Source organism: Epibacterium sp. MM17-32, assembly GCF_022348205.1.
Lineage (GTDB): Bacteria > Pseudomonadota > Alphaproteobacteria > Rhodobacterales > Rhodobacteraceae > Epibacterium.
In genome coordinates this window covers 226,457-340,091 of sequence record NZ_JAKRFC010000001.1, presented here as the reverse complement: position 1 = coordinate 340,091, position 113,635 = coordinate 226,457, and the positions used below count along the sequence as shown (strand labels likewise).

Sequence of the window (113,635 nt, the reverse complement as noted above, 5' to 3'; positions counted from 1 at the left end):
AGACGCTCAGCACGACCGTCAGGCCAAAGCCGGTCCAGACCACGTCGGCCTCAAACCTCTGGGCCAGAACGGAACGCGCCGCCTGCGCAGGGTTTGTGATTGTCTCGATCGCCAGGGCTTTGAAATCCATCATGCCTGTCCCCAATAGGCTTCGCGCAGGCCGGAGAGCCAGAACCAGAGGAACACAGCCAGCCACAAAAGACCAACGCCATTCAGCGCCGGGCCTGAGCCGATGAACCCGGCCACAAGCCCGTTCAACAGCAGGATCGGCGTCGACGCCAGGAAGGCCCAGAACAGGGCCAGACGGCCCCTGAACCCATCGCCCTGCCCGCCCAGGAGACGCGCCAGCATATGCGAAAGCCAGGCAAACGCATAAAGCGCCAGCGGCGCGATAAAGATGATGCCCAGCAGCGCGCCACCCAGCAGCATGTTGAGGTCCTGTCCGGTCAGATGCGCCTCGCGGGCGAGACGCGGCATCTGTGCGATGAACATCAACGCACAAGCCCCCATCAGAAAAGCCAAAAGTCGATCTTCACGGTGCCCCATCGACAGAAGCCGCGCAATCACCTTGCGCGGCCCCCGATAGGTTGCCGTGATGTCTGCCGTCACAGCCATGCCGGACCTCAGCGCCGACGCGCGAGCCAGCCATAGAGGCGGTCGTTGATACTGGCGGCGATCTCATCGCTTTCGATCTCGGCCACCGCCTCGGCCAGGAACGCCAGGGTCATCAGGTCGGTTGCCTCGCTCTCGGGAACGCCGCGCGAACGCAGGTAGAACAGCCCGTCCTCGTCGATCGCACCCGAGGTGGACCCGTGCGAACAGGCCACATCGTCGGCATAGATCTCAAGCTCGGGCTTGGCGAGGAACTGGCTGTCGTCATCCAGCAGCAAAGACTGGGAAATCTGATAGCCATCCGTCTTTTGCGCGCCTTCCTTCACCAGGATCTTGCCCTGGAACACGCCGGTTGCGCCGTTGCGCAGAACCTTTTTGAAGACCTGACGGCTCTCGCAGTTCACCGCGTCATGAGTGACAAACACCGTATCGTCGTGATGAAAATCACCGTCCCCAACGCAGGCCCCGGCCACATGCGCCACGGCGTCATCGCCAAGGAACTCAACCACGGCTTCGTTGCGCGTCAACACGCCATTCACGGTAAGCGTAAAGCTCTTGAAAACGGATTCCTGCCCCAGGCGCGCAAACAGATGCGTCGCCGCACGGCGTTCATGATCGCGACCCTGCGCGCGCACCAGATGCAGCGTGCCATTGTCCGCAATATCGATTTCCATCGCCTTGTTGAAACGCGAAGCGGCAGGCCCGTTTTCAAGGATCGTGGCCTCGGCGCCGCTGTCCACCTTGATCACATGGTGCAGGATCGCGTCGGAGGATTCATTCTCGTGGCGATAGACCAGATTGATCGGTTTGGACGGCGTGCCGGTGACGTGAATGACCACGCCATCGGTTGCAAACGCGGTGTTGAGCGCGGCCAGAGGGCGCTGCACCGGCGTTTGTCCACGCGCTTCAAGAACGCCGTATATGTCCTTGGCCCAATGGATATCTTTACCCTGGATTTCGGCAAGGCACTCAATGCTCACCCCCTCCAGCGAAAGATCGTCGGAGGCGTCGGCATCAAAGACACCATCGACAAAGACGATGCGGATGCGATCAAAGGTGTCGAACATCGGCGCTTCGCCGCTGTCGAAGACGGCCGCGGACGGACCCTGTGCCGCCGTCAGCGTATCCGGACGGGTGTATTTCCAATATTCGTCACGGCGATCCGGCAGGCCCATCGTTTGAACCCGCGCCACCGCCGCCCGGCGCGCCGCATCAAGGCAGCCGCCCTCGGGCAATGACAAGGCGGCCAGGCGCGCCTCGGTCGTCGATTGTTTCAGCTCGGGAAGTGCCATTACGCCACCTCGGACATGATGTCTGCGTAACCGTTGTTTTCCACCTCGAGCGCCAGCTCGGGGCCGCCGGTCTTGACGATGCGGCCATCGGCCATGATGTGCACGACGTCCGGTTTGATGTGATCCAGCAGGCGCTGGTAGTGGGTGATGACGAGGAAGCCGCGGCCTTCGTCACGCAGCGCGTTCACACCGTCGGCCACCAGTTTCATCGCATCCACGTCGAGGCCGGAGTCGGTCTCGTCCAGGATGCACATTTTGGGCTCCAGCATCGCCATCTGCAGGATTTCGTTGCGCTTTTTCTCACCACCGGAGAAGCCGACATTGACCGGGCGCTTCAGCATTTCGGCGTCGATCTTCAGCTCCTTGGCCTTCTCGCGCACATGCTTGAGGAAATCCGCCGCCGACAGCTCCTCCTCGCCACGCGCCTTGCGCTGCGCGTTCACCGCAGTGCGCAGAAAGGTCATGTTGCCGACACCCGGGATTTCGACCGGGTACTGGAACGCCAGGAATACGCCAAGCGCCGCGCGCTCTTCCGGCTCCAGCTCCAGCAGTTCCTCACCCAGCAAGGAGGCAGAGCCCTCGGTGACCTCGTAGCCATCCTTGCCCGACAGCACATAGGACAGCGTGGATTTGCCAGAGCCGTTTGGCCCCATGATCGCATGCACCTTGCCAGCTTCGACGGTGAGGTTCACACCTTTGAGGATCTGCTTGTCTTCTTCCTCAAGTTTCACGTGCAGGTTTTTGATTTCGAGCATTTTTTCCTCGTCTTGTATCGATGAGACACCTTTGTGCCTCTTGTTCCCATACCCCTCGGGGCGAAATTCCTATCCGATCACCACGGCGGTGCCGCTGGCCGAGACCATCAACATGGATTGACCAACAACCTCATAGTCGAGGTCAACGCCAACGACCGCATTCGCACCAAGGGCGCGGGCGCGGTCTTCCAGCTCGTTCAGCGCCGTTTCGCGTGCGTCTTGCAGCTTGCTCTCGTAAGCACCTGATCTGCCACCCACAATGTCGGTGATCTGGGCAAAGACATCACGGACCACATTGGCGCCCATGATCGCCTCGCCCACGACGATGCCCTTGTATTCGGCGATCTGGTAGCCCTCAACGGTGCCAGTGGTCGTCACGATCATGGTGCGGTCTCCTTTGCGTCCTTGCCAGGGGCCGGACATCAGCCAACAGATCCTTCGAGCGAAATCGCAACCAGCTGCTGGGCTTCCATTGCAAATTCCATCGGAAGTGCTTGCAGCACGTCCTTGCAGAAACCGTTCACAACCAGTGCGACCGCTTCTTCTTCGTCCATGCCACGCTGGCGACAGTAGAACAGCTGACCGTCATCCACCTTGGAGGTGGTCGCCTCGTGTTCGCAGCGGGAGGAATTGTTCTTCACCTCGATGTAAGGCACCGTGTGCGCCCCGCATTTGTCACCGATCAGCAAGCTGTCGCACTGGGTGTAGTTGCGCGAGTTCTTCGCCTTCGGGTGCATCGAGACCAGACCGCGGTAGGTGTTCTGCGCCTTGCCGGCGGAGATGCCCTTGGAGACGATCCGGCTCTTGGTGTTCTTGCCCAGGTGGATCATCTTGGTGCCGGTGTCGGCCTGCTGGTAGTTGTTGGCGATGGCGATCGAGTAGAACTCGCCCTGGCTTTCTTCGCCGCGCAGGATGCAGGAGGGGTATTTCCAGGTCACGGCAGAGCCGGTCTCGACCTGGGTCCACATCACCTTGGCGCGGTCACCACGGCAATCGGCGCGTTTGGTCACGAAATTGTAGATGCCGCCCTTGCCGTTCTCGTCCCCGGGGAACCAGTTCTGCACGGTGGAGTATTTCACTTCGGCGTCTTCTTCGACGATGATCTCGACCACGGCGGCATGCAGCTGCGCGGTGTCGCGCTGCGGTGCAGTACAGCCTTCCAGGTAGCTGATATAGCTGCCTTTGTCCGCGATGATCAGGGTGCGTTCGAACTGACCTGTGTTCTCCGCGTTGATGCGGAAATAGGTGCTGAGCTCCATCGGGCAGCGCACGCCCGGCGGCACATAGACAAACGAGCCATCAGAGAACACGGCCGAATTCAGCGTCGCATAGAAGTTGTCCGACACCGGCACCACGGTGCCGAGGTATTTCTTCACCAGTTCGGGATGTTCGCGGATCGCTTCGGAAATGGAACAGAAGATCACGCCGGCCTTTTTCAGCTCGTCCTGAAAGGTGGTCCCGACGGACACGGAGTCAAACACCGCGTCCACGGCGACCTTGCGGCCTTCGGACGGCGCATCTTCGGCCCCTTCGACGCCTGCAAGAATCATTTGCTCTTTCAACGGGATGCCGAGCTTTTCGTATGTGGCGAGCAGCTTCGGATCGACCTCATCGAGCGACTTGGGCTTTTCTTCCATGCTCTTGGGGCGGGCATAGTAGTATTGATCCTGAAAGTTTATTTCAGGATATTCCACCATCGCCCAGTCCGGTTCGACCATGCCGGTCCAGCGTTCGAAGGCCTGCAGACGCCATTCGGTCATCCACTCCGGCTCTTCGTTCTTTTCGGAAATCAGGCGCACGATATCCGGGTTCACGCCCTTGGGGGCGTATTCCATCTCGATATCGGTTTCCCAACCGTATTTATAGGTGCTGACCTCGCGCACCGCATCCACGGTTTCCTGATCAACGCCTTCCTTGGCTTCGAATTGGTCCAGAGCGGCCATCGTCTTCTCCTCACCTCACGCCGAACGGGCGCGATGTTTCTTCTGTTTGGCGCACCAGCTTTCAGCAAAGCGCAGCACATCCGTTTCCGTCGTCTGCGGCCCGAGCGATACGCGGATCGCACCCTGGGCCGTCGTCTCGTCATATCCCATTGCGGTCAGAACCGCGCTGGCGCGCACCTTGCCGCTGGAGCAGGCGCTGCCCGCGCTGATCGCGAACCCCGCCAGATCCATCTGCATGACCTGCGTTTCGCCTTTCCATCCAGGGGTGGCGAAACAAGAGGTATTGGGCAGGCGACGCGCATCCTTGCCCACAAAAATAGTGTCTGGGCACTCCGCCGCAAGCGCCTTTTCTAGAATATTTCTAATTTCTGCAACCCGGTCCCAAACCCCGCTGTCGAGGTCCCTGGACGCCGCTTCAGCTGCGGCGCCGAACCCTGCGATTCCAATCACATTTTCCGTCCCGGACCGGCGTCCCATCTCCTGGCCGCCGCCTTTGATCTGCGCAGCGAGATCCGTGCCGCGCCTGAGCACCACGGCACCAATGCCCTTGGGCCCGCCAAGCTTGTGCGCCGAGATCAGCGCCATGGTCGCGCCCATCCAGTTGAACGCCACCGGCAGTTTGCCAAAGGCCTGCGTCGCATCCGTCACCGCGAGCCCGTCGGGCAGGTCCTGGATAATGCCGGTTTCGGAGTTGGCCAGCTGCACGCAAGAGGTCTGCGGGTCGGTAACCTGCACGCGACCAGAGGCATCGACAGACAAATCCTCTTTGATCCAAGACCTTACAGCATCATGTTCAAGCGCGGACCCATGCAGGTCACGCCCGGCCAGGGCCAGCGCAGCCCCCTCCGTAGACCCGGAGGTAAAGACCACATCCGCGCCCTCGGCCCCAAAGGCGGCAGCCACCTGAGCCCGGGCACGTTCGATGATCGCCTTCGCCGCACGCCCCTCGGCATGCACAGAGGACGGATTGCCACTGACACCCATCGCCGCAATCATCGCGGCTTGCGCTTCTGGGCGCAGCGGCGATGTGGCATTGTGATCAAGATAAACACGGGTCATGGAGTCATCTTTTTGAATTGGCCACTGGGCTGGGTGATCGGCGGATGTGTCCTGTCAGGACCGGCTATTCATCCACCACAGAAAAGAGATTTGGAACCGCCGGACAGGGCGCGAGGTCGTTTTCGATCACATCGGACAGGCGGGTCTGGTGCAGGAACACATAGACATGCGCGCTCAGCCCCTCCCACAGGCGATTGGTCAGGGATTGCGCCCGGCTGCCGCAAGAGCCACCGGACACCCCGGCCCCTTTGTGCATGGCATCAACGGTCTCATCAACAGCAGCCAGGATTTCCACCACCCGGATCTCCGACGCCGGACGTGCCAACCGGTACCCGCCGCCGGGCCCGCGAACCGAGGCCACCAATCCGGCGCGCCGCAGCTTGACAAACAGCTGCTCCAGATACGGCAGGGAAATCGCCTGGCGTTTCGATATGTCTGCCAGAACCACCAGCCCCTCGGCCGGTTGCAGCGCGATATCCGCCAGCGCGACCATTGCATAGCGGCCCTTTGTCGAAAGCTTCATCTGCTCACCCTTTCACCGAAAAGGCAGCAAATGATTGACGATACCCCTGTCAATGCGTATCTCAGCTTGACAAGGTGCCGGTGCCCACCTGCGCCTCTTTAGAATTGTTCTAAGATGTCAGAGAGATTTCGTCAAGCATATCTCTCCGACATCCCCGCCAAAAAGAGTAGGATCCACCCACCCATGCCTGAGGTCATTTTTCCCGGACCCGAAGGACGGCTGGAAGGCCGTTATCACCCGCAAAAGGAAAAGGACGCGCCGATCGCCATCGTGCTGCATCCGCACCCGCAATTCGGCGGGACCATGAATAACAAGGTGGTCTACAACCTCCACTACGCGTTCTACAACATGGGCTTCACTGTACTGCGGTTCAATTTCCGTGGCGTGGGCCGGTCGCAGGGCGAATACGATCAGGGCGTCGGCGAGCTGTCGGATGCGGCCTCGGCACTCGATTATCTCCAGTCGATGAACAACAACTCCAAGCATTGCTGGGTTGCGGGCTTCTCCTTTGGCGCCTGGATCGGCATGCAGCTGTTGATGCGTCGTCCGGAAATCACCGGGTTCATCTCGGTTGCGCCGCCGGCGAACATGTATGACTTTTCCTTCCTGGCGCCCTGCCCGTCCTCCGGCCTGATCATCAATGGCACCGCCGACCGTGTGGCCCCACCCGCCGATACCGTGAGCCTTGTGAACAAGCTGCACGAGCAGAAGGGCATCACCATCACCCATGATGAGATCGAGGGCGCGGATCACTTCTTCCAGGAGCCGCATATGGACACGATGATCGGCAATGTCTCCGATTATGTAAAACGGCGCCTCACCGAAAGCAGCCGCTGATGTCGAGCCTGGACACGCTGGCCGCACAGTTGGCGGAGGATACCATCAAGGTCCAGGATGCGCTCGGCGAGGACCGCCTGTTCATGGAGGTCGCCCAGGTTCTCGGGGCGGCGTCCCAATCTCTCGAAGAAGCCTTTCTGACAGAGGTTCGCATCCGCCTTGCAGAACGCAAGGCGCGCGATTTTCTCGGCAAACGTTTAGAGGCCGCAAAGGCCGCGCTTGAAACAGAGGCAAAAAACCGATCATGACGACCCATCTTGTGCAGCAGTTCGAATTCCTCTCTGAAATCGAAAGGCTGCGCGAGGTGGAGCGGCAGAATCTCCTGCTCGATGGCAGCCGGGTCGAGAACTCGGCGGAACACAGCTGGCACCTGGCGCTTTATGCGCTGGCCTTTGCGCCCTATGCACCGCCCGCGGTGTCCATTCCGCGGGTCATGCAGATGCTTCTGCTGCATGACATCGTCGAAATCGACGTTGGCGATCATCCCATTGATGAACCCACCGACTGGAGCGCGGTCGCTGCAGCCGAAGAACGCGCACAAAAACGGATATTTGGCCTCCTGCCCGATCCGCAGGCCACCGCACTGCAAGCCTGCTGGCAAGAATTTGAAGCCGCAGAAAGCGCCGATGCGCGCTTTGCAAAAGCGCTGGACTACTGCCAGCCGATCTTTCAAACGCTTTGCGCTGTTTCGCCTCCCAAGGATCATCTGCGCGTGGTCTGTGAAAACCTGACCACCGGCCGCGCAACCACCCTGAAGGACCGCTTTCCCGAGGCCTATGCGGCGGCGCTTGAACTCTTGAGCGGGGCTGAGGTCAGCGATCCCGACTTTGCCGCAAGGTTGGCGTTCCTCTCCGAAGCGGACCGGTTGAAATCCATCCTGCGGGCCTCTCGCATTGCCTCCGACACGCGTTTTGAGAACTCTGCCGAACACAGTTGGCACATCATGCTCCATGCGTGGATCCTGGCCCCGCACAGCATTGCGCAGGTGGATGTGACGCGGGTGCTGACCATGCTCCTGCTACACGATCTGGTGGAGATCGATGCCGGAGATGTGCCGATCCACTCGACGCTCGACGCTGATGCGCTCGCCCGGATCGAGGCAGAGGAACTGGCGGCCGCGCAGCGCATCTTTGGCCTGCTGCCCGATGCCCAGGCCGCCGAGTGCCTGAAGATCTGGCAGGAATTCGAAGCCGCGAACAGCAGTGACGCCATCTTTGCAAAATCCATCGACCGGGTGCAGCCGGTGCTGTTGAACATCGCCACCGGTGGCGGCAGTTGGGTCGAATATGATGTCACCCTGCCCCAGCTCGAAAGCCGCGTTGGGGACAAGATCGCCCGTGGCGCACCAGAAGTCTGGGCCCATGTGCGCGCCCTCCTGCTGCCTTGGTTTACCGAACGCGGCAGGCTGTGACGCCCGCGCGGTGCAGGGCAAACGCGGTTCACGAAATTTCCCCTCTTGCGTCGGCGGGCAAGGCAGGATTTGACAGGCCTGCCGCCAGCCCTTCGGCCCAGGGCGGCCTCATGAGGCAAGAGGACACGTCATGCATTATCTCTACCTGATGGCCGCCGTACTGGCCGAAACCATCGGCACCACCGCCCTTCAGGCCAGCCAGCAATTCACCCGGCTGCTGCCCTCGGTCATTGTTGTCGTGGCCTATGGGGCATCATTCTTTCTGATGAGCCTGACGCTGAAATTCATGCCCGTTGGCATCGTCTATGCGATCTGGTCGGGCCTGGGCATCGTGCTGATTGCGGCGATCGGCTTTATCGTCTTTGGCCAACGCATTGATCTGCCTGCACTTGCCGGCATGGCGATGATCATCTGCGGCATCCTGATCATCCATCTGTTTTCCGCCAGTTCCGGCCACTGACCGCCTGTCCGGGCGCTACAGGGTGCGGCAGCGCAGCGACGGTTGCGCGGGCAACCCGCTTTTGCACTAGCCATGGCGGCTTTATCGAGGTATGCGCCCGGCAACCCCAATCAAAGGCATACCTCATGGACCTGCGCAATATTGCGATCATCGCGCACGTTGACCACGGCAAAACCACACTGGTTGACGAGCTTCTGAAACAATCCGGCGCCTTCCGCGAAAACCAGGCAGTGGCGGAACGCGCCATGGACTCCAACGATCTGGAACGCGAACGCGGCATCACCATTCTGGCCAAAGCCACCTCTGTGGAATGGAACGGCACCCGTATCAATATCGTCGACACCCCCGGCCACGCCGACTTTGGGGGCGAAGTGGAGCGCATCCTCTCCATGGTTGATGGTGTGGTGCTGCTGGTGGACGCTGCCGAAGGCCCAATGCCGCAGACCAAATTCGTGACCTCCAAGGCGCTGGCGCTGGGTCTGCGCCCCATCGTGGTGCTGAACAAGGTCGACAAGCCTGACGCCGAGCCTGACCGCGCGCTGGACGAATGCTTCGATCTCTTTGCCAATCTTGGCGCAGATGACGATCAGCTTGATTTCCCGTCCATGTATGCCTCCGGTCGCTCCGGCTGGGCCGATTTGGAGCTGGATGGCCCGCGCAAGGATCTCTCGGCGCTGTTTGACCTCATCGTGAAGCACGTCCCCGCGCCCAAGCAGATCGCGCAGAAGGATGAGCCCTTCCGCATGCTGGCCACCACGCTCGGCTCCGACCCCTTCATGGGCCGCATCCTGACCGGCCGTGTTGAGAGCGGCACGCTCAAGGTCGGTGACAACCTCAAGGCCCTGAGCCGCGAAGGTGACCTGATCGAGAATTTCCGCGCCACCAAGATCCTTGCGTTCCGCGGCCTTGCCCAGCAGCCGATTGACGCCGCCGAGGCGGGTGACATCGTCACGATCGCGGGTATGACCAAAGCCACCGTTGCGGACTCGCTGGTGGACACCTCGGTCACCGATGCCCTGCCCGCGCAGCCGATCGATCCGCCGACCATTACCGTGACCTTTGGCATCAACGACAGCCCGCTGGCGGGTCGTGATGGCAAGAAAGTCCAGTCGCGCGTGATCCGGGATCGCCTGATGAAAGAGGCGGAGTTGAACGTGGCAATCGAGGTCACCGACACCCCCGGTGGCGAGGCGTTTGAGGTCGCAGGCCGTGGCGAATTGCAGATGGGCGTTCTCATTGAGAACATGCGCCGCGAAGGGTTCGAACTGTCGATCTCCCGCCCGCAGGTGCTGTTCACCGAGGAAAACGGCCAGCGCATGGAACCCGTCGAGGAAGCCACCATTGACGTGGATGACGAATACTCCGGCGTGGTAATCGAAAAGCTCACCGGCAACCGCAAGGGTGAGCTGGTCGAGATGAAGCCCGCAGGTGCCGGCAAGACCCGCATCATCGCGCATGTGCCGTCGCGTGGCCTGATCGGCTATCACGGCGAATTCCTGACCGACACTCGTGGCACCGGCGTTCTGAACCGCGTGTTCCATGGCTGGACTCCGCACAAGGGCTCCATTCCGGGCCGTCGCGCTGGCGTTCTGATCTCCATGGAGAACGGTCAATCCGTGGCCTATGCGCTGTGGAACCTCGAAGAACGCGGCAAGATGTTCATCGGCGCCCAGGCCGACGTCTACACCGGCATGATCATTGGCGAGCACAGCCGCGACAATGACCTTGAGGTGAACCCGCTTAAGGGTAAAAAGCTGACCAACGTGCGCGCCTCCGGCTCTGATGACGCGGTGCGCCTGACCACGCCGGTCACGCTCTCGCTGGAAGAGGCAATTGCCTACATCAACGATGACGAGTTGGTCGAGGTGACGCCGAACTCCGTGCGCCTGCGCAAGCGCTACCTTGATCCGCATGAGCGGAAGCGGATGGCAAAGACCAATAGCTGATCGCCACCTGAATAATGCAAAGAGGCCCGGTCATTTTTGACCGGGCCTTTTCATTTGTGCATGTTCAATCAGAGGACAGGAACAAAATCCTCTATTTCCGCGTCCTCAGCTGTGTATCGGCAAAAGGATCCAGCGGGCACGGATTGCCAGCACTCTCCCTTGTGCAGGGGTTCAGACACCAGCAGACGCCCGCGGCCGTCGGCTGTCTTGCTGCTGTAAACGGTCGGTGCCAGATGATCGGAGGCATAGCGCACCGCGTAGAGCACGCCGCCGCAGCTGAAGGCCGCGCCGATCCGCATATGGGGTGTGTGGCCGAACTCCCGGCTCAGGCCTTCGAGTTTCCCCACCGCCCGTTGCATCGCGCCTTTGGGATCTTCATAGAGACCCTCCGCAATGGCGATCAGAAACAAGGCCTCACTGTCCGTGGCCCCCTTACGGGCGCCATATAGTTCGTCCGGGATCATCATATCGGCACGGCGGCGGAAGTTCTCGAACCCGCCGACCTGACCGTTGTGCATAAACGACCAGCAGCCATGCGTAAACGGGTGACAGTTGTTGCGACTGGTCGCGGTGCCGGTCGAGGCGCGCACATGCGCCAAAAACAGACCGGAGCGCACCTGATGAGTGATCGACCGCAGGTTGGGATCCGACCAGGCCGGATGCGTGTCGCGATAGAGCCCCGGCTCCTCGCGGCTGTCGTACCACGCTATGCCAAACCCATCGGCATTGGTTTGTGTTTTGCATTCAAAGGCATGGATCGATTGTGCGACCAGCGATTGCTCTGGTTTGCACACAACTTCGTCCAGATAGACTGGAGCGCCGATATACGCGGCCCAACGGCACATGGTGTTCTCCTCGACTCGTCGCGATATCCTGTCACCGCGACGTCGAGGCGCTGTTAATCATGAAAAAGGGCCACGCGAAACGCGCAGCCCAATCTTCTGTTTTGCACAGGTTTTCCGTGTTCAGGCGCTGGTCTCGACGACCATCAGCTCCCGCTCGGAGGCGTCGCGCGCGTGGCTCAGCGCCTCCTGGTATTCGGGGCTGTTGTAGCAGTCGACGGCGGCCTCAACGCTGGGGAATTTTGCGACCACATTGCGCGGACGCTCCTTTCCTTCAAGCTGAACAAACCGCCCGCCGCGGGCGATGAACTCGCCGCCATGCTTGGCGATTGCCGGGCCTGCAAGCTCAGCATATTTGCCGTAGGCGTCAGCGTCGGTGACGGTCACATGTGCGATCCAGAGTGCGGGCATGTTGCGTTATCCTTCCAGAAAAGTTTCGGCGGCCTTGATGGCCTCAGCAGCACCAGAGAAATCCTTGCCGCCGCCCTGCGCCATATCGGGACGACCACCGCCGCCCTTGCCACCCACGGCCGGAACCGCGGCCCGCAGCACATCGACAGCCGAGATGTCACCGGTCAGATCGTCGGTTACACCAGCGGCAACCGCAACCTTGCCGTCATCTTCGGCGATCAGCAGGATCACACCGGACCCGATCTTCTGCTTGTGTGCGTCGATCAATCCGCGCAGATCCTTGCCGGACACCCCTTGAAGCGCCTGACCGAGGAAAGTCTTGCCGCCGATCTCCTTGGTTTCGGCGCCGCCGTCGGAGCCGCCGCCCATGGCGATCTGCTGTTTGAGCGTGGCAATCTCATTCTGCAGCGCCTTGCGCTCGTCCATCAGCACCTTCAGACGGTCCATCACGTCAGCGGGCTGCGCCTTGAGTGCTCCGGCGACCTCCGCCATTCGGGCCGCTTCGCGCTCCAGGTGGTCAAAGGCTGCCGCGCCGGTCAGCGCCTCGATCCGGCGCACCCCAGCGGAGGACGCGCTATCCCCGAGGATCACAAAGGTCCCGATATCGCCGGTCTGTTTCACATGCGTGCCACCGCAAAGCTCGATGGAGTAGGTATCACCATCGGCACCCTTGCCGGTGTTGGCGCGCCCCATGGAGACCACGCGCACTTCTTCGCCGTATTTCTCGCCAAAGAGCGCCTGCGCGCCCAAGGCACGGGCATCATCCGGGGTCATGATCCGGGTGCTTACCGGAGAGTTTTGGCGAATGAAATCATTCACTTCCGAGGCAATCTTCGACAGATCCTCCTGGCTCACGGCCTTATTGTGACTGAAATCGAACCGCAGACGATCCGCCGCATTGAGCGAGCCCTTCTGCGCCACGTGATCGCCAAGCGCGTTGCGCAATGCCTCGTGCAGCAGGTGTGTCGCAGAGTGGTTGGCGCGGATCTGAGTGCGGCGGGTGTGGTCCACCTCCATCGCCGCGCCGCTGCCCACGGAAATCTCGCCTTCGGTCACCTCGGCGATATGCAGGAACAGCCCCTCAACCTTCTTGGTATCGGTGATCCGCGCGGCACCGCCCTCGACGGTCAGAACGCCAGTGTCGCCGACCTGACCACCACTCTCGCCATAAAACGGCGTCTGGTTCAGGATGATCTGGACGCTGTCGCCCTTTGAGGCCGTTTCAACCTTGGCGCTATCCTTGATCAATGCAACGATCTGTCCCTCGGCCTTCTCGGTCTCATAGCCGAGGAATTCCGTCGTGCCCTCGGCATCCACGATGTCGAAGTAGACTTTGACATCCGCGGCGTCCCCCAGACCAATGCCACCGGCGCGCGATTGCTCCTTCTGCGCCTTCATCGCGGCATCAAAACCATCGGTGTCGACGTCGACGCCCCTGGCGCGCAACGCATCCTGGGTCAGGTCGAGCGGGAAGCCAAAGGTATCGTAGAGTTTGAACGCGGTTTCGCCGGGCAGCACGTCGCCTTTGTCGAGGTCGACGGAGGCCTCGTCCAGCAGTTTCAGACCTCGGTCCAAGGTCTTGAGAAAGCGGGTTTCTTCCTGCTCAAACGTCTCCTCAATGAGCGCCTGACCCTGGCCAAGCTCCGGATAGGCCGCGCCCATCTGGCTGACCAGCGCCGGCACGAGCTTGTGCATCACCGGATCGGTCGCCCCCAGCAGGGAGGCATGGCGCATGGCGCGGCGCATGATGCGGCGCAGCACATAGCCACGGCCCTCGTTGGAGGGCAGCACACCTTCGGCAATCAGGAAGGAACAGGACCGCAGGTGGTCGGCGATGACGCGATGGTGCACGTTGTGATCGCCGAAAGGCTCACTGTTGGTGACCGTCGCCGAGGCCTCGATCAAGTATTTGAACAGGTCGGTCTCGTAGTTGTCATGGGTGCCCTGCAACAGCGCCGCGATACGCTCCAGCCCCATACCGGTGTCGATCGACTGCATGTCGAGATCAACCATGGACCCATCTGCAAAGCGCTCGTTCTGCATGAACACGAGGTTCCAAATCTCGATAAAGCGATCCCCGTCTTCCTCGGGCGAGCCCGGAGGGCCACCCCAGATATGATCGCCGTGGTCATAAAAGATCTCGGTGCAAGGACCACAGGGACCGGTATCGCCCATCTGCCAGAAGTTGTCAGAGGTCGCGATGCGGATGATCCGATCCTCGGGAACGCCGACTTTCTTCCAGATTTCAAAGGCTTCGTCATCGGTGTGATAGACGGTGGTATAAAGCTTGTCTTTCGGGATATCGAACTCGCCGGTGATCAGCTCCCAGGCAAAGGGGATCGCCTCGTTCTTGAAATAATCGCCAAAGGAGAAGTTGCCGAGCATCTCGAAAAACGTGTGGTGGCGGGCGGTGTAACCGACGTTGTCGAGGTCATTGTGCTTGCCGCCCGCGCGCACGCATTTCTGCGAGGTGGTCGCCCGCACGTAGTCGCGCCTGTCCACGCCGGTAAAGCAGTTCTTGAACTGCACCATGCCGGAGTTGGTGAACATCAGCGTCGGGTCATTGCGCGGCACCAGCGGGCTGGAGTCCACGACCTCATGGCCCTGCTTGGCAAAATAGTTCAGAAAGGTCGACCGGATGTCGTTCAAGCTGGGCATGTCAACGCGGCTCTCTAGATGTGATTGGAACAGTCCAAAGCGGTTTATCGCGCCCATGCAGGGCTGTCCACCGCCCAAAGCGCATGTGGCAGTTTCCCAAAGAAAACAGTGGGATTGAGCGCTATTTTTTGATCATAAGATCGCCGTTGGAAAACGACCCGGCACGTTCGACTGAGCAGAGTATCCCCCGCAGGCGCAGTGCGCGGTTCTCCGGCAGGTCCACCCAATCCTTGGTCGCAGTGCCATAGCGGGCTTTCCACTTGACGCAGCCATCGTTGAAGACGTCAGACACCCGCAACGCGGCGCTGCCGACCTGCAAGAGCTGTCCGGCGGGCAGGTTTTCCTCGGAGAGATCCATATCCACGATGAATGTATCGCCGGGGTGTGGCACCTCCTCGCGGTTGCGCCAGACCAGATCCAGCACTCGCTTTGACAGGATACAGACCTGAATGCCGGGATGGGGCGCGCCATCCTCCAGCGTCAGCCACGGGCGGCTGGACCAACGCTCGCCGGGGATGCCGCCCTCGGGCGTTACCGAGATCTCCTCGACAAAGCGGCGCTGATTGTAGGCCGGACGCAGGCACAACATGGAAATGGCCGCCCGATCTTTCGGGGCGGCCATCACATGCGGCAGGGCCGCATTCAGTTCCTCAAGGGTGACGTGCATCGTCAGCCTTCAAACAGGACGTCATCATTCTGCGCCTCGGGCGGCATGTCGAAATCAAGCCCATGGGCGGCGCGGATCTTGTCCTCGATCTCCAAAGCGATACGAGAGTTTTCGCGCAGATAAGTCTTGGCGTTCTCACGCCCCTGCCCGATCCGCTCATCCCCGTAAGAGAACCACGCGCCGGATTTGTTGACCACGCCCGCAGCAACACCAAGGTCGAGCAATTCACCCATTTTGGAGATGCCCTCGCCATACATGATGTCGAATTCAACCTGCTTGAACGGCGGTGCGACCTTGTTCTTCACCACCTTGACGCGGGTGGCGTTGCCGACAACCTCATCCCGGTCTTTGATCGAGCCGATGCGGCGAATGTCCAGACGCACGGAGGAATAGAACTTCAGCGCGTTGCCGCCGGTGGTGGTTTCGGGCGAGCCGAACATCACGCCGATTTTCATGCGGATCTGGTTGATGAAGATCACCATGCATTTGGAGCGGCTGATGGACCCGGTGAGCTTGCGCATCGCCTGGCTCATCAGGCGGGCCTGCACGCCGACGTTGCTGTCGCCCATGTCGCCCTCAAGCTCTGACTTCGGGGTCAATGCTGCCACGGAGTCGACGATCACCATGTTCACCGCACCGGAACGCACCAGCGTGTCGGTGATCTCAAGCGCCTGTTCGCCGGTGTCGGGCTGCGAAATCAGCAGCTCGTCCAGGTCGACGCCGAGTTTGCGCGCATATTGCGGATCAAGCGCGTGTTCCGCGTCCACAAAGGCGCAGACACCGCCCTTTTTCTGCTGTTCCGCAATGCAGTGCAGCGTCAGCGTGGTCTTGCCCGAGCTTTCCGGGCCGTAAATCTCGACAATGCGGCCCATCGGCAGACCGCCGATGCCAAGCGCGATGTCCAGGCCCAGCGAGCCGGTGGAGCTTGCCTCGATCTCCTGCAAGGCCGTGCCATCGCCGAGTTTCATGATCGAGCCCTTGCCGAACTGCCGTTCGATCTGGGCAAGCGCGCTGTCCAAGGCCTTCTGCTTGTCGCCGCTCTTCTTGTCGTCCTTCATGGTCAATAGATCCGCCATAGTACCCGTGTCCTTCTCTATGTGTCACACCCGGAGGCGGACGACAATGACTGCTTTGTTCTCCTCTTGTTCCTTATGGGGTCAAAACAAGAACATTGCAAGGAAATTTCATACTCTCTCACGGGACTGGCAACGTGGTTAAGGATCGGTTTACAAAGCCGTGACAGTTTGAACTATTGCCGGAGCTTTAACGTCATGATGGTTTTTTACCGCGCGCGACTGGCGCTGCTATCGGTGCCCAAGACCGGCACCACGGCGCTGCAATCGGCGCTCCGGCCGCATGCGGATCTGGTGATTTCCGATCCGCCAGAGCTCAAACACGCGCCGCTCTACCGCTACAACCGCTGGCTCCGGCCGATGTATGAGAGAGTTTGCGACACCGAACTGGAGGTGGTTGCCATCATGCGCGAGCCGATCAGCTGGCTTGGCAGCTGGTATCGCTTCCGCCAGCGGCCGCATCTCGATGGGCGGCCAACCTCGACCAAGGGCATGAGCTTTGACGAGTTTGTCACCGATTACTGCCGCGGCAAACGCCCGCCGCATGCCAATGTCGGAAGCCAGGCCAAGTTCCTGGAGGCGCAGCCCAATGGCTGCCGTGTGACGCATCTTTTTGCCTACGAGAACCTCGCCCCCTTTCATGCGTTCATGCAGGACCGCACCGGCCTTCGCATTGAAACGCAACGGGAAAACGTCAGCCCGGCGGGGGATCTCAGCCTGAGTGCCAACATCGAGGAAAAGCTAAAGCGCAAACACCCGGAGGAGTTTGCGCTTTATGGCGCGATCCCGCGCTGAGACAGCCTATTGCAATTGTGACTGCACCGTTTCGGTCAACTGGCTGAGCGAGAACGGTTTGGCCAGGAACACGGAGTTCGGCACATCCGGTTCCGCATCCCCAAAGGCCCCTTCGGAATAGCCGGAGACAAACACCACCTTGGTGCCGGGGCGTTCTTCAAGCGCCTTGCGCACCCAGGTGGGGCCGTCCATGCCGGGCATGATGACATCGGTGACAAAGACATCGACACTGAGGTTCGGGTCTTCCAGCGTGTCGAGTGCCTCCTCGGCGGATTCGGCCTCGAGCACCGTGTAACCGCGCATCCGGAGCGCGCGTGACGCAAAGGCGCGCACCGGCGCCTCATCCTCCACCAGCAACACGACCCCTTCGCCATGCTGCGCCGCGGGGGCCTTGGCCTTGGCTTGCGTGGCGGTGTCGTCTTCCTCCACCGGGGCGTCGCTGCGATAGACCGGGAAATAGAGCGTGAACTTGGTGCCCTGATTCAGCACGGAATCGACAAAGATAAAGCCGCCGGTCTGCTTGATGATGCCATACGCCGTGGACAGGCCAAGACCGGTGCCCTCGCCAGTGCGCTTGGTGGTGTAGAAGGGCTCAAACACCTTTTGCAGCTTGTCCGGTGAAATCCCGGTGCCTTCATCGCTGACCTGAATGGTAACCCATTCGCCCGGCGGCACCACGGCACGGTTGCGCTCCAGCGGGGTGTCCAGCGAGACCACCTCGGTCTCCACCCGGATCTCGCCGCCGCTCGGCATCGCATCGCGCGCGTTCACCACGAGGTTCATCAACACCTGTTCCAGCTGGCGTTTATCGGCGCGGATGGAGCGCATGACCGGATCGTGGCTGAGCGTCAGCGACACTTTTTCGCCCACCAGACGGTTCAGCAGGTGCGTCAGATCAGAGAGCGTCTCGCGCACATCAAGCACCTCGGGCTGCAAGGTCTGCTTGCGCGAGAAGGCCAGAAGCTGGCTCACGAGGGCGGCGGCACGGTTGGCGTTCTCATGGATCTGGATCAGATCGCCATAGTCCTGATCGCCCTGGTCATGGCGCAGCAGCAGCAGATCGCAATGGCCCGAAATCGCCGTCAGCAGGTTGTTGAAATCATGCGCAACACCGCCCGCAAGCTGGCCGATCGCCTGCATTTTCTGGCTTTGCACAAATTGCGCCTCGAGCGTTTTCAGCTCGGTTGCGTCATTCAGCACCGCCATCAGCAAGGTCTCACCCTCTTCGATCACCCGCGTCAGGGTGACCTGGACAAAGACCTCCTTGTCATCGCGCGAGACGCGCAGAAATTCGGATTTATGCGGCGCAAGCCCCTTGGCCGTTTCCTGCAGCCAGTCGTTCATCGGCCGGCCCAGCCCTTCCATCAGCTGGCCCAGCTGCACCCCTTCGGCCTGTTCAACGCCAAGAAGCCGCATCGCCATGCGGTTGACCGACAGCACCTCGCCCCCCGGGCGGATTTTCAGCAGCGGCACCGGCAACCCTTCGAATCCGGTGTGCGGGCCGCTGTCCTCGACCTCGGCCTTCATGAAGTAAAGCTCGCTGCGCCCCTGTCCGCGGCTGTGCTCGCTGACAAGAACCTCGACCGCGCCGGCCTTGGTCATGATCGTATTGATGCGCCCCGGAACCACCGGCAGCGATGTGAACAGGCGCTCGGTGGATTTGACGCGCTCTCCGATCAAGCTGCGCGCGGCCTCGTTCATGAACAGAACCGCGCCCGTGCGCCCGACCGAGATCATCGGCACGGGGCTCGATTCCGCGTTGCGCCCGGTCTGGCGCTCGCCCATGTCCTCGACCCGCCACAGGAAGCTGGCATTGGCCATCTCATGCACCGAAAGCCGGACGTGGCCCCGACGGGTCACGATATCCTCGCGCGCCGCCCCTTCGAGCTTGGCGCGGCTCTGAAGCCGGAACAACACCGCCGAGGGATTGGCCAGAACCGAGCGCAACGTGCCGGCGATGGTCTCGCTCTCGGTGCCGTCGAACCGCTTCAATGCGGCACTGTTGCAGGCATGGATCACCCCGTCCTCGTCGGTGACGAAACTGGGCGACGCATCCTTGTCGATGAATCCCGCCAGCAACTCGCTGGCCATGGCCCGGGCATTCTGGCGCATGCGGGACTGCACAAAGATCAAGCTGGAGACCCCGGCGAGGGTCAGGCCAACGGCGATCAGGGCCCGCCCGATCCAGTCCGGCACCGGCAGGATCCAGGGCACGAGGACCAGCAGCAGGGCCAGGAAAAACGTCGCGGCGAGCCGCGCCTGTTCGGGCGTCTGTACCTTGAGGTCAGGCACGATCGATGAGGTGCGACCGATCATTTCGGCTCCGTTTACAATCTTCATGCGGCAATAACGCGTTATCCTTGGTTAAAGCGGGGTTAACCAAAGTGCCCTATCGCAGAACTTTCCAACAGATTAATGTTACCGGCCCCGCCGGAATACAGACACATAAAAGCCATCGGTGCCAGTATGAACATGCCAGGATTGTGTGCTCAAGGCCTGCCACCCCGGGGTGCGGTCCAGAAAGGCTTGCGACTGATGCGCATTTTCCACATCCAGCATGGAACAGGTGGCAAAGGCCAGAACCCCGCCCTCTGCCACCAGCTGCGCCGCTTCATCGAGGATGCGCGCTTGCAGCGTGGTCAGTTCATCCAGCGCCTGAGATGTCAAACGCCATTTGCCTTCGGGATCACGCCGCCAGGAGCCGGAGCCGCTGCAGGGCGCATCACATAACACCAGATCAAAAGGCGCATGGCTGCGCAGCTCTTGCGTGCTCAGGCAGGAGATCGTCACCCCGGCCCGCGCGGCGCGCTCCGGTATATCTTTCATCCGCCGCGGTTCGACGTCATGCGCATAGAGGTCGAGATCGGCGGCGGCGGCCATCGCCAGCGCCTTGCCCCCACCGCCGGCACAATAGTCAAGCACCCGCTGGCCATTTTGCAAAGGTAGCGCATCGACGACCGCCTGACTGGCGGCGTCCTGCAATTCCACAAAACCCTGGGTGTAGCTTTCCGCGTTTTTCACACGGCGCGCCCCCGAGGTTACGGTCAACGCGGTCGGAGACGCCGGATGCGTGGTGGCCTCGATCCCCTCTGACGCAAGGCGCGCGATGGCGGCCTCTCGATCCCCTTTTTTCCGGTTCACCCGCAGATGCACCGGTGCCCGGCGGCGCAGGGCTTGCGCCGCTTGCACCGCCTGCGTACCGAGGCTGCGTTCAAACACGGGCCAGAGCCAGTCGGGCAGATCATTCGCCTCGGCCAGAGATCCAAAATCCCGTGGTGGCTGGGTCTCTGTCGTCTCAAGCGGTGACGGCGCGTGCCCGACACCGGTGAACAGCTCCGCCGGATCACGCCCGTCGTCCCGCATGGCGCCGATCAGCAGCCCCCGTCCGGTCCGGCTGCCCCCCAGAACCGCATGTGACCGCAGGCAGCGCAGGGCCTGAAACACGTGATCGCGCACCGCAGCCCGGTCCTTGGACCCGGCAAAGCGGCTGCGGCGGCCCCACGTGGTCAACGCTTTCTCCGCCGCCTGCCCCGCAAGGATGTCATCCAGGATCTCGATCGCCGCCTGCACGCGGGCGCCGGGCGTCATCGGGCGCCCTTTGCAGAAATGGTCCGTGTCACGCCAAGCCCTCAGCCGATGCGGTAATTCGGGCTTTCGCGGGTGATCTGCACGTCGTGCACATGGCTTTCCTTCAACCCGGCGCCGGTGATGCGGACAAACGAGCAGTTCTTGCGCATGTCAGGCACGGTGGCGCAGCCGGTGTAGCCCATCGCCGCCCGCAGACCGCCAACCAGCTGGTGGATGACCGCGCCCGCCGAGCCCTTGTAGGGCACCTGCCCCTCGATGCCTTCTGGAACCAATTTGTCGCTGGCAGCGTCTTTCTGGAAATAGCGATCCGCAGAGCCGCGCGCCATCGCGCCCATGGACCCCATGCCACGATAGGATTTGAACGACCGGCCCTGATAGAGGATCACCTCGCCCGGGCTTTCATCGGTGCCCGCGATCATCGAGCCGACCATGGCGCAGGAGGCCCCGGCGGCGATCGCCTTGGCAAAATCGCCCGAGAATTTGATACCGCCATCGGCGATCACCGGGGTTTCGCCCGCAGCGCCAGCACAATCCATGATCGCCGTCAGCTGCGGCACGCCGACGCCCGCAACCATGCGGGTGGTGCAGATCGAGCCCGGGCCAATCCCGACCTTGACCGCATCCGCGCCTGCGTCGATCAGCGCCCGGGTGGCATCGGCGGTCGCGACATTGCCCGCGATCACCTGAACTTCGCTCGACAACGCCTTGATCCGCTTGACCGCTTCGATCACCCCTTCGGAGTGGCCATGGGCGGTATCGACCACCACCACATCCACACCGGCATCAATCAGCGCCTCGGACCGTTCAAAGCCGCTGTCGCCGACGGAACTGGCAGCCGCCACGCGCAAGCGCCCCAGATCATCCTTGCAGGCGGTCGGGTTCAGCACCGCCTGCTCCGTATCCTTGAGGGTCAGCAGGCCGGTCAGCTTGCCGTCCTTGTCGGTCACCAGCAGTTTTTCGATGCGACGCGCCTTCATCAGGGACTTCGCCTCTTCGCGCTCTGCCGGTTCCTGCAGCATGGCAAGGTTCTCGGAGGTCATCATCACCGACACCGGGGTGTTGTCATCCGACGCAAACCGCATGTCGCGATTGGTGACGATCCCGACGACGCGGCCCGCATCATCCACCACCGGGAAACCGGTTACGCGATACCGCTCTTGCAGGGCCTTGGCATCCGCGAGGGTCTGATTGGCATGCAGGGTGATGGGGTTGTAGACGATGCCGCTTTCGAAGCGTTTGACCCGCCGCACCTGGCGCGCCTGCTCTTCCACATCGAGGTTCTTGTGAATGACCCCCATGCCGCCCGCCTGCGCCATGGTGATCGCCATACGGGACTCTGTCACCGTATCCATCGCCGAGCTCAGCAGCGGAATATTGAGCGAGATTGCGCGGGTCACCCGCGTGCGTGTATCCGCCGTATTCGGCAGAACACTGGATGCGGCCGGAACCAGCAAAACATCGTCAAAGGTGAGAGCCTCACGAATCTGCATCTGTCTTCCCCATGCAAAACACCGTTTGGCGGTGACCCTATTGCACAGTTTGACAGGATGGGAAAGAGGCCACGTCCATTTTTCGCCGCAACGCGGCACCGCTGGCGTGTTTTCCTGATACAGATCAAAGAGCTGTCGCATACCTCCTCTATACCCCGATCACAGAGCCCCCTGAACGGAGACACGATCATGAGCAGCCCCCTCGACGGTGTCGTCATCCTTGACCTGACCCATGTGCTGGCTGGCCCCTATGCCTCGATGACGCTGGCCGACCTCGGCGCCCGGGTGATCAAGGTCGAACGCCCCGGCACCGGCGATGACACCCGCGCATTCCCTCCCTTCAAGGACGGCGAAAGCGCCTATTTCGCGACCATCAACCATGGCAAGGAGAGCATCGCGCTCAACTTGAAGAACATCGATGATCGCTCTGTTTTCGAAGCGCTTCTTGCCCGGTCCGATGTTGTTCTGGAGAATTTTCGCCCCGGCGTGATGGAGCGGCTTGGCTATGGCTGGGAGGATCTCCGGGTCAAACATCCGCGGCTGATCTACGGCGCGGTGTCCGGCTTTGGCCACACCGGCCCCGAGGCGGCGCGGCCCGCCTATGACATGGTGGTCCAGGCCCGGGGCGGCGTGATGTCCATCACCGGCGAGCGCGACCGGGAGCCGGTGCGGGTCGGCGCCTCGATCGGGGACATTGCCGCCGGCATGTTTCTGGCCCAAGGCGTCCTGGCCGCGCTCCTGCATCGCCAGCAGACCGGCCACGGCCAGAAAATCGACATCGCCATGCTGGATTGCCAATTGGCGATGCTCGAACACGCCATTGCCCTGACCACTGTGAGCGGTGAACCGCCGCGCCCCTCCGGCGCGCGTCACCCCTCGATCACGCCTTTTGAGACCTTTCACGCGGCCGACGGGCTGTTTGTCATCGCGGCCGGGAATGACGTGCTGTTCGCCCGGCTCTGCGCGGCGCTGCAATTGCCGATCGCCGAAGATCCGCGCTTCAAGACCAATCCGGCGAGATGCGAGAATGCGCGTCTTCTCAAACGCTTGATCGAGGCCGTTACACTGGAGGAAGGCAAACAGCACTGGATCGACCTTCTGACAGAAGCCGGTATTCCGACAGGTCCGATCCAGAATGTCGCAGAGGTCTTGCAAGACCCGCAGATCCGCGCGCGGAACATGGTGGTGGATGTGCTCGACCCGGCCGGACGCCCCGCCTATGTCGCCGCCGGAAACCCGATCAAGATGAGCGCGCTTGCCGATCCCGACACCCGAGCCCCCGCCCCCAGCCTGGATGGCGACCGGGCAGAGATTCTCGCTTGGCTCAACAGCACATAGGCGCCGCCGCCCGGGTGCGGCACGCCCAAATCCACGCCCGATGCCGCCGATGTGTCAAAAAATGACGGTGGCTGCCTATCCTCCGGCCAAAAGTGACATATGCTCTGCATGAAATGCGGAAATAAGAGGCTGAGGCATGTCTGACGATCCCCTCGTTGTGTTTACTCCATCCGGCAAACGCGGACGGTTTCCTGTTGGCACACCGGTGTTGACCGCGGCGCGGCAACTCGGGGTGGATCTCGATTCGGTCTGTGGCGGGCGCGGGATCTGCTCCAAATGCCAGATCACGCCGTCTTATGGCGAGTTCTCCAAACACGGGGTGACGGTAGCCGATGACGCCCTGTCCGAGTGGAACAAGGTCGAGCAACGCTACAAGGACAAGCGCGGGCTGATCGACGGGCGTCGCCTCGGCTGCCAGGCCCAGATCGAAAAAGACGTGGTAATCGATGTCCCGCCGGAGAGCCAGGTCCACAAGCAGGTGGTGCGCAAACGGGCCGAGGCCCGCGACATCGTCATGAATCCCGCGATCCGGCTGTTCTACGTCGAGGTGGAAGAGCCCGACATGCACAAGCCCTCGGGCGATCTTGAACGCCTGTGTGAAGCCCTGGACAAACAGTGGGAAATCAAGGACGTAAAGGCCGACATTCACATCCTTCGGCAATTGCAACCAGTGCTGCGCAAAGGGGCCTGGAAGGTGACTGTCGCCGTGCATCTGGGGAATGACTACCAGCCCCCGCGCATCATGCACATCTGGCCCGGATATTATGAGGGCACCATTTACGGACTTGCGGTCGACCTTGGCTCGACCACCATCGCGGCGCATCTGTGCGACCTCAAGACCGGCGAGGTGCTGGCCTCCTCCGGCATCATGAACCCGCAGATCCGCTTTGGCGAGGATCTGATGAGCCGGGTCTCCTATGCGATGATGAACAAGGGCGGCGATCTGGAGATGACCCGCGCCGTGCGCGAGGGCATGAATGCGCTGTTTGCGCAGATCTCGCAGGAAGCGCAGATCGAGCAGTCGCTCATCATGGACGCGGTATTCGTCTGCAACCCGGTGATGCACCACCTGTTCCTGGGCATCGATCCGTTCGAGCTGGGCCAGGCGCCGTTTGCACTGGCCACCTCCAACGCCCTGGCGCTTGATGCCAGCGACCTGGACCTCACCTTGCACCCGGCGGCCCGGGTCTACCTGTTGCCCTGTATCGCCGGCCATGTCGGCGCCGATGCCGCTGCGGTGGCCCTGTCGGAAGCGCCGGACAAATCCGAGGACCTCGTTCTTGTTGTCGACGTCGGAACAAACGCCGAGATCCTATTGGGAAACAAGGACAAAGTCCTCGCCTGCTCGTCGCCGACCGGCCCCGCCTTCGAAGGGGCGCAGATCTCCTCCGGGCAACGCGCCGCCCCCGGTGCGATCGAGCGGGTCGAGATCAACCCCGACACCAAGGATCCGCGGTTCCGGGTGATCGGATCGGACAAGTGGTCCGACGAGGACGGGTTTGAAGAAAGCATCGCAACCACCGGAATTTCCGGCATTTGTGGCTCCGGTATCATCGAAGCGATTGCGGAGATGCGGCTTGCAGGCGTGCTCGATGCCTCCGGCCTCATCGGCTCGGCCGAGCAGACCGGCACTGCGCGTTGTGTCCCCGAGGGCCGCACCAATGCCTATCTGCTCTGGGATGGCAGCGCCGAGGGCGGACCGCGCATCACCGTGACCAATCCCGACATTCGCGCAATCCAGATGGCCAAGGCCGCGCTTTATTCCGGGGCCCGGCTCCTGATGGACAAGATCGGCGTCGATACCGTGGACCGTGTGGTTCTCGCAGGTGCCTTCGGGGCACATATTTCCGCCAAACACGCGATGGTTCTGGGCATGATCCCGGATTGCCGGATCGAAAAGGTCACCAGCGCCGGCAATGCCGCCGGCACCGGGGCACGCATTGCGCTTCTCAATACCAACGCCCGCAATGAAATCGAGGAAACGGTGCGCCGGATCGAAAAGATCGAAACCGCCGTGGAACCCCGCTTTCAGGAGCATTTTGTCAATGCCTCCGCGATCCCCAACTCTGCCGACCCCTTCCCGATCCTGGAGACCGTGGTCACCCTGCCGAATGTGTCCTTTAACGTCGGGGGTGGCGAAGGCGACAGCGCAGGTGGCCGCCGTCGCAGGCGGCGCGGATAAGGCGTTGAAAATTCGCCACGCGCGCACTTGACGACCTTGGCGCAGAGGCATAAAGCTCTGCTCCACAGGCGCGGGTATGATGTAATGGTAGCCTGTCAGCTTCCCAAGCTGAACGCGCGGGTTCGATTCCCGCTACCCGCTCCATTTTGGTGACTTCCCTTGATATCAGCCGGTTGCATGGCACCCTTTACGTGGAGTTCATCGGCGACCTCCGTCTGTCCAGCGCGCGCCCGGTGAACGGAGCTGCGCACCCGTCGCCCCCCGGATCGATCAAAAAAGATATTGCGCATCACCGGCGCAGCCCCTACGCCGTTGGACATGGATTTACGCTTTCTCACCCCGCTCAGCCCCGACGAACAACTGGCCCACGGGCTGCCTGCCCCTGTGCCCATGGCGATGGCGGACCGGGTGCGGTTTTCCGAGATCGACATCCTGCAGCACGTGAACAACAAAGCCTATCTGGATTGGTTCGAAGCGCTGCGCGTGCATTACTACAATTCCCATTTCCGGCACCACTTTGCAGAGATTGGCGCAGAGCCACGCCATGTGGTTCGCAACGCAAATATCCATTACGCAAAGGAAATGGTGCTTGGGGAAACCTACCTGACCACCGCGCGCGTGTTGTCCTTTCGGCGCACCTCCTACACGATGGAGCAGCAGATCTGGTCGGGCGATCTTCGTGCCAGCATGGTCGGCGTCATGGTGTTCCGCACGCCCGATGGCACAAGCGGATGTCCGATCCCCGAGAGCCTGCGGCAACAGTTCATTGATCTGGACGGGGCAACCGAGGACACATGACCCCGGTCGCCGCAGTTCTGGTCGCCGCTACGGCGCCCAATGAACCTGGCACTCCGACAGAACCGCCTGAATCGGCGCCTCTTCCGGCGGCAGGCTGACGGCGCGATCCAGCGCCTCACGCTTTGCGTCCCCAAAAATCACCAGGTGTTTGGCCATGGCACTGTCGAGGATTGGCGCTGTCAGAGTGATCCGCGCCTCCGGCTGACTGTCGGGACGCATCACCGCCAAGGCACCGGCATCGGCCGACAGCGCCTCTGCCAGCCCCGCAACACCGGGAAACAGGGACGCGGTGTGCATGTCTTCGCCCATGCCCAGCAGGACCACCGCCAGGTTGCACTGGGATTTCACCTGTTCCGACAGCGAAACTACAGCGTTATCAGGTTCTTCGCCCTCGACGTAAAAGGGCAGAAACTGCGCGACGGCGGCCCGGTTGGTGAGCAGGCGATTGCGGATCAGGCGCGCGTTTGATCGCTCGCTGTCGGCGGGCACCCAGCGCTCATCCGTGGCCATCACACAGACATTTTCCCAATCCAGTTCCGCGGCGCAGAGATCATCAAAGATCGGACCGGGAGTCGTGCCCCCGGCAACGGCAAGTGCGGCCTGGTCGTGACGCAACAGATGGTTCTTGAGATCGCCGGCAATCCGGTTGGCAACGGCGATGGACAGCATTTCCCTGTCCGGGTATTCTTTGAAATTCATGTAGTTGCTCCTCATTCCTGAGACAGCCCCTCGGGGACGTCTCTGCGCTTGGCAGAACTGTGTCACAGGATGCGAAGCAGGCCAAGAGCGCCCGTTGCGACGGCGCTCTGGGCAGGAGGCTCAATTGATGTAGAACTCGCCCACGACATTGCGCCATTCGCCGCTCGACATCATCTTGCGATGGGAAAACCGCACATGATGAAGCGGTCCTTCGATTTCTTCCTTCCAGAAGTCGATGAAGGACAACAGACGCGGGTGATCCGGCGCCAGATCGTAGTCCTGCCACACGAAGGTGTTCAGGACATGCGCATAATCCGGCATGTGATAGGTAAATTCGGCCGTGGTCAGGCCATAGCCCTTGAGCATCAATTCGGTTTCAGATGGGGCCATGTCGGTCCTCCTTTGACTGATCGATGGCTCTAGCCTACCGCTCAAGAGTAAATTTTCAAATAAATCAGTTTATTAGCAGATAGCCGGGAGTGCTGCCAAGGTTTGCGAGGCTGCTTGCTTGCACGGTATATGCGCGGTCTGATATGGTGCCTCCACAACATATAGATCCCAAAGAGAAGCGGGCAGCCAACGTGAGCGATACGCCGGAAACTCCTGAAAACCCTGATGAAAACCTGCCGATGCGTCCATCCTTTGATGGTCCGACGGTTTCCATCGAATCCGAGATGCGCAATTCGTATCTCGACTATGCGATGTCGGTCATCGTCAGTCGTGCCATTCCCGACCTGCGGGACGGGCTGAAGCCGGTACACCGCCGGATCCTCTATGCGATGCATGAGACCGGCAACAGCCACGACAAGGCCTACCGCAAGTCTGCCCGCCCCGTCGGCGACGTGATGGGTAAATACCACCCACATGGCGACAGCGCGATCTATGACGCCCTTGTGCGGATGGCGCAGGACTTTTCGATGTCGCTGCCGCTTCTGGATGGCCAGGGCAACTTCGGCTCCATGGACGGCGATAACCCAGCGGCCATGCGCTATACCGAGGTGCGGATGGACAAACCTGCCGCCTTCATGCTCGCGGACATTGAAAAAGAAACGGTTGATTTCCAGGACAACTACGACGGCAAGGACAAGGAACCCACTGTTCTGCCAGCACGTTTTCCGAATATGCTGGTCAATGGCGCCGGTGGTATTGCGGTCGGTATGGCCACCAATATCCCGCCGCACAATCTGGGCGAAGTGGTCGATGCAACCCTTGCGCTGATCGAAGATCCGGATCTGACCTCAGAACAGCTGATCGACTATGTACCGGGTCCCGATTTCCCGACCGGCGGCGTGATGCTGGGCCGGTCCGGCGCGCGCAAGGCCTATCTTGAGGGTCGTGGCAGCGTCATCATCCGCGCAAAGGCCCGTGTCGAGGAGATCAGGAAAGACCGCTACGCCATTGTTGTCGATGAGATTCCCTATCAGGTGAACAAGGCGTCCATGATCGAGAAGATCGCCGAACAAGTGCGCGAAAAACGCATCGAAGGCGTGTCTCACGTGCAGGACGAATCCGACCGCAACGGCGTGCGCGTGGTCATCGAACTGAAGCGCGATGCCACCGCCGAGGTCGTTCTGAACCAGCTTTATCGTTTCACGCCGATGCAAACATCCTTTGGCTGCAACATGCTGGCGCTGAACGGTGGCCGTCCGGAACAGCTGACCCTGCGCAAATTCCTCACGTCTTTCATCGACTTCCGCGAAGATGTTGTGGCGCGGCGCACCGCCTACAATCTGCGCAAGGCGCGTGAACGCAGCCACATCCTCTGTGGTCTGGCGGTTGCCGTTTCCAACGTCGACGAGGTGGTCGCCACCATCCGTTCCTCTGCGGATGCCGCCGAGGCCCGTCAGAAACTGATGACACGCCGCTGGCCGGCATCGGAGATCGCAGGCTATATTCGTCTGATCGACGATCCGACCCACACGATGAACGAGGACGGCACCTATAACCTATCCGAAGTTCAGGCCCGCGCGATCCTTGAGCTGCGGTTGCAGCGCCTCACCCAACTAGGGGTCAAGGAGGTCACCGACGAACTTGAAGAACTGGCCGCCAAGATCAAGGAATACCTTGAAATCCTGTCGTCCCGCGAGCGCATCATGGGCATCATCGCCGATGAGCTGGCCGAGGTCAGAGACAGCTTTGCCGTGCCGCGTCGCACCGAGATCGTCGACTGGTCCGGTGACATGGAAGACGAGGATCTGATCGAGCGCGAGGACATGGTGGTGACCGTGACCTCCGGCGGTTATATCAAGCGCACCCCGCTCGCCGATTTCCGCGCCCAAAAACGCGGTGGCAAGGGGCTGTCGGGGATGCAGACCAAAGAAGAGGACGTGGTCACCACGCTCTTCGTCGCCAATACCCACACGCAGCTCCTGTTCTTCACCACCGACGGGATGGTCTACAAGCTCAAGACCTGGCGCCTGCCGCAGGGTGGCCGGACCTCCAAGGGCAAGGCGATCGTCAATATCCTGCCGATCCCCACGGGGGTCTCCATCGCCGCCATCATGCCGGTGGATCGCGCCGAGGAAGAGTGGAACGATCTGCAGATCATGTTCGCCACATCTGCTGGAACTGTGCGTCGTAACCGCCTGTCGGACTTCACGAATGTCATGCGCAACGGCAAGATCGCGATGAAGTTCGAGGACGACAACGAGGGCACCAAGCTGATCAATGCGCGCATCTGTTCCGAAGATGACGACATCATGCTGGTGACCAATACCGGGCGCGCGATCCGCTTCCCGACGATAGAGGTGCGGGTGTTCAACTCGCGCAATTCCGTCGGTGTGCGCGGGATCAAGCTTGGCGAAGGAGACGAGGTTGTCTCCATGTCGGTGATCCGCCACTCCAAATACACGCCCGAGCAGCGGACGGCCTACCTCAAGATGCGCCGCGCAATGGCCGGTCTCACCGATGAGGATGCCTCTGACGAGGATGCGGTCGAAGATCCGAATTTCTCCACCGAGCTCTTTGCAGAGATGTCTGCGGCGGAAAACCTGATCCTGACGATCACTGCAAAAGGCTCCGGTAAGCTCTCGTCCAGCCACGATTATCCGGTCCGCGGCCGCGGCGGCATGGGCGTCACCGCAATGGACAAGGCAATGCGCGGTGGCGCCTTGGTGGCCTCCTTCCCGGTGGAGCTGGATGACCAGATCATGCTGGCAACATCCAAGGGCCAGTCGATCCGCGTGCCGGTCGATGGCATCTCGTTCCGATCCCGCTCCGCGGGCGGCGTGCGGATCTTCAACACTGGCAAGGGTGAAGAGGTTGTCTCGGTTGCCTGGATTGCGGACAACGGTGACGAGGAAGAAACCGTGGAAGAGTAATCTCTTACCGCTAAAATCTCGCGAAAACGCCGCTCCAGATTTGGAGCGGCGTTTTTTGTTTACGCTTCACACAGGTTTTGGGCGCAAAGTTGTCCGTGATTTCCGCGTATTGAGTCGGGAGAAACGGCGTATGAATCTCTACCATTGTCAGATTGATCTCCAACACGAAGCCAAGGCTTTGGCCTTTGCCAGCGCTGTGGAACAATGGATGGAATATCTGAAAGGTCGCGGCGCGATCACCGGATGGCGCCTGCTCCGGCGCAAGCTGAACCTTGCAAACGATACCTGCAAGGATTTCCTGCTGGAGATCGAGTTTGAGAGTATGACGCAGCTTGATCAGGCGTTTCGTATTCTGGGTGAACACGACGAGGAGGTTGCGCGCCTCTATGCCAACGTCAACGCGCTGATCGCGCGGTCCGATTTTGGACTGTATCGACCGTTCCCCGATCCCGAACGCGCCGAGCGCATGGCCCTTATCTGATCTGAAAAAGCCCGGGACATACGCCCGGGCCTTTTCTCATATTTGGCCCGCAAGCACCTGTTACAGATTGTAAATCTCAGAAAATTTGGCCTCAAGATAGGTCATCAGCGGCTGATGCGTCGGCGCGGAGCCTGCGGCATGAGTGATGGTGTCACGCGGTTCGCGCAATCCGCCAAACTGTTGCAGGTTGTCACGCAACCACCCGGTCGCAGCAGAGGTATCACCTTCGGCAAGCTGCGCATCCAGGTCAGTTACATCACGGCGCAGCGCCTCATGCAGGCAGCCCGCATAGACATTGCCCAGTGAATAGGTCGGGAAATACCCAAACAGACCAACGGACCAATGCACGTCCTGCAAACAGCCATTCGACGGCTTGTCGACCGGGTATCCAAAGTCCGCGAGGAAACGGTCGTTCCATGCGGCTTCCAGATCCTGAACCTCCAGATCTCCCAGCATCAGCGCACGCTCCAGATCGAAACGAAGCATGATATGCAGGTTGTACTGAAGCTCATCGGCCTCTGTACGGATATAGCCATTCTGCACTCGGTTCACCGCTGCATAGAACGCGTCTTCCGAAGAAACACCAATGTCGCCAAAGGCTTCTTTCATTTCCTTGAACAACCAGCCGGTGAAGGCACGGCTGCGCCCGATCTGGTTTTCATAGATCCGGCTCTGGCTTTCATGCACGCCCATGGACACCCCACGACCCAGTGACGTCAGCAAATGCACCCGGTCGATGTTCTGTTCATAGGCCCCGTGCCCGACCTCGTGAATGGTGGAGTAGATGCAGTTGAACGGGTCAAGCGGATTGGTCCGCGTGGTGATCCGCACATCCAGACCACTGCCGGAACTGAACGGGTGCACCGCCTTGTCAACGCGACCATGGCTCATATCGTAGCCAAAGGTCTTGGCGATCTTGCGCGCCAGTTTCATCTGGGCGTTTTCATCAAAGGTGCCCGCCAGACCGGCCGGGGTTGGCTGCTCCAACACACGCGCGCGCAGATCCACCAGACCGGGGCGCATGGCATCAAAGATTTCCGCGATTTCAGAGGAGGTTGTGCCCTGCTCGTAATCTGCGACCATCGCGTCGTAGAGGTTGCCACCGGCGGCCAGCGCCTGACCTTCTTGTCGCTTCAGCGCCACGACTTCTTCGAGGACGGGCAGGAATGCCGCAACATCCTCATCCGCGCGCGCCTGCGCCCATTGGCCTTGCGCCTCAGACGTCACGCGGGCGATCTTGCTTGCCAGCTCACCGGGCACCTTGACCGCGCGCTCATAGGAACGACGGATCTCGCGCAGCTGCGCGGCGCCGATGTCGTCCGGTGCCTTGGCGGTCTCCAACCAGTCCGCAACCCGCGGATCTGACCGACGCGCATGCAGCACCGCCTCAATCGCCGCCATCTCCTCACCACGCTGGGAGGCCGCCCCGCGTGGCATCATGGTTTCCTGATCCCAGCCGAGACGGCCCGCGATTTGCCCAAGCGCCTGCGTTTCACGTTCAAAAGCAATCAGTTCGTCGAAAGAACTCATGTATTCAATGTCCTTTGATAGAAGTCGTTACAGGGTAGGCCGCCAGAAAACGCGCACGCAAGATCAGCACCCAGACCAATACCGCCACCACCTGGTGGACAATGGCGATCTCCACCGGCGCCGCCGTCAGAACGGTCACAATGCCGATGACCACCTGCAGGCTCAAGACCGCAAAGACGGCGTTAAAGGCAAAACGGGTCGCCGCGTGGGCACTGCGACGCCCGCGCAGCCAGACGACCACGGCGAAAGCAAACAAGGCGTATCCCGTGACCCGATGAACAAATTGAACCAAGCCCGGGTTTTCAAAGAAGTTTTTCCAGATCGGTTCAATCATGAAGGGACGCGGCGGCAAGATCTGTCCGCCCATCAAAGGCCAGTCGGTATAGGATCGGCCCGCATCGATACCAGCCACCAACGCGCCCAGCAGGATCTGCAGGAAAGCAAAATGCAACAGCCCCGTGCTCATCCCGAAGATCTTCGTTTCTTTCAAGCGCCGCGCCTGCATCAGGTCGCGCTCTTCGCGTCCGAGCAGGAACATGAACCAGGCCAGATAGCCGAGGATCACAAAGGCGAGCCCAAGATGCGTCGCCAGCCGATAAGAGGCCACAGCGGTCATGCCCTCACCCAGCGTGACGCCGGAGGACACCATCCACCAGCCAATGGCCCCCTGAACACCGCCGAGGACCCCCGGCAGGAGCAAGCGCCCTGTCCAGCCAGTTGGAATGCTGCGAGTGGCCAAAAAGCCCAGAAAACCAACCGCCCAGATCAGGCCAATCACACGGCCGAGCTGCCGATGCCCCCATTCCCACCAGTAAATCGTTTTGAAATCAGAGAGCTCCATCCAGGAGTTCAACAAGTGATACTGGTCGATCTGCTGGTATTTCTCGAACTCGGACTGCCACTCGGCCTCACTCATCGGCGGGATGGCACCGGTCACAGGCCGCCATTCCGTGATCGACAGGCCGGAGTCAGTCAGCCGCGTCAGCCCGCCAACGGCGATCATCGCCACCACCAGCGCAAACAGGACCGCGAGCCAGACGCGGATTGCACCACGCGCGCCGCGGCGCTTGCGATCAATGCCACCGGGCGTCGGTGTGGGCTGTTGTTTGCTGTCGGAGGACACATCCTCAAAAATCGTGCGATTGCTCATCTTGGCCTCACATCTTCATCTGGCGGGACGCTAGGGTCTGAGGGGTAAAAGGTCCAGACAGAGTTAGTCCGGCCCGTGTTGCTTCCAACGGACCATCTGTCGCATCACGCCGTGCAGCATCTGCACATCCGCGCGCGTGAGGCGCATCCGGCTCCAGAGGTTGCGGAAAACCGTCTTCATGCCCGGCGCCTTTTCCGGCGGGAAGAAGTAGCCCGCCTCCGTCAGACGCTCCTCGTAATGTTTCACCAGCGCCTCGACCTCCTGGCCCGTGGCCCAGTCGGATTTGCCGATCTCGAAGGTCTCATCCGGGACCTGTTCTGCCTGACGACGCCACTCATAGGCCGTGAGCAGGACGCATTGCGCAAGGTTCAAGGAGGCAAACTCCGGGTTGACCGGCACCGTGATGATGGCGTTGGCCTTGGCGATGTCATCATTTTCCAGCCCCGCACGCTCCGGACCAAAGAGTACGGCGACCTTTTCGCCCTGCCCCAACAGCTCTGCGGCTTTCTTCATCGCACCTTCGGGGCTGAAGACGGGCTTGGTCAATTCGCGTGGCCGGGCTGTGGTGGCAAAAACATAGGTGCAATCTGCCAGGGCCTCGGGCAGATCCTGCGCCAGCTGCGCCTCGTCCAGCAGCCGCCCGGCACCGGAGGCCATGGCAACCGCCTTCTGGTTCGGCCAGCCGTCCCGGGGCGCAACAATCCGCATCCGGTCGAGACCGAAGTTCCACATGGCACGCGCGGCCCCGCCGATGTTTTCACCCATCTGCGGGCGGACAAGCACAAAGTGAGGTTGAGGGCGGTCTGTGGGCATCTGCAAACTCCGGAAAAATCGGCTCTGCCTTACTGTCTGCGCCGGGTTGGGGCAAGCCTTGGCCCTCGGAAAACCTGCGCGATCCGTGCCCAGATCCTTGCGTTGCGCGTGAATTCGGGTAAATACCCGCCAATCAAGCCAACAGGAGCCCTGACAATGGACAGCGCAGAGCAGCAGACACCGGAGCAGCCGCAGATCTATCTGGTCACGCCGCCGAGCTTTGAACTGGGGCAATTCCCGGGGCAGCTGGCGCGGGTGCTGGACGAGATCGAGGTCGCCTGCGTGCGGCTGGATCTGGCGAGCCGGGATGAGGACACGCTGAGCCGCGCCGCCGATGCGCTGCGCGAAGTCACCCATGCACGCGACATCGCGTTGGTGATCTCGGACCATCAGATCCTGGCCGAGCGCCTGGGGCTCGATGGCGTGCATCTGTCGGATTCGTCGAAATCCGTGCGCAGCGCGCGCAAGGCCCTGGGCACCGATACGATCGTCGGCTGTTTCTGCGGCGCCTCCCGGCATGAGGGCATGACCGCGGGCGAAGCGGGCGCGGATTACGTCTGTTTTGGTCCGGTCGGACACTCCGGCCTTGGCGATGGCGCCGTCGCCGAGGTTGAACTGTTCCAGTGGTGGTCCGAAATGATCGAGGTTCCCGTGGTCGCCGAAGGTGGCCTGAACACGGACATCGTGCGCAAGATCTCTCCGTTTACCGATTTCTTTGCCGTCGGCGAGGAAATCTGGCGCGAAGAGGATCCGGTCACAGCCCTGAAAACGCTTCAGGCCGCGATGGGCTGAACGCGACTGCGCCCCGGTGGTCGCCCCGTCCGCCCGGTCTGGGTTGCCCCGTTAGGGTTGCGGCGCCCCTGTCGCTGTGCAGCGTGTCGGCCTCATGTGATATAACGTCGTTCGTGCGCACCTGCGATTGTGCTTGCGGGGGGCGGCGAAAGGCGGCATGAGATCCATATGACTGAAAGCGCTGATTTTTCCGAACCTGACATTCTCTGTGTCGGCTCCGTCCTCTGGGACATCATTGGCCGCAGCACCATGGAGATGCAGCGCGGCTCTGACATGCCGGGCCGTATCACTCGCCTGCCCGGTGGCGTCGCGATGAACATCGCCATGACCCTGGCGCGGTTTGGCATGAAGCCCGCCGTGCTGAGCGCGGTCGGACAGGACCCGGAGGGCGACGAGCTGGTCACCGCCTGTGGCCATCTCGGACTGATCACCGAATACCTCTACCGCTCTGAAGATCTGCCGACGGATCGCTATATGGCGGTCGAAGGCGCAAATGGGCTGATCGCGGCGATCGCCGATGCGCATTCGCTCGAAGCGGCGGGGGACAAGATCCTGCGCCCGCTGACCAGAGGTCCGCTCGGAACCGAAAACGCGCCCTTTTCCGGGCCCATAGCGCTCGACGGCAATCTGAAACTGGCGCTGCTCGATGATATTGCCACCCACCCGGCGTTTAATGCCGCGGATCTGCGCGTGGCGCCGGCCTCGCCAGGCAAGGCAGAGCGTCTGCGTCCGTTTCTGACACACAAGCGCGGCACCCTCTATGTGAACCTGGAGGAAGCCGGCCTCTTGTGTCAGGACCGATTCACCGACAGTGAAACCGCCGCGCAGGCGCTCCTGTCCCGCGGGGCCGCCCGGGTTCTGGTCACCGATGGCGGCCAATCCGCCACCGAGGCTGACGCCAGCGCCTCCCGCACCCAGGTTCCGCCACGCGTGACCGTCGCCCGGGTGACCGGCGCTGGCGACACGTTCATGGCCGCCCATATCGCCGCCGAATCCCGGGGCGAGGATCGCGACAGCGCCCTCGCCTCTGCCCTGCGCGCGGCTGCAACCTACGTATCCGGAGAACCACCCCTGTGATCGACATCACCTATTCCGCCGAAGTCGAAGCCGCCCGCGCCGAGGGCAAACCGATCGTGGCGCTGGAAAGCACCATCATCACCCATGGCATGCCCTATCCGCAAAACGTCGAAGTGGCGGCGCAGGTCGAGGCCGACATTCGCGCCGCTGGCGCCGTTCCCGCCACCATGGCGGTCATCAAGGGCACGCTGCATGTGGGGCTTGAGGCCGACACGTTGCAGTCCCTCGGTCAGGCCCAAGGTGTGGCCAAGATCTCGCGCGCCGATTTTGCCGCCTGCATGGCGTCGGGGGGCACCGGCGCCACTACCGTGGCTGCCACCATGATCGCCGCGCGGCTTGCCGGGATTTCCGTCTTTGCAACCGGCGGTATCGGCGGCGTGCACAAGGGGGCGGAGACCAGCTTTGACATCTCCGCGGACCTGCTGGAGCTGGCACAGACCCCCGTGACGGTTGTCGCCGCCGGCGCCAAGGCCATTCTGGATGTGCCCAAGACACTGGAAGTTCTGGAAACCCAAGGGGTTCCCGTCATTGCCTACGGTCAGGACAGCTTCCCTGCGTTCTGGTCGGCAACCTCTGACCTGAGTGCGCCGCTGCGCATGGACAGCGCCGCCGAGATTGCCCGCGCCCACGTCCTGCGCCGCGCGATGGAGCTGCCCGGCGGCCAGTTGGTGGCCAATCCCATCCCGACAGACGAGCAAATCCCGGCAGAAGAACTGGCCCCGATCATTGCACAGGCGCAAAGCGAAGCAGATGCGCAGGGCGTCACCGGCAAGGATGTGACCCCCTTCCTGTTGCAGCGGATTTTCGAACTGACCGAGGGGCGCTCGCTGGAGGCCAATATTGCCCTGGTCCGCAACAACGCGCGGCTGGCGGCGGAAATTGCCAAAGAACTGGCCAGTCTGTGAAACAATCGCAACCGGCGGCATGCGAATCCATTGTCGTGGACCACGACAGTCCCTAACTTGCATGCGAGCCAATCAGACAATCGAATATGAACACGCCATTTGACGATCCTCCTCCCCCGCCGCGCCGCCCCGGGCTCTTTGCCCGGCTGCGGTCCTCCTTTCTGACAGGTATCGTGGTGATCGCGCCGGTTGGTCTGACCATCTGGCTGTTGTGGTCGGTGACAGGCTGGGTCGATGGCGTGGTTCTGCCCCTGGTGCCCAGCACCTTTCAGCCGGAGCAATATATCGGGATCAACCTGCGGGGCGTGGGGCTGATCATCTTTTTGCTGTTCACCATCGTGGTGGGCTGGATCGCAAAGGGCATCATCGGCCGCTCCCTGATCGGCTACGCCGAAAGCCTGGTGGACCGGATGCCGGTGGTGCGTTCGATCTATTCCGGGATCAAGCAGATCTCGGAAACCGTCTTTGCCCAGACCGAGCGCAGCTTTGAGAAGGCCTGCCTGATCCAGTATCCGCGTCGCGGCATCTGGGCGATCGGGTTCATTTCGACGACAGCAAAGGGCGAGATCCTCAAACATGCCGAAACCAGCGGGCGGCTGATCAGCGTCTTTGTTCCCACCACGCCGAACCCGACATCCGGTTTTCTGCTGTATTTCCCCGAGGAAGACGTGATCGAGCTGGACATGAGCGTCGAGGACGCCGCCAAGCTCGTCATCTCAGCCGGTCTTGTCTACCCCAACGGCAAGGACCCGGCCGAGGCATTGGAGCAGAAAGCCGCCAAATAACAGCGGCCTCAGCCAAACATCGCGCCGAGATCCACGGTCTGCCTGTGACCGAGGTCATTCATATGCTGGTCAAGAAACCCCTCCGCCGCCTCGCGTCCGGCGGTTTTGAGCATATGCAGGATCTGCGGGATCGGTATCAGCTTTGTGGTCACAGAGAGCCGAGTCATCAGGTCATCGTCCGCGATCATATGCACCAGCACCCGTTTCATGCGCCCCTGCTCCATCGTGCCGTCTTCGATCAGGCGCTGCACAAAGGAGATCGCCCGCAATTCGCGCAGCAATGAGGAATTGAAGCTGATCTCGTTCACCCGGTTCTGAATGTCATGGGCGGTCTTCGGAACCTCTGCGCGCACCAGCGGATTGATGTTCACGACCACGACATCGTCAGGAAGATCATCGCGAAACAGTGGAAACAGGGCCGGATTGCCCGTATAGCCGCCATCCCAATAGGCCTCAGTCTGGCCGGTCTTGGGATTTGGGAGTTCGATCGCCTGAAACAGATTGGGCAAACAGGCCGATGCCAGGATTGCATCTGTCGAGACTTCTGTTCCTGAAAACACCCGCACCTTGCCGGTTTGCACGGACGTCGCGCAAATATACAGATCCGGTCCGGCATCGGCGCAAACCTCGCCAAAATCGAACTGCTCCACAACCGGGCGCAGGGGGTTGCGATAAAACGGTCCATAGGAATACGGCGACACTGCCTGGCTCATCGCCTCAATCGGCGAGAAGGGCGCCATTACCTTCAGCGTGTTCAGCAACGGGCTGGCGTCGACCCCGGCAATCCAGTTGGCCATGCGCATATCGCCCACGGCCCCCATCCGGGCCCAAAGCCGGTCGAGCGAGGCCTTGGCCCCTGCCCGCCCATCCCGCGCCATGCCCGCCTTGAGCGCAGCACCATTCAGCGCCCCGGCAGAGGTGCCGGTGATGGCGGCGATATCCAGCGCCTCATCCTCGAGCAACCGATCCAGCACGCCCCAGGTAAACGCCCCATGCGCGCCGCCGCCCTGCAAGGCGAGATTTATGCGTTTCACCATTGGTCTTCCCGTTTGCGAGAGGGGCGACCGCCAAACAGAATGGCGGCCGCTATCGACACCGGTCTCGCCTTTACAGCGCGGTCCAGCCGCCATCGACGCTGATGGTGGTGCCGGTGATCTGTTTCGCCGCATCCGAACACAGGAAATTCACCGTACCGCCCAGCTGTTCGACGGTGGCGAACTCGCGCGAGGGCTGGCGTTCCAGCATCACCTTCTTGATGACCTCCTCGCGCCCCATGTTGTATTTCTCCATGGTGTCGGGGATTTGCGCCTCGACCAGCGGTGTCAGGACGTATCCCGGGCACACCGCGTTGCAGGTGATCGGCTCTTCGGCGGTTTCCAGCGCCACGGTCTTGGTCAGGCCGACGATGCCATGTTTGGCTGCCACATAGGCGGATTTGAACGGCGATGCGGTCAGACCATGGGCGGAGGCAATATTGACCACCCTGCCCCAGCCCGCTGCCCGCATATGCGGCAGGGCGGCTGCGGTGGTGTGAAACGCAGAGGTGAGGTTGATCGCGATGATCGCGTCCCATTTCTCGGTCGGAAACGCGTCGATGGGCGCCACATGCTGAATGCCGGCATTGTTCACCAGGATGTCACAGCCGCCCGCCTGATCGATCAGGCTGCGGCACTCCTCCGCCTTTGACATATCCGCCTTGATATAGCGGGCCTCGACGCCAAACTCCTTGGCGATTTCGGCGGCAATGGCGTGATCTTCGTCGCGATCCGTAAAGGAGTTCAGCACCACATTGGCCCCCGCCCGGGCGAGCTCTTGCGCGACGCCCAGCCCGATGCCGGAATTGGAGCCGGTCACGATCGCGGTTTTACCTGTCACGGACATGTTCTATCCCCTGAATATCCTGAGTAGCGTTGGCGGCAGCTTTGCATGCTGCACCCGCGAAATAAACGCCCAATCGAGACGAAAGGTCCAGCCCCTGCGCGTCTCAGCTTAACGACCATAGTCAAGCGCCCCGGTTCGGGGGGCAGAAAGGCTGCGCATGGATCAGGGGATCTGCAAAGAAAAAAACGCCGGCACGAAGCCGGCGTTCAGTTATTGAGGCAGGTTTCATACAGGCAAGAAACCTATCGAGCAGTGACTCCGTTATAAGCAATTTCCGGCTTCGGTCCAAGCTAAAAGTTTGAATTACCCCGGAAGCCCAGATAGCGTCTGCACATATGAAAATAAGGGCAGCGCAGGATTGTTCTCAAAATGAGACCATTATTTTTCTCTCGTCTTCGTGCGGCAGCAGGCGGAATCGCACTTCTTGCGACCACGAGTCTCGCCAGTGCAGAATCAGCCCATGGCATTGCCATGTATGGCGATCCGGCGCTCGCGTCTGATTTTACGGCGCTGCCCTATGTAAACCCGGATGCGCCCAAAGGCGGCACCGTCGTGTTTGGCAATCTCGGCAGTTTTGACTCGCTCAATCCGTTCACCAACAAGGGCAATCCCCCCTGGCAAATGCGGTTCTGGGGCTACGAGAGCCTGATGGGTCGCTCCTATGATGAGCCCTTTTCCCTCTATGGGGTGCTGGCCGAATCGATTGAGACCCCGGAGGACCGATCCTGGGTGGAATTCACCCTGCGCGAGGAAGCCCGGTTTTCCGATGGCAGCCCGGTCACGGTCGAGGATGTGATCTGGTCCTATGAAACCCTCGGCACCGAAGGCAACCTGCGCTATCGCAGCTTCTGGGACAAGATCGAGACCATCGAACAAACCGGGCCGCGCAGCCTGCGGATCAGCTTTAATGTCGAGGATCGCGAACTGGCCTTGATTGCCGGGCTCCGGCCGGTGCTGAAAAAGGCGCAATGGGAGGGGACCTCCTTTGCCGATGCCGATCCCAGCGAAGTTCCCATCGGCTCCGCCCCTTACCGGGTCAGAAGTTTCGAACTTGGCCGCTCCGTCACCTTTGAGCGCAACCCCGACTATTGGGGCAAGGACGTGCCATTTCGCCGAGGCACCAACAACTTTGACGAAATGCGGTTGGAGTTTTTTGGTGACCAGACGGTTCTGTTTGAGGCCTTCAAAGCCGGAACCCTTTCCGCTGTGCGGGAATTCAATGCCGCAAAGTGGGATCGCGATTACGACTTTGCACGCGTGCAAGATGGCGCGGTGATCAAGACTGAAATTCCCAATCAGAAACCCTCCGGCATGACCGGGCTGGTGATGAATACACGACGCGAGGCCCTGTCAGACTGGCGCGTGCGGCAGGCCCTGATCGAGGCTTTCAACTATGAATTCATCAACGATACGCTGACCGGAGGCCGCCTGCCGCGGATTACGTCCTATTTTTCAAACTCCTACCTGTCGATGCAGGATGGCCCCGCAACCGGGCGCGTCGCCGAACTCCTCGCGCCCTTTGCCGACGATCTCCTGCCCGGCACGCTTGATGGTTACAGCCTGCCCGTCAGTGACGGCAGCGCACGCAATCGTGCCAACCTGCGCCGTGCGCGCACGCTGCTGGAAGAGGCCGGCTGGACGATCACCGACGGCGCTTTGACCAACGCCGATGGCCAACAGATGCAGCTCAAGGTCCTGCTGCAACACGGCAACCTCGGCGAAGAGGAAATGCAAAAGGCCGTCGAGATCTACGCCAGCGCCCTGGAACGGCTGGGCATTTCGCTCACGACCGATCTGGTCGACAGCGCGCAATACGTCGAGCGTCAGAACGAATACGACTTTGACCTGACATTCTTCCGTCGCGCCCTGTCGCTCAGCCCCGGCAATGAGCAGATGCTTTATTGGGGCAGCGACGGCATAGACGCCCCCGGTTCCCGCAATCTCATGGGCATGGACAGCCCGGCGGCAGAGGCGATGATCCAGCACATGCTGACCACCAGCTCCGCTGAGGAGTTCATTGCCGCCACCCGCGCCTTGGACCGCATCCTGACCGCGGGGCGCTATGTGATTCCGATCTGGCAATACGCAAAGAGCCGCATCGCCCATGACGCCACCATGAGATACCCGATGCGCATCCCGATCTACGGTGACGGGCACCATTACATGCCCGAGGTCTGGTGGCACGCGCAAGATTGAGATCCAGCCCCTAGACGGCCCGCCTCGCAATGGGTGGGCCGTTTTTGCCTGCAATCCCCTGACCTTAGCTACGCACCCTTGCGCCAACTGCCAATGCGCTACAGATTTCCCAAAAGGTCAGTATAACTAAAATCAAATTTCATTCAGGCGAAGCTTTGCCAAATATTGCAAAACCTTCAAGAAACGCTGACAGGGCGACTGTTTCTTGCTACATTCAGCATCACGAATTCGGATTGTGTCCCAGGGTGTGAGGGTTGCGATGATTGAATTGAACGAAGTGAACCTTGCGCGCAGCCTGCCACGCTTGCAGCAACGATTTCCCGATCTTGTTGTCGACAGTGTTGTCAGTGCGATGACACAGACCGACGAGCTGGTCCAGGCTGTCGCCGCTGCCCAGGGAATATCCCTCACCGAAGCCCGCGAAGAGATGCGGGATTTTTTATATCTGGAGAGTCTGCGCGAAGAGCTGACCGCCTGAGCCCGCCTGCGGCCGATGCCGACCCGGTGGTGAGACGCCAGCCGGATCAAGGTTAGCGTCATGCGTCCGTCAGGCCAATGACGTGACCCAAAGGATCGTCGCATCCTCCGGGCTGACGGACACCACGTTGTGGCCCATCGCCCCATCGTAATAGGCGCTGTCACCACGGCGCATTTCCACCGGCTCGTAGAACTCGGTGTAAAGCGTCACGACCCCGGTCAGCACATATAGAAACTCTTCGCCGTCATGGCGCACCCAGCCGTCGAACTCATCGAGCCTGCGCGCCCGCACCCGTGCGCGGTAGGGCAACATATGTTTGCGGGTCAGCCCGTCCGCCAACAGTTCGTGCTCGTAGGTGGCAGTGGCATGGGCTGAACCCTCGCCGAATTTTGTCACCGTCATGCGCCCGTTGACCTGATCGCGCTGGGGCGGCGTGAACAACTGCGGCACCGAGATCTGCAAGCCGACCGCCAGCTTCTTCAACGCCTCATAGGTCGGTGACATCTGACCGTTTTCGATCTTGGAGAGCGTCGAACGCGCCAGCCCCGCCTGATTGGCGGCGTGCTCCAACGTCCAGTCACGCTGTTTGCGCAACTCCCTGACCCGAGCCCCCAGATCAAGGGGTTCCGGTTCACGTTCCTCGCCATTGGCATGGGCGATGGAAATCAGCGTCTTCGGGTCGCGGTCTACCATGAAAGTCCTATAGTGGCGCCTTCGCGGCCTTGCAACGCCGACTTGCTCCGATGCGCGCCCCGGGGTAGTCAGATTCATGCTTTCTATCTTCGATCAGGGTCAGCACCCGCCTTGTCCGGCCCCTTTCAACCTGGCAGCGCATGTCCTGCAACATGCCGGTGACCGTGCAGCGCATCCGGCCGTCGTGATTGCAGGCGCAAACGGCGACGAGGTCTGGACCTATGCCCGCTTTGAAACCGCAGTGCGCGGCATCGCCACCGGCCTGATCGAGGCCGGGCTCAAACCCGGTGACCTGCTGCTGATGCGGTTGGGAAACACCGTGGAATTCCCGCAAGTGTTCCTCGCCGCGATCTCTGTCGGTCTGATCCCGGTGCCCACCTCGGCGCAGCTGACCGCGCCCGAAGTCGCGCAGATCATCGCCGATCTGTCACCCGCTGCCGTAGTGCGTGCCCCCGACGTAATCAGCGCTCCGCACGCCAGGGAAATCCCGCTGGCAGAAATCCGACGGATGCAGAGCCTGGCCGCCGCGCCCTATGACCTCGGCGCGCCGGACCGCCTTGCGTATGTGGTCTATACATCGGGCACCGGCGGCACGCCCCGGGCCGTGGCGCATGCCCACCGCGCGGTGTGGGCGCGGCAGATGATGATCCGGGACTGGGCCGCTCTGTCCGCCTCTGATCGTCTACTGCATGCAGGCGCGTTCAACTGGACCTTTACGCTTGGCACCGGGATTATGGATCCGCTGTCGCTTGGGGCCACCGCAATCATTCCCGCGCCGGATGTGGATCTGACCGCTCTGCCTGCGCTCCTTGACAGATCTCAGGCAAGTGTTTTTGCTGCTGTACCGGGCGTATACAGAAAGATATTGAAGCAGGAGAACCTGCCCGAACTGACCCATCTGCGGCATGGTCTGGCCGCCGGGGAGAAACTGCCCGCCGATCTGCGCAAACACTGGCAGCAACGCACCGGCACCCCGATCTACGAAGCCTTCGGCATGTCGGAATGCTCGACCTTCGTGTCCTCGGCCCCGCATCGCCCCTCGGATGGTGCCATGCTTGGCACGCCGCAGACCGGACGCCGGGTGGCCATCCTGTCGGACGAGGGCCCCGTCCCGATCGGAATCGAAGGGATCATTGCCATCCATCGCGACGATCCGGGGCTGATGCTGCGCTACCTCCATGCGCCCGAGGCAACGCAAGCACGGTTTCGCGGCGAGTGGTTCCTGACCGGGGACAGAGGCATCATGCACGAGACCGGAGAAATCGAATACTGCGGCCGCGATGATGACATGCTGAATGCGGGTGGCTATCGCGTGTCCCCTCTGGAGATTGAGAAAGTCTTTGCAACCCACGACAAGATAACACAATTCGCAGCTGCCGAAGTGGAAGTGAAACCAGGGGTGCGCATCATTGTCGGGTTCTACTCCGGTCGCGAAGACGTGACCGATGCCGAGCTTCAGGCTTTTGCAAGCACGCAGCTGGCAGCGTACAAGCGCCCCAAAGCCTATAAACGCCTGACCGAGTTGCCCAGCAACCCCAATGGCAAACTCCTGCGCCGGGCCCTGCCCGATCTGTTCAAGGATTAGAAAATGACCGAGCCAAACCTGCCGCCCCATGTGAAACTCGACATCCTGTCGGATCCGATCTGCCCGTGGTGCTATATCGGCAAGACCCTGTTGGACCGGGCGCTCGCCGCCGAACCGGATCACCCCTTCGTGGTGGAGTGGCACCCCTTTCAGCTGAACCCGGAAATGCCGGCCGACGGCATGGATCGTCGCGCCTATCTGGAAGCCAAATTCGGCGGCAAGGACAATGCCGTCAACGTCTATGCCGAGATTGCAAAACATGCCGAGGCCGCTGGTGTGGAGATCAACTTCGAAGCCATGCAGCGCACCCCGAACACCATCGACGCCCACCGTCTGATCCATTGGGCCGGTCTGGAGGCCAAACAGTCCGAGGTGGTCGACGCGCTGTTTGACGCCTATTTCGTCGCCGGCAAAGACATCGGCGATGCTTTGGTTCTGGCCGATGTGGCCGCCGACGCCGGGCTGGAGCGCGCGGTGATCGAAAAACTCCTGGCGAGTGACAATGACATCCAGGCCATTCGCGACCGGGACGCGCATTCGCGCGAGATGGGCGTGAACTCCGTCCCGACCTTCATTATTGCAAACCAGCATGTGGTGCCCGGTGCGCAGCAACCGGAGCTTTGGGCCCAGGTGATCGCCGACATCAAATCGCAGCTTGCCAGCGCGTCGTCTGCTGAAGATGAGGAAACCCCTACACAACATTGATGCCAAATACTTTTTAAAACCCAACGGATCAGGGTGGTTGCGCGGATTACGCGCAATGCACATATGTCTGTGCGTACATTTAACAATTGAAGCGCTTTTCGGCATGCACAATCCATGTTAGCGCCGGGGCACCGGCCTCCGAACCCGGGGCGATGTCCGCCCCCGTTCATGTCGCCGGCAGAGGTTTACAGATGACAGAACACCCTAAATCCACCTTGTCGCAGGGCGAATTCATCGCCCTGATCGCAATGATGTTTGCAACCATCGCCTTTTCGATCGATGCCATGCTGCCAGCGCTTCCGGATATTGGCGCAACCCTGAGCCCGGATGACACCAACCGCGCCCAGTTGATCGTGACCTCCTTTGTCATGGGCATGGGGCTTGGCACTTTCTTTACCGGACCGCTGTCCGATGCCTTTGGCCGCAAACCGGTCATTTACGTGGGATCGGCGCTCTATTGCATGGGCGCGCTGGCCGCGTATTTCAGCCAATCCCTCGAAACCATCCTGATCTCGCGGGTGCTGATGGGCCTCGGGGCCGCAGCGCCGCGCGTGGTGGCCATCGCCATCGTACGCGACCTCTATGTGGGGCGGGACATGGCGCGGATCATGTCGCTCGCAATGATGATCTTCACGCTGGTGCCCGCATTTGCACCGCTTCTGGGCAGCGGCATTATCGCGCTGACAGACTGGCGCGGGATTTTTGCGGCCTTTGCGCTGTTTTCCGTCATTATCGTGCTCTGGATGGGATTCCGTCTTCAGGAACCGCTGCGCAAGGAAGACCGTCGCCCCTTCCGCCTGCCGCAATTGCTCAGCGCGCTGCGGGAAATGGTCAACCATCCCACCGTGCGGCTGTCGATCCTGGCCCAGACCTTTTGCATGTCGATGCTGTTTACCATGATCGTCATGGTGCAGCCGGTATATGAAATCGTGTTTGAGCGCGCCGAGAGCTTTCCGATCTGGTTCATGATCGTCGCCCTGATGGCGGGCAGCGCCAGTTTCCTCAACGCCTCTCTGGTGGGACGTGTGGGGATGCGTCGCATGGTGACATGGGCCCTGGGGGCACAGATCTGCGCCAGCAGCGTGATGTTCCTGGCCACCGGCTTCACCATCGCCGAGCCGATGAATTTCTACATGTTTGTGGCCTGGCAAACCAGCGTGTTCTTCATGGTCGGCTTGACGCTCGGCAATCTGAACGCGATCGCGATGGAGCCGATGGGCCATATCGCCGGTCTTGCCGCCTCGGTCATGGGGGCGATCTCCACGGTGGTGGCCGCGATCATCGCCGCCCCGATCGGCCTGTTGTTTGACGGCACCATCGTCCCGCTGGTGATGGGCGTGCTTGGGACTGCGTTTCTTGCCTTCCTCACCATGCTGTGGATGGGGCGCGTCGAAGCGATGACCGCACCGGCCTGACAACGTGCTGACCTGAAAACATCGGATTATCAAATCATTATGCGGCGCTGCTCAGGTATTGAGCAGCGCCGCACTCCGTTAAAGACCGCCTAAACAAAACCGAGGGTGTGTGTTCGCCTCACTGGGGTTTGCGCGCCTTCTTCTTCTCGGCCACGACCTTCTCGGCCAGATCCCGGGCGATCGCAAAGGCCCCCTTGATCTTGTCGCTGTCCTTCTTCCAGTCCCGGCTCACCACGATCTTGTTGTCCTTGACCTTGGCCAGGCCGTCCTGCGACTGGATGAACTCCACAAGCCCCTGTGGCGAGGCAAATTTATCGTTGTGAAACTGAAGGGTTGCGCCCTTGGGTCCGCCGTCCAACTTGGCGATACCGGCTTTCTTGCACATCGCCTTGATCCGAACAACGAGCATCAACGTATTGACCTCCTTGGGCAATTTCCCAAAGCGGTCAATCAGCTCCGCGGCAAACCCCTCCAGTTCGACCTTCGTCGACAGGGACGACAGACGCCGATAGAGGCCCAACCGCACATCGAGGTCGGGCACATAATCCTCCGGGATCAAGACCGGTACCCCGAGGTTGATCTGCGGCGCCCATTGCTCGTCGCCTTCGGTCAGCCCTTCGACCTCACCGGATTTGATCTTGGCGATCGCCTCTTCCAGCATCGACTGGTACAGCTCATAGCCCACATCGCGCATCTGTCCCGATTGCTCTTCGCCCAGCAGATTGCCGGCGCCCCGAATATCAAGATCCTGCGAGGCAAGCGTAAAGCCGGCGCCAAGCGTGTCGAGCGAGCCAAGCACCCGCAGCCGCTTTTCCGCCGTATCGGTCAGGCGCTGACGCGGGCGTGTGGTCAGATAGGCATAGGCGCGTGTCTTCGAGCGCCCGACACGGCCGCGGATCTGATAGAGCTGCGCCAGGCCGAACATATCCGCACGATGCACCACCATGGTGTTCGCGGTTGGAATATCGAGACCGGATTCAACGATCGTGGTGGCCAGCAGGATGTCATACTTGCCGTCATAGAAGGCATTCATACGGTCATCGAGCTCCCCGGCCGCCATCTGCCCATGCGCAACCACATAGCTCAGTTCCGGCAACTGCTCCTTGAGGAAATCCTCGATCTCCGGCAGATCGGAAATGCGCGGCACCACATAGAAACTCTGCCCACCGCGATAATGTTCGCGCAGCAGAGCCTCGCGGATGGTAATGGCATCAAACTCGGCCACATAGGTACGGATCGACAACCGGTCCACCGGCGGCGTGCCAATTATCGAAAGATCCCGGACACCTGTAAGGCTGAGTTGAAGCGTTCTCGGGATCGGCGTCGCGGTCAGGGTCAGGACGTGAATATCCGTCCGCAGCTGTTTCAGGCGCTCCTTATGCGCCACACCAAAATGCTGTTCTTCATCAATGATGAGCAGCCCAAGGTTCTGAAACCGAATGTTCTTGGCCAACAGCGCATGGGTGCCGACCACAATATCGACGGTCCCCTTGGCCAGGCCTTCGCGGGTCTGGCTCGCTTCCTTTGAACTGACAAAGCGCGACAACTGCCTGACTTCCAACGGGAATCCCCGGAACCGCTCCTTGAAGCCGGCGGCGTGCTGACGCGCCAGCAGCGTCGTGGGCGCGACAATGGCCACTTGCAGACCCGACATCGCCGCAACAAAGGCCGCCCGCATCGCCACCTCGGTCTTGCCAAAGCCGACATCGCCACAGATGAGGCGATCCATCGGCTGCCCGGAATGCAGGTCCTCCATCACCTCCTCGATCGCCCGAAGCTGATCGTCGGTTTCCTGATAGGGGAAGCGCGCCGAGAACTCCTCCCAGGCATGCGGCGGCGGATCCATCACCGGCGCCTTGCGCAGGGCACGCTCTGCGGCGATCCGGATCAACCGGTCGGCCATCTCGCGAATACGTTCCTTGAGCCGCGCCTTCTTGGCCTGCCAGGCGCCGCCGCCCAGCTTGTCGAGCAGCCCCTCGTCATGACCGTATTTCGACAGCAGTTCGATATTCTCGACCGGCAGATACAGTTTGCTCTGCTCGGCATATTCCAGCAGCAGGCATTCATGCGCAGCACCCGCCGCCGTGACCACTTCCAATCCCATGTAGCGCCCGATCCCGTGGTCGACGTGAACCACCAGATCCCCGGGGGTAAGGGATTGAGCTTCGGTCAGGAAGTTCTCGGCCTTCCGACGTTTTTTGGGTTTCCGGATCAGTCGATCGCCGAGGACATCCTGTTCCGAAATGACCGTCATATCCGGCGCCTCGAAACCATGCTCCAGCGCCCAGACCGCCAGATGCAGCCCTGATTTGCCTATTCTGGTGCCATCAGAAACGGGGATCGTTTCCGCCAGCCCTTCATCCTCGATCAGCCCACTGAGACGCTCGCGCGCACCTTCCGAATAGGAGGCCACCACAACCGGCCCCTGCGTCATCCGCGCTTTAATATGATCCGCCAGGGCCCCAAACAGGCTGATGTTTTCCTGTTGCCGTTCCGGTGCAAAGTTACGCCCGATCCGCCCGCCGGCATCCACCACGCCGGGACCGCTGGCCTGCGGCAGCGGGTGAAACTGAACAGACCGGCACGCCGCGACCTGCTGATCCCAGGCGGCCTCATCCAGATACAAGAGCTGCGGCGGGGTCGGCTTGTACACCGAATCCATCCGTCCCTTGGCGTCCATCGCATGCTTGCGGGTCTCGTACTGATCCGCGATGCTCTCCCATCGGGCGATCCGGGCCGGTGTCAGCTGGTCATCCAGGGTGACCGTGGCGTCCGGCAGGTAGTCAAACAGGGTTTCCAGCCGCTCGTGAAAAAACGGCAGCCAATGCTCCATCCCCTGATGCTTGCGCCCGGCGGAGACCGCCTCGTACAGCGGATCGTCGCTGCCAGCGGCACCAAACTCGATCCGATAATTCTGCCGAAAGCGGGTGATCGCCGCCTCGTCGAGGATCACCTCCGAAACCGGCGCCAGTTCCACCCGGTCCAGCTTTTCGGTCGTCCGCTGCGTCGCCGGATCAAACCGCCGCGCGCCATCCAGCACATCACCAAAGAGATCAAGCCGCACCGGCCCGCTCTCACCAGGCGGAAAGATGTCGATAATACCGCCGCGCACCGCGTAATCGCCCGGCTCCATCACCGTGGGGCTTTGGGAAAACCCCATACGTACCAGGAACTTGCGCAGCGCTTCTTCATCAATCCGCGTGTCGACCTGCGCGGTAAAGGCCGCTTCTTTCAGAACCTCACGCGCCGGCACGCGCTGCATCGCGGCATTGAGGGTCGTCAGCAGCACAAAGCGCCCGGGCATGCCCTGCACCAATCCGGCCAGCGTCGCCATCCGCGCGGCCGAAATATCCGCATTCGGCGACACGCGATCATAGGGCAGGCAATCCCATCCCGGAAACACGATGACCGGCAGCTCCGGGGCAAAGAAACGCAACGCCGAGCGCATCGCGTCCATGCGCTTGTCATCGCGGGCAATATGCAGCACCGGCGCGCGAGCGCGGTCCAGTTCACGCAGCACCAACTGCGCGTCAAACCCCTCGGGTGCGCCGCCCATGACGATGGATTTCTGGGACATGTGCTCCCCTTCTTCACGGTTATCCGAGGCTCAGCCGAGCACTCCGTTGGTCAGGTTCTGAATCATGCCCCAGATCCCGGTGACAAAAATCGACACGACACCAACCAGCTGCACATAGAGACGCGTGCGCACGAGCCGGCGGCGCAGGGCGTGGTCATCGTGCTCCGTGGCCCGAATGGCGCGCGCTGCTCTCAGGTTGATCAGTCCCACGACATTCATCGGCAGCAGCATCAGCACCAGCGCCTGTGCAAATTCGATGTCATAGACAAAGCCCAGCATCAGCAGCGACGTCAGCACAAAGAACATGAACCCTGTCAGGATAAACCCCGACACATCAGCAACATACAGCAGCCTGTTCACCTGTATGCGAACCAGGTCCTGTAGATCTTGCGCCGATTGCCCCCCGACCCGGGCCGCACGCCCGACCATGTCATAGGGCACGCCCAGCACCCAGTGGCTGGCAGACGACCACAGCACCGCAAGGGCAATCCAGTACCACAGGTTCGAAAAGGATTTCAGGTCGATCAACTCGACGATAATTGCAAATAGGTCCAAGGTCGTGCAAATCCCTGATTTCACCGTCGCACAGGCAACGCGGAGCCAACTTGACGCCCTGTATCCATCGCCACGCGCGCTGATACAAGGGCTGCTGCGTCAGAAATGCACGGGCGCGGCACTTGTGAACCACGCCTGATCCGTGGCACCCATAGGCATCGGAATTTGTCACGAGATCAAGATGCCCCCTATCATTGCACCCTTTCCAGCCGCCCGCCCGCGCCGCCTGCGCGCTTCAGCTGCCGTTCGCAACCTGACGCGGGAACACGAACTTTCGGTGCACGACCTGATCTGGCCAGTGTTTGTACGCGATGGCGAGGGCGTGGAGGAACCGGTTGCATCAATGCCCGGGGTGGTCCGCCGATCCGTCGACAAGGTAGCAGAGGCCGCTGTCGAGGCGCATGCGCTCGGCATCCCGGCGATCTGCCTCTTCCCCTACACGGATCCCGCCTTGAAAACGGCAGACTGTGCCGAAGCCTGGAACCCGGACAACCTGTGCAATCGCGCCATTCGCGCCATCAAGGCCGCGGCACCGGATCTGGCGGTGATGACGGATGTGGCGCTCGACCCCTATAATATCAACGGCCATGACGGCTATGTCGTGGACGGCGAAATCCGCAATGACGAAACCGTCGAGGCGCTGGTCCGCATGACCCTGGCGCAAGCCGAGGCTGGCGCGGATATTATCGGCCCCTCGGATATGATGGACGGTCGTGTGGGCGCCATGCGCTCAGCCCTGGAAAAGTCCGGATTTCAGAACGTTACGATCCTTTCTTACTCTGCAAAATATGCCTCGGGGTTTTACGGACCCTTCCGCGATGCGGTCGGGGCCTCCGGCGCGCTGAAGGGCGACAAGAAGACCTATCAGATGGATGCGGGCAACACGGATGAGGCAATGCGCATGATCGCCCGCGACCTGAACGAAGGCGCAGATATGGTCATGGTGAAACCCGGTCTGCCCTATCTGGACATCTGCCAGCGCGTCAAACGCGAGTTTGCCGTGCCGACCTTCGCCTATCAGGTCTCCGGGGAGTACGCCATGATCCAGGCTGCGGCGCAGAATGGCTGGATCGATGGCGAACGGGTAATGCTGGAAAGCCTGATGGCCTTCCGCCGTGCGGGCTGCGACGGTGTCCTGACCTATTTCGCGCCACAGATCGCGCGACTGCTGAACGGATAGGTCGGAACACGTGAACGTGACAGCGGGAACCCGCGCATCCGGCGTGGGTTCGAGATGACAGAGGCGCGAAGCTTGCCTATAGTCGGCTCAAACAAGGCGCAAAAGCGCCGACCCACTATGCAGGTAACACCATGAGCAGAACAAATTCCTCTCTGTCCCGCCGCGCCTTCACCACCGCCGGGCTCGCCACGCTGGGCGTGACCGCCGCTTGCGGAAATGGCATCGGTAATACCAATGACGTGAAGATCGACGCCCGCGTGGACGCGACGCTGAACCAGATGTACAGCCGCTACCCCGGCACCCGGGACCTGGCGGAGAAATCCGCGGGCATGCTGGTGATCCCGCTGGTGACCGAGGCAGGGTTCATCTTTGGTGGCGCCTATGGGCGCGGCGCGCTGCGCATCAATGGTGTCACCGTTGACTACTATGCCAATGTCAAAGGCAACGCCGGTCTGCAAATCGGTGCCCAGCAATATGCGCATGTGTTGTTCTTCATGACCGATGCGGCGCTTGCACGGTTCCGCCGTTCATCGGGTTGGACCGCCGGTGCGGATCTCGAATATGTGGTCAAGGACGAAGGCAATGCGCTGACCGCCGACACCAACACCCTCACCGCACCGGTGATTGCCGCGGTCTTTGGTCAGGCGGGTTTGCGTCTGGGGGCAACCCTCGAAGGGTCCAAATACACCCGCATCATCCCCTAAGACACTGGCAATTAATGCCAAGTATCAACGCGTTCAAAGCCTCCCTTGATCCGGGAAGCTTTGCTGTTTGCGGCCCGTCCACGGGCGTGTCGCCCGGATCAATCGAGCGCGCGCAAGCGCTTGATCAGCGCCGAAGTGTCCCAGCGGCCACCGCCGAGTTTCTGCACATCCTTGTAGAACTGATCCACCAATGCAGTCACCGGCAGGCTGGCGTTGATGTCATCCGCAGTGTCGAGACAGATCCCGAGATCCTTGCGCATCCAGTCCACCGCAAACCCGTGATCGAACTGGTCTTCCAGCATGGTTTCGTAGCGATTGGCCATCTGCCAGCTGCCCGCAGCGCCCTGGCTGATAACCTCGACCACGGCGCGCCCGTCCAGTCCGGCCTTTTCGGCAAAATGCAGCGCTTCGCTGAGGCCCTGCACCAGCCCGGCAATGGCGATCTGATTGCACATCTTTGTCATCTGGCCAGCGCCGCTGTCACCGATGCGACGACAGATACGCGCATAGGCTGCCATGATCGGCTCCGCCTTGGTGTATTGATCCGCATCACCACCGCACATGATTGACAAGGCACCGTTCTCGGCCCCCGCCTGGCCACCGGAGATCGGCGCATCGACAAAGCCCAGCCCTGCTTCTTGCGCGGCCGCATAGAGCTCCCGGGTGACCTGAGCCGAAACGGTGGTGTGATCCACAAAGGTGCTGCCGGACGCCATCCCCGCAAACCCCCCATCGGGTCCCAGGCAGACTGAGCGCAAATCGTCATCATTGCCGACGCAGGCCATCACGAACTGCGCCTCCGCCGCAGCCTCGCGCGGGGTGGCCGCAGCGCGCCCGCCCGTTGCCGCCGCCCAGGCCTCCGCCTTTGCGGTTGTACGGTTGTAAACTGTTACATCATGGCCTGCCTTTTGCAGATGTGCCGCCATGGGATACCCCATCACGCCAAGCCCAAGGAACGCAACTTTGGTCATGTCCTTTCCCCCTGATCTGTCTTCGCATATGTTGGCGCCAACCCTAGCACCGCGCCGATCAAGCGCAATGTGTCTTGGCAACAAATCTCGAATTTCCAAGGGAATAGACAAAGAATGGCACGCCTTTTCCGCTGGCTTCTCCGCCTCACGGCCGGTTCGATTCTGCTTGGCCTTGCGGGCGCGGGACTTGTCTATTTTCTCGCCGCACAATCGCTGCCCGATTATGACAAGGAGATCGCGCTGCCCGGACCAACCGCGCCGGTGGAAATCGTGCGGGATCACGCCAATGTGCCGCATATCTTTGGCAGCTTCGGCGCCTCTGACGAGGATGTATTCTTCGGCCTCGGCTATGCCCATGCGCAGGATCGTCTCTGGCAAATGGCAGTGATGCGCCGCACCGCCCAGGGGCGTCTGTCGGAAATCTTCGGCCCGCGCACAGTCAAGACCGACAGCTTCCTGCGCCGCCTTGATCTCTATCGCACCGCGCGCAGCTCCGTCGCGGCGCAAAGCCCGGAAAGCCTGCGCGCGCTCGAAGCCTATGCCAGCGGCGTCAATGCGCGCCTGCAGGAGGTCAACGAGCGCGCATTGGGGCGTGGCGCGCCTGAAATGTTCCTGTTCAACATGCCGATCGCCCCCTGGCAGCCCGCCGACAGCATCGCGATCATGAAGCTGATGGCGCTGCAGCTCTCCTCGCATCTGCAAGAGGAAATCCTGCGGGCGCAGACCTCCATTGCGCTTGATAACCCCGCGCGGCTGCTGGATATTCTCCCCGATGCACCGGGCACTGGAACCGCGACGCTGCCGGAATACACCGAGCTGTTTCCCGGCCCGTTCCCCACACCGGATGCGGCCCCCTCAGAGGGGTCGCAATACGCCGCGCTGATGCCTGTCGCCCCGCGCGGCCTCGGGGGCGCCTCCAACGCCTGGGCCGCTGCCCCCAACCGCTCTGCCGCGGGGGGCACCCTGCTGGCCAATGATCCCCACCTCGGGCTGAGCGCTCCCGGTATCTGGTATCTGGCACGGCTGGAACTGGGCACTGGCGGCGTGATCGGTGGCACCATCCCGGGCATTCCCGCCGTTCTGACCGGGCGATCGCAGCAGATGGGATGGGGGGTCACCTCGTCCTATCTCGACGATCAGGATCTGTTCGTCGAAAAGATCAATCCCGACAACCCGCAGCAGTACCTCAGCCCGACCGGCTACAAGGAGTTCGAGAGCCGCCCTTCCATCGTCCAGATTAAGGGCAACGAACCGCTGACCCTGACGCTGCGCTGGACCGACAATGGGCCGGTGCTGCCCGGCTCGCTGTTCGACCTGGCCTCCGTGACGCCGCCCGGCCATGTCATCAGCCTCGGCTGGACAGCGCTGTCGCCCCGCGACACCTCGATGACCGCGGCCTTGGAACTGATGCGCGCGCAGACGGTGGACCAGGCGATCATCGCTGGCGAGAACTTCATTGCGCCGTCGCAAAACCTGACCCTGGCCGACGCGGAAACCATTGCGCTGAAAACCGTGGGCGCCATGCCGGACCGCGATCCGCGCAATCAAAGCCAAGGCCGCTTGCCCAATCAGGGCTGGCGCCGTGAAAACCAGTGGCAGGGTCGCCTGCCCTATGCGGCGAACCCGGAGTTTGTCAGCCCGCGCGGCGGCATCCTTGGCAACACCAACAACAAGCTGCTGGACCGGCCCTTTCCCAATCACGTGTCGTTTGAATGGGGCGATACGCAGCGGATCAATCGCTGGCGGCGGCTGATGCAAACGCGCGAGGTGCACACCCGTGACAGTTTTATCGAAGCGCAACTCGACACCGTTTCCTACAGTGCCCGCAGCCTGCTGCCGCTGATCGGGGCTGATCTCTGGTTCACTGGTGAGGCCGCCCCCGACGGCACCCCGGCGCGCCAACGCCAGATTGCCTTGTCGCTGCTGGCAGAGTGGAACGGAGAGATGAACGAACACCTGCCAGAGCCGTTGATCTACGCCAGCTGGGTGCGTGCTTTGCAAAAACGCCTGATCGAGGATGAACTCGGCCCGCTTGCTGATGCGTTTACCCGTGTTGACCCGGTGTTCCTGGAACGGGTGTTCCGCGACATCGACGGGGCTGGCGTCTGGTGTGACGTGCAGCAAAGCGCCCCAACGGAAACCTGCACCGATATGGCGCGATTGGCGCTGGACGATGCATTGGTCTACATCAGCGAGCATTATGGCAATGCGCTGGAGGCCCTGCGCTGGGGCGACGCCCATCAGGCGACGCATGACCATGAGGTCCTCGGCGAAGTGCCCCTGCTGCGCTATTTCGTGAACATCCGTCAATCCACCAGCGGCGGTGACAACACCTTGCAGCGCGGCCTCACCTCGGGCGAGGAACCTGCGCCGTTTCGCAACGTGCATGCGGCCGGCTATCGCGGGGTCTATGATTTTGCCGATCCGGACAGTTCCGTCTTTATCATCGCAACCGGGCAATCAGGCCACTTCCTGTCGCGCTATTACGATGACATGGCGCAGTTCTGGCGCCGGGGGGAATATATTCCGATGTCGCTGGATGAGGACCTGGCGCGGGCGGCAGCCGTTGGTGTGACCCGGATCCTGCCACGCTGAGGCGGAGGGGCGACAGACGCCGCCCGCCCAGACGCCCCTCTATGGACCATCTGCGCCATGGGCTGGGCGACGATCCGACATTACCACAGCGCGCGGGTCCGGCCCCCAACCGGGGGCCGGATGCGTCGCCGCATAATCAGAGTTTCTCGAACCTGGCCTTTTGCAGATCGGTCCAGCGCACCGTCAGTTCAAACCCCTCTTCGGTCTGTTCCTCCGACTGCACCACCTCTTCCTTGAACAGCCAGGCGCGCTGTTTGCCTTGTGAAAATTCAAGGTGAAGCACGTCCGTGTGGCGAACGCCTTGCAGTTTTAGCGCGATCTGAGCGAGCAGCTCCGGCAGCCCCTCGCCTGTGAGCGCCGAAATCGCAAACAGATCGTCGCTTCGCTCTGCCCGCTGGCGACAGGCCTCGGCCTCCTCGGGGGACAGCTGATCGATCTTGTTCCAGACCTCGATCAGGGCGCGATCCTCGTCGACGCCAAGAGAATTCAGGATCTGCGCCACATCTTCGGCCTGGTGATCGCTTTCGCTATGGCTGATATCGCGGACATGCAGGATGACATCCGCGGCCAGCACCTCTTCGAGCGTGGCGCGGAATGCGGCGACCAGTTCCGTCGGCAGATCAGAGATGAACCCCACCGTGTCCGACAGGATCACCTCGGGTCCATCCGGCAGCTCCACCCGTCGCATGGTCGGGTCCAGCGTGGCAAAGAGCATATCTTTCGCCATCACCTCCGCACCTGTCAGGCGGTTGAAAACAGTGGATTTTCCCGCATTGGTGTAACCAACAAGCGCAACGATCGGATAGGGAACCTTGGCCCGTGCCGCGCGGTGAAGGGTGCGGGTTTTCACCACCTTGTCCAGCTGACGGCGCAGGCGCACCAGTTGTTCGTCAATGGCGCGGCGGTCGGCCTCGATCTGGGTTTCGCCGGGGCCGCCGACAAACCCGAGTCCACCACGCTGTCGCTCCAGGTGGGTCCAGGCGCGCACCAGACGCGTGCGCTGGTAGCTCAGCGCCGCCATTTCCACCTGCAACACGCCTTCGCGGGTGCGCGCACGGTCGGAAAAGATCTCCAGGATCAGCCCCGTCCGGTCAAGGATCTTCACCTTCCAGGCTTTTTCCAGATTGCGCTGCTGCACCGGGCTGACCGGACCGTCGATCAGGACCAGCTCCACCTCTTCCGCCTTGAAGACCGCTTTTAGCTCCTCGATCTTGCCGGAGCCAAACAGCATGCCGGGATGCGCCTTGGGCAGCCCCACGACATTGGAGCCGACCACATCCAGGTCGGGCAAGGCGGCGGCGAGCGCCACACCTTCTTCCAGCGCCGGAACAGCGTCGCGGCGCTCTCTGTCTGACTTGATATCCGGATGCAGGACCCAGGCGCGAGTCCGCTTCCTGTCATGCTCCATCAATTGGAGTCTTCACCCTCATAGAGACTGATCGGCTGAGCCGGCATGATGGTCGAGATCGCATGCTTGTACACAAGTTGCGACTGGCCATCGCGGCGCAGCAACACGCAGAAGTTGTCAAACCAGGTGATCACGCCCTGAAGTTTGACACCGTTGATCAGAAAGATTGTGACTGGAACCTTAGTTTTGCGAACGTGGTTCAGGAATGCGTCCTGAAGATTCTGTCTGTCCGAAGCCATTTGTTTATTATCTCGCCTTTGTTCTTGTCACGCGCTGCGGCCCAACGCGTCCCTTACGCGGAGTATGGACGCAGTTTTAGCGGGTTTCCACCCGAAATACGTCATTTTTCTACATGGGTTAACCAGATTCTGTCAGCTCCGCCAGAGATTGGGCGACAGAAGTGCGATAATGGCCAGCGTTTCCAGCCGGCCCAGCACCATGGCAAAACACAGGATCAGCTTTGCCGGGGCTGCCAGCAGCGCAAGTTCGATCGGCACCTGCCCCGCCGCTTCGATCAGCGGGCCAGTGGTGGACAGACCGGCCACGGCCAGAATCATCGCCTGCTCAAACGGGATTCCAAACGCCGAAAGCGCGACGCAGATCAGGGCCAGCGACAAGGCGAACAGCATGAAAAAGATCCAGGCAACGAAGGCGCCGTTGCTTTGCAACCGCCTGTTGCCCCGCCCCTCGCCGCTGACCGATGACGGCAGGACCAGCCGCTCCATCTCGCGCAGACCGTTGAGATAGAGCGCATAGACCCGCAGCAGTTTCACACCACCGGCGGTGGTGGCCACCCCGCCCCCCATGACCGCAAGACCCAGCAGGATCATGCCCGGCGTCTCCAGCCCGGACCATTCCTGGGCGCTGAACCAATAGCCGCTTTCAAACCCGTTCGTGGTCAGAAAGGAGGTGATGGTGAACAGCGCGCCCCAGAACGAGGCCAGCGCCATCGACAGATCGTCCGAGGTATTGACCTCAAGCGCCGCGATCCAGTGGCGCAGGAACAGCAGGATCGGCACCCCGAAGATGATCAACATGCCGGTGCGGAACTCCGGATCCTTGTCCAGACGCCCATGGCCCACGGCGACGGTATCGCTGGAGAACGTCAGGCGCGACAGCGCAAAAAGCAGGAACAGGAACATGACCATTTCGCCGGCCAGCCCGGACTGGGCCGCGCCGATCCCCCCGATCGGAGACAGGCCGGAGGTCGCCATCACCGACATCGCATGGGACACCGCAACCAGACCGCTGTCACCACAGAGCAGCAGCAGCACCGCAAGCGCCAGGGTCAGCCCGACGTAGACCGGGGCAAGCGCCACGGTGACCATGATGAGTTTGCGTCTTGGGTCCGGCCGGTGACTTTCACGCAGGATCGCGTCACTGCGCCCAGGCTCCGCCCGGGTTGTCACCTCGAATCCCCCAAGCGACAGCGGCGCCAGCACTGCGGAGGCCGCAATCCACATGAACAAACCGCCGAGCCAGGCCACCAGCACCCGCCACAGATGCACCGACGCCGGCAGGCGACCGGGTTGATCAAAAATATCGGCCCCGGTGGTGGTCAACGCGCTGACCATGTCGAAATAGGCATTCAGATAGCTGGTGTTGCGCAGCGCGTCCTGCAACGGCACCGCCAGAAACAGCGGCAGGAACACAAAGGTCGCCAGAAGGGTCATCAGCTGCCCCGGCATCCCGTATCGCGGCACCCGGTTGGACACCGAAAGCCCGATAAAGGTCACCAGGGTCACCCCGACAAGCCCGGAATAGAAAAAGCTCTGCGAGGTATTGTGATCGTCCACCAGCACGGCATGGATCGCGGGGATCCACATGGCGACCGAGAACACGCCCCAGATCAGCAGCAGCAACGGCAGCCGCAGGATGCCACGAACCTGAGAGCGGGGGCGACGGGGCATTCTAGAAATAGTCGATCGAGACCTGCATCAGGCGCTCGACCTCCCGCACGTCCGCCGCCATGGCAAAGAGGGCGATCGTATCCCCCGCCTCGATCCGCAGGCCACCCGTGGGGCGCATGACCTCGCCGTTCTTGCTCACCGCACCGACCAGCACGCCTTCGGGGAAATCAATATCCCGCAAGGCCTGACCGGCCATGGGCGACGTCGAGAGCACCTCGGTCTCGATCACCTCGGCCTCGGCATCGCCGATGGAATAGACCTGCCGGATGCGCCCGTAGCGGATATGGCGCAGGATCGAACTGACGGTGGTGGCGCGCGGGTTGATGTGGGCGTCGATGCCAAGATGCGGCAGCAGAGGCAGCAACGTGGGGTCGTTGATCAGGGCGATGGCAAAGGGACAGCCCTCGGCCTTGGCCCGCACCGCCGCCAGCATGTTGGTCTTGTCGTCATCGGTCACCGCCAGCATCGCATCGGCCTTGTCGATCCCGGCCTCGATCATCAGCCCGCGATCCAGCCCGTCCCCGTTCAGAACAATGGTACGCTCCAGTTCTTCGGCGGCCTTCTCGGCGTGTTTCCGGTTCATCTCGATCATCTTGGCCCGGGTGCGACCGGCGCGCCCTTCGAGCGCCTTGGCCACTTCCAGCCCGACATTGCCGCCGCCGACGATAACGACGCGCTCTTGCCGTTTCTCTTTCTTGCCAAAGACTTCCATGGTTCTATTCACGTCATCCGCGTGACAGAAGACATAGGCGGCATCGCCGACAAACAGCTGGTCCCCCGGTTCCGGCGCAAACAGGCTGCCATCGCGGCGGATGCCCACCACGATCGCCCGCAGGGTCGAGAACAGCTCAGTCAGCTGGCGCAACGGCGTGTTCACCACCGGGCATTCCTCATCGATGTGGATGCCCAGCAACTGCGCCCGCCCCTCCATAAAGACTTCGGTATCAAAGGCCGCCGGCGCGCGCAGCCGCTGCATGGCGGCTGCTGCCACCTCGCGCTCCGGGCTGATGACCACGTCGATCGGCAGGTGATCACGACGATAGAGGTCGGAATAAATGGCGTTGAGATAGCTTTTGGACCGCAGGCGCGCGATCTTGCGCTGGATGGAGAACACCGAATGCGCCACCTGGCAGGTGACCATGTTCACCTCATCCGAATGGGTGGCGGCGATAATCATATCCGCATCCCGCGCCCCTGCCCGATCCAGCACATCCGGATAGGAGGCAAAGCCCGCAATGCCCTGAACATCAAGCGTATCCGTTGCGCGACGCACCAGATCCGGATTGTTGTCCACGACGGTGACATCGTTATGTTCACCCGACAAATGCCGCGCGATCTGCCAGCCGACCTGCCCGGCGCCACAGATTATTACCTTCATCGATCCGCTCTCCGGGCGCTGAAATGCCTGATTTGCATGACAGATGGCTTGGGCAGGGTCAATTCAATTGTCCTTGCCGCAGAGGCCGTCCTCAGACCGCTGTTTCCTCATTCTCGACCCGGGCAATCCGTGTGCCGGCCTTGTTGGAGGTCACCACGCCAAGCGACTTCAGCTTGCGATGCAGCGCCGAACGTTCCATGCCGACAAAAGAGGCCGTGCGGCTGATATTGCCGCCAAACCGGTTGATCTGGGTCAGGAGGTATTCACGTTCAAACGCTTCGCGGGCCTCGCGCAGCGGCAATGTCGCCAGGGCCCCGGACAGCACGACACGGCCTTCTGTTTCGACCTTTTCCTCTTCGCTGGGCAGATCCTTGGCCTGGATCGGTTCGGAGGATTCTCCAAGGATCAGAACACGTTCCACCAGGTTCTTGAGCTGGCGCACATTGCCCGGCCAGGTCATGGTCTGCAAAAGCGCCACCGCATCATCGCTGAGCGCCCGCAGAGGCAGACCCTGGGATTTGTTGAAACCTTCGATGAAATACTGGGCCAGCAACGGAATATCCTCGCGCCGCTCGGACAGGGCCGGTACGCAGATCGGCACCACATTCAGACGATGGTAGAGTTCCTGACGGAAGTTCCCGTCAGTGATTTCCTGTTCCAGATCACGGCTGGTCGCGGATACCACCCGCAAATCGACCTTGATCTTCTCGGTTCCGCCAACCCGCACAAACTGCTGATCGACCAGCACCCGCAGGATCTTGGACTGGGTGCCCGACGGCATGTCGGCGACCTCGTCAAAGAAGACAACGCCGCCATCCGCCTGTTCCAGCAGCCCCGGTTCGATGCCGCGCTCGCCGCTTTCACGGCCGAACAGAACATCCTCCATCCGCTCCGGCTCGATACTGGCGCAGTTCACCGTCACAAACGGAGCACCGGCCCGGTTCGAATTGGAATGGATGTAGCGCGCTGCGACCTCCTTGCCGCTGCCCGCAGGGCCCGTCAGCATGACGCGGCCATTGGATTTGGTCACCTTGTCGAGCTGCCCGACAAGCGTGCGGAACGCGGGCGATGTGCCCACCATATCCGCTGCGCCCACATCCTTGCGCCGCAGGTCGGTGTTTTCGCGCCGTAGACGCGAGGTTTCCATCGCACGGCGAATAACGACCATCAACTGGTCGATGTTAAAGGGTTTTTCGATAAAGTCATAGGCGCCCTGCTTGATCGCGGCGACCGCGATCTCGATATTGCCATGACCGGAAATGATCACCACAGGCACCTCGGGATAGTCGCGTTTGACGACCTTCAGAATATCGATGCCGTCCATCTGACTGTCCTTCAGCCAGATGTCGAGGATCAGCAGCGAGGGGCGCGCGTCCTCAAAGGCCGCCATGCATTCTTCCGAATTCGCGGCCTTTCGCGTGGCGTAGCCCTCATCCTCCAGAATGTCCGAAACCAATTCCCGGATGTCACGTTCATCGTCAACAATCAGAATGTCACTCATGTCAGCCCTGCTACTACGGTTTGTTTGTGGACGGTACTGTCCGGCGCGAACGCCGGGAGGCGGATCACCGCCATGGCACCTGTGTGGCGATTTCCGTCAAAGAGCGGCGCGTCTTCCAGCGCCAAGGTGCCGCCATGCTCTTCGATGATCTTCTTGACGATCGGCAAGCCGAGCCCGGTGCCTTCGTCGCGGGTTGTCACATAGGGTTCGAACAGCCGTGCCCGATCTGCCGGCAGGCCGACCCCGTTGTCGGCAATCGTGATCACATGACCCAGCGCATCAGAGCGCACCTGCACCCGGATCTCCGGTGCATAATCTTCTGGCGCGCCTTTTTGTTTCAGCGTTTCCGTGGCTTCGCCGGCGTTCTTGATGAGGTTGGTCAGCGCCTGTCCGATCATTGTCGCATCAACATCGACCTTGAGCTCTTGCTCCGGCAGATCTGAATGGATGCGCAAATCGGGTTGACCGGCCTGTTGCAACAACACCGCCTCCTGCACCAGCTTGCCCAGATCTTCTTCGCGACGGTCCGGTTCGGGCATGCGCGCGAACTTTGAAAACTCATCCACGATACGACGCAGGTCATTGGTCTGACGCACGATGACATCCGTCATGGATTGCAGCTGATCGCTGTGATCCTCTCCCAGTTTGGGGGCGAATTTGCGCTTGATGCGCTCTGCACTGAGTTGAATTGGCGTCAGGGGGTTCTTGATTTCATGGGCAATCCTGCGCGCCACGTCCCCCCAGGCCGCCATCCGCTGCGCGCTGACCAGGTCCGTCACATCGTCAAAGGCCACAACATAGCCCTCGAGATCATGCTCACCCGAACGCCGACGCGCCATGCGCACCAGGAGGTTCTCGAGGCGGCCCTGGCGCGTCACCTTGATCTCGCCCTGCGCCACGCCGGACCCGCTTTCGATCAGGTCGTCAAACAGGGGCCCGAATTCCGGCACCGCAACCGCCAGCGCCACGGATTGCTGGTCTTCCTGCCAGTCCAGCAGACGTTTGGCCGATTTGTTGACAAAGGTCACACGCCCTTTGGCATCCAGCCCAACCACGCCCGAGGTGACGGAGGACAACACGGAGTCAAACAGGCGGCGACGCTGTTCGATCTGCCGGGTATTCTCCAAAAGCGTTTCCCGCTGCGCCTGAAGTTGCTGCGTCATCTGATTGAAATACCGGCTCAATTGAGCAATCTCGTCATCGCCTTGCTCTTCGGTGACCTGCACGCTGAGGTTACCGGCCCCGACCCGTTGCGCAGCGACGGTCAAGCGTCCGACCGGGCGCGACAGGCGCTCGGCAAACCACATGCCAAGCCACATCGCCGCGAGGATCAGGATCACCGCAAATCCAAGGTACAAGAGGCCGAATTCGAACAGCACCCGCCCCCGTTCGCTCTCCAGTTGCTGATAGAGATGCGCCGTTTCCTGCGTGTCGTCGAGCAGCTTGAGCAGTTCGCCATCGACATCGCGGCTGACGTAGAGATAGCGGTCCACAAAGGCATTCAGACGCACGAGCGCACGAAATTCGCTGTTCTCCCAGTCCTGGATCACATGCAGGCCGGTTTCTTCTGCCGCCCCGATATGTTCCAACGTCGGCATCTCGAAATCAAATTCGTAGGAGCGTTCGCCCCGGGTCTGAATCACCCCGGTTCCGTTGATCACATAGGCCTCTTGCAAGCCGCGCTGGATCTGCAACTGCCCCTGAGACAGAAACTGACGCAGCTCGCCGTCACTCATAAAGAAATTCTTGGACCGGCTGTGATCCAGAAAGCGCGCCAGCGCCAGCGCGTCCTGCTCCAGATCCTGGCGTTGCTGGCGCTCGTAGGCCTCTGCGGCCTTGACCGAATTGCCGATCGCGTCGCGCACGCGATCCGAAAACCAGCCCTCCAGCCCCACGTTCACCGTCAAAACTGCAAAGACCGCGACCGTTACGGTTGGCACCAGGGCCAAGAATGCAAAGGCGCCGATCAACCTCAGGTGCAGCCGTGAGCCGGCCGATTTTTCGCGCCGCGCCGCGATCAAGCGCCCGATCTGACTCAGCACCATGGCGGCGATCGCAAGCACATAGACCAGATCAGCGAGTAGAATCAGTCGCAGCGCCGGGGAGCTCGCCCCTTGCCCAAACGGACCGATCACCAGAAAGGTAACCATCGCCATCGCCGGGCCAAGGAACACCAGCCCAAGCGTGGTGAAGTTGCGCGCCCTGCGCGATTTTCGCCAGCGATCCAAGGCTGCAAACCAAAGATACACCGAGCGGATATGTGACATCTGCGCCACCGCCTGCCCCCAGCTGATGTTGGGCGTTTCTCGCCCACCACATGATTTCGCGGTCCGCCATGCGCCTTCTGGCGCCACGGACACGCTTCTGTGGCGAGATTACATCAGTTTGCGACGGCGTGTCACCTCAATATCGAGATCCGTGATTTTCTTGCGCAGCGTATTGCGGTTGATCCCCAGCAAATCGGCGCATTTGGCCTGATTTCCGCCGGTCGCGGCCAGCGAAATCTCGATCAGAGGCGTTTCGACTTCCTTCAACAAGCGGGCATAGAGGCCGGGGGGCGGCAGCATGTCGCCGTGCAGGTCGAAATAGCGCTGCAAATGCCGCGCCACCGCATCCGAAAGCTTCTCATTGCTGGCGCCGCCCCCCATCACGGGCTCGACCCCGGTGGTCTGCGGCCCCAGCGCCGCGGCGACCTCGCCCTTGCCGATCTCTTCGCTACGCGCCGTAAGCGCAAGCCTTTTCACAATATTTTCCAGTTGCCGCACATTCCCCGGCCAGGCGTAGTGTCGCAAGAGATCCCGGGCGTCCTCACTCAGGACGCGACGCGCGGCCCCTTCGCTCTCTGCGCGCAGCAGGAAATGCTCGCAAAGCAGGGCAATGTCTTCGACCCGATCCCGCAGCGCCGGGACGACAAGCTCCGACCCGCAGATCCGATAGTATAGATCCTGGCGCAGCGCGCCGTCGTCCAACTGCTCAGCAAGATCTTGCTGACTGGTGGTTGCGATGAACCGGGGGGCGTGATCGCCGGGGGAATCCATCATCCGAACCAGACGCGCCTGCGCCTCATCCGTCAGATCCACCAGCTCATCAATCAGCAGCGTGCCGCCCTTCACCTGGGCAAGCAGTCGCGAAGGGCCCTCCAACTCGATCAGATCCGCCGCATCGGCGACCACAAACGGCAGTGTGCGCCGGTCCGAGAAATCGTGAATCGCCCGTGCGATCAGAGACTTACCGGTGCCACTTTCACCCGTGATCAGCAGCGGCATATCGGTGTTCATCACCCGTGCGATCAGACGATAGAGCGTCTGCATCACCTCGGTGCGCCCCACCAATGGCAGCTCATCCGGGCGCTCCTCCGACACTTCAACCTGACCGGCAACCTGTGCGCTGCGCTTCTCCGTTAGCGCCTTGGCTGTGCGCTTCATCAGTTCGGGCAGATCAAAGGGCTTGGGCAGGTAGTCGTAGGCCTCTGCCTCGGCAGCCTTGATCGCAGTCATGATCGTGTTTTGCGCCGAGATCACGATGACCGGCAGGCCCGGACGGTCCTGGGCGATCTTTGGCAGCATCTCCAGCCCGTTCCCGTCCGGCATCATCACGTCCGAGATCACCACATCGCCCTTGCCTTCGCCAACCCAGCGCATCAGCGTCGTCAAGGAGGAGGTCGCATGGACCTTGCAGCCCGCCCGGGTCAAGGCCTGGGTGAGGACTGTGCGGATCGTACGGTCGTCGTCTGCCACAAGAACGGTGCCGTCCATGTCTTTGTTCTCCTGAGTTATTTCTGCTCTCGCGGTGCACGCGAAAGCGACAATCTGAAGGTGGTGTTCCCGGGCTCGGAACGCACCGAAATCCAGCCGTTGTGGTCGCCGATTATCTTGCTGACCAAGGCCAGTCCAAGGCCGGTGCCGTTCTCCTTGCCGGAGACGAAGGGTTCAAAAATGTCTTCGCGGATACTCTCCGGCAGGCCAGGTCCGTCGTCGCTGATCTCGATCTGGAGCGGCAACAGCTTGCCTTGCCCATCGCTGCGCCGCAGGCGGAAGGAATGTTCGTAGTAGGTGCGTACCGTGATGGTGCCGCCCGTCGTCCCCGCCGCCTCGGAGGCGTTCTTCAGAAGGTTCAGCACCACCTGCAACAACTGGTCTGGGTCTCCCCATGCCAGGGGCAGCGAGGGGTCGTATTTCTCGATGATCTTCATATGGGCGCCAAACCCCAACAGGGCCGAGCGGCGCGCGCGGTCCAGAACATCATGCAGGTTGACGGGTTTCAAATCGGGCTCCGAGAGGTTTCCGAATTGCTCCACCTGTTCAAGCAGCTTTACGATCCGGCGGCTTTCACTCACGATTAGGTCCGTGAGTTCAAGGTCATCGGGCGCGAGGTTCATGCTCAACAGCTGCGCCGCGCCGGTGATCCCCGCCAATGGGTTCTTGATCTCATGCGCGAGCATTTCTGCCATGCCGATGGCTGACTGGGCGGCGGATTTTGCCGAATGGGTCTGTGTCATCCGCCCCGCCAGCTCGCGCGGTGACAGCATCAGGAGCATATGGCCGGGATGTTCATGCAGCGGCGCGATCTGCACCGCGCATTGCAGCGGCGCCCGTTCGCGCGCGCCCACATCGACATCATTCACAAATAGCGGCGTGCCCTGTGCGCGCGCCTTGTCAAACGCGGTTTCAATCGCAGCTTCAATCGCGACCTTCTGCCAGATCCGCTTGCCGATCAGAGACTTGCGGGAGGAATTTATAAACCCTTCGGCGGCAGAGTTCACATCCACGATGCAGTTTTCAGCATCGACCAGAAAGGCCGGCACCGGAAGCGACGCCCAGATGGCACATTCGGTGCTGTGAGGAACATCCGCAGCATTCATGCCGCGTCCTCCTGCGTCTGATCCTGCAATGCTGCGGGCAACAAGCGCAGCACCTCTGCCGGGGTCTTGGCGGTCAAAACCTCACGCCGCAGGGCTGTTGGCGTGCCTGCCTCATCCATATACCAGCCTAGGTGTTTACGCGCGACACGGAGGCCCAGATCCTCGCCATAGAACTCAAGCATCGCCTCATAGTGCCTTGATACCATGTCGACAAAATCCCCTTGGGTGGGAATATCAGGCGCAGCACTGCCCCAGAGCTCATGCGCGACCTGTGCCAGCAGCCAGGGCTTGCCCTGCACGCCTCGCCCGATCATCACGCCAACTGCGCCAGAGGCCCCGAGCGCCTGTCGCGCAGTGGCTGCATCGACAATGTCGCCATTGGCCAATAGCGGCACGGAAATCGCATTCCGAACCTCGGCAATCGCTGCCCAATCGGCCTGCCCTTTGTAGAACTGGCAGCGCGTGCGGCCGTGGATGGTGACCATCTGCACCCCGGCGTCTTGCGCCCGGCGCGCCACGTCTGCGGCATTCAGACAATTGTCATCCCAGCCGAGCCGGGTTTTCAACGTGACAGGCACATCGACCGCCTCGACCACTGCCTCAATGAGCGACAGCGCGTGATCCGGCGTCTTCAAGAGGGCCGAGCCGGAATACCCGTTGGTCACCTTCTTGGCCGGGCAGCCCATATTGATGTCGATCATGCGCGCCCCACTGCCCGCGACCCGTCGCGCGGCCTCAGCCATCCAATAGGCCTCTCGTCCGGCGATCTGGACGGAGGTGTTTTCCACATCCGCGCTCAGTTCTGCCTTTTCGCGCACGCCGGGCTTGGCCTGCACCATTTCCTGACTGGCGACCATTTCGCTCACCACGAGGCCCGCACCAAAAGAGCGCACCAGATCGCGAAAGGGACGATCCGTGATGCCAGCCATCGGCGCCAGCGCCACGGGAGGATCGAGATGTGTGGGTCCGACTGAGAAGGACAAATGCTTAATCCTTGTGCATATGAGTGTTTATTAGCTTGAAACGGAGCTATGCTCCATTCCAACACGCCATTCCAGCCCGGCATATCGGGTGTATTGCCTAATTTTTGTGCATATCACCTCGGGGCGTTGCCAGTTTATCCACCGCACCGTAAACACGCCGAAAGATTGCCCCAGCTCAGGACGTGTCTCTCGCCATGACCATCGCCGTTTTGATTGTTGCCGCTGGCAAAGGAACCCGCGCCGGCGGCGGCATGGCCAAACAATGGCGCCCCTTGGCCGGACAGCGGGTGATCGACTGGACCATCGCAGCGTTCCAACGTGCGGGCTGCGACACGATCATGGTGGTGCGCGATCCGGAGAATGAGCACGCGGCAGAGGCGCTCGCAGGTCACAATGACCTTCTCTACGCCGATGGCGGCGCTGATCGGTCAACATCGGTCCGCAACGGGTTGATCGCGCTCAAGGATCGCGGCATCACGCGGGTCCTGATCCACGATGCTGCGCGCCCCTGTGTCAGCACGCAGGTGATCCATGAAACACTCTCCGCTCTGGATCGCGCCCCCGCCGCCGCACCGGGGCTTGCGGTGACAGATGCGCTTTGGACCGGGGCCGAGGGCCATGTCACCGGCACCCAGGACCGCAACGCCTTGTTTGCCGCGCAAACCCCGCAGGCGTTTCATTTTGACGCAATCCTTGCGGCGCATCTTGCACTGGATGAGGTGGCGGCAGACGATGTGGAGGTCGCGCGCAAGGCAGGGCTACCCGTCCGCATCACACAAGGCGACGTCAACAATATCAAGATCACCCGGCCCGAGGATTTTGCCCGCGCCGAACATATATTGAGGAGCAGCATGGACGGCATTCCGGATATCAGACTGGGCAACGGCTACGACGTGCATCGTTTTGGCCCCGGTGATCACGTGACCCTCTGCGGCATAAATGTCCCCCATGACCGCGGCCTGCAAGGCCACTCGGACGCCGATGTGGGCATGCATGCGGTAACGGATGCGCTCTATGGGGCGATGGCGGAGGGCGATATCGGACGTCACTTCCCGCCGAGCGACCCGCAATGGAAAGGCGCTGCGTCAGAGATTTTCCTGCGTCATGCGGTGGAGCTCGCCCGTTCCAAAGGCTTTGTCATCAGCAATGTCGACTGTACGCTGGTCTGTGAGTTTCCCAAAATCGGCCCCCACGCCGAGACCATGCGCACTCAAATGGCCGAGATCATGGGACTCGATCGCGACCGCGTATCGGTGAAGGCCACAACCTCCGAACGTCTGGGCTTTACCGGCCGTGGCGAGGGGATTGCGGCGCTTGCCACCGCAACTTTGGTGCGCACATGACACTTGCACAACTCCTTGGAACCTGTTGTGGTGTCGGGTATTTACGCCCTGCCCCCGGCACCTGGGGATCGCTGGTCGCGCTGCCCTTGACCTATGCGCTGCATGTGGCTGGTGGCTTTCCTCTGCTGTCGGTGATCACGGTCCTCGCGATCATTGTTGGCCTCTGGGCCGCCACAGAGATGACTCGCGGCCAGGAAGATCTGGATCCATCGGAATTTGTGCTGGATGAACTCGCCGGGCAGATGCTGGCGCTCTGGGCGATCTCGCTGCCCGCGTGGCTGCACGGTCTGGATATCACAGCGCTGTGGCCCGGTTGGGTTGCAGGTTTCATCCTGTTTCGCCTCTTTGATATCTGGAAACCGGGGCCTGTTGGCTGGGCGGACCGCAAGAAAGGCCCGTTTGGTGTGATGATGGATGATGTGATCGCCGGGGTCATGGCCGGGATTGGCGTCGCCCTTCTGGCGGGGTTCTCGCATGGGGTGCTTGGGCTATGAATTTCAATGCCTTGTTGGATCTTGCTAAAGCGCAAGGCGCAACCCTTGCCACCGCCGAGAGCTGCACCGGAGGCATGATCGCCGCCGCGCTGACGGATATTCCCGGCTCCTCTGCGGTGGTGGACCGGGGGTTTGTCACCTACTCCAACGCGGCAAAGATGCAGATGCTTGGTGTAAGTGCCCAAACACTCAAGGATTTTGGCGCGGTGAGCGAAGAGACCGCGCGCGAAATGGCCGAAGGCGCGCAGCGCGCCGCGGGAACCACCTTTGCCGTATCCGTCACCGGCATCGCTGGTCCCGGGGGATCAGAGCACAAACCCGAAGGGCGCGTCTGTTTTGGTCTGGCGCAATCCGGCGCAGAGACGGTGACAGAACTGGTGGATTTTGGCCCGCTGGGACGGGATAAGGTGCGCCTTGCCAGCCGGGATCATGCGCTTGCAATGCTCCGGCGCGCGCTGGAACGGCGCACTGCCTAAAACGCCAAAATCCCCTTGTTAGAGCCTGATATCTTCAGCCATAGAGTTCTGCCGCGCGGCGTTCAAACGCGCGCACGATCCGCTGCATCGCCTCGTTGAAGACGACACCGATGATCCCCTGCAACACGGCGTTCTTGAACTCGAAATCGACAAAGAAACTCACATCACAACCGCCATCCGCATGATCGACAAACGCCCAGTTGGACTTCATGTAGCGAAACGGCCCATCGAGATATTCGGTGTCGATCTTGTGTTCATCGGGGTGCAGCACCACGCGGCTGCCGAAGCGTTCCCGAAACACCTTGAAGGAAATCACCAGATCCGCCTCCATCACCTCGGAGGCACCCTGCGGCGTGCGGCTGCGGATGCGCGCGGCGGCGCACCACGGCAGGAATTTTGGGTATGATCCCACATCCGCCACCAGATCATACATCTGCTGGGCGCTATATGGCATCGGTCGGGTTTCCGAATGTGTTGGCATCTCAGCTCAATTCGTCTTCTGTACAGGTGGCGCGTGGTGTCCTATGAACGCGTGCGAAATTCAAGGGGGCAAGCATGTCAGAGCGACCATATGTCATTGATGTAATGATCTCGGCCAAGGCCATCGCTGCACGAATCGAAGAGCTATGCGGCGACATCACCGCCGAGTTTGGCGACACAGACAAGCTGGTGGTCGTGGGCCTGCTGCGCGGCAGTTTCGTGTTCATCGCCGATCTGGTGCGAGAGCTTGACCTGCCAATCGAGGTGGATTTCCTTGAGGCCTCTTCCTATGGCGACGGCATGGAGAGCAGTCGAGAGGTACGCATTCTCAAAGACTTGCGCGGCGCAATTGAAGGGCGGGATGTGCTGGTGGTCGAGGATATCGTCGACACAGGTCACACGCTGAACCACGTGATCTCCCTCCTCAAGAGCCGCAAGCCCGCGCGCCTCAAATCCATCGCCCTGCTCGACAAACCCTCCCGCCGCGAGGTGGATTTCCGCGCCGACTGGATCGGGTTTGAAATCCCGGATGAATTTGTCGTGGGCTATGGCATCGATTTTGCTCAGCGCAATCGCAACCTGCCCCACATCGGCAAGGTCCGCTTTACCTGAGCCTGTTGCGCCAACGGGCCGAAGCGCGCCGGTTCAACCTCTGTGACCGGCGGCTAACCCAAGACGCTGTAAATGGACCTAAGAAATATGCCGCTGCCGATCGGGATCAGCGCGTCAGGGAAATCATAGTCCGGATTGTGAAGCTGCGGATGATCCTCTCCGGCGCCCAACCAGAACATCGCGGATTTAGCCGAATGGGCAAATTGGCCAAAGTCTTCTGAAAACGCTTGCGGATGATCGCAGAGCGTCACCGGGACGTCCCCTGCGCGGCAGGCCGCCTCGATCACGGCCACCGCTTCGGGCGCATTGGTGCAGGCCTCAAAGACGTCATGATAGGTGATCTGATGCGCAAGCCCGTGTTTGGTCGCGCAGGCGGCAACCCGGGATAGGAGCGTATCGGTCAGCGCCTGCATTCTATCGTCTGTCACAGTGCGCAGGGTCACCCAGAGCTCCGCCACACCCGGTGCAACGCCAAAGGTCGGCTCGCCCAATTTGGCATGAGTCACGGTGGTGAGCGCGTACTCTTCATCCAGATCGCCGCCGGTGCCAAGAGCGGCCAGATCCTGCATCAGCACCGCCAGCGACGGAGCCGGCGACACCCCGTCCTGCGGCGCCGCAGCATGGGAGGTACGCCCCTGCAACCGGATGCGCGCACCGCGAGAGGCACAATTGGCAGCCGCCCTGGGCAGGGAAACCGCCCCCAGTGCAAGCCCCGGAAGATTGTGCAAAGACAGGATCATATCCGGCGCGATCGCTGCAAACTTGGGATCGGCCCGATAAGCGATCGCGCCTTCGCCGGTTTCCTCGGCCGGCTGGAACATCAGCACCACGCGCCCGGACTGGGGGCGACGTTCCGACAACGCCTCTGCGACTGCAAGCACCATGACCATATGCCCGTCATGCCCGCAAAGATGCGCAGTTCCGGGCACTTGTGACGCATAACTCAGGTCGGTTTGTTCGGGGATCGGTAGCGCGTCCAATTCACAGCGGATGGCCAGCGTCGGCCCCGGCTCCTGGCCCTGAAACACGGCGGCGACACCGTGCCCGCCGAGACCCGTCAAAATCTCGTCCGGCGCATAACTGCCAAGGATATCGACCACACGGGCCGCAGTTTGCCGTTCTGCGCCAGACAGTTCCGGCGCAGAGTGAAACCCATGCCGCAGCGCGGTCAGGCGGCCCAGCTGGTCCGGCGTCATGCCAGTCCGAGTTTGGCGTTCCGCGCCGACCGCAGTTGCGCAAAGTCATCGCCGGCATGATAGGACGACCGGGTCAGAGGCGTTGCGGAGACCATCAGGAACCCTTTGCCATAAGCGGCCTTCTCATAGGATTCGAACTCTTCCGGCGTGACAAACCGATCCACCGCGTGGTGTTTCGGCGTCGGCTGCAGATACTGGCCGATGGTCAGGAAATCCACATCCGCAGCGCGCATGTCGTCCATCACCTGTTTCACCTGCGGAGCCTGTTCGCCCAGCCCCACCATGATGCCCGACTTTGTGAAGATGCTCGGATCCAGCTCCTTGACCCGTTGCAACAGGCGCAGCGAGTGGAAATAGCGCGCCCCCGGGCGGACCTCGGGGTAAAGGCCGGGCACGGTTTCAAGGTTGTGGTTGAACACATCGGGTTTCGCCTCGACGACGGTCTCCAGCACCTCGGGGGCGCATTTCAGAAAGTCGGGCGTCAGGATCTCGATCGTGGTCGAGGGGGAGCGATGGCGCACCGCACGAATGGTCTGGGCAAAATGTTCCGCTCCGCCATCATCGAGGTCGTCGCGGTCCACAGATGTGATCACAACGTGATTGAGGCCGAGTTTCTGCACCGCATGCGCGACGCGGCCCGGCTCAAAGGCATCAAGCGTATCGGGCCGGCCGGTTGCAATGTTGCAGAAGGTGCAGCCGCGCGTACAGATCTCGCCCATGATCATCATGGTGGCGTGCCCCTGGCTCCAGCATTCGCCGACATTCGGGCAGCCCGCTTCCTCGCACACCGTGACGAGGTTGTTCTCGCGCATGATTTTATGAGTCTCGGCATAGCCCTTGCCGCCCGGCGCCTTGACGCGGATCCAGCTTGGCTTCTTCGGCTGAGCATTATCGGGACGGTGCGCCTTTTCCGGGTGGCGCTGCTCCGGGATCTTCAGATCTCGCACAGGGTCTTCCTTGTGACTGCGGCAGGTACTGGAGCGTAACATAACAGCACCGGCGGACCACGACCAGTGCTGCATGGCCGGTTTGAGCGTGGTGCAACCAATTGCCTTTAAATACCTAATCCTGCCCCCGCGGCGCCGAAGCTGCCGACGCGCCGACGAGGACAGCCCGTGCCCCAGCGACGTCGTCACCGCGTTTGCAGGTGAAGCTCAACTTTCGTTATGAAATGGGCCGTCGCCAAATCAAAACCGCTCTTTCTGCGGTTCTTCAGGACCATTGATTTCGTTCGGACAGATCTTTGATTTCTTCATGCCAAAAACCACCTGTGATTGCACAGCCTATAATTCCATCAAACCCAAACCTCTAAATACCCCGCATTTGTTCTCTATTCGCCCCAGGGCCCAAATAATTCTTGCGTGATTATTCTAGCGTGTGAATAGCTGTTTCTTTTATGGCGCCGAGAGAGTGTGATTTGCATCAGCCAATCATCTGACTTTGCGGGGGTAGCGCGCTGTAGTATTCGTGCAGCTGCGCCAATGCGATGCGCAGCACGATTTTACCCGACCGCGCTGACCAGCCCAGCTCCCGTTCCGCGGCCTCCAACCCCTCCAGATGACAGCAGCACCGCAGCGCGATGTCGTTCAATCCGGGACCAAGCGCACAGAGCGCGTTTGACGCACGCTGAAACGCCTCCTGCGCCGGTCGATGCAAGTCGTGCCGTTCCTGATCAGAGCCCTTGTCGGCAAAGACCGCTTGTTCCCGGGCAACATGCTGGCCGATCTGAGCCAGTTCAAAATCTTCTCGTAACCTCTCGCCTGCCCTGATCATTTCCGGGGTGAGGAAGGGGTTTCCATCGCGATCCGTCAGCCGCGCCAGGACTTGCAGCGGTGTTTCCTGGATACCGTATCGCGGCCGGCGCTGGGACGTCCGGTCATCGGTGTCATGACACGCAATCACCCCGGCCACACCGGATTGGGTCAGGCTCTCCTGACGGCTGCGGCGACGCTGCTCCGCGGCGGCCAGCAGATCCGCCAGGGCCTGACGCCCCTCCTTGGTGATGCGATACCGGTACACGCGCCCGGAGGCAAAACAGGCAATCCAGTCGCGCAGCGCCAGCACCTCGGCCAGACCGCGCGCGACGACAGTCTTTTGGATCTCATCGTCCAGTTCGCGCAGGATGAGCACCTTGGGCATATCCCGGCTGGCCGCAAGCACCGCCCCGGAATGCGACAGCAAGGTCAAACAATGCACCGTATCCTCTTCGGAGAAATACGTTTTTCCGCAAGGACCATCTTTGTTGCAGGGGCGGTCGTAGAAGACATCCGTCAGGCGCTGCAATGCCCCGTCGACCAGCAGATCCTCGCGCAGTGTCTCCATCCGCCGGATCTGTCGCAACACCGTGGACGCATGACAGTCCGCCTTGCGGGCCAGTTCCCGGATCGAAACCTGTGCCACGGTATGTTCCAGATAACGACGCACCTCTACAGAAACCCAATCCGGCAGCTCCGGTCCGGTCACCTCATCCATAATTGACCCCCAATAGAGTTCCGGGACACAGATGGCAGAGGCGCGGCGACAGGATGTCACCGGGTGTCTCCTCCCTTCCCGCGAACGATTGAATTATGACGGCCGTGAAACCTTGCCATAGATTATCAAATCTATTGAAAATGCACCGTTCTCTGCTTTGCCCGTTTCCGCAACACCCGCTGGGGTTGAGTATTATTCCCCTGTTGTTCACAGGTTAATAGGGGAATGTCATGCAGGATCTTGCCACACGTCTCACCACGCTCAGCCGGCCGCGGCTTCTGTCCCGGGCGGCGCGTATCGGTGCCAGCGAGTATTCCCGCCCCCGCGACCTGAAACGTCTGCTGGGGGCGAGCTGCCCCTCACGACCGGCGCCGATCCTGATGCGGCTGCTCGATCTCGAAGCGCATCAGGAAGCCGCCCGAAAGACCCGCGACCCGGGGTATTCGCTGGTGCGTCACGTGGACGTGCTGATCGCCCTGGCTGCGGAAAGCCGGCTGTTCCTGGCGACTCGGGCTGCGGGCACTGGCGCGTTGCAAACAGACATGCAGTAGGCGGGTGACAACAAAAACGGCGCCACAGGGGCGCCGAATTTGAATCATATAAAGATGTCGCCGACGGGCTTACATGAAGGCATCCGGCATCGAGGCTTTCTTCTCCGCGACATAGGCCATAAGGGCCTCGCGGATTGCGGGATCCATCTCTGGCTGCTTGTAGGTCGCAAGCAGGTGATCCACGCGGGAGGAGGCGAGCCTATAGGTGTCGCGTGCGCCCTCTTCTTCCCATTGTTCGAACGGCTTGTAGTCGAGCAGTTCGGACTTCCAGAACGCGGATTTGAAGTTCGCCTGGGTATGGGCACAGCCGAGGTAGTGACCACCGGGGCCGACCTCGCGGATGGCGTCCATGGCCTGATGGTTTTCGTCGGCGAACACGCCCTTGGCGAGGCCATGCAGCACACCAAGCTGATCGGCGTCCATCACGAATTTCTCGAAATCGGCAACCAACCCACCTTCGAGCCAACCGCAGGAGTGCAGCATGAAGTTGACACCGGCAAGCAGCCCCATGTTCAGCGAGTTCGCGGTCTCATAGGCGGCCTGCGCATCGGGCAGTTTGGAGCCGCAGAACGACCCGGCAGAGCGGAACGGCAGGTTCAGGCGCCGCGCCAGCTGGCCGGCACCATAGGTCACCAGCGAGGCCTCGGGGGTGCCGAAGGTGGGCGCCCCGGAGTTCATGTCGATCGAGGACACAAAGGCGCCAAAGATCACAGGCGCGCCCGGACGGATCAGCTGGCTGTAGGCAACGCCGGCCAGAACCTCTGCCAGAACCTGGGTCAGCGTGCCCGCGACCGACACCGGCGCCATCGCGCCGCCGACGATGAAGGGCGAGATGATGCAGGCCTGATTGTTCCGCGCGTAGACTTCCAGCGCGCCCATCATCACTTCGTCGAAGGTCATCGGCGAGTTGATGTTGACCAGCGAGGTGGTCACGGTGTTTTCCTGCACGAAATCCTTGCCGAACAGGATCGAACACATGTCGACGGTGTCCTGGGCGCGGCTCGGTTCGGTGACCGACCCCATGAAGGGTTTGTCGCTCAGCTCCATATGCGCCATCAGCATGTCCAGGTGACGCTTGTTCACCGGCACATCGGTGGGTTCACACACGGTGCCGCCGGAATGGTGCAGCCACTTGGACATATAGCCGAGTTTCACGAACTTCTGGAAATCTTCCAGCGTCGCGTAGCGGCGGCCGCCATTGGCATCGCGCACGAAGGGCGGACCGTAGATCGGGGCCAGCACAAGGTTCTTGCCGCCAATGACCACGGATTTCTCGGGGTTGCGGGCGTGCTGGGTGAACTGGCTCGGTGCGGTTTCACAGAGTTTGCGCGCCAGACCACGCGGAATGCGCACCCGCTCGCCCTGCACGTCGGCCCCGGCTTCGCGCCAACGGTCCAGAGCGGCCGGATTGTCGACGAAATTGACGCCGACCTCTTCGAGAATGGTCTCGGCGTTGGTCTCGATGATCTGGAGCGCTTCTTCGTCCAGCACCTCGAAGTTCGGAATGTTCCGTTCGATGTATTTCGCTGTCTCGATCTTGACGCTGGTCCGTTCCGCGCGACGGGCGGCGCCTCCGCCTCCCCGGCTGCGGCGACGTGGTGCTGCATCTGTCATTGTTATACCTCGCGACAGTATGAATTCTGTGCAGACTAATTATCGAAGCAATTGCTGGCACCGTCGAAGGATAACGGCCATTCTCGCATAAATACGACATCCCGACATGGATTTTGCGGCTTTGCACTCGGATTTTGCGCCCCCGCCGCGCCCGGCACGTCCCCCGCCCGCCGGCAATCGCGCGAAAACCCTCTCGGGGACCGATCTGACCTCTTGCCAGACGTCCCGCCAGACCCTAAGAGCCAAGCATGACCGAGACAGCCCATGACCGCCTCTTAATCATAGACTTCGGCAGCCAGGTAACGCAGCTCATCGCGCGTCGCCTGCGTGAGCTGAGCGTCTATTGCGAAATCCACCCCTACCAGAATGTCACCATGGACTTCGTGCGCAACTTTGCGCCCAAGGCGGTGATTTTCTCTGGTGGTCCTGACAGTGTCACGCGCGAGGGATCGCCCCGTGTGCCGCAGGAGATTTTTGACTACGGCGTGCCGATCCTGGGCATCTGCTACGGTCAGCAGGTGATGATGCACCAGCTCGGCGGCACCGTTCTCTCCGGTCATGGCACCGCGGAATTCGGACGCGCCTATGTGACGCCCACCGAAGAGCGGATCGACATGCTGAGCGGCTGGTTCCTCGATCAGACCGAACAGGTCTGGATGAGCCACGGCGACCATGTCTCTGAAATCGCACCCGGTTTCAAGGTCTACGGCACCTCGCCCAATGCGCCTTTTGCGATCACGGCGGATCTGGAGCGCAACTTCTACGCCGTGCAGTTCCACCCCGAAGTGCACCACACCCCGAACGGCAAGACGCTCTATGAGAACTTCGTGCGTCTGGCCGGGTTTGAGGGCGACTGGACCATGGGCGCCTACCGCGAGCAGATGGTCGAAACCATCCGCCAACAGGTCGGCGACAAGAAGGTCATCTGCGCCCTGTCCGGCGGCGTCGACAGCTCGGTCGCGGCGGCCCTGATCCACGAGGCGATCGGCGACCAGCTGACCTGCGTGTTTGTGGACCATGGCCTGTTGCGCAAGAACGAGGCGCAAGAGGTCGTCGGCATGTTCCGCGATCACATGAATCTTCAGGTGATCCACGCGGATGAGACCGAGCTGTTCCTCGGCGAACTCGAAGGTCAGTCCGACCCGGAAACCAAGCGCAAGATCATCGGCAAACTGTTCATCGACGTGTTCCAGAAATACGCCGATCAGATCGAGGGTGCCGAGTTCCTCGCCCAGGGCACGCTCTATCCGGATGTGATCGAGTCGGTCTCCTTCTCTGGCGGCCCGTCCGTGACGATCAAATCGCACCACAACGTCGGTGGCCTGCCCGAGAAAATGGGCCTGAAACTGGTGGAGCCGCTGCGCGAGCTGTTCAAGGACGAGGTCCGCGCCCTTGGGCGTGAACTGGGCTTGCCCGACAGTTTCATCGGACGGCACCCCTTCCCCGGCCCCGGTCTGGCAATCCGTTGCCCCGGCGAGATCACCCGCGACAAGCTGGACATCCTGCGCGAGGCGGATGCGATCTACATCGACCAGATTCGCAAGCACGGTCTCTATGACGAGATCTGGCAGGCCTTTGTGGCGATCCTGCCGGTGCGCACCGTGGGCGTGATGGGCGATGGCCGCACCTATGACTACGCCTGCGCCCTGCGCGCGGTCACCTCGGTCGATGGGATGACGGCGGATTACTACCCGTTCAGCCATGAATTCCTTGGTGAGACCGCCACCCGGATCATCAATGAAGTCAAGGGCATCAACCGCTGTACCTATGACATCACCTCCAAACCTCCGGGCACGATCGAGTGGGAATAACCCCCCTCTGAAACACACCGAACACCGATCAAAACCCCGGCCTGCCAAGCGCCGGGGTTTTGCGTATCTATTTGCGGAGAATTTATCTCAAGCCGGTCAACCCGCCCTTAACCCCGGCGGGGTAGAAACAGGAGACATCTCTCAAGCACCCGTTTCCGACGGTGCCAACCCAAAAGGCGGCACATGATCATCTGTCACACGCAGCGGCTCATTTTTGTAAAGACAAAAAAGGTCGCAGGGACCTCCTTTGAAATCGCGTTGTCCGGGCTTTGCGGGCCGGATTGCACCATCACCCCGATCTCTCCGGTGGACGAGGAGATGCGGCGGCAGTTGGGCTGTCGCGGCGCGCAGAACTATCAGACCCCTGTCTGGCAGCTCGGTGCGGGACGCGGCGAATTCCGATCACCCGCGACCTTCTACAACCATATGCCCGCCCCCGACATCCAGGCGGCGGTCCCGGCAGAGCTGTGGGAGAGCTACCGAAAGGTGACCCTGGTGCGCAACCCGTATGACGTGGCGATCTCCATGTACTTCTGGCAGGACCATGTCAGCAATCTGGCGGCGCAGGGGGTCGATTTTGGCCAGTTTGTCGCCGCCCTCGGCGATGGTCTCAACTTCAACGACCAGATCGCACCGCTGGAAGGTCCCGCACGCATGGATCACTACCTGCGCTACGAGCACCTCCATGACGACATAGACTCCCTCGGGATCAAGGGGTTGGCCGATGTTCTGGATGTCCTCAAGAGCAAGGCGGACATTCGCCCCAAGACCGGGACCTCGATGCAGGACATGTATCAACGCCATCCGGAGGCGGCAGCGACCGTCGCGCGCGCCTGTCGCGCCCAGATCGACGCCTTCGGCTATGCCCATCCGCTGCAATCCGCTGCCTGACCAAAGGACCTCCCCATGAGCCAAGTCTATTTCTCTCTCGCGGCCGGCCGGTCAGGATCCTCCTGGCTGGCGGAGTTCCTGAGCGCCAACCTGGGCATCAATGCCATCCACGAACCACTCGGGATCGAGGATTTCGGCACCCGCATGCCCGACATCCGCCTGATGCGCAGCTTCAACACCTACGGTTCGAACGCGGAGATCCGCGCGTTCTGGCAAACCAAGCTGGACGCGTTGCCCCTGCAGACGCCCTACGGCGAAACCAATCACACGCTGGGGAAATGCGGTCTGATCGAGGCGCTTGTCGACCACCCCCGCAACGCCGACACCACGGTGATCGTGCTGCGTCGCGACCTGGCCCGGCAATGCGCCAGCTATGTCAATCGGCACGATTTCACCAATATCACCCTGCTGTGGCAATGGTATCTGGCGCCGCAATACCCCAACAGCATGGTCAGCGCGGTGCCGTTTCTGCCGATGGGGCCGGTTGGACATGCGATCTGGTACACGCTGGAAATGGAATGCCGCCAGACCTATTACGAGCGCGTCTTCGGCGACCGCATCCGGTTTGTCCGCGCGCAACTTGAAGAGATCACCCGCCCGCAAGGCGCCGCCGCGCTGCTGAGCGCGCTTGGACAGGACACGGCGCCGGTCTTGCCGCCCAAGAAAAACGCCAATGCCGTCGCCACCTCCGATGAACTGGTGGATCAGATCGACATCGCAATCCGGCGGCATAAATTCGACCCGGAGGCGCTGGTGGACAAATATATCGCCGTCAACGGCTCTCTCGACATGGCTGACCGGCAGGCTGCGGCCTGACCGGGGTTGACCCGGCACTGATTTGCCCCCCAATTGCACAGCAGAGCAGCAGGGGGACACCATGCAAGATCGTATCGCCGAAGCCGACGCCGCGCGCGACAGCACCTTGCTGCGCGCCGCCACCTGGATGATCGGCGCCATTCTGTCGTTCTCCGCCATGGCAATCGCCGGTCGCGAGGCCAGCCTGTCGCTCGATACCTTCGAGATCATGATGTACCGCAGCTTGGTCGGCGTTGTGGTGGTGGCCGCGATGATCACCGCGCTGCGGCGCTGGCCCCAGGTCAGCACCAAACGGCTGAAACACCACGGCCTGCGCAACATGGCGCATTTTACCGGCCAGAACCTGTGGTTCTATGCGGTGTCGGCGATTCCGCTGGCGCAGGTCTTTGCGCTGGAGTTCACCTCGCCGATCTGGGTGATCCTGCTGGCGCCACTCCTGCTCGGAGAACGGCTGACGCGGATGCGCATGCTGGCGGTCAGCCTCGGGTTTGTCGGCATCCTCATCGTGGCCCGCCCCAGCCCCGCGACCTTCAACATCGGGCTCGCCTGCGCCGCTGGATCTGCCGTGTTCTTTGCCCTGACCAATATCGCAACCAAACGCCTGACCCGGACCGAAAGCATCTGGTCGATCATGTTCTGGTTGACCCTGATGCAGCTGGTCTTGGGCATCCTCTTTGCCGGCTATGATCTGGATGTGGCCTTGCCCGATGCCCAGAGCCTGCCGTTCCTGCTGATCATCGGCTGCGCCGGTCTGAGCGCCCATTTCTGCATCACCAACGCGCTGTCTCTGGCGCCCGCTGCGGTGGTGGTGCCGGTGGATTTCGCCCGCCTGCCCTTCATCGCCCTGCTGGGCTGGCTGATCTACGGTGAGTCGGTCGAGATCTGGCTGTTCGTCGGCGCCGCACTCATCTTTACCGGGAATTTCATCAATATTGTATCCTCTCGGCAACAGTAGCCGGATTCCCGCAAAAAGGTGACGTCAACTGCCGTCCCGTCAACATTGCCGGGACTGTCATATTGTCTTTACGCTCGGATCAGAATGCGCAGCGAAACAAAATTTCGCACGCAGCTGAGGGAGGACAAGAAATGAAGACTTATATCGCCGCATCCCTTGCGACGACATTGCTGGCATCCACCGCCATGGCGGCTGGGCTGGATCGCACCGGTCAACCGGTAGATATCATTTTCGAAGAGGGAACCTATGCGGAGTTCTCCTTTGCCACCACATCCCCGGACCTGAACGGCAACGATCTTGCCACGTTCAACCCGGCGGAATCGGCAACCGGGAATGTTGCCAACCGCTTCAACATGTTCGGCGGCGGGTTCAAGACCGATATCAATGATCGCCTGGCGCTGGCCGTGATTTTTGATCAGCCTTGGGGCGTGGATGTCGCCTATCCCTCGACCGGTGGCTCCGCCCTGCTGAACGGCACCTTTGCCGATGCGACATCAAACGCGATCACCACGCTTCTGCGCTACAAGGTGAACGACCAGTTCAGCCTGCACGGCGGTCTGCGCTATCAGGAGATCAAAGGCGATCTGGCCTTGTCCGGTGCGGCCTATGGCGCGCTTTCCGGCTATAACGTCAATGTTGCAAACGAGGGCGGTTTTGGCTTCGTTGTCGGCGGTGCGTATGAGATCCCGGACATCGCCCTGCGTCTTGCTGTCACCTACAACTCTGAAATCACGCATGATTTCGAAGTGACCGAGAACTTCCCGGTGGCTCTGGGCGGCGCGTCCACCGTCACCGAGCACAAGACCAAGACGCCGCAGTCGCTGAATATCGACTTCCAGACCGGGATCGCGCAGGACACGCTGCTTCTGGCTGGCATCCGCTGGGTGGAACACAGCACCACGCGTCTTGACCCGGTTGCCGTCAATGCGGCCCTGCCGGTGCCGGTCGAGCTGATCACGCTTGACGATTCCATCACCTACACGCTTGGGGTTGGTCGCCGGATCAACGAAAACTGGTCTGCGTCGCTGGCATATATGTACGAGGATGTGGATGGGGATGATCTGGTGTCGCCCCTGGCGCCAACACATGGCGCCCAGGCAATCCGTCTTGGCGTTCAGTACAAGAACGAGAACATCAAGGTCGCCGCGGGTCTGCGCTACACCATGCTGGATGATGCGTTTGCGGAAACCGGCACGCCGGATACCGCTCGGGCCAGCTTCAAGGACAGCGATGCGCTCAGCTTTGGTCTGAAAGTCGGCTTCTACTTCTGATCCGTCTTCGGATGTGACCACAGCAATCGCCCCCGGCCCTGTGCCGGGGGCGATCTGCTTTCTGGGCGCCACTGCCGTCAACCGCAATTGACCTGCCGCGCCCGCCTGTCTAGCAAGGCGGGACAGACCGCGAAAAAGGCAGCAGTTTCATGCTTTACTCCTCCGCTCAGGCGTGGCGCGATGCGCCCTCAAAACGGGTTCTTTTCTTTGGCATGTCCGGCCTTGGGAAAACCTATATCAGCAACGTGCTGCGGGGCTCGGGGCAGTGGTTCCACTATTCCGCCGATTACCGCATCGGCACGCGCTATATGGGTGAATATATCGCCGACAATGCCAAGGCCGAGGCGATGAAGGTGCCGTTCCTGCGCCAGCTGCTGCTGAACGATTCCATTGATATTTCCTCCAACATCACCTTCGAGAACCTGAGCGCGGTGACCGCCTATCTCGGGGTGCCGGGCGATCCCGCCAAAGGTGGCCTGCCAATTGCCGAGTATCACCGGCGGCAGGATCAGTTCCGCCGGGCCGAGATCGACGCCCTCTTGGACACCCGATACTTTATCGAACGCTCGGAGCGCATCTACGGCTATCCGCATTTCATCTGCGATTCCGGCGGCTCCATCTGCGAATGGGTGGATGCGAACGATCCCAATGATCCGCTGCTGACGGAACTGAGCGCCCGGACCCTGCTGGTCTGGATCAAGGGCACCGAGGCCCACACGCAGGAGTTGATACGCCGTTTCGACCGCGCGCCCAAGCCGATGGCCTATCAGCCCGAATTTCTGACCCGCGTCTGGCAAGAGTATCTGGCCGAGAACCAGCTCTCCGACAGCGAGGTCGATCCGCATGCCTTTCTGCGCTGGACCTATGCCCAGGCGCTGGCCCACCGGCAACCGCGATACGAGGCGATGGCCGCGCAATGGGGCGTCACCGTCACCGCCGACCAGATCGCACAGGTGCAATCAAATTCCGATTTCGAGGAGTTGATCTCATCCGCCCTTGAGGCCCGTTCGTAACAGTCCTATCTACCGGAGCCGGCCCGTCGGGCCCGGACCGCCCCGCCCGCTATCGCCATCTGAAACCCTTCGCTAAGATCCCATCGTTCAAGATCCCGCCCCGAGACCACGGCACATTCCCAAAAAGGACCTGACATGCCTATCAAGATTCCCGCTGACCTGCCCGCCTACTCCGTTCTGTCGAACGAAGGCGTCATGGTCATGTCGCCGGATCAGGCCGCCCGTCAGGATATCCGCCCGATCAAGATCGGCCTGTTGAACCTGATGCCGAAGAAGATCCAGACGGAAAACCAGTTTGCCCGGCTGATCGGGGCAACGCCGTTGCAGATCGAGTTCTCGCTGATCCGGATGACCGAGCATCAGACCAAGAACACCGCGGCGGCGCATATGGAGGAATTCTATCGCCCCTTCCAGGAGGTCAAGGATCAGAAGTTCGACGGGCTGATCATCACCGGCGCGCCGATCGAGCATCTTGACTTTGAAGACGTCACCTACTGGCAGGAACTCTGCGAGGTCTTTGAATGGACCCAGACCAATGTGCATTCCACATTTGGCGTCTGCTGGGGCGGCATGGCGATGATCAACTACTTTCACGGCGTGCGCAAACATATGCTGGAGAAAAAGGCCTTTGGCTGTTTCCGGCATCAGAACCTGCGGCCGACCTCGCCCTATCTTCTTGGGTTTTCGGATGATTTCGTGATCCCCGTCTCCCGCTGGACGGAGATGCACCAATCCGAAATCGACGCGGCACCGGGGTTGCGCACCTTGCTCGGCAGCCCGGATGTCGGCCCTTGTCTGGTCGAAGACCCCGGCCATCGGGCGCTCTATATCTTCAACCACTTTGAATATGACAGCGACACGCTGAAGCAGGAATATGATCGCGATGTGGCTTCCGGCACGGAAATCAACGTGCCGCTGAACTACTATCCCGACGATGATCCCTCCAAGACGCCGCTGAACCGCTGGCGCAGCCACGCGCATCTGCTCTATCGCAACTGGATTTCGGAGATTTACGAAACCACGCCCTTCGACGTGCAGAAGATCGGGCTGGAATCCACGGATCTGCGGGCCTGAGTGGTGCGCATGGGGGCACTTACCCTACTGGTTCTGGCGCTTGCGGCGGGCTGTGCCTCGCTGTCCTCCCGCATCACCACGCGGGAGGCGCGCGCGATGGCGGCCTATCCGCCGCAGGGGCAGTTCATAGACGTGCAGGGGCATCGGGTGCATGTGGTGGAACGGGGCCAGACCAGGGGGAGTGCTCCGGATCTGGTGCTGATCCATGGCTCCAACGGCAGCTCCCGGGACATGACATTCCGCCTGTCACCGGCGCTGGAGGATGCCTATCATATCCTGATCTTTGACCGCCCCGGCCTCGGCTATTCCGATCCGGTCAGCCCGACCGGCACCAGCATCCAGACCCAGGCGGAGATCCTGCAGGCCGCCAGCGCGCAGCTCGGCGTCAGCCGCCCGATCGTTCTGGGACAAAGCTATGGCGGCGCAGTTGCCCTCGCCTGGGCCACGCAGTTCCCCGAGCACACGGCGGCGGTGGTCAATGTGTCCGGTGTCTCTCACCCCTGGGAGGCGCCGCTTCCGGCGTTCTATCAGCTCACCTCCTCGCGTCTTGGCGGCCAGCTGGTCGTGCCCTTGCTGACGGCCCTGGTGCCCAAAAGCTATGTCCGCAATTCGCTTGCCGAGGTCTTTGCCCCGCAGGAGGTGCCGAAAGGGTTCGCCGAACATTTCGGGCTGGAGATGAGCCTGCGGCGGTCCTCGCTGCGGGCCAATGCGCGCCAGCGGGCCAACCTCCTGTCCGAGGTCGAGGCCATGGCGCCGCAGTATCCGGACCTGACCATGCCGATCGAAATCGTGCATGGCACCGCAGATACCACAGTGGGAATTTCCATTCACGCAGAGCGGCTTGTGGCCGATACTTCAACTGCGCGCCTGACGCCGCTCGATGGGGTCGGACATATGCCGCATCAAACCCATACCGAGGCGGTGGTGAATGCGGTGCATCGGGCGGCGCAGCGGGCTGGCTTGCGTTAAGCCCGTTAACATTGGACAGTACCGCTGCATGTATCCTGGCGCAGAAAGGACGGACACGACATGACATTGCCGTTTGACGGGGCGATCAGCACGTTCTTCGAGGACGAGGCGCCCAAGGAGATCCGCAAGGCGATCAAGACCGCGCATAAGGACGATATCCTGAACCCGACCTACCCCTACCGCGAAGAGATCGCGAAACAGGACTACAAGGACCAGTACGAGGCGTTGCAGATCGAACTGGTGAAACTGCAAGCCTGGGTGAAGGCCTCCGGTCAACGCATCGCCATCGTCTTTGAGGGCCGGGATGCGGCTGGCAAAGGCGGAACGATCAAGCGCTTTCGCGAGAACCTCAACCCGCGGGGGGCGCGTGTTGTCGCGCTCAACAAGCCCACGGAAACGGAAGCCACGCAATGGTATTTCCAGCGCTATATCACCCAGCTTCCGGCCGGCGGTGAAATCGTTTTCTTTGACCGCAGCTGGTACAACCGCGGCGTGGTGGAAAAGGTGTTCGATTTCTGCACCGACGCGGAACGCGAGCATTTCTTCTCGCAAGTCATTGATTTTGAAAAGATGCTGGTGGATGAGGGCATTCACCTGTTCAAGTTCTGGCTCAACGTCGGGCGGGCGGAGCAGCTGCGGCGCTTTCTGGCCCGGGAGCGTGACCCGCTGAAGCAGTGGAAACTGAGCTGGATCGATGTCGAGGGGCTGAAACGCTGGGACACCTACTCCAGGGCGATCCGCGAAACCCTCTATCGCGGCCAAAGCCCGCATGCGCCCTGGACCGTGGTGCGCTCTGACGACAAGAAGCGGGCGCGACTGGAAGCGATCCGCCATGTCCTGTTGAACACGGACTACGACAACAAGGACGTCGAGGCCATCGGCGTCGCTGACACCAGCATCTGTGCAGGGCCGGACATCTGGGATGCCTAAACGCGGCTATCATCACGGCAACCTGCGTCAGGCGCTGGTGGAGGCCGCCCTGCGCCTGATCGAGGTCAAGGGCCCCACCGGGTTCACCCTCTCGGAGGCGGCAAAACAGGCCGGCGTCACCCCGGCTGCGGTCTATCGCCACTTCGAGGGGCGCGAGGACCTGATTGCCGAGGCCGCGCGGCAGGGATTTGTGATGTTTGCCGACCTGATGCAGCACGCCTATGACAAGTATCAGCCCTCTGCCCTCGCCGCCTTCGAAGCCACCGGGCGCGCCTATCTTGCCTTTGCACGCAAGCATCCCGGCCACTATATTGCGATGTTCGAAAGCGGCATTTCTGCAAATCGCACGCCGGAGCTGGCCGATGCCGCCAAACGGGCGCGTGGCGTGCTGGAACAAGCCGCCGCGGAGTTGAGCCAGCACATCCCGGCGGAAAAACGCCCTCCGGCCTCGATGTTCTCCGCCCATATCATGGCGATGAGCCATGGCGTCGTGGAACTCTTTGCCCGCAACGCGCCGGGAACCGCCTCCCCCTATGCGCCCGAGGACCTGCTGGAAAGTGGGATCGGCATTTACCTGCGGGGTCTGGGCCTGATCGACCCGGACCTGTAGCGCTCTCCCCCAAACGCCCATGATGCATGACGTCTGAGGCGCCCGCTCATGGTCCCGCCCCGAATAAAACGGGATCGCGCCCGTTTTACAGGCAGTCCGCGGCCGCCTGCGCGCTTTTGACGATGGGCTTACTCTTGTTTCAGAACGCCTTAAAGCACCGCTCCTAGGGTCTGCCCTGTGCAAGGTAGGTATTAGGAGCTTGGTATGCCTCTTCGATTGATTATGTTTTTGGTTATCATGCCCCTGTTTGCCATGGGCGGTTTCTTTGCCGTCCTAGAGCTGCAGAGGCACTGGGAGGACCGCGCGGACGCCGCTGCAACCCGCCTGGAAACGCAAGAGGAAACACTCGTCAACACGCTCGTGCACGAGTTGCAAAAGGAACGGGGCTATTCCGCCGGTTTCATAGCCTCGAAAGGGCAGAACTTTCCACAAGAGCTGGCCGCGCAGCGGCAGTTGACCAACGAGGCCCTGGCGGTTGTCTCCGACCAGGTTCAGTTCCTGATCGCGAAAAAGCCGGATCTGAGCCAAGCGCTGCACGCGCGGATGGACCAGCTTGCCGCCATGCGTGGACAGGTGGATGCGCTCGCGCTGACCGTGCCCGAAATGGCGAAATATTACACGACAACCATCGGGATGTATCTGGATCTGGCCCGCCCCGTTCAACTCGAGACCCCGTCACACCGGGTCCAGTCCCTCGTCCAGGCGCGAACCTTGCTCGGTGCCGCCAAGGAGGCCGCCGGGCTGGAGCGTGCCATGGGGGCCACCGGCCTGGGCGGCGGGTTCTCGCTGGCTTTGCATGACCGCTTCGTCTCTCTGGGCGGCGCGCAGCAGGCACATCTCCATGAGGTTGATGCGATGGTCGATCTCGACGTCTGGCTGGCAGAGCTGATGGCGACTGAGGAATACGCTCGGATCGCAGAGGCGCGGCAGACCATTCTTGGCGGTTTCGAAAGCGGTGACTATGGCGCCCTGACCGCGCCGGACTGGTTTGCCCTTTCGAGCGACTGGATCAATGCACTGCGCATGCAGGAAGAGCGCCTAACCGCTGAAATCAAACAGATTTCCACCGAAATCGAGAACCGTTCCGACAGCGTCTTCCGGACCTACGCGATCCTGTGTGCGCTCGCCGTCACCGGCGCCCTGGGGTTTGCGGTGCTTGTGTTCGAACGCATGATCAAGCGTATTCACGGGCTCACCGCTGCGGTGGACGGCTTTGCCAACGGCAAATTCGACATTCCTGTCGAGGGCATCGATGGCAAGGATGAGCTGAGCCGGATGGCGCGTGTCATCTACAGGTTCAAGCAGGAAACCCTGCAAATGCGCCGTGATGCCGAGGCGCTGGCGGCCGAACAAGACAAGCGCAAATCCGAACAGGATTTTGTTGTCGCTGAGCTGCGGGGCGGCCTGTCCCGCCTCTCTGACGGCGATCTAACCGTGAGCGTCGACGCCACCTTCCCGCAGGACTACGAAGATCTTCGTGCCGGTTTCAATCAGACCATAAGCCGTTTGCGCGATGCCATGGAACAGGTGATCGATGCCGCCCACAGCCTAAGCACGGGGGCCGCGGAAATCGACCAGGCCGCGGGCGACCTGTCCCATCGCACCGAAAGCCAGGCGGCCACGCTGGAGGAAACCGCAGCTGCCCTGGAGGAGCTGACCGCCAGCGTCAAATCCGCCGCAGACGGCGCGCGTTCGGTTGAACAGACCACCGAGAATGCCAAAATCGAAGCCACCCGCAGCGGCACCGTGGTGCGGGACGCCGTGGACGCCATGGCCGAAATCGAGAAAGGCTCCGATCAGATCGCACAGATCATCGGCGTGATTGACGACATCGCGTTCCAGACCAACCTTCTGGCCCTGAACGCCGGTGTGGAGGCCGCACGCGCCGGCGAGGCCGGGCGCGGGTTTGCCGTCGTCGCCTCCGAGGTGCGGGCCCTCGCGCAACGGTCGTCCAGCGCCGCGATGGAGATCAAGGCGCTGATCGGAGACAGCTCTCATCAGGTGGAACGCGGGGCCGGGCTGGTCAGAGATGCAGGCACCGCGCTTGAGAGCATCGTCAAGCAGGTCACGCATATCTCCGGCCTGGTCAGCGATAACGCCGAAGGGGCGCTGGAGCAATCGACGGGTCTGGAAGAAATCAACACCGGCGTGGTTCAGCTCGATCAGGTCACCCAGCAGAACGCAGCCATGGTGGAGGAAACCACCGCCGCCAGCACGTTGCTGAATAGCAATGCGCGGCAACTCGATAAAATCGTGCAGCGGTTCAGGATCCGCGCGGAAAACACCCCGATCGAGCAACGCCCGCCAGCCACCGACCTGCCACCAGAGACACAGCGCACGGCGCTCCCTCACGCCAGCTGACCCGCTTACTGCGGATCAAAGCGGTCCTCACCGGTACATAGCCGGGACCATCAACAAAAAAGGCCACCCGAAGGTGGCCTTTTCCAAAATCGTATGATCCAGCGGATTAACGCTTGGAGAACTGGAAGGAACGACGGGCCTTGCGGCGGCCGAACTTCTTACGTTCCACAACGCGGCTGTCGCGGGTCAGGAAGCCTGCGGCTTTCAGGGCGCCACGCAGCGAGGGATCATAAAGCTGCAGCGCTTTGGAGATGCCGTGCTTGACCGCGCCGGCCTGACCGGAGAGGCCACCGCCCTTGACGGTTGCGTAGACGTCGAACTGGTCTTCCACACCGGCAACGGTGAAGGGTTGACGCAGGATCATCTGCAGCACCGGACGGGCGAAGTATTTGTTCAGCTCTTTGCCGTTCACTTCGACCTTGCCGGAACCCGGCTTGATCCAGACACGGGCAATCGCGTCTTTCCGCTTGCCGGTGGCGTAGGAGCGACCCAGCTCGTCACGAACGGGCTCGCGCGGGGCCAGCTCTTCGGCTGCGGTTTCGACGCCTGCGACAGCGCCCAGCTCTTCGAGAGTGTTGATCTGATCAGCCATCGTCATTAGCTCCGGGTGTTTTTCTTGTTCATGGATTTGACATCCAGAACTTCGGGGCTCTGGGCTTCATGCGGGTGCTCGGCACCGGCATAGATGCGCAGGTTGGTCATCTGCTGACGGGACAGGCGGTTGCCCGGCAGCATGCGTTTCACGGCCTGCATGACCACGCGCTCGGGGTGTGCACCGTCGAGGATCTGCTGCTTGGTGCGGGACTTGATGCCGCCCGGGTGGCCAGTGTGCCAGTAGAAGTGCTCATCGCGCTTCTTACCGGTCATCTGGATCTTGTCCGCGTTGATGACGATGACGTTGTCACCCATGTCCATGTGGGGGGTGAACGACGGTTTATGCTTGCCGCGCAGGCGGGTGGCAACGATCGACGCAAGACGGCCCAGCACCACGCCCTCGGCGTCGATGATGATCCACTTCTTGTCGATGTCTGCCGGAGTAGCAGAGAAGGTTTTCATGTCAGGTCAATCCTGTTTGTCGTGACGATAGCGCCGCAAGCGACTCCATCTGAATTCGATGGACGGGGTTTACGGCGCTGTTACACAACAGTCAACACAGGCAAATCACATAAAACCGTTTGATTTCAACAGTTTGAAAAATAGGTATTAAAATACCCCACGCTTTGATGGGTTCAAACGCTGATTTGCTCCGGTGGATTGTCCAAAAGCATGCGCAGCCGCAGCATCGCATCCTCAAACCGCGCCAGCGTGACATGCCCGTTGATGGCGATGCGCACCGCATTGGGCGCGCGCCCGTCGCGCAGAGCGAACTCATCCGCGGACCGCAGTTGCACCCCCTGCCCCTCGGCCGCACGGGTAAAGGCCCCGGCCCGCCAGCCGGATGGCAGGCGCAACCACAGGAAGGGCACCTGCGCGTCCCAGGTCAGCTCAAACGCGCCAAGCGCATTGACGGCGACCCGCACGTAATCTGCCATTTCCTCGCGTACCGCTTGCACCAGCTTCTTGCTGCGCGGATCGGACAGCAGGATACGCGTGACCTCGGCCAGGGGCTGGGCGAGACCGAAATACCCGTATTCCGCCACCCGACGCAGTTCGGAGGATTTTCCGACCGGCGCGATCGCAAAGCCGACCCGCAGGGCCGGGGTCAGGGATTTGGAAATCGACGTGACATGCCAGCTGAGGTCCGGCGCCAGGGCCCGATAGGTGGGCGCCCGCGCCTCGCCCATGCGGTAACAGTCATCCTCGATAATTTGTACCCCATGCCGGCGCAGCACAGCGAGAATCTCCTTGCGGCGTTCCAGCGGCGTGAACGTCCCTGTGGGATTGTGCACTTCTGGACTGGTACAAAGCACAGAGCCCCCCGATTTCTTGATCGCAAGTTCCAGTGCTTCGGGCACAATGCCGTGCTCGTCAATGGCGACACCGACAACCTTGGCGCGCAGGACTTCGGCCGCGCGCCGGAACCCGGCATAGGACAGATCCTCGACCAGAATGGTCGGATTGTTGTCTTTCAGGATGGCCTGCAACACGGTCATCACGGCGTTCTGCCCGCCGTGTGTCAGCACGATGTCACGCTCGCCCAACGGGCCAAGCGGCGTGTCCGACAGCCAGTCGACCACCGTCTGCCGCACGGGTTGATAGGCGTCACGCGTCGGATAGTTCAACAGCGAAAGCCGGTCGCAGTCAGCTGATTTCCTTAGTGCTTCTCGGATGAGCTTGACCTGACCGACATCCACCAGGCGCGGACTGAACAGGCTGACGTGGTTGGGATTGCTCTGCTCCAGCAGATGCAACTGACGCGACCAGACATCATCCATCACGGCGGTTTCACGCTCGGCCACAAAGGTGCCGCGGCCGACTTCGGCCTGCAAAACCCCCTCGTCGGTGAGAATGGTATACGCGCGCGCTACGGTGCCGGGCGTGATGCTGAGCTGATAGGCCAACTCCCGCACAGGTGGCAATTTTGCGCCCACCTGCAATGTACCACTCTCGACCGCCAATCGTATCGTATCTGCGACGCGCTTATATTTCGGGCCGGGTTTCTCGGCCAGCGATCCGGTCAAGGTGGAGGGCCAAATTGTACCCATCACAATCTCCGCTTAGACAATCCGTATCACATTTTGTACTCATCATATGCCAGCACATTCAAATTGCATCAATACAAAATGTGAGACGTACCATGACAAATGTGACAGAACACCCGACACACCTTGCCTATCTGACCAGCCGCCCGGCGCTGCCGATGGTTGCAGAAGCGGCGATCGGATTTGCGGTTCTGGTCACCAAATGGTCCGTCCGAAAGCGCACCCGCCGCCAGCTGAGCCGCCTCGAGGCGCATCAGCTGCGCGATATCGGCCTCCAACGAGAGGACGCCATGCGCGAAGGAACTCTTCCGTTCTGGAGACCCTGATCCCCGGGGCACAGAACCAACTGGCAGGCCGGAGCATGTCTCCGGCCCTTTTTTTGGCCAAGCGCGATCCCGCTTCCCTACATTTTTACCTTGATCGAATCCCCGCGCTTTCCTATCTGCGCCTCACTTTCGGTACCGATCCCAACCCTGAACTCTTATTCGGGGGGGCGCTAAGGACCGTCTGGATTGTCATCTACTGGAACGAAGGGGAGTGTCATGTCAGACGCCAACCTCTTCCAACTGGGGATCGGTCTGGAGACAGGCGCCCATGAGGAAGATACCGCCCGCGGTGTGTCCACCGCTATTGTGAACTCTTTGGTCGACGCCGACCGCGAGGATCACTTCATCCGTCGCGACGGCAAGGTGTTTGCCGGCACGCATCTGATCATCGAAGTGATGAAAGGCACCGGTCTGGACTGTCAGACCCGGATTGAGGACGCATTTCGCAAGATGGTCGAGGTCTGCGGCGCAACCCTGCTGCATATCCACACCCATAAATTCTCGCCTCAGGGCGTCTCCGGTGTGGCCGTGCTGGCCGAGAGCCATATCTCCGTGCACACGTGGCCGGAAATTGGCTATGGCGCATTTGACGTCTTCATGTGTGGCGATGCAGAGCCATGGAAGGCCGTCGATGTGCTGAAATCCGCCTTTGAAACCAATATGGTCGAGGTGCGTGAACTGTTGCGCGGCGAGGAAATCGTCGCAAAGGAGGTCGCCGCATGACGGATGAGGTCTGGAACACCGAACGCCTGCACGATCATTTCGCCCAATCCCTGCGGGTGAGCGAAATGTATTACGACAGCAAGACCGAGCACCAGCGGCTCAAGGTCTTTCAGAACGGCACCTTCGGGCGTGTTTTGACGCTCGATGACGTGGTTCAGACCACCGAAGGCGACAACTTCATCTATCACGAGATGCTGACCCATGTGCCGATCCTGGCGCATGGGGCCGCAAAACGCGTGCTGATTATCGGCGGCGGCGATGGCGGCATTGCGCGTGAGGTGCTGAAACACGCCTCGGTCGAGCATGTCACCATGGTGGAAATCGACGCCGGCGTTGTCGATTTTTCCAAGGAATACCTGCCAACGCTGAGCCAGGGCGCCTTTGACGATGCGCGGCTCAATCTGGTGATCAACGATGGCGCAGTCTTCATGAAGGAGACAGATGACAAATTCGACGTCATCATTGTCGATTCCACCGACCCGATCGGCCCGGGTGAGGTTCTGTTTACCGATACATTCTACGGCCATGCCGCCCGCGCCCTGACCGAGGACGGCATTATCGTCACCCAGAATGGCGTGCCCTTCATGCAAGGGGACGAACTGACCAATACAATGCGGGCCTTTCAGGCGTTGTTCCAGGACGCGACCTGCTATCTCGCCACCATTCCGACCTATGTCGGCGGCCCCATGGCGCTTGGCTGGGGCAGCCATTCGACCAAGGCGCGCGATGTGGATCTGGCAACGCTAGAGGCGCGCTTTGCCGCCGCGAACCTTACCCCCGACTACTACACGCCCGAGGTGCACAAGGCGGCGTTTGCCCTGCCAGGCTATGTCAAAAAACTGTTCCCCTGAAATAGGTTGAACAGCGCTTTTACCGTTGCGGCGGGATCGAATATGTCATGGTGGAGCGCGCAACCGGCGCGGATTTTCCTTCGGAGAACAGCAGCACATCTCCCACCGCCAGGCTGCGGCCAAGCTTCAGCAGCCGCGCCTGCCCCAACAGATCGCAGCCGCTTTCGGGTTTGCGCATGAAATCAAGCGAGGCATTGGTCGTGACCGCAAGCGCCTCGCGTCCCAGATGCGCCAGCACCAGCGCATAGACCGCCACATCGGCGAGCGCAAACATCGAAGGCCCCGACACGGTGCCACCGGGACGCAGGTGCCGATCCTGGACATTCAGGCGCATGGTGATCGCACCGGGGCTCAGCTCATCTATGCTGAACTCACCCCGGATCTGCGGAAAAACATCCTCCAGATAGGCGCTCAGCCCCTCTTTTGTAAAAACCAAGTCCATCCCGGCGTCCCCACTTCTGTCTGCGCGTCAGTGTGCATGCAGCAAGGGCCGCCTCAAGAAATTTTGCATAAAACGCCACGGCATTTTAAGTCCTGCCGTTCACGGGCTCAGAACTTCTGATGATTTTTCCTAAAATTTTCGGACAATTTAGCCTTTGTTTACGAATGGCGCGGTATTGTTTCCATATTGAGGCTTCTAAAGAAGGCAAGATCGTGGCAAGAGTTGGGCAGGCCAACTGGCTTGCCGCAATTCGGGCCGCTGCTTCGGATCGTCCCTCCTACCGGATCTCTCACCCGGGTTTGACGTCCACGAAGCTGCGGCCCTAATTATTTCCGCCTCCCCGCACCGATGACCATCAGGCGATATTGCGCCCGCAGGCCACCTGCCCTATGTGCCCTGTCATGACACAAGAGCTTCATATCGTCGGCGGCGGAATGGCCGGATCCGAGGCCGCCTGGCAGGCGGCCCACATGGGCGTCAACGTGGTGATCCACGAGATGCGGCCCAAGGTTGAAACCTTTGCCCACCAGACCGGCAACTTGGGCGAAATGGTCTGCTCCAACTCCTTCCGCTCGGATGATGACGAGCAGAACGCCGTGGGGCTTTTGCATTGGGAAATGCGCGCGGCCAATGGTCTGATCATGACCACGGCGGACGAGCATCGCCTGCCCGCCGGTGGCGCCCTGGCGGTCGACCGCGACCCGTTTGCGGAAACCGTGACGGCCAAACTCAAGGCCCTGCCCAACGTGCGGATCTCTTACGAGGAAGTCACCGACCTGCCCGCGGACGGACAGTGGATCTTTGCCACCGGTCCGCTGACCTCGCCTGCCTTGGGTGAGGCAATCCAGCGCGAGACTGGCGCGGAGCGGCTTGCGTTTTTCGATGCCATTGCGCCGATTGTCTATGCAGACAGCATCGACATGTCGCAGGCCTGGATGCAGTCGCGGTACGACAAGGGCGAAACCGAGGAAGAGCGCACCGCCTACCTCAATTGTCCGATGACCAAGGATCAATACGAGGCCTTCATCGACGCGCTTCTGGCTGCAGACAAGACCGAGTTTCATGAGGGAGAGACGGCCGGATATTTCGACGGCTGCCTGCCGATCGAGGTGATGGCAGAGCGCGGTCGCGAGACCCTGCGCCATGGCCCGATGAAACCCGTGGGCCTGACCAATCCGCATAAACCGGATGAGAAAGCCTGGGCCGTGGTACAGCTGCGTCGCGACAATGCGCTGGGTACGCTGTTTAATATCGTCGGCTTTCAGACCAAGATGAAATACGGCGCCCAAGCTGATGTTTTCCGCATGATTCCGGGGCTGGAGAACGCGAGTTTTGCGCGCCTTGGCGGTATCCACCGCAACACATTCCTGAACTCGCCCACATTGCTGGATCATGAGATGCGGCTGAAATCAAAGCCCAACATCCGCTTTGCCGGTCAGGTCACGGGCGTCGAGGGCTATGTCGAAAGTGCTGCAATGGGGTTGCTGGCCGGGCGCCTTGCTGCGGCAGAGATCCTCGGCAAAGAGCTGCCGCACGTGCCGCAGGACAGCGCCATGGGGGCCTTGATCCATCACATCACCGGCGGTGCCGAGGCCAAAACCTTTCAGCCGATGAATGTGAACTTCGGCCTGTTCCGCCCTGTTGACGGGCTGAAAGGTGGGCGTCGCGGGCGCAAGGACCGCTACAAGGCCTATACCGACCGCGCCAAGGCGGCGTGGCAGGACTGGCTGCAAAACTTTTGATGGACGCGCGCATGATCCCGGCTCTAGACTGGGATCATGACTGAAAAGTTCCTCGAAAAGGTCTACGGTCTCAATACAGTTGAAGAGACTGTCGACCATTACAATCGCTGGGCAGCCAGCTATGATGCGGAAATCGCTGAAAATAATTATGCGACTCCCGGCCGGATAGCCGATGCTCTCTGGTCCGTGCTGCCCGATGCCACGGCGCCTTTGCTGGACTTTGGCTGCGGGACCGGACTCTCCGGGATTGCGCTGCGCCGGGTTGGATATGAAACCATAGATGGCGTTGATCCCTCGCAGGAAATGCTGAACGTCGCCCGCAGCAAGGGTGCCCACAGGAACCTGACGCAGATCGATCCCGACAGCAGCACGCCGTTCAAATCAGGTGTTTACAAAGCCGTTATCGCCTGTGGCGTGCTTGGTACCGGGGCGGCACCGGCCTCCGTTTTTGGGCATTTAATGCATGGTCTGAACCGGGGCGATCTGCTGGCGTTTTCTCTGAACGATCATGCGCTTGCCGATCCCAGCTACATCGGTGCGATGAATGAATGGCTTGATTGCGGGGCGGCCCGGTTGCTATTCAAGGAAAATGGCCCGCACCTACCGGGCCTCAACTTGAACGCTGACGTCTATGTGATTGAAAAAGTGTGACCTTCACCACTCGTTTTGCCCCGTCGCCGACGGGGCCGCTGCATCTCGGACATGCCTATTCCGCGCTGCTCGCGTCCGATATGGCCAAACAGCAGAACGGTCAGTTCCTGCTGCGTATTGAGGATATCGACCAGTCCCGCGCCCGGGCCTCTTGGGAGGCGCAGATCTATGAGGATCTGACGTGGCTGGGCCTGACATGGCCCACACCCGTTATGCGCCAATCAGATCGCCTGCACCGATACCGTGCGGCGTTGGAACGGCTCAATGCGCGTGGCCTGACCTATCCATGCCGTTGTAATCGCTCTGATATCGAAGCGGCAGCCGGTGCCCCGCAGGAAGGCGTCCCGCAGTTCGGCCCCGATGGGAGGATCTATCCCGGAACCTGTCGCCAGCGCAGCATGGTGGAGGCTGGCCCGGATGATGTGATCCGCCTCAATATGGCGGCCGCGCTGGAGCAGCTCCCCCAACTGGCGTTTTTTGAGACATCGCAGGACCTTGGCGGATGTATTTCACTCGAACGGGACCACTTGCTCCAGGCAGTGGGCGACATCATTCTCGTGCGCCGCAATATGGGCAGCTCTTATCACCTGTCCGTGGTAGTGGATGATGCAGATCAGGGGATCACCGATGTGGTTCGCGGAGCAGATCTGTTTGAGAGCACGCAAATCCATGTGGTGTTGCAAGCCCTCCTAGACCTGCCCGTGCCGCGCTATCATCACCACCGACTGATCCGCGATCCGCAGGGCAAGCGCCTCGCCAAGCGGGATGACGCCCGCGCGATTGCGAAATATCGTGCCGACGGCGCCAGTCCGCAAGACATCAGAGCGCTTGTCGGACTGGGCTAGGTTCCCCGATAAATCAGGACATTGGCGTCATGATCTCAACTTCGTTCCCATCGCGCACTGCGGTGTAGAAACAGCTGCGTCGATTGGTGTGGCAAGCAGGACCGGTTTGCCGCACCATCGCCAGCAACGCATCCCGATCACAGTCCACCCGCAGCTCCACCAACTCCTGAACGTGGCCGGAGCTTTCGCCCTTGATCCAGAACGACTGGCGCGAGCGCGACCAATAGGTCACGCGCCCGGTCTCGAGTGTCTTGGCAACGCTTTCCGTATTCATCCAGGCCATCATCAGGATTTCGCCGCTTTCCACGTCCTGCGCGATACAGGGCACCAGCCCCGCCTCATTGTAAGTCAACGTTTCAGGCGAAAATTTCACCGGATCTTGCATGTCAAAAACCTTTTGCATCTCGGGGGCGCGCCCCTATGTATGGGGAACACGGCCTTAGGGAAACCCAGGAAATCTACATGTCCGGCGAAACCGATCTGATCAAGCTATACTCCACCAAGATCCTCGCGCTGGCGGCGGATATTCCGCATCAGGGGTCGCTGGACGCGCCGGATGCAACGGTCAAGCGGCGCTCGCCGCTGTGCGGGTCAACTGTAACGGTGGATGTGGCGCTGGAGGATGGCAAGGTCGCGCGGTTTGCGCAGGACGTCAAAGCTTGTGCGCTCGGCCAGGCCTCAGCCGCGGTTGTCGGCGCGGCGATCATCGGGCGCAGTACGGGTGAGGTTGAAACGGCGCGCGATCAGCTCAAGGCGATGCTGACCGAAGGCGGCCCTGCCCCGGACGCCCCATTTGACGGTCTCGAAGTGTTGACGCCGGCCCGAGAATTTAAGAACCGGCACGCGTCAATTATGCTGGCCTTAGAGGCCACGCTGGAGGCGATGCAAACCGCACAAAAGGCCGACTGCGCCTAACCTGCCGCGACGCCATCCTCTCCCAAACGGCCATATATAAGAAAAAACCGCCGCACATCCGGGCAGATGGCGGCGGTAAGTCAAAGCACTGTCATGCGGGACCCGGGAGACACCAAACACCGGAGGGAAAACTCTGGTGCGGATCGAACAGGCAATCGATCCTTACGGGACTTGAGGCTGGTGTCCCCGGCATGACAGCACAAAGGAAACTGTGAACGGGTTACAAAAGGCGTGAAGACGTCGCTTAGATCAGGCCCGGCAGATGCAGTCCGACGATCAGCATGACAACCAGAGACGCCGCGCCCAGAGCATCCTGCAACAGGGTGGACTGTGAATTGCGCAGTGCGGATTTGAATTGCGTGACCATCTGAAAACCTCCTCGATCTCTGTCCTGCGTTCGCGACGCCTTGTTGTCCTTTTGTTCTCATTTTGCGCGAGTCGTGTAAAGAACTTTTTGGGAACATTTGCGAACAAAGTGGAACAAAGATGAGAGCACATTCCCGGAGGAACGGATTATCCCACTGAAATCAATCGGATAGCCTCGTCCTGACGCAACAGCCACAACAGCGTGCGCGCCGCGCGCCCCCGGTCGCTGGTCAGATCCGGATCAGAGGTCATCAGGGCACGTGCGTCGCTCTGGGCGATTGCCATCAGATCAGCCTGCCGTTCCAGATCCGCGATCCGGAAACGCGGCAGGCCGGATTGGGCGGTGCCGATCACATCACCCGCGCCACGCATTTGCAGGTCGGTTTCGGCAATGACAAAACCATCCTCGCTTTCGCGCAGCACCTCAAGCCGCCTACGCCCGCCCTCGGTGAGCGGTGGCTGATACATCAGCAGACAGGTGGATTGGGCCGTGCCGCGCCCGACACGCCCGCGCAGCTGGTGCAATTGCGCCAGTCCAAAGATCTCGGCGCGCTCGATCACCATGATGGAGGCATTGGGCACATTGACCCCCACCTCGATCACCGTCGTTGCGACCAGAACCCGGGTACGCCCTTCCTGAAAAGCGGCCATGGCGGCGTCTTTTTCTGCGGGGGGCATCTGACCATGCACCAGCCCGACCACATCATCGCCCAGCACCGCCCGCAGGTGTTTGAACCGCTCATCGGCAGCGGTCAGGTCCATGACCTCGGATTCTTCGACCAGCGGACATACCCAGTAACACTGTCGCCCCTCGGCAATGGCACGGCGCAGGTGGTCCACCACCTCGGACATGCGTTCGGTACTGAGGATCGCGGTCTTGATCGGTTTGCGCCCCGGTGGTTTCTCGTCGAGGATCGAGACCTCCATGTCGCCGTATTGGGTCAGCGCCAGCGAGCGCGGGATCGGCGTCGCGGTCATCACCAGGACATCGGCACGCTTGCCCTTTTCGGCCAGCTCCATCCGTTGCCGCACGCCAAAGCGGTGCTGTTCGTCGACAATGACCAAACGCAAATCGTCAAAGACAACATCCTGCTGAAACACCGCGTGGGTGCCGACAAGGATATGAATATCGCCACGTTGCAGCGCCTCGGTCTTGGCGCGCCGGTCTTTTCCCTTGTCACGCCCGGTCAGGATCTCAAGCACCACTCCCGCTTCATCGGCCAAGGGTTTCAACCCCTCAAGGTGTTGACGCGCAAGGATTTCTGTCGGCGCCATCATCACACCCTGGCCACCGGCCTCCACGGCCACCAGCAGCGCCATAAAGGCCACCAGCGTCTTGCCCGCCCCGACATCGCCTTGCAGCAAACGGTTCATACGCCGCCCGGAGGCCATATCGGCGGTGATCTCTTCGATCGCGCGCCCCTGTGCGCCCGTGGGCTTATACGGCAGCGCCGAGAGCACTTTGCTTTGCAGTTTTCCCGTTGCGACAGAGCTGCGTCCCGGCTCTTCACGCTCCACCGAGCGGGCAATGGCCAGCGTCAGTTGATGGGCGAACAACTCATCATAGGCAAGCCGGGCCCGCGCCGGGGCTTCGGGCTCCAGATCGCTCAGATGCCCCGGCGCATGGGCTGTGGCGATGGCCTCGTGCCAATCCGCCCAGCCCCGTTTGGTCTTATAGGATGCATCCATCCATTCGGTGAGTTCGGGCACCCTTTGCAAGGCACTCTGCACCGCCTTGAACATGGTTTTCTGCGTGATGCCGTGGGTCAGGTGATACACCGGTTCGAAATCCGGAATATCGCCCGCCTCCTCCAGCGGCAGCATGTGATCCGGGTGGACCATCTGCGCCATGCCGTCGAACAGTTCCAGCTTGCCCGAAACCACACGGCGGGACCCTTCCGGCAATTGCGCGGTCAGATAGCGGCTCCGCCCGTGGAAAAAGACCAGTTGAAACTCCGTTTCCTGGTCCGTCACATCGATCCGGTAAGCCCCGCCCTTGTTGCGCGCGGGGCGATGTCGCCCGACCGTGATCTCAACCGTCGCCGTGGTGGGCAACTCAAGTCCCCGAATGGTCTCGCGCCGACGCCGATCCACAACGCTGTAGGGGAGCGCGAACAACAGATCCCGCGGTGCCGTGATCTGCAACTGTGCAAAGTGCTCGGCGATTTTCGGCCCGACACCTTGCAAAGTTTCTAATTCCGCAAAAAGCGGGAACAGTTGTTCCGGACGTCCGCTCATGATGCGCTCACGCCTGCCCGATCAAGTCCAGCCATTGATCCTCATCCATGGTATGCACACCAAGCTCTGCTGCTTTGGTCGCCTTGGAGCCTGCCCCCGGACCGGCCACCAGAATATCGGTCTTTTTGGACACCGAACCAGATACCTTCGCACCCAGAGCTTCGGCACGGGCCTTGGCTTCGGCGCGGGTCATTTTCTCCAGCGTGCCGGTAAACACCACGGTTTTGCCCGCAACGGGGCTGTCCTCTGTCGGGGCGTCCGGTTCAATCACCTCCAGATGCGCGATCAGCCGGTCAAAGGCCGCGCGTTCTTCGGGGTTGGCAAAGGCATCGGAAAGCGACAGCGCGACAGTCGGACCCAACCCGTCGACGCTGATCAAATCATCCCAGGCCGCCTGCGCATCGGGGGCAACATCACAGGCGGCAATCGCCGCTTTGCGCACTTCGGAAATCTTAGCGCGGCGTTCTTCAGCCTGAGCGGTCTGCCGTTCCGACAGTTCCGCCTCATCTGCGGCCCGATGCGCCAGCGCTGCTGCGCGTGCCAGATCTGCCGCCTCAGAAAGCGCAGCCCAGGTGCGGAAATGCAGGGCAAGATCTTTTGCGGCCACCTCGCCCACATGGCGAATGCCAAGGCCAAAGATCAGCCGCGCAAACTCGATGCGCCGCTTGTCATCAATAGCCGCAAACAAGGCGGTTGCAGATTTGTCGCCCCAGCCTTCGCGGTTCTTAAGCTGCTGCATCCCGCTGCCATATCTTTCTTTTAATTCAAAGATATCGGCGGGCTCTTTGATCCAACCGTCGCTGTGAAATTGCTCGACCTGCTTGGCGCCCAAGCCTTCGATGTCAAAGGCCGCGCGGGAGACAAAATGTTTGAGTTTCTCGACAGCCTGCGCCGGGCAGATCAACCCGCCGCTGCACCGCCGCACCGCATCGCCCTCCTCACGCACCGCCGGGCTGTTGCAGCGCGGACAATGGGTCGGGAATGCATACACTTCTGCGCCGTCGGGACGCCGGTTCAAATCGACATCGGCAACCTTCGGGATCACATCGCCCGCGCGATAGATCTGCACCCAATCGCCAACACGGATGTCCTTGCCGTCCCGGATTGTCGCCCCCTTGGAGTCGAGGCCCGCGATGTAATCCTCGTTGTGCAACGTAGCGTTGGACACGACCACACCGCCCACCGTCACCGGCTGCAATCGCGCCACCGGGCTGAGCGCCCCGGTGCGACCAACCTGAATGTCGATACCGTCGAGGCGCGTCCAAGCCAGTTCGGCCGGGAATTTATGCGCAATGGCCCAGCGTGGTGTGGTGGAGCGAAAGCCGAGACGCTCCTGAAGCGCAAGGTCGTTTACCTTATAGACCACGCCATCGATGTCATAGCCCAGATCCGCGCGCTGTTCTTCGATGCTGTGATAATGCGTCAGCAATTCCGCAATGGTCTGACAGCAGCGGGTCAGCGGGTTGATCTGAAAGCCGAGGGATTTAAATCTCTCAATCGCGTCAATTTGCGTTTCTGCGAGAGGTTCAGACAGTTCCCCCCAGCTGTAAGCAAAGAATCGCAAAGGTCTGGCGCGGGTGATCTCGGCGTCAAGCTGGCGCAGGGAACCGGCGGCCGCGTTGCGCGGGTTGGCAAAGATCTTGCCGCCGGTTTCCGCGTGACGGGCGTTCAGCGCCTCAAAATCTGCGTGGCTCATATAGACCTCGCCACGCACCTCCAAGACCTCCGGCGCGCCGGTGATCTGCTGCGGGATATCTTCGATGGTGCGGGCATTCTCGGTGACATTTTCACCCACAGCACCGTCCCCCCGCGTCGCCGCCTGCACCAGCGTGCCATTCTCATAGCGTAGGGAGAGCGACAATCCGTCGATCTTGGGTTCTGCCGTAAAGGCAAGCGGGGCGTCGGAGGACAGGCCAAGGTAGCGTCGCAAGCCGGCGGCAAAATCCTCAACATCCTGATCTTCAAACGCATTTCCCAGCGACATCATGCGCACAGAGTGGGCAACCTTGCCAAATCCGGAGGCGGCGGGCGCACCAACGCTCTCGACACGCGTGGCCCCCTCGGCGAGTTCGGGAAAGGCCTCGACCAAGGCCATATAGCGCCGCTTCAGACGGTCATACTCCGCATCCGACAGCGTCGGGGCGTCTTTCTGGTGATAGTCGAGATCCGCGGCCTCGATCTGCGCCTGAAGCGCCTCGAATTCGTCACGCGCGTCGGTCGCATTCATCGACCGGGGATCCTGCTCTGTCATCCTGGCTCCGCCCTTCGGGTATCTGTCTTGCCTTGGTGATAGTGCCCGATATGGAGGAGGTCCAGTGCCAGATCCTAGAGACGAAAAACCCCGCCGGGATGCTCAGCCCGACGGGGTTTTGAAAACCTTCAGGTTTCCGGATTTTTCTGCGTTCAGGCGCCAACCGCCATGCGTGGACCACCGGCCGAGAGATCTTCTTGCGGATCGCGCAGTACGTAGCCGCGGCCCCAGACGGTTTCGATATAGTTCTCGCCATCCGTTGCGGTGCTGAGCTTCTTTCTCAGTTTGCAGATGAACACGTCGATGATCTTCAGTTCCGGTTCATCCATGCCGCCATAGAGGTGGTTCAGGAACATCTCCTTGGTCAGGGTGGTGCCCTTGCGCAGGGAGAGCAGCTCAAGCATCTGGTATTCCTTGCCGGTCAGATGCACGGATTTGCCCTCGACGTCGACGGTCTTGGCATCCAGGTTGACCGAAATCTTGCCGGTCTTGATGATCGACTGGGAATGTCCCTTGGAGCGGCGGATGATCGCGTGAATGCGCGCCACCAGTTCCTCGCGGTGGAACGGCTTGGTCAGATAGTCATCCGCGCCAAAGCCAAAGCCCTTGATCTTGTTCTCGGTGTCATCGGCGCCGGAGAGGATCAGGATCGGGGTCTCAATACGCGACAAACGCAGCTGACGCAGAACCTCATGACCGTTCATATCCGGCAGGCCCAGATCCAGCAGGATCAGGTCATAGTCGTAGAGCTTTGCCAGATCGATGCCCTCTTCGCCGAGGTCCGTGGTGTAAACGTTCAGGTTTGCATGAGTCAGCATCAGCTCGATGCTTTTCGCTGTCGTGGGATCATCCTCGACCAGAAGAATGCGCATATTGGGTCTCCGCCTGTACTCTGTTGTCCTCAGGTTGCGTTAACCTTGCTTGGAAAAGGTTAATGTCCCGTTACCATGTTGGTTAATTTTCCCGGATCGAACAAGTTAACGCGGCGGTTTTTACCTCAGGGATTACGATAATCCTTCAAACGCGTGGTTTTGAGGGCGTCTTCGCCGTGATCGGCCACCGCAGCGACCCAGCTCCGGAACTCTTCTTCACTCAGATTATACAGACGTAGTGCCTCGGTCTGGGGAATCAATCCGTACAAAACCCCGCGCACAACCGCGGCCTTGCGCGATGCCACCCAGCGTTTTGTGGTTTGCGGCGGTAAATCCGCCCGAGTCATGACTGTTCCGTCCGGCAGAGTGACCGCACGGGGGCCATCAACTTTCTTTAAAAACATCGCTATGCCCTTACTAGGATGCGTAATCAGCTTGGTAGAGGCAGAGTGGCGCGCAGGCATTAACGGTAAGTGAAATCGCCCCCTTGAGAATACTTAGCATTTTCCTATATTCTTCGATGCTTTCCCTCTCCTCTTTCGGACCCGCAAGGAGTACGCCATGGCACTGGACAATGAGGCACCAGTGAATTCGCTAGGTTTTGCAAAATCGCCCGCCGAGACGCGCGTCGTCGTTGCCATGTCCGGCGGCGTCGATAGCTCTGTTGTGGCGGCCTATCTGGCGGAACAGGGCTATGATGTGGTCGGTGTGACGCTACAGCTATATGACCACGGGGCGGCGCTGGCCAAAAAGGGCGCCTGCTGCGCCGGCATTGATATTCACGACGCCCGCCGAGTCGCGGAGGAGCGCGGCTTTCCGCATTATGTTCTGGATTATGAGAACATTTTTAAGGATGCCGTGATTGACGAGTTCGCCGACAGCTATCTGGCCGGGGCGACGCCGGTGCCCTGCATCCGCTGCAACGAGCGCGTGAAGTTCAAGGATCTGCTGGAAACCGCCAAGGATCTGGAGGCCGATTGCATGGCAACCGGTCACTATATCCAGCGCAAAATGGGCGAACACGGGCCGGAGCTGCACTCCGCCGAGGATGCCAACCGCGATCAGAGCTATTTCCTGTTCTCCACCACGCCCGAGCAGCTCGATTTCCTGCGCTTTCCGCTGGGCCACCTGCCCTCCAAGGACGCCACGCGCGAGATGGCGGCGCAATACGGCCTGTCGGTTGCGGACAAACCGGACAGCCAGGACATCTGCTTTGTCCCCAATGGCGACTACGCCTCGGTGATCGAGAAACTGCGCCCCGGCGCGGCGGAGCCGGGACAGATCGTGCACGCCGATGGCCGCGTGTTGGGCGAACACAACGGTGTCATTCACTACACCATCGGCCAACGTCGCGGCCTTGGTATCGGCGGGCTGAGCGAGCCGCTCTATGTGGTAAAGCTCGATGTGGACCAAAAGCAGGTGATCGTCGGACCAAAGGACATGCTGGCCACCCGCCGGGTGCCGGTGCGCGAGATCAACTGGCTGGGGGATGAGCCTTTCACCAGCCGCACGGAATGGCATTTGAGCGTCAAGGTGCGCTCCACCCGCCCACCGCGTGATGCGATCATCCGACCGATCTCGGACACCGAGGCGGAGGTGGAACTGTTCTCCGCCGAGGAAGGCATTTCGCCCGGTCAGGCCTGTGTGTTCTATGATCCAAACGGCAGCCGCATCTTTGGCGGTGGCTGGATCTGGAGAGGTCACTAAAACAAGGGAGCCTCCGGGCTCCCTTTTGATTTGTTCAGACCCAGTAGAGTCGCCTCAAACCTGCGGCAATCTTTCAAGGACCGCACGCGCGGCACGCAGGCCGGGGGCATCGCCGCCCTCGCCAACCCGATCCATCGTCAGGCGCATGGCGTCCTGTTGTGCGTCAGGCGCGCTCAGCACCTGATCGAGACGTGCCGCAATATTTTCGGCGGTGCATTCGGGACCAAGGCATTCGGGAACCACGCGGGTTTCGCTCACCAGATTGACCAATGTCACCGTATCAATCAGCGCCATGCGCTTCATGATCTGCCACGTGAGCCAGTTGAACCGATAAGCAATCACCATTGGGGTACGCGCGGCGGCAAGTTCCAAAGACACCGTTCCCGATGCGGCCAAAGCCAGACCCGCAGTGGCAAAGGCTGCACGTTTATGCGCAGCAAACTCAGCGCCCGCATGATCGGCGGGATCAAGCACGATGCAGCCCTCTGGCCAGTCCATGAGTTTTTCACGCACCAAGGGCGCCACATGCGCGGCTGCGGGAACAACGATCCGGTGCTTAGGGTGCTTGGCGTGGAACTCACGCAGGGCTGCGCCGAAGACATCCGCAAGCCGTGCAACCTCGGAACGGCGCGAGCCCGGCAGGGCCAGCAAAACCGGCGCATCGCCCAGATCGAATGCCACACGGAACGCCGCAATCTCAGCCTCTGTCGCCTGGGGGTCCGCCACCACCGGATGGCCGACAAAATCGCACTCCATCCCGGCGGCTTCCATGTAGGGCGGCTCGAACGGCAACAGCGCCAGCACATGGTCGATGACCTTCGCCATCTTTGTCGCGCGCCCCGGACGCCAGGCCCAGACGGAGGGCGCAACATAGTGCACGGTGCGAATATCGCTGGCGTCCTTCACCAGCTTTGCAACGCGCAGGGAAAAATCCGGGCTGTCGATGGTGATCATCACGTCGGGCTGCATGGCCACCACCGCATCGGCGGTTTCCTGAATGCGGCGCTTGAGGTCGAAATACTTTGGCAGAACCTCGGCGATCCCCATGACGGAGAGTTCCTCCATCGGGAATTGCGAGCGAAGCCCCTCGGCCTGCATCAGGCTGCCGCCGACGCCTTCAAAGGACACAGCAGGAGACAGCTCCTTGAGACCGCGCATCAATGCGGCACCCAGCCGGTCGCCCGAAGGCTCACCAGCGAGGATAAACACCCGAAGGCTCATGGGATCAGGCCTGACGCAGCCAGAGGAACATGCCCCGGCGGTCGCAAGCGGCGATGACCTCTTCACGGTCCAGAACGATCACGCCCTCGGCCTCGAGGACAATGCCGTTCAGCCCGGCCATGGCCGCACCTTCGACGGTGGCCGGGCCGATGGTCGGCAGATCCGCGCGCCGGTCCTGTCCGGCCTTCGGGGCCTTGTAGAACAGACCACCCTGCCCGTCCGGACGATTGGCGAGGCTCGCGAGCATCCAATCCGTGCCAAACAGGGTCTCGATCGCAATCGCCTGACCGGACCGCACAGCACAGGCCTGCCCGATGTCGGCGGCACTCAGGCCAAAGGCGATGACAGCGGCGCGTTCGGCATCGGCCTTGTCGATCTCGCCCGGCTGCACCTTGGTCGGGACGCCCTCATCCATCAAGAGATCCGGCGCGATCTCATGGGCGGCCTTCACCGCAAATCCGCTCTGTTCGAGAATGCCGATCACCGCCCGCAGTGCCCCGTCGTCGCCTGCGGCAATCGCCGCCTGCAACACCGGCACCAGCGGCAACGTGGCGGCATCAATCGCGCCCGGGTCAATCTGGGGTCGCGTCACCGCGCCCGCCAGGCAGACCTCGGTCGCGCCCCGGGATTTCAGCTCTTCCAGAAAGCTGCCCAATTGTTCGAGGCGGAAGGTGATGTCGGCCTCGACGGTGTCCGGTTCGGACCCGGCCATGGCGCATACCATGGGGCGCTCCGGCAGCCGCGCAATCAATTCGGCGGGCAAGGCCCCGCGTCCGGCAATCAGTGCAATCATGTCGGGACCTTTCTCAGCCGCCGGGGGTCAGGAAATGGCGGTCGCTCTGACCGGTGATAAAGGCGACGATTTCCTGCACATATGCGCTGTCGTTCTCGTCTCCCAATCGGCGGGCGCGTTCGGAAAACGTGCCCTCGCCCTGCGCCAGCATCTGAAACGCCGCCCGAAGCGCGGTGATATCGGCGCGGCTGACACCACGCCGCTTGAGCCCGACGAGGTTCAGCCCGTCCAGTTCCCCGCGCGAGGCCTGCACCAGACCGTAGGGAATGACGTCGTTGGTCACCATGGTGACGGCGCCGATAATGGCACCACGTCCAATGCGCACGAACTGATGGATGCCGGACAGACCGCCAATGATGACATCATCCTCGAGAATGCAGTGACCGGCGACGGCGGCAGAGTTCACCACGATCACCCGATCCCCGATCTGTGCATCATGCGCGATGTGGCAGCCCGCCATGAACAGGCCATCGTCGCCGATGCGCGTCACACCGCCGCCCCCATCGGTGCCCGCATTCACGGTCACATGTTCGCGGATACGATTGCGCTTGCCGATGACGGTACGGCACTTCTCGCCCTTGAATTTCAGATCCTGCGGGATTTCCCCCAGCACGGAGAAGGAAAACACCACCGTGTCCTCGCCGATCTCGGTGTCGCCGGTGACAACCACGTGGGATTTCAGCACCACCCGGTCGCCCAGAACCACCTCAGCGCCGACGATGCAGAACGGGCCGATCTCGCAGCCTTCGCCGATTTTGGCGCCATCCTCGATAATGGCGCTGGGGTGAATGGTGCTCATCAGCCGTCCTTTCCGTCCCGGTCGATCATCGCGGTGAACTCGGCCTCGGCCGCCAGTTCGCCGTCGACCGTGGCCCGACCGGAGAATTTGAAGATCTTGCCGCCGGGCTTGCCGCGCACGGTTTCCACATGCATTTCCAGCACGTCACCGGGCACAACCTTGCGGCGGAATTTGCATTTGTCGATGTTCATGAAATAGATCAGCATATCGGTGCCGATCAGATCCATGCCGACCCCCAGCATCACGCCCGAGGTCTGCGCCATGGCCTCGACGATGGTGACGCCCGGCATGATCGGCGTGCCCGGGAAATGACCCTGAAAATGCGGCTCGTTCATGGTCACGTTCTTGATGCCGCGCGCGGACTGATAGCCGTCGATGTCAACCACCTTGTCCACCAGCAGAAACGGGTAGCGATGCGGCAGGATTTGCTGGATCAGGCCGATGTCGGCGCTCTTGAGGTCGGGATTGGCGTCAGCACTCATGGGTCACGTTCCGTTTGTTATGTTTGGTTTTCCCTACCAAGCCAGCGGGAACGGGGCAAGCTCAGGGCTCGTCCGCCGGGGCCACATCCGCTTCTGCCCCATCCCCCAGAATGGCATCGACACGGGCAATCGCCAGATCGGTCACATCAATTGCCTCGGCGCTCAGCAAAACGGTTGATTGCTCCAGGATCGCCGCCGCACCGGTCTCCGTCATGATCCGTTCCAGGATCGGGATCGAGGTCTGTCGGAATTCGCGGCGGGCCTCTTCGCGGGCGTTGGTGATTTCCAGAAACTTTGCTTCCTGGGTGCGCCGGGTTTCCTGAACCTTCTGATCAAAGGCCTCGGCCAGGGCGCGAAACGCTTCTGGATCGGTGGTGGACCGACGTTCCGCAAGGTCCAGCTCTTCGGCACGCAGCTCGGCTTCGATACGGCGATTTTCGGCCATCAGTACCGCGCTGCGCCCTTCCATCTCCTGCGCCACGCGCTTGCCATAGGCACTTTCGGAAAACAGCCGATCAGAGTGGATCGTCAGCAGCAGGCTGCTCGGCACCCCGAGGTTCTGCTCCGGTGAGAACCCGCCGAGCCCCACTGTGGAGCCGGCGCCCTGCGCCAGCGCGAGGCCACCGCAGGACAGCCAGGCCATCAGCCCGGCCATCCAGAGTTTGTGCAAGGTCGCGGCAGGTCGCAACGGGGTCAGAACCGCGCCTGAATGGTCAGGTCGAAGTTCCGCTCCTTGTCGTAGTCTTCCTTGACCAGCGCCTTGGAGAAGTTGAACCGCAAGGGGCCAAGACCGGTTGTCCAGAGCACCGAGAAGCCGACCACATGGCGGAAGGAGCCATCACGACCGACGACATTGCCGCTGGCGCCCGCATTGGAATCGTCCAGCCCCCAAAGGTTGCCCACGTCATAGAACAGACCACCACGGATCCCCAGTTCTTCGGGCAGGCCCAGCGGGAACTCCGCATCAAACCGCGCCACGGCATAAAGGTTGCCGCCAAGCGCATCGTCATAGGACCCGCCGCTGCCGGTGGCGGACAGATCCCGAGGACCAACACCGCCCGGTTCAAAACCGCGCAGGGTTTCCGACGACAGCAGGAAGCGATCCACGGTGCGGCTGTTGTTGTCACCGAGCCAGCCCAGATAGCCGGTTTCGACCGTGGCCCGCAGGGTGACTTCCTCGTTGAAGACCAGTTTCTGCGCCACGAATTTGCTGGTGGCGCGGATATATTCGTTGTCGCCGCCGAGGCCCGCGTAGTCAAATCCGCCCTGGATCAGGAACCCGGCGGTCGGGTTCAGCCCTGTACGGCGGCTGTCATAGGTGAAGGTCGCCCCCACGGAACTTGTGGTCCGCTTGCCCTCGGCAATATCGGCCCGCAGCACGGGACCGGCCAGCGGATCGCCATTGCTGTCATTGCCCCGGCTTTTCATCTCGTCCAGATCCAGCGCGTAGCGCAGTTGCAGGGACGTTGTGTCGCTGGCGTCAAAGGTGATCGACGGGCGGAAGATAATCGCGGAGGTGTCGTATTGCGAATAGCTGGATTCTGTCTCGCTGAGCCCCAGGTCGATCGCAAACTGAAGATCCCGGCCCAGCAGCTGAGGCTCCACGAACCGCAGGTTGTAGGCTTCTGTATCCTGCGCCGTGGAGATATTGAACGACAGCTTCTGACCCCGGCCGAGGAAGTTGTCCTCGGTGATCCCGATCGCCACACCGATGCCATCATCGACAGAGTAGGAGCCCCCCAGCGTGAACGAGCCGGTTGGCTGTTCCTCGACGTCCACATCGACGATGACTTCGCTTGGGGTGCTGCCCTCGCGCACATCGACCTCGGATTCGGAAAAGAACCCAAGCGCCCGGATGCGCTCGGCGCTGTTGCGGATCTCGCGCTGGTTCAACGGATCGCCTTCGACGATCTTGAACTGACGGCGGATCACCCGGTCGAGCGTGGTGGTATTGCCCTCGATGTCGATGCGCTCGACAAAGATCCGCGGGCCGCGGACCATGGCAAATTCCACGTTCAGCGTGAGATCCCGGTCGTTGCGGGTCACCCGCGGTTCCACCCGCAGGAAATCGATCCCCTGCTTGACCGCCAGCTGTTCCAGCGTGGTGATCGCATTCTCGATCACCAGCGGCGAATAGGTGACGCCCGGTTTGACTCGCAGCTTGCTGCGATACGCGTCGGGATCGGCTTGGGGGAATTCGCTGGTGACGGTGATCTCGCCAAACTCGAACTTCTGCCCTTCGGTCACATCCACCACCAGGAAGGCGGCATCGCGTTCCTTGGTCACCTCGGCGTTGACGCCATTGATGCGGAAATCGACATAGCCGCGCGAGCGGTAGAAATCCGTCAGCACCTGACGGTCGAACTGGATCCGGTCTTCGATCAGCGTATCCCGGTTGATCAACGCCCGCAGGAAGGTCGCCTGTTTGGTTTCCAGCACCCGACGCAGACGCCGGTCGGAGAAGGCGCGGTTGCCGACGAAGGAGACGCGCTCCACCTCGACGGTATCGCCTTCGGAAATTTCGAACACCAGATCGACGCGATTGTCATTGCGGCGAATGATACGTGGGGTGACGCGCGAGGCCAGACGCCCTTGGGCACGGTAGAGATCGGCGATCGCCGCCGCGTCCCGCTCCGCCTGATCGGCGCTGAACACCCGGCGCGGCGAGGACAGCACGACTTCTGAAAGGGCATCGTCCTTCAGACGTTTGTTGCCCTCGAAATTGATCCGGCTGATGGTCGGGTATTCCTCCACCTTGATGACCAGCGTGTTGCCGCGTGGGATCAGTTCCACGCTCTCGAACAGACCGCTGTCGAACACGCCGCGGTAGGCGTCGTTCAAGGCGCCGCCGCTTACCGTCTCGCCCCGCGCCAGCCCGGTATAGGCGACGATGGTCGAGCTTTGAATACGTTGATTGCCTTCGACACGCACATTGGTAAAGCGATAATCCTGGGCCCCGACCGAAAGCGGCGTCAGCCCCAATGCCAGGACCGCGGACAATGCGGTGGATCCAAGAAACCTC

104 protein-coding genes and 1 tRNA gene (2 of these 105 cut by a window edge) are annotated in these 113,635 nt (G+C 61.2%); 48 read left to right on the top strand and 57 right to left on the bottom strand.

The features are described from left to right. From MHM88_RS01585 to MHM88_RS01550, 8 genes are all read right to left on the bottom strand, one after another. A protein-coding gene (locus MHM88_RS01585) for a YIP1 family protein (protein WP_239359336.1) crosses the window boundary here: on the bottom strand, nt 1–133 show its start. 449 nt of this gene lie to the left of the window's left edge; 133 of the gene's 582 nt are visible here — the first part of the coding sequence; its start codon is at nt 131–133; its stop codon lies beyond the left edge, outside the window. Next, nucleotides 130–615 (bottom strand): YIP1 family protein, encoded by a 486-nt coding sequence (locus MHM88_RS01580; RefSeq protein ID WP_239359334.1) that lies wholly within the window; start codon nt 613–615, stop codon nt 130–132. Before MHM88_RS01580 ends, MHM88_RS01585 begins: the two co-directional genes overlap by 4 nt. 8 nt (nt 616–623) lie before the next feature. Then, nucleotides 624–1,904, bottom strand: coding sequence for a SufD family Fe-S cluster assembly protein (locus MHM88_RS01575; protein WP_239359332.1), 1,281 nt, complete (start codon nt 1,902–1,904; stop codon nt 624–626). Next, on the bottom strand, nt 1,904–2,659 hold the full coding sequence (sufC, locus tag MHM88_RS01570; protein WP_239320264.1) for a Fe-S cluster assembly ATPase SufC: 756 nt from the start codon (nt 2,657–2,659) through the stop codon (nt 1,904–1,906). Before sufC ends, MHM88_RS01575 begins: the two co-directional genes overlap by 1 nt. Nucleotides 2,660–2,728: 69 nt before the next feature. Then, nucleotides 2,729–3,043 carry a heavy metal-binding domain-containing protein gene (locus tag MHM88_RS01565; RefSeq protein ID WP_239320266.1) on the bottom strand — a complete coding sequence of 105 codons (315 nt, stop codon included), beginning with the start codon at nt 3,041–3,043 and terminating at the stop codon, nt 2,729–2,731. 38 nt (nt 3,044–3,081) lie between these two features. Further along, entirely contained in the window at nt 3,082–4,602 is a 1,521-nt protein-coding gene (gene sufB, locus MHM88_RS01560; RefSeq protein WP_239359330.1) for a Fe-S cluster assembly protein SufB, read from the bottom strand. A 15-nt stretch (nt 4,603–4,617) separates the two neighbouring features. Beyond that, complete coding sequence (locus MHM88_RS01555) at nt 4,618–5,661, bottom strand: cysteine desulfurase family protein (protein ID WP_239359319.1); 1,044 nt, start codon at nt 5,659–5,661, stop codon at nt 4,618–4,620. Between the two features lie 64 nt (nt 5,662–5,725). Further along, the gene (locus tag MHM88_RS01550; RefSeq protein WP_239320272.1) at nt 5,726–6,184 is read right to left on the bottom strand and encodes an Rrf2 family transcriptional regulator; all 459 of its coding nucleotides are present in this window, start codon (nt 6,182–6,184) and stop codon (nt 5,726–5,728) included. A 183-nt stretch (nt 6,185–6,367) separates the two neighbouring features. On the opposite strand from MHM88_RS01550, the gene MHM88_RS01545 reads away from it, so the two are divergent. From MHM88_RS01545 to typA, 5 genes are all read left to right on the top strand, one after another. Continuing rightward, nucleotides 6,368–7,021, top strand: coding sequence for an alpha/beta hydrolase (locus tag MHM88_RS01545; RefSeq protein WP_239320273.1), 654 nt, complete (start codon nt 6,368–6,370; stop codon nt 7,019–7,021). Then, nucleotides 7,021–7,269, top strand: coding sequence for a hypothetical protein (locus MHM88_RS01540; protein WP_239359317.1), 249 nt, complete (start codon nt 7,021–7,023; stop codon nt 7,267–7,269). The genes MHM88_RS01545 and MHM88_RS01540 overlap by 1 nt, the downstream gene beginning before the upstream one ends. Next, entirely contained in the window at nt 7,266–8,432 is a 1,167-nt protein-coding gene (locus MHM88_RS01535; RefSeq protein ID WP_239359315.1) for an HD family hydrolase, read from the top strand. The genes MHM88_RS01540 and MHM88_RS01535 overlap by 4 nt, the downstream gene beginning before the upstream one ends. A gap of 130 nt (nt 8,433–8,562) precedes the next feature. Next, complete coding sequence (locus MHM88_RS01530; RefSeq protein WP_239320283.1) at nt 8,563–8,892, top strand: multidrug efflux SMR transporter; 330 nt, start codon at nt 8,563–8,565, stop codon at nt 8,890–8,892. Between the two features lie 125 nt (nt 8,893–9,017). Further along, nucleotides 9,018–10,838, top strand: a complete 1,821-nt coding sequence (gene typA, locus MHM88_RS01525; RefSeq protein WP_239359313.1) for a translational GTPase TypA — start codon at nt 9,018–9,020, stop codon at nt 10,836–10,838. 68 nt (nt 10,839–10,906) lie between these two features. On the opposite strand, the gene MHM88_RS01520 is transcribed toward typA, so the two are convergent. From MHM88_RS01520 to recA, 5 genes are all read right to left on the bottom strand, one after another. Next, a complete protein-coding gene (locus MHM88_RS01520) occupies nt 10,907–11,683 on the bottom strand; it encodes a class II glutamine amidotransferase (protein WP_239359307.1) in 777 nt (258 codons plus the stop codon). A 120-nt stretch (nt 11,684–11,803) separates the two neighbouring features. Then, complete coding sequence (locus tag MHM88_RS01515) at nt 11,804–12,091, bottom strand: DUF1330 domain-containing protein (RefSeq protein WP_011538572.1); 288 nt, start codon at nt 12,089–12,091, stop codon at nt 11,804–11,806. Between the two features lie 6 nt (nt 12,092–12,097). Continuing rightward, on the bottom strand, nt 12,098–14,749 hold the full coding sequence (alaS, locus tag MHM88_RS01510) for an alanine--tRNA ligase (RefSeq protein ID WP_239359305.1): 2,652 nt from the start codon (nt 14,747–14,749) through the stop codon (nt 12,098–12,100). 121 nt (nt 14,750–14,870) lie between these two features. Beyond that, the gene (locus MHM88_RS01505) at nt 14,871–15,416 is read right to left on the bottom strand and encodes a hypothetical protein (RefSeq protein ID WP_239359303.1); all 546 of its coding nucleotides are present in this window, start codon (nt 15,414–15,416) and stop codon (nt 14,871–14,873) included. Nucleotides 15,417–15,418: 2 nt separating this feature from the next. Next, nucleotides 15,419–16,492, bottom strand: coding sequence for a recombinase RecA (gene recA, locus MHM88_RS01500; protein ID WP_239359302.1), 1,074 nt, complete (start codon nt 16,490–16,492; stop codon nt 15,419–15,421). A gap of 195 nt (nt 16,493–16,687) precedes the next feature. Between recA and MHM88_RS01495 the strand changes: the two genes are divergently transcribed. Continuing rightward, entirely contained in the window at nt 16,688–17,284 is a 597-nt protein-coding gene (locus tag MHM88_RS01495) for a gamma-glutamyl kinase (RefSeq protein WP_239359300.1), read from the top strand. Between the two features lie 6 nt (nt 17,285–17,290). Here the strand turns inward: MHM88_RS01495 and MHM88_RS01490 are convergent, their stop codons facing one another. The 3 genes from MHM88_RS01490 to guaB all read right to left on the bottom strand — a co-directional run bounded on the left by MHM88_RS01490 (nt 17,291) and on the right by guaB (nt 22,362). Beyond that, the gene (locus tag MHM88_RS01490; RefSeq protein WP_239359299.1) at nt 17,291–19,600 is read right to left on the bottom strand and encodes an ATP-binding protein; all 2,310 of its coding nucleotides are present in this window, start codon (nt 19,598–19,600) and stop codon (nt 17,291–17,293) included. A gap of 102 nt (nt 19,601–19,702) precedes the next feature. After that, nucleotides 19,703–20,872 carry an RsmB/NOP family class I SAM-dependent RNA methyltransferase gene (locus MHM88_RS01485; RefSeq protein WP_239359293.1) on the bottom strand — a complete coding sequence of 390 codons (1,170 nt, stop codon included), beginning with the start codon at nt 20,870–20,872 and terminating at the stop codon, nt 19,703–19,705. Nucleotides 20,873–20,913: 41 nt separating this feature from the next. Beyond that, on the bottom strand, nt 20,914–22,362 hold the full coding sequence (guaB, locus tag MHM88_RS01480; RefSeq protein ID WP_239320306.1) for an IMP dehydrogenase: 1,449 nt from the start codon (nt 22,360–22,362) through the stop codon (nt 20,914–20,916). 189 nt (nt 22,363–22,551) lie between these two features. Between guaB and MHM88_RS01475 the strand changes: the two genes are divergently transcribed. The 4 genes from MHM88_RS01475 (at nt 22,552) to MHM88_RS01460 (ending at nt 26,680) form a co-directional block, all read left to right on the top strand. After that, on the top strand, nt 22,552–23,700 hold the full coding sequence (locus tag MHM88_RS01475) for a CaiB/BaiF CoA-transferase family protein (protein ID WP_239359291.1): 1,149 nt from the start codon (nt 22,552–22,554) through the stop codon (nt 23,698–23,700). Between the two features lie 136 nt (nt 23,701–23,836). Continuing rightward, complete coding sequence (locus MHM88_RS01470; RefSeq protein WP_239359289.1) at nt 23,837–25,882, top strand: ASKHA domain-containing protein; 2,046 nt, start codon at nt 23,837–23,839, stop codon at nt 25,880–25,882. A 70-nt stretch (nt 25,883–25,952) separates the two neighbouring features. Beyond that, nucleotides 25,953–26,026: transfer RNA gene (locus MHM88_RS01465), tRNA-Gly, on the top strand. 174 nt (nt 26,027–26,200) lie between these two features. Continuing rightward, nucleotides 26,201–26,680: a thioesterase family protein gene (locus MHM88_RS01460; RefSeq protein WP_239321468.1), complete on the top strand. Its 480-nt coding sequence runs from the start codon at nt 26,201–26,203 to the stop codon at nt 26,678–26,680. A 27-nt stretch (nt 26,681–26,707) separates the two neighbouring features. On the opposite strand, the gene pgl is transcribed toward MHM88_RS01460, so the two are convergent. Both pgl and MHM88_RS01450 read right to left on the bottom strand, forming a co-directional pair. After that, a complete protein-coding gene (gene pgl, locus MHM88_RS01455; protein ID WP_239359287.1) occupies nt 26,708–27,379 on the bottom strand; it encodes a 6-phosphogluconolactonase in 672 nt (223 codons plus the stop codon). 120 nt (nt 27,380–27,499) lie between these two features. Further along, entirely contained in the window at nt 27,500–27,769 is a 270-nt protein-coding gene (locus MHM88_RS01450) for an usg protein (RefSeq protein ID WP_239359275.1), read from the bottom strand. 143 nt (nt 27,770–27,912) lie between these two features. Between MHM88_RS01450 and gyrA the strand changes: the two genes are divergently transcribed. Together gyrA and MHM88_RS01440 are read left to right on the top strand one after the other, a co-directional pair. After that, nucleotides 27,913–30,699: a DNA gyrase subunit A gene (gene gyrA / locus MHM88_RS01445; protein WP_239359273.1), complete on the top strand. Its 2,787-nt coding sequence runs from the start codon at nt 27,913–27,915 to the stop codon at nt 30,697–30,699. 130 nt (nt 30,700–30,829) lie between these two features. Beyond that, complete coding sequence (locus MHM88_RS01440) at nt 30,830–31,180, top strand: DUF6614 family protein (RefSeq protein WP_239359791.1); 351 nt, start codon at nt 30,830–30,832, stop codon at nt 31,178–31,180. Nucleotides 31,181–31,240: 60 nt separating this feature from the next. Here MHM88_RS01440 and MHM88_RS01435 read toward each other — a convergent pair whose 3' ends face one another. The 3 genes from MHM88_RS01435 to MHM88_RS01425 form a co-directional block, all read right to left on the bottom strand. Beyond that, entirely contained in the window at nt 31,241–32,710 is a 1,470-nt protein-coding gene (locus MHM88_RS01435; RefSeq protein ID WP_239359271.1) for a carboxypeptidase M32, read from the bottom strand. 4 nt (nt 32,711–32,714) lie between these two features. After that, nucleotides 32,715–33,860, bottom strand: coding sequence for a heme A synthase (gene ctaA / locus MHM88_RS01430; RefSeq protein WP_239359269.1), 1,146 nt, complete (start codon nt 33,858–33,860; stop codon nt 32,715–32,717). Nucleotides 33,861–33,923: 63 nt separating this feature from the next. Further along, nucleotides 33,924–34,673 carry an RNA methyltransferase gene (locus tag MHM88_RS01425; RefSeq protein WP_239359267.1) on the bottom strand — a complete coding sequence of 250 codons (750 nt, stop codon included), beginning with the start codon at nt 34,671–34,673 and terminating at the stop codon, nt 33,924–33,926. A gap of 156 nt (nt 34,674–34,829) precedes the next feature. On the opposite strand from MHM88_RS01425, the gene MHM88_RS01420 reads away from it, so the two are divergent. From MHM88_RS01420 to MHM88_RS01405, 4 genes are all read left to right on the top strand, one after another. After that, nucleotides 34,830–35,465 carry a thiamine phosphate synthase gene (locus MHM88_RS01420; RefSeq protein WP_239359265.1) on the top strand — a complete coding sequence of 212 codons (636 nt, stop codon included), beginning with the start codon at nt 34,830–34,832 and terminating at the stop codon, nt 35,463–35,465. Nucleotides 35,466–35,633: 168 nt separating this feature from the next. Next, nucleotides 35,634–36,542, top strand: a complete 909-nt coding sequence (locus MHM88_RS01415) for a PfkB family carbohydrate kinase (protein ID WP_239359263.1) — start codon at nt 35,634–35,636, stop codon at nt 36,540–36,542. Next, a complete protein-coding gene (locus tag MHM88_RS01410) occupies nt 36,539–37,447 on the top strand; it encodes a pseudouridine-5'-phosphate glycosidase (RefSeq protein WP_239359261.1) in 909 nt (302 codons plus the stop codon). The genes MHM88_RS01415 and MHM88_RS01410 overlap by 4 nt, the downstream gene beginning before the upstream one ends. Nucleotides 37,448–37,533: 86 nt before the next feature. Beyond that, nucleotides 37,534–38,232, top strand: coding sequence for a DUF502 domain-containing protein (locus tag MHM88_RS01405; RefSeq protein WP_239321487.1), 699 nt, complete (start codon nt 37,534–37,536; stop codon nt 38,230–38,232). A gap of 8 nt (nt 38,233–38,240) precedes the next feature. Here MHM88_RS01405 and MHM88_RS01400 read toward each other — a convergent pair whose 3' ends face one another. Both MHM88_RS01400 and MHM88_RS01395 read right to left on the bottom strand, forming a co-directional pair. Next, nucleotides 38,241–39,269 carry a patatin-like phospholipase family protein gene (locus tag MHM88_RS01400; protein ID WP_239359259.1) on the bottom strand — a complete coding sequence of 343 codons (1,029 nt, stop codon included), beginning with the start codon at nt 39,267–39,269 and terminating at the stop codon, nt 38,241–38,243. 70 nt (nt 39,270–39,339) lie between these two features. After that, nucleotides 39,340–40,113 (bottom strand): 3-hydroxybutyrate dehydrogenase, encoded by a 774-nt coding sequence (locus MHM88_RS01395; protein WP_239359257.1) that lies wholly within the window; start codon nt 40,111–40,113, stop codon nt 39,340–39,342. Between the two features lie 369 nt (nt 40,114–40,482). Here MHM88_RS01395 and MHM88_RS01390 point away from each other — a divergent pair, with 369 nt between their 5' ends. Further along, complete coding sequence (locus MHM88_RS01390) at nt 40,483–42,309, top strand: extracellular solute-binding protein (protein WP_239359255.1); 1,827 nt, start codon at nt 40,483–40,485, stop codon at nt 42,307–42,309. A 259-nt stretch (nt 42,310–42,568) separates the two neighbouring features. Beyond that, a complete protein-coding gene (locus MHM88_RS01385) occupies nt 42,569–42,787 on the top strand; it encodes a hypothetical protein (protein ID WP_239359253.1) in 219 nt (72 codons plus the stop codon). 69 nt (nt 42,788–42,856) lie between these two features. Here MHM88_RS01385 and MHM88_RS01380 read toward each other — a convergent pair whose 3' ends face one another. After that, nucleotides 42,857–43,480, bottom strand: coding sequence for a helix-turn-helix domain-containing protein (locus MHM88_RS01380; RefSeq protein ID WP_239321497.1), 624 nt, complete (start codon nt 43,478–43,480; stop codon nt 42,857–42,859). 76 nt (nt 43,481–43,556) lie between these two features. On the opposite strand from MHM88_RS01380, the gene MHM88_RS01375 reads away from it, so the two are divergent. The 3 genes from MHM88_RS01375 (at nt 43,557) to MHM88_RS01365 (ending at nt 47,185) form a co-directional block, all read left to right on the top strand. Continuing rightward, on the top strand, nt 43,557–45,065 hold the full coding sequence (locus tag MHM88_RS01375) for a class I adenylate-forming enzyme family protein (protein ID WP_239359251.1): 1,509 nt from the start codon (nt 43,557–43,559) through the stop codon (nt 45,063–45,065). 3 nt (nt 45,066–45,068) lie between these two features. After that, nucleotides 45,069–45,770: a DsbA family oxidoreductase gene (locus tag MHM88_RS01370; protein WP_239359249.1), complete on the top strand. Its 702-nt coding sequence runs from the start codon at nt 45,069–45,071 to the stop codon at nt 45,768–45,770. A gap of 191 nt (nt 45,771–45,961) precedes the next feature. Then, nucleotides 45,962–47,185 (top strand): multidrug effflux MFS transporter, encoded by a 1,224-nt coding sequence (locus MHM88_RS01365; RefSeq protein ID WP_239321503.1) that lies wholly within the window; start codon nt 45,962–45,964, stop codon nt 47,183–47,185. A gap of 118 nt (nt 47,186–47,303) precedes the next feature. Here MHM88_RS01365 and mfd read toward each other — a convergent pair whose 3' ends face one another. After that, nucleotides 47,304–50,762, bottom strand: coding sequence for a transcription-repair coupling factor (gene mfd, locus MHM88_RS01360; protein ID WP_239359247.1), 3,459 nt, complete (start codon nt 50,760–50,762; stop codon nt 47,304–47,306). 30 nt (nt 50,763–50,792) lie between these two features. Then, nucleotides 50,793–51,317 carry a component of SufBCD complex gene (locus MHM88_RS01355; RefSeq protein WP_239359245.1) on the bottom strand — a complete coding sequence of 175 codons (525 nt, stop codon included), beginning with the start codon at nt 51,315–51,317 and terminating at the stop codon, nt 50,793–50,795. Nucleotides 51,318–51,498: 181 nt separating this feature from the next. Here MHM88_RS01355 and hemB point away from each other — a divergent pair, with 181 nt between their 5' ends. Both hemB and MHM88_RS01345 read left to right on the top strand, forming a co-directional pair. Beyond that, on the top strand, nt 51,499–52,497 hold the full coding sequence (hemB, locus tag MHM88_RS01350; RefSeq protein WP_239359243.1) for a porphobilinogen synthase: 999 nt from the start codon (nt 51,499–51,501) through the stop codon (nt 52,495–52,497). Between the two features lie 131 nt (nt 52,498–52,628). Further along, on the top strand, nt 52,629–53,201 hold the full coding sequence (locus MHM88_RS01345; protein WP_239359241.1) for a YSC84-related protein: 573 nt from the start codon (nt 52,629–52,631) through the stop codon (nt 53,199–53,201). A gap of 98 nt (nt 53,202–53,299) precedes the next feature. Here the strand turns inward: MHM88_RS01345 and MHM88_RS01340 are convergent, their stop codons facing one another. Continuing rightward, on the bottom strand, nt 53,300–54,172 hold the full coding sequence (locus MHM88_RS01340) for an NAD(P)-dependent oxidoreductase (protein ID WP_239359239.1): 873 nt from the start codon (nt 54,170–54,172) through the stop codon (nt 53,300–53,302). A 114-nt stretch (nt 54,173–54,286) separates the two neighbouring features. On the opposite strand from MHM88_RS01340, the gene MHM88_RS01335 reads away from it, so the two are divergent. Further along, nucleotides 54,287–56,767, top strand: coding sequence for a penicillin acylase family protein (locus MHM88_RS01335; protein ID WP_239359237.1), 2,481 nt, complete (start codon nt 54,287–54,289; stop codon nt 56,765–56,767). 136 nt (nt 56,768–56,903) lie between these two features. Here MHM88_RS01335 and hflX read toward each other — a convergent pair whose 3' ends face one another. From hflX to dusB, 9 genes are all read right to left on the bottom strand, one after another. Next, nucleotides 56,904–58,175, bottom strand: a complete 1,272-nt coding sequence (hflX, locus tag MHM88_RS01330; protein WP_239359235.1) for a GTPase HflX — start codon at nt 58,173–58,175, stop codon at nt 56,904–56,906. Further along, nucleotides 58,175–58,414, bottom strand: coding sequence for an RNA chaperone Hfq (hfq, locus tag MHM88_RS01325; protein ID WP_005611588.1), 240 nt, complete (start codon nt 58,412–58,414; stop codon nt 58,175–58,177). The genes hflX and hfq overlap by 1 nt, the downstream gene beginning before the upstream one ends. 132 nt (nt 58,415–58,546) lie before the next feature. Continuing rightward, on the bottom strand, nt 58,547–60,085 hold the full coding sequence (locus tag MHM88_RS01320; RefSeq protein ID WP_239321519.1) for a TrkH family potassium uptake protein: 1,539 nt from the start codon (nt 60,083–60,085) through the stop codon (nt 58,547–58,549). Between the two features lies 1 nt (nt 60,086). Further along, entirely contained in the window at nt 60,087–61,463 is a 1,377-nt protein-coding gene (trkA, locus tag MHM88_RS01315; protein ID WP_239321521.1) for a Trk system potassium transporter TrkA, read from the bottom strand. Nucleotides 61,464–61,554: 91 nt separating this feature from the next. Beyond that, complete coding sequence (locus tag MHM88_RS01310) at nt 61,555–62,964, bottom strand: sigma-54 dependent transcriptional regulator (RefSeq protein WP_239321523.1); 1,410 nt, start codon at nt 62,962–62,964, stop codon at nt 61,555–61,557. Continuing rightward, nucleotides 62,961–65,240: a PAS domain-containing sensor histidine kinase gene (locus MHM88_RS01305; protein ID WP_239359225.1), complete on the bottom strand. Its 2,280-nt coding sequence runs from the start codon at nt 65,238–65,240 to the stop codon at nt 62,961–62,963. Before MHM88_RS01305 ends, MHM88_RS01310 begins: the two co-directional genes overlap by 4 nt. A gap of 99 nt (nt 65,241–65,339) precedes the next feature. After that, nucleotides 65,340–66,719 carry a response regulator gene (locus tag MHM88_RS01300; RefSeq protein WP_239321527.1) on the bottom strand — a complete coding sequence of 460 codons (1,380 nt, stop codon included), beginning with the start codon at nt 66,717–66,719 and terminating at the stop codon, nt 65,340–65,342. A 17-nt stretch (nt 66,720–66,736) separates the two neighbouring features. Beyond that, the gene (locus tag MHM88_RS01295) at nt 66,737–67,825 is read right to left on the bottom strand and encodes a nitrogen regulation protein NR(II) (RefSeq protein ID WP_239359223.1); all 1,089 of its coding nucleotides are present in this window, start codon (nt 67,823–67,825) and stop codon (nt 66,737–66,739) included. Next, nucleotides 67,822–68,808, bottom strand: a complete 987-nt coding sequence (dusB, locus tag MHM88_RS01290; protein ID WP_239359214.1) for a tRNA dihydrouridine synthase DusB — start codon at nt 68,806–68,808, stop codon at nt 67,822–67,824. The genes MHM88_RS01295 and dusB overlap by 4 nt, the downstream gene beginning before the upstream one ends. 194 nt (nt 68,809–69,002) lie before the next feature. Between dusB and MHM88_RS01285 the strand changes: the two genes are divergently transcribed. The 3 genes from MHM88_RS01285 to MHM88_RS01275 are packed head-to-tail and all read left to right on the top strand — an operon-like array spanning nt 69,003 to nt 71,121. Continuing rightward, a complete protein-coding gene (locus MHM88_RS01285) occupies nt 69,003–70,151 on the top strand; it encodes a bifunctional 2-C-methyl-D-erythritol 4-phosphate cytidylyltransferase/2-C-methyl-D-erythritol 2,4-cyclodiphosphate synthase (RefSeq protein WP_239359212.1) in 1,149 nt (382 codons plus the stop codon). Further along, complete coding sequence (locus MHM88_RS01280) at nt 70,148–70,645, top strand: phosphatidylglycerophosphatase A (protein WP_239359210.1); 498 nt, start codon at nt 70,148–70,150, stop codon at nt 70,643–70,645. The genes MHM88_RS01285 and MHM88_RS01280 overlap by 4 nt, the downstream gene beginning before the upstream one ends. Then, a complete protein-coding gene (locus MHM88_RS01275; protein WP_239359208.1) occupies nt 70,642–71,121 on the top strand; it encodes a CinA family protein in 480 nt (159 codons plus the stop codon). Before MHM88_RS01280 ends, MHM88_RS01275 begins: the two co-directional genes overlap by 4 nt. Nucleotides 71,122–71,155: 34 nt before the next feature. Here the strand turns inward: MHM88_RS01275 and MHM88_RS01270 are convergent, their stop codons facing one another. Further along, entirely contained in the window at nt 71,156–71,602 is a 447-nt protein-coding gene (locus MHM88_RS01270; RefSeq protein WP_239359206.1) for a type II toxin-antitoxin system RatA family toxin, read from the bottom strand. Between the two features lie 74 nt (nt 71,603–71,676). Between MHM88_RS01270 and hpt the strand changes: the two genes are divergently transcribed. Further along, a complete protein-coding gene (gene hpt, locus MHM88_RS01265; RefSeq protein WP_239321541.1) occupies nt 71,677–72,213 on the top strand; it encodes a hypoxanthine phosphoribosyltransferase in 537 nt (178 codons plus the stop codon). Between the two features lie 53 nt (nt 72,214–72,266). Here hpt and MHM88_RS01260 read toward each other — a convergent pair whose 3' ends face one another. The 3 genes from MHM88_RS01260 to MHM88_RS01250 form a co-directional block, all read right to left on the bottom strand. After that, entirely contained in the window at nt 72,267–73,409 is a 1,143-nt protein-coding gene (locus MHM88_RS01260; protein WP_239359204.1) for an amidohydrolase, read from the bottom strand. Further along, entirely contained in the window at nt 73,406–74,356 is a 951-nt protein-coding gene (gene lipA, locus MHM88_RS01255; protein WP_239321544.1) for a lipoyl synthase, read from the bottom strand. The genes MHM88_RS01260 and lipA overlap by 4 nt, the downstream gene beginning before the upstream one ends. A gap of 475 nt (nt 74,357–74,831) precedes the next feature. Continuing rightward, a complete protein-coding gene (locus MHM88_RS01250) occupies nt 74,832–75,941 on the bottom strand; it encodes a DUF6456 domain-containing protein (RefSeq protein WP_370687445.1) in 1,110 nt (369 codons plus the stop codon). A 170-nt stretch (nt 75,942–76,111) separates the two neighbouring features. Here MHM88_RS01250 and MHM88_RS01245 point away from each other — a divergent pair, with 170 nt between their 5' ends. Further along, nucleotides 76,112–76,432: a DUF6477 family protein gene (locus MHM88_RS01245; RefSeq protein ID WP_239359202.1), complete on the top strand. Its 321-nt coding sequence runs from the start codon at nt 76,112–76,114 to the stop codon at nt 76,430–76,432. Between the two features lie 69 nt (nt 76,433–76,501). Here MHM88_RS01245 and MHM88_RS01240 read toward each other — a convergent pair whose 3' ends face one another. Continuing rightward, nucleotides 76,502–78,046: a trimethylamine methyltransferase family protein gene (locus MHM88_RS01240; RefSeq protein ID WP_239359200.1), complete on the bottom strand. Its 1,545-nt coding sequence runs from the start codon at nt 78,044–78,046 to the stop codon at nt 76,502–76,504. 248 nt (nt 78,047–78,294) lie between these two features. On the opposite strand from MHM88_RS01240, the gene guaA reads away from it, so the two are divergent. From guaA to MHM88_RS01185, 11 genes are all read left to right on the top strand, one after another. Next, complete coding sequence (gene guaA, locus MHM88_RS01235; protein ID WP_239359198.1) at nt 78,295–79,857, top strand: glutamine-hydrolyzing GMP synthase; 1,563 nt, start codon at nt 78,295–78,297, stop codon at nt 79,855–79,857. 183 nt (nt 79,858–80,040) lie between these two features. After that, complete coding sequence (locus tag MHM88_RS01230; RefSeq protein ID WP_239321552.1) at nt 80,041–80,748, top strand: sulfotransferase domain-containing protein; 708 nt, start codon at nt 80,041–80,043, stop codon at nt 80,746–80,748. A 15-nt stretch (nt 80,749–80,763) separates the two neighbouring features. Beyond that, nucleotides 80,764–81,564, top strand: a complete 801-nt coding sequence (locus tag MHM88_RS01225; protein ID WP_239359186.1) for a hypothetical protein — start codon at nt 80,764–80,766, stop codon at nt 81,562–81,564. A gap of 61 nt (nt 81,565–81,625) precedes the next feature. Then, entirely contained in the window at nt 81,626–82,519 is an 894-nt protein-coding gene (locus tag MHM88_RS01220) for a DMT family transporter (protein WP_239359184.1), read from the top strand. Nucleotides 82,520–82,650: 131 nt separating this feature from the next. After that, entirely contained in the window at nt 82,651–83,790 is a 1,140-nt protein-coding gene (locus tag MHM88_RS01215; protein WP_239321557.1) for an OmpP1/FadL family transporter, read from the top strand. Between the two features lie 149 nt (nt 83,791–83,939). Next, a complete protein-coding gene (locus MHM88_RS01210) occupies nt 83,940–84,803 on the top strand; it encodes an ATPase (RefSeq protein ID WP_239321559.1) in 864 nt (287 codons plus the stop codon). Nucleotides 84,804–84,938: 135 nt separating this feature from the next. Further along, nucleotides 84,939–85,877 carry a homoserine O-succinyltransferase gene (metA, locus tag MHM88_RS01205; RefSeq protein ID WP_239321561.1) on the top strand — a complete coding sequence of 313 codons (939 nt, stop codon included), beginning with the start codon at nt 84,939–84,941 and terminating at the stop codon, nt 85,875–85,877. 9 nt (nt 85,878–85,886) lie between these two features. Then, nucleotides 85,887–86,846 (top strand): alpha/beta fold hydrolase, encoded by a 960-nt coding sequence (locus MHM88_RS01200; RefSeq protein WP_239359182.1) that lies wholly within the window; start codon nt 85,887–85,889, stop codon nt 86,844–86,846. Nucleotides 86,847–86,906: 60 nt separating this feature from the next. Continuing rightward, entirely contained in the window at nt 86,907–87,776 is an 870-nt protein-coding gene (ppk2, locus tag MHM88_RS01195) for a polyphosphate kinase 2 (RefSeq protein ID WP_239321564.1), read from the top strand. Further along, entirely contained in the window at nt 87,769–88,386 is a 618-nt protein-coding gene (locus tag MHM88_RS01190) for a TetR/AcrR family transcriptional regulator (RefSeq protein ID WP_239321566.1), read from the top strand. Before ppk2 ends, MHM88_RS01190 begins: the two co-directional genes overlap by 8 nt. A 204-nt stretch (nt 88,387–88,590) precedes the next feature. Beyond that, nucleotides 88,591–90,747 (top strand): methyl-accepting chemotaxis protein, encoded by a 2,157-nt coding sequence (locus MHM88_RS01185; RefSeq protein ID WP_239359180.1) that lies wholly within the window; start codon nt 88,591–88,593, stop codon nt 90,745–90,747. A gap of 106 nt (nt 90,748–90,853) precedes the next feature. On the opposite strand, the gene rpsI is transcribed toward MHM88_RS01185, so the two are convergent. From rpsI to MHM88_RS01170, 3 genes are all read right to left on the bottom strand, one after another. Further along, on the bottom strand, nt 90,854–91,339 hold the full coding sequence (rpsI, locus tag MHM88_RS01180) for a 30S ribosomal protein S9 (protein WP_239321570.1): 486 nt from the start codon (nt 91,337–91,339) through the stop codon (nt 90,854–90,856). Nucleotides 91,340–91,344: 5 nt separating this feature from the next. Beyond that, nucleotides 91,345–91,803: a 50S ribosomal protein L13 gene (gene rplM / locus MHM88_RS01175; protein WP_239321572.1), complete on the bottom strand. Its 459-nt coding sequence runs from the start codon at nt 91,801–91,803 to the stop codon at nt 91,345–91,347. A gap of 173 nt (nt 91,804–91,976) precedes the next feature. Further along, nucleotides 91,977–93,392, bottom strand: a complete 1,416-nt coding sequence (locus MHM88_RS01170; protein WP_239359178.1) for a PLP-dependent aminotransferase family protein — start codon at nt 93,390–93,392, stop codon at nt 91,977–91,979. A gap of 92 nt (nt 93,393–93,484) precedes the next feature. Between MHM88_RS01170 and MHM88_RS01165 the strand changes: the two genes are divergently transcribed. From MHM88_RS01165 to speE, 3 genes are all read left to right on the top strand, one after another. Beyond that, nucleotides 93,485–93,715 (top strand): DUF1127 domain-containing protein, encoded by a 231-nt coding sequence (locus tag MHM88_RS01165; protein ID WP_239321576.1) that lies wholly within the window; start codon nt 93,485–93,487, stop codon nt 93,713–93,715. 216 nt (nt 93,716–93,931) lie between these two features. Continuing rightward, a complete protein-coding gene (gene speD / locus MHM88_RS01160) occupies nt 93,932–94,438 on the top strand; it encodes an adenosylmethionine decarboxylase (RefSeq protein WP_239321578.1) in 507 nt (168 codons plus the stop codon). Next, the gene (gene speE, locus MHM88_RS01155) at nt 94,435–95,289 is read left to right on the top strand and encodes a polyamine aminopropyltransferase (RefSeq protein ID WP_239359176.1); all 855 of its coding nucleotides are present in this window, start codon (nt 94,435–94,437) and stop codon (nt 95,287–95,289) included. Before speD ends, speE begins: the two co-directional genes overlap by 4 nt. Nucleotides 95,290–95,308: 19 nt before the next feature. Here the strand turns inward: speE and MHM88_RS01150 are convergent, their stop codons facing one another. Further along, entirely contained in the window at nt 95,309–95,731 is a 423-nt protein-coding gene (locus MHM88_RS01150; RefSeq protein ID WP_239359174.1) for a PaaI family thioesterase, read from the bottom strand. A gap of 401 nt (nt 95,732–96,132) precedes the next feature. Between MHM88_RS01150 and trmFO the strand changes: the two genes are divergently transcribed. The 3 genes from trmFO to gluQRS are packed head-to-tail and all read left to right on the top strand — an operon-like array spanning nt 96,133 to nt 98,969. Continuing rightward, nucleotides 96,133–97,473 (top strand): methylenetetrahydrofolate--tRNA-(uracil(54)-C(5))-methyltransferase (FADH(2)-oxidizing) TrmFO, encoded by a 1,341-nt coding sequence (gene trmFO, locus MHM88_RS01145; protein WP_239359172.1) that lies wholly within the window; start codon nt 96,133–96,135, stop codon nt 97,471–97,473. A 36-nt stretch (nt 97,474–97,509) separates the two neighbouring features. Then, nucleotides 97,510–98,124, top strand: a complete 615-nt coding sequence (locus MHM88_RS01140; protein ID WP_168593872.1) for a class I SAM-dependent methyltransferase — start codon at nt 97,510–97,512, stop codon at nt 98,122–98,124. Beyond that, nucleotides 98,121–98,969 carry a tRNA glutamyl-Q(34) synthetase GluQRS gene (gluQRS, locus tag MHM88_RS01135; protein WP_239359170.1) on the top strand — a complete coding sequence of 283 codons (849 nt, stop codon included), beginning with the start codon at nt 98,121–98,123 and terminating at the stop codon, nt 98,967–98,969. The genes MHM88_RS01140 and gluQRS overlap by 4 nt, the downstream gene beginning before the upstream one ends. A gap of 13 nt (nt 98,970–98,982) precedes the next feature. Here the strand turns inward: gluQRS and hisI are convergent, their stop codons facing one another. Beyond that, the gene (gene hisI / locus MHM88_RS01130; protein WP_239359168.1) at nt 98,983–99,372 is read right to left on the bottom strand and encodes a phosphoribosyl-AMP cyclohydrolase; all 390 of its coding nucleotides are present in this window, start codon (nt 99,370–99,372) and stop codon (nt 98,983–98,985) included. 59 nt (nt 99,373–99,431) lie between these two features. Here hisI and MHM88_RS01125 point away from each other — a divergent pair, with 59 nt between their 5' ends. Then, on the top strand, nt 99,432–99,884 hold the full coding sequence (locus tag MHM88_RS01125) for an iron-sulfur cluster assembly scaffold protein (RefSeq protein ID WP_239321592.1): 453 nt from the start codon (nt 99,432–99,434) through the stop codon (nt 99,882–99,884). 244 nt (nt 99,885–100,128) lie between these two features. On the opposite strand, the gene MHM88_RS23080 is transcribed toward MHM88_RS01125, so the two are convergent. The 5 genes from MHM88_RS23080 to MHM88_RS01105 form a co-directional block, all read right to left on the bottom strand. Then, entirely contained in the window at nt 100,129–100,251 is a 123-nt protein-coding gene (locus MHM88_RS23080) for a hypothetical protein (RefSeq protein ID WP_255729556.1), read from the bottom strand. A 146-nt stretch (nt 100,252–100,397) separates the two neighbouring features. After that, nucleotides 100,398–102,488: an ATP-dependent DNA helicase RecG gene (gene recG / locus MHM88_RS01120; RefSeq protein ID WP_239359162.1), complete on the bottom strand. Its 2,091-nt coding sequence runs from the start codon at nt 102,486–102,488 to the stop codon at nt 100,398–100,400. 7 nt (nt 102,489–102,495) lie between these two features. Then, nucleotides 102,496–104,715 (bottom strand): NAD-dependent DNA ligase LigA, encoded by a 2,220-nt coding sequence (gene ligA, locus MHM88_RS01115; protein ID WP_239359782.1) that lies wholly within the window; start codon nt 104,713–104,715, stop codon nt 102,496–102,498. A 176-nt stretch (nt 104,716–104,891) separates the two neighbouring features. Then, nucleotides 104,892–105,611, bottom strand: a complete 720-nt coding sequence (gene ctrA / locus MHM88_RS01110) for a response regulator transcription factor CtrA (RefSeq protein ID WP_011538736.1) — start codon at nt 105,609–105,611, stop codon at nt 104,892–104,894. 125 nt (nt 105,612–105,736) lie between these two features. Next, the gene (locus MHM88_RS01105) at nt 105,737–106,015 is read right to left on the bottom strand and encodes a DUF1153 domain-containing protein (protein ID WP_005611705.1); all 279 of its coding nucleotides are present in this window, start codon (nt 106,013–106,015) and stop codon (nt 105,737–105,739) included. Nucleotides 106,016–106,172: 157 nt separating this feature from the next. Between MHM88_RS01105 and mnmA the strand changes: the two genes are divergently transcribed. Further along, nucleotides 106,173–107,318, top strand: coding sequence for a tRNA 2-thiouridine(34) synthase MnmA (gene mnmA, locus MHM88_RS01100; RefSeq protein WP_065329346.1), 1,146 nt, complete (start codon nt 106,173–106,175; stop codon nt 107,316–107,318). Between the two features lie 54 nt (nt 107,319–107,372). On the opposite strand, the gene lpxB is transcribed toward mnmA, so the two are convergent. The 6 genes from lpxB to bamA form a co-directional block, all read right to left on the bottom strand. Continuing rightward, the gene (lpxB, locus tag MHM88_RS01095; protein ID WP_239359155.1) at nt 107,373–108,539 is read right to left on the bottom strand and encodes a lipid-A-disaccharide synthase; all 1,167 of its coding nucleotides are present in this window, start codon (nt 108,537–108,539) and stop codon (nt 107,373–107,375) included. 4 nt (nt 108,540–108,543) lie between these two features. Further along, a complete protein-coding gene (locus tag MHM88_RS01090; RefSeq protein WP_239321600.1) occupies nt 108,544–109,332 on the bottom strand; it encodes an LpxI family protein in 789 nt (262 codons plus the stop codon). 13 nt (nt 109,333–109,345) lie between these two features. Next, complete coding sequence (lpxA, locus tag MHM88_RS01085; RefSeq protein WP_239359153.1) at nt 109,346–110,131, bottom strand: acyl-ACP--UDP-N-acetylglucosamine O-acyltransferase; 786 nt, start codon at nt 110,129–110,131, stop codon at nt 109,346–109,348. Further along, nucleotides 110,131–110,613: a 3-hydroxyacyl-ACP dehydratase FabZ gene (gene fabZ / locus MHM88_RS01080; RefSeq protein WP_005617880.1), complete on the bottom strand. Its 483-nt coding sequence runs from the start codon at nt 110,611–110,613 to the stop codon at nt 110,131–110,133. The genes lpxA and fabZ overlap by 1 nt, the downstream gene beginning before the upstream one ends. A gap of 61 nt (nt 110,614–110,674) precedes the next feature. Further along, nucleotides 110,675–111,256 carry an OmpH family outer membrane protein gene (locus tag MHM88_RS01075; RefSeq protein ID WP_239359151.1) on the bottom strand — a complete coding sequence of 194 codons (582 nt, stop codon included), beginning with the start codon at nt 111,254–111,256 and terminating at the stop codon, nt 110,675–110,677. A gap of 50 nt (nt 111,257–111,306) precedes the next feature. Beyond that, nucleotides 111,307–113,635 carry the 3' portion of an outer membrane protein assembly factor BamA gene (gene bamA / locus MHM88_RS01070; RefSeq protein WP_239359149.1) on the bottom strand. Its footprint extends 17 nt past the window's final position, so only the last 2,329 of its 2,346 coding nucleotides appear in the window; the start codon falls outside the window, past its right edge; it ends in the stop codon at nt 111,307–111,309.

What these genes read in the sequence shown, in the direction of transcription:
- MHM88_RS01580 (WP_239359334.1), bottom strand. Translation starts at nt 615, where the DNA reads ATGGCTGTGACGGCAGACATCACGGCAACCTATCGGGGGCCGCGCAAG.
- MHM88_RS01575 (WP_239359332.1), bottom strand. Translation starts at nt 1,904, where the DNA reads ATGGCACTTCCCGAGCTGAAACAATCGACGACCGAGGCGCGCCTGGCC.
- sufC (WP_239320264.1), bottom strand. Translation starts at nt 2,659, where the DNA reads ATGCTCGAAATCAAAAACCTGCACGTGAAACTTGAGGAAGAAGACAAG.
- MHM88_RS01565 (WP_239320266.1), bottom strand. Translation starts at nt 3,043, where the DNA reads ATGATCGTGACGACCACTGGCACCGTTGAGGGCTACCAGATCGCCGAA.
- sufB (WP_239359330.1), bottom strand. Translation starts at nt 4,602, where the DNA reads ATGGCCGCTCTGGACCAATTCGAAGCCAAGGAAGGCGTTGATCAGGAA.
- MHM88_RS01555 (WP_239359319.1), bottom strand. Translation starts at nt 5,661, where the DNA reads ATGACCCGTGTTTATCTTGATCACAATGCCACATCGCCGCTGCGCCCA.
- MHM88_RS01550 (WP_239320272.1), bottom strand. Translation starts at nt 6,184, where the DNA reads ATGAAGCTTTCGACAAAGGGCCGCTATGCAATGGTCGCGCTGGCGGAT.
- MHM88_RS01545 (WP_239320273.1), top strand. Translation starts at nt 6,368, where the DNA reads ATGCCTGAGGTCATTTTTCCCGGACCCGAAGGACGGCTGGAAGGCCGT.
- MHM88_RS01540 (WP_239359317.1), top strand. Translation starts at nt 7,021, where the DNA reads ATGTCGAGCCTGGACACGCTGGCCGCACAGTTGGCGGAGGATACCATC.
- MHM88_RS01535 (WP_239359315.1), top strand. Translation starts at nt 7,266, where the DNA reads ATGACGACCCATCTTGTGCAGCAGTTCGAATTCCTCTCTGAAATCGAA.
- MHM88_RS01530 (WP_239320283.1), top strand. Translation starts at nt 8,563, where the DNA reads ATGCATTATCTCTACCTGATGGCCGCCGTACTGGCCGAAACCATCGGC.
- typA (WP_239359313.1), top strand. Translation starts at nt 9,018, where the DNA reads ATGGACCTGCGCAATATTGCGATCATCGCGCACGTTGACCACGGCAAA.
- MHM88_RS01520 (WP_239359307.1), bottom strand. Translation starts at nt 11,683, where the DNA reads ATGTGCCGTTGGGCCGCGTATATCGGCGCTCCAGTCTATCTGGACGAA.
- MHM88_RS01515 (WP_011538572.1), bottom strand. Translation starts at nt 12,091, where the DNA reads ATGCCCGCACTCTGGATCGCACATGTGACCGTCACCGACGCTGACGCC.
- alaS (WP_239359305.1), bottom strand. Translation starts at nt 14,749, where the DNA reads ATGCCCAGCTTGAACGACATCCGGTCGACCTTTCTGAACTATTTTGCC.
- MHM88_RS01505 (WP_239359303.1), bottom strand. Translation starts at nt 15,416, where the DNA reads ATGCACGTCACCCTTGAGGAACTGAATGCGGCCCTGCCGCATGTGATG.
- recA (WP_239359302.1), bottom strand. Translation starts at nt 16,492, where the DNA reads ATGGCGGATCTATTGACCATGAAGGACGACAAGAAGAGCGGCGACAAG.
- MHM88_RS01495 (WP_239359300.1), top strand. Translation starts at nt 16,688, where the DNA reads ATGATGGTTTTTTACCGCGCGCGACTGGCGCTGCTATCGGTGCCCAAG.
- MHM88_RS01490 (WP_239359299.1), bottom strand. Translation starts at nt 19,600, where the DNA reads ATGATCGGTCGCACCTCATCGATCGTGCCTGACCTCAAGGTACAGACG.
- MHM88_RS01485 (WP_239359293.1), bottom strand. Translation starts at nt 20,872, where the DNA reads ATGACGCCCGGCGCCCGCGTGCAGGCGGCGATCGAGATCCTGGATGAC.
- guaB (WP_239320306.1), bottom strand. Translation starts at nt 22,362, where the DNA reads ATGCAGATTCGTGAGGCTCTCACCTTTGACGATGTTTTGCTGGTTCCG.
- MHM88_RS01475 (WP_239359291.1), top strand. Translation starts at nt 22,552, where the DNA reads ATGAGCAGCCCCCTCGACGGTGTCGTCATCCTTGACCTGACCCATGTG.
- MHM88_RS01470 (WP_239359289.1), top strand. Translation starts at nt 23,837, where the DNA reads ATGTCTGACGATCCCCTCGTTGTGTTTACTCCATCCGGCAAACGCGGA.
- MHM88_RS01460 (WP_239321468.1), top strand. Translation starts at nt 26,201, where the DNA reads ATGGATTTACGCTTTCTCACCCCGCTCAGCCCCGACGAACAACTGGCC.
- pgl (WP_239359287.1), bottom strand. Translation starts at nt 27,379, where the DNA reads ATGAATTTCAAAGAATACCCGGACAGGGAAATGCTGTCCATCGCCGTT.
- MHM88_RS01450 (WP_239359275.1), bottom strand. Translation starts at nt 27,769, where the DNA reads ATGGCCCCATCTGAAACCGAATTGATGCTCAAGGGCTATGGCCTGACC.
- gyrA (WP_239359273.1), top strand. Translation starts at nt 27,913, where the DNA reads ATGGTGCCTCCACAACATATAGATCCCAAAGAGAAGCGGGCAGCCAAC.
- MHM88_RS01440 (WP_239359791.1), top strand. Translation starts at nt 30,830, where the DNA reads ATGAATCTCTACCATTGTCAGATTGATCTCCAACACGAAGCCAAGGCT.
- MHM88_RS01435 (WP_239359271.1), bottom strand. Translation starts at nt 32,710, where the DNA reads ATGAGTTCTTTCGACGAACTGATTGCTTTTGAACGTGAAACGCAGGCG.
- ctaA (WP_239359269.1), bottom strand. Translation starts at nt 33,860, where the DNA reads ATGAGCAATCGCACGATTTTTGAGGATGTGTCCTCCGACAGCAAACAA.
- MHM88_RS01425 (WP_239359267.1), bottom strand. Translation starts at nt 34,673, where the DNA reads ATGCCCACAGACCGCCCTCAACCTCACTTTGTGCTTGTCCGCCCGCAG.
- MHM88_RS01420 (WP_239359265.1), top strand. Translation starts at nt 34,830, where the DNA reads ATGGACAGCGCAGAGCAGCAGACACCGGAGCAGCCGCAGATCTATCTG.
- MHM88_RS01415 (WP_239359263.1), top strand. Translation starts at nt 35,634, where the DNA reads ATGACTGAAAGCGCTGATTTTTCCGAACCTGACATTCTCTGTGTCGGC.
- MHM88_RS01405 (WP_239321487.1), top strand. Translation starts at nt 37,534, where the DNA reads ATGAACACGCCATTTGACGATCCTCCTCCCCCGCCGCGCCGCCCCGGG.
- MHM88_RS01400 (WP_239359259.1), bottom strand. Translation starts at nt 39,269, where the DNA reads ATGGTGAAACGCATAAATCTCGCCTTGCAGGGCGGCGGCGCGCATGGG.
- MHM88_RS01395 (WP_239359257.1), bottom strand. Translation starts at nt 40,113, where the DNA reads ATGTCCGTGACAGGTAAAACCGCGATCGTGACCGGCTCCAATTCCGGC.
- MHM88_RS01390 (WP_239359255.1), top strand. Translation starts at nt 40,483, where the DNA reads ATGAGACCATTATTTTTCTCTCGTCTTCGTGCGGCAGCAGGCGGAATC.
- MHM88_RS01385 (WP_239359253.1), top strand. Translation starts at nt 42,569, where the DNA reads ATGATTGAATTGAACGAAGTGAACCTTGCGCGCAGCCTGCCACGCTTG.
- MHM88_RS01380 (WP_239321497.1), bottom strand. Translation starts at nt 43,480, where the DNA reads ATGGTAGACCGCGACCCGAAGACGCTGATTTCCATCGCCCATGCCAAT.
- MHM88_RS01375 (WP_239359251.1), top strand. Translation starts at nt 43,557, where the DNA reads ATGCTTTCTATCTTCGATCAGGGTCAGCACCCGCCTTGTCCGGCCCCT.
- MHM88_RS01370 (WP_239359249.1), top strand. Translation starts at nt 45,069, where the DNA reads ATGACCGAGCCAAACCTGCCGCCCCATGTGAAACTCGACATCCTGTCG.
- MHM88_RS01365 (WP_239321503.1), top strand. Translation starts at nt 45,962, where the DNA reads ATGACAGAACACCCTAAATCCACCTTGTCGCAGGGCGAATTCATCGCC.
- mfd (WP_239359247.1), bottom strand. Translation starts at nt 50,762, where the DNA reads ATGTCCCAGAAATCCATCGTCATGGGCGGCGCACCCGAGGGGTTTGAC.
- hemB (WP_239359243.1), top strand. Translation starts at nt 51,499, where the DNA reads ATGCCCCCTATCATTGCACCCTTTCCAGCCGCCCGCCCGCGCCGCCTG.
- MHM88_RS01345 (WP_239359241.1), top strand. Translation starts at nt 52,629, where the DNA reads ATGAGCAGAACAAATTCCTCTCTGTCCCGCCGCGCCTTCACCACCGCC.
- MHM88_RS01340 (WP_239359239.1), bottom strand. Translation starts at nt 54,172, where the DNA reads ATGACCAAAGTTGCGTTCCTTGGGCTTGGCGTGATGGGGTATCCCATG.
- MHM88_RS01335 (WP_239359237.1), top strand. Translation starts at nt 54,287, where the DNA reads ATGGCACGCCTTTTCCGCTGGCTTCTCCGCCTCACGGCCGGTTCGATT.
- hflX (WP_239359235.1), bottom strand. Translation starts at nt 58,175, where the DNA reads ATGGAGCATGACAGGAAGCGGACTCGCGCCTGGGTCCTGCATCCGGAT.
- hfq (WP_005611588.1), bottom strand. Translation starts at nt 58,414, where the DNA reads ATGGCTTCGGACAGACAGAATCTTCAGGACGCATTCCTGAACCACGTT.
- MHM88_RS01320 (WP_239321519.1), bottom strand. Translation starts at nt 60,085, where the DNA reads ATGCCCCGTCGCCCCCGCTCTCAGGTTCGTGGCATCCTGCGGCTGCCG.
- trkA (WP_239321521.1), bottom strand. Translation starts at nt 61,463, where the DNA reads ATGAAGGTAATAATCTGTGGCGCCGGGCAGGTCGGCTGGCAGATCGCG.
- MHM88_RS01310 (WP_239321523.1), bottom strand. Translation starts at nt 62,964, where the DNA reads ATGAGTGACATTCTGATTGTTGACGATGAACGTGACATCCGGGAATTG.
- MHM88_RS01300 (WP_239321527.1), bottom strand. Translation starts at nt 66,719, where the DNA reads ATGGACGGCACCGTTCTTGTGGCAGACGACGACCGTACGATCCGCACA.
- MHM88_RS01295 (WP_239359223.1), bottom strand. Translation starts at nt 67,825, where the DNA reads ATGAATGCTGCGGATGTTCCTCACAGCACCGAATGTGCCATCTGGGCG.
- MHM88_RS01285 (WP_239359212.1), top strand. Translation starts at nt 69,003, where the DNA reads ATGACCATCGCCGTTTTGATTGTTGCCGCTGGCAAAGGAACCCGCGCC.
- MHM88_RS01280 (WP_239359210.1), top strand. Translation starts at nt 70,148, where the DNA reads ATGACACTTGCACAACTCCTTGGAACCTGTTGTGGTGTCGGGTATTTA.
- MHM88_RS01275 (WP_239359208.1), top strand. Translation starts at nt 70,642, where the DNA reads ATGAATTTCAATGCCTTGTTGGATCTTGCTAAAGCGCAAGGCGCAACC.
- MHM88_RS01270 (WP_239359206.1), bottom strand. Translation starts at nt 71,602, where the DNA reads ATGCCAACACATTCGGAAACCCGACCGATGCCATATAGCGCCCAGCAG.
- hpt (WP_239321541.1), top strand. Translation starts at nt 71,677, where the DNA reads ATGTCAGAGCGACCATATGTCATTGATGTAATGATCTCGGCCAAGGCC.
- MHM88_RS01260 (WP_239359204.1), bottom strand. Translation starts at nt 73,409, where the DNA reads ATGACGCCGGACCAGCTGGGCCGCCTGACCGCGCTGCGGCATGGGTTT.
- MHM88_RS01245 (WP_239359202.1), top strand. Translation starts at nt 76,112, where the DNA reads ATGCAGGATCTTGCCACACGTCTCACCACGCTCAGCCGGCCGCGGCTT.
- MHM88_RS01240 (WP_239359200.1), bottom strand. Translation starts at nt 78,046, where the DNA reads ATGACAGATGCAGCACCACGTCGCCGCAGCCGGGGAGGCGGAGGCGCC.
- guaA (WP_239359198.1), top strand. Translation starts at nt 78,295, where the DNA reads ATGACCGAGACAGCCCATGACCGCCTCTTAATCATAGACTTCGGCAGC.
- MHM88_RS01230 (WP_239321552.1), top strand. Translation starts at nt 80,041, where the DNA reads ATGATCATCTGTCACACGCAGCGGCTCATTTTTGTAAAGACAAAAAAG.
- MHM88_RS01225 (WP_239359186.1), top strand. Translation starts at nt 80,764, where the DNA reads ATGAGCCAAGTCTATTTCTCTCTCGCGGCCGGCCGGTCAGGATCCTCC.
- MHM88_RS01220 (WP_239359184.1), top strand. Translation starts at nt 81,626, where the DNA reads ATGCAAGATCGTATCGCCGAAGCCGACGCCGCGCGCGACAGCACCTTG.
- MHM88_RS01215 (WP_239321557.1), top strand. Translation starts at nt 82,651, where the DNA reads ATGAAGACTTATATCGCCGCATCCCTTGCGACGACATTGCTGGCATCC.
- MHM88_RS01210 (WP_239321559.1), top strand. Translation starts at nt 83,940, where the DNA reads ATGCTTTACTCCTCCGCTCAGGCGTGGCGCGATGCGCCCTCAAAACGG.
- metA (WP_239321561.1), top strand. Translation starts at nt 84,939, where the DNA reads ATGCCTATCAAGATTCCCGCTGACCTGCCCGCCTACTCCGTTCTGTCG.
- MHM88_RS01200 (WP_239359182.1), top strand. Translation starts at nt 85,887, where the DNA reads ATGGGGGCACTTACCCTACTGGTTCTGGCGCTTGCGGCGGGCTGTGCC.
- ppk2 (WP_239321564.1), top strand. Translation starts at nt 86,907, where the DNA reads ATGACATTGCCGTTTGACGGGGCGATCAGCACGTTCTTCGAGGACGAG.
- MHM88_RS01190 (WP_239321566.1), top strand. Translation starts at nt 87,769, where the DNA reads ATGCCTAAACGCGGCTATCATCACGGCAACCTGCGTCAGGCGCTGGTG.
- MHM88_RS01185 (WP_239359180.1), top strand. Translation starts at nt 88,591, where the DNA reads ATGCCTCTTCGATTGATTATGTTTTTGGTTATCATGCCCCTGTTTGCC.
- rpsI (WP_239321570.1), bottom strand. Translation starts at nt 91,339, where the DNA reads ATGGCTGATCAGATCAACACTCTCGAAGAGCTGGGCGCTGTCGCAGGC.
- rplM (WP_239321572.1), bottom strand. Translation starts at nt 91,803, where the DNA reads ATGAAAACCTTCTCTGCTACTCCGGCAGACATCGACAAGAAGTGGATC.
- MHM88_RS01170 (WP_239359178.1), bottom strand. Translation starts at nt 93,392, where the DNA reads ATGGGTACAATTTGGCCCTCCACCTTGACCGGATCGCTGGCCGAGAAA.
- MHM88_RS01165 (WP_239321576.1), top strand. Translation starts at nt 93,485, where the DNA reads ATGACAAATGTGACAGAACACCCGACACACCTTGCCTATCTGACCAGC.
- speD (WP_239321578.1), top strand. Translation starts at nt 93,932, where the DNA reads ATGTCAGACGCCAACCTCTTCCAACTGGGGATCGGTCTGGAGACAGGC.
- speE (WP_239359176.1), top strand. Translation starts at nt 94,435, where the DNA reads ATGACGGATGAGGTCTGGAACACCGAACGCCTGCACGATCATTTCGCC.
- MHM88_RS01150 (WP_239359174.1), bottom strand. Translation starts at nt 95,731, where the DNA reads ATGGACTTGGTTTTTACAAAAGAGGGGCTGAGCGCCTATCTGGAGGAT.
- trmFO (WP_239359172.1), top strand. Translation starts at nt 96,133, where the DNA reads ATGACACAAGAGCTTCATATCGTCGGCGGCGGAATGGCCGGATCCGAG.
- MHM88_RS01140 (WP_168593872.1), top strand. Translation starts at nt 97,510, where the DNA reads ATGACTGAAAAGTTCCTCGAAAAGGTCTACGGTCTCAATACAGTTGAA.
- hisI (WP_239359168.1), bottom strand. Translation starts at nt 99,372, where the DNA reads ATGCAAAAGGTTTTTGACATGCAAGATCCGGTGAAATTTTCGCCTGAA.
- MHM88_RS01125 (WP_239321592.1), top strand. Translation starts at nt 99,432, where the DNA reads ATGTCCGGCGAAACCGATCTGATCAAGCTATACTCCACCAAGATCCTC.
- MHM88_RS23080 (WP_255729556.1), bottom strand. Translation starts at nt 100,251, where the DNA reads ATGGTCACGCAATTCAAATCCGCACTGCGCAATTCACAGTCCACCCTG.
- recG (WP_239359162.1), bottom strand. Translation starts at nt 102,488, where the DNA reads ATGAGCGGACGTCCGGAACAACTGTTCCCGCTTTTTGCGGAATTAGAA.
- ligA (WP_239359782.1), bottom strand. Translation starts at nt 104,715, where the DNA reads ATGAATGCGACCGACGCGCGTGACGAATTCGAGGCGCTTCAGGCGCAG.
- ctrA (WP_011538736.1), bottom strand. Translation starts at nt 105,611, where the DNA reads ATGCGCATTCTTCTGGTCGAGGATGATCCCACGACAGCGAAAAGCATC.
- MHM88_RS01105 (WP_005611705.1), bottom strand. Translation starts at nt 106,015, where the DNA reads ATGTTTTTAAAGAAAGTTGATGGCCCCCGTGCGGTCACTCTGCCGGAC.
- mnmA (WP_065329346.1), top strand. Translation starts at nt 106,173, where the DNA reads ATGGCACTGGACAATGAGGCACCAGTGAATTCGCTAGGTTTTGCAAAA.
- lpxB (WP_239359155.1), bottom strand. Translation starts at nt 108,539, where the DNA reads ATGAGCCTTCGGGTGTTTATCCTCGCTGGTGAGCCTTCGGGCGACCGG.
- MHM88_RS01090 (WP_239321600.1), bottom strand. Translation starts at nt 109,332, where the DNA reads ATGATTGCACTGATTGCCGGACGCGGGGCCTTGCCCGCCGAATTGATT.
- lpxA (WP_239359153.1), bottom strand. Translation starts at nt 110,131, where the DNA reads ATGAGCACCATTCACCCCAGCGCCATTATCGAGGATGGCGCCAAAATC.
- fabZ (WP_005617880.1), bottom strand. Translation starts at nt 110,613, where the DNA reads ATGAGTGCTGACGCCAATCCCGACCTCAAGAGCGCCGACATCGGCCTG.
- MHM88_RS01075 (WP_239359151.1), bottom strand. Translation starts at nt 111,256, where the DNA reads ATGGCCTGGCTGTCCTGCGGTGGCCTCGCGCTGGCGCAGGGCGCCGGC.